Genomic DNA, 94,663 nt, shown 5'->3' with positions numbered 1-94,663 from the left:
TGTCATCGCGCATTTCGTGCAGCGGAAAACGTTTAGATTCCGCGATAGTGGAAATAGATTTCGCACCAAAACGTGAATCTAGTAGTTCTGACCTTAAATCCGTTACTTGCTTCTTATCCATTTCAAACTCCTTAAAATGATTGGATCGCATTAAAAAAAGTAGGATTTATCGATAAAGTAAGCAAGCGTAATGGCTTTGGTTTTAAATAACAAAATCCTAACCGATTTTTGATTTTCGGAATAAGTATGGTGTATTTTTCATAATTAATTACAATGAGATACAACAGTTTCCGATAAGGGGTATTGAGTTATATGTTGTTATTTTTCTGTGATTTTCCTACGCAACATGATTATCACATAAAAATCAGCCAGTAAAATATCATTATTCGCCCTCATTAATTTATGAAAGTGGTGGATAATATTGTCAAATAACAAAGGTTATTACTGGAATCTCCGCCAACAATGTTAACGAGTGGAGTTTTATTTCTACAAAAATAGTCCAGTATAAATGTATGCGGATAATGGTGATGCGAAAAATTAAGTAATGTCTATCGCGAGTGATTAAGATATTTCCTAATCGAAGAGCACATGACTATAAATGAGGACTGGCATACCACCGAAGGCTTATTGACTTATTTTAGCTGTAATGTACTCCATCTACGGAAGGCCAGTTGCGATTACTAAATAATAACTACGCACCGTAATTTAGTCAGCATCCAATAGAACTTACCCCTTTATATTAGCTCTTGCACAAAAAGCTAAATTCATATTTACAAACAAAAATATAATCCCGGCCCTGTCACCAGACGAGTAATTGCAACCACTGAATATTCAGGGTGGCGATGCGCTTTCTTTCATAAAGGTATTTCCTTTTCTGCGGAAAAGGAAACCGGGAAATATCCGGTTTTTCTGACAAGTAAACGTTTTTATATGCGTTTGCTTATGTTCGTTAATTCGTTCATCAGGAAATTATCTCAATGTCACGTTTTAAAAAAGCTAATAAACAACCACGCTTTCGTTATTCAGCCCTGGCTCACTGCGTGGCGTGGGCAAACATCTCTATTCAGGTTCTTTTTCCACTGGCTGTCACCTTTACGCCGACAATGACGGCGCGAGCGGCTCTGCCTCGTCTAAGTACGGAAAATACTGCGGTTGCGACTGACAATAATGCAGAAAAAAATATCGCGTCGTTTGCCGCGAATGCCGGTAAATTTTTAAGCAGTCAGCCGGATAGCGATGCGACACGCAATTTTGTTACCGGAATGGCCACAGCTAAGGCTACCCAGGAAATCCAGGAGTGGCTTGGAAAATATGGTACGGCGCGTGTCAAATTGAATGTCGATAAAGATTTCTCGCTGAAGGACTCTTCGCTGGAAATGCTTTATCCGATTTATGATACGCCTTCAGATATGCTGTTCACTCAGGGGGCAATACATCGTACCGACGATCGTACTCAGTCAAATATTGGTTTCGGCTGGCGTCATTTTTCAGGCAATGACTGGATGGCGGGGCTGAACACATTCATCGATCATGATTTATCCCGTAGTCATACCCGTATTGGCGTTGGTGCGGAATACTGGCGTGATTATCTGAAACTGAGTGCCAATGGTTATATCCGGGCTTCTGGCTGGAAAAAATCGCCAGATATTGAAGATTATCAAGAGCGTCCGGCTAATGGTTGGGATATCCGCGCAGAGGGATATTTACCGGCATGGCCGCAGCTTGGCGCAAGCCTGATGTATGAACAATATTATGGCGATGAGGTAGGACTATTTGGTAAAGATAAGCGCCAGAAAGACCCACATGCCATTTCCGCCGAGGTGAACTATACGCCAGTGCCTCTTCTGACACTGAGTGCAGAGCACAAGCAGGGCAAGAGCGGTCAGAATGACACTCGCTTTGGCCTGGAAGTTAACTACCGGTTTGGCGAGCCTCTGGAGAAACAACTCGATACGGATAGCATTCGCGAGCGTCGGGTACTCGCAGGCAGCCGTTATGATCTGGTTGAACGTAATAACAATATTGTTCTTGAGTATCGCAAAGCTGAGGTGATCCGTATTGCTCTGCCTGACCGTATTGAAGGTAAGGGCGGACAGACGGTTTCGCTTGGTCTTGTAGTCAGCAAAGCAACTCACGGTCTGAAAAATGTGCAATGGGAAGCACCGTCCTTGCTGGCCGCAGGCGGTAAAATTACCGGTCAGGGTAACCAGTGGCAAGTGACGCTCCCGGCTTATCAGGCAGGCAAAGACAATTATTACGCAATTTCTGCGGTCGCATACGATAACAAAGGCAATGCCTCAAAACGCGTACAGACTGAGGTGGTTATCACCGGGGCAGGTATGAGCGCCGATCGCACTACGTTAACGCTTGACGGTCAGAGCCGTATCCAAATGCTTGCTAACGGGAGTGCGCAAAAGCCGCTGGTTCTGTCTCTGCGAGACGCCGAAGGGCAGCCAATCACGGGTATGAAAGATCAGATCAAAACTGAACTGACGTTTAAACCTGCCGGAAACATCGTAACGAGGGGCATTAAGTCTGCTAAATCACAGGCACAACCAACTCTGGGTGAGATCACCGAAACAGAAGCTGGGGTGTACCAGTCGGTCTTCACTACCGGTACGCAATCAGGTGAAGCAACCATTACGGTGAGCGTTGATGGCATGAGCAAAACCGTCACTGCTGAACTGCGTGCCACTATGATGGATGTGACAAAATCGACTCTGAGCGTGAATGAGCCGTCAGGTGACGTGGTTGCCAATGGTCAGCAATCCTACAAGCTGACGCTTACTGCCGTGGATACCGATGGCAACCCTGTGACGGGAGAAGCCAGCCGCCTGCGATTTGTTCCACAGGACAGCAATGGCGTTACCATTGGCAGCATTTCGGAGATAAACCCAGGTGTTTACAGCGCCACGGTTTCTTCGACCCGCGCCGGAAACATTGTTGTGCGTGCTTTTAGCGAGCAGTATCAGTTGGGAACGTTACAACAAACGCTGAAGTTTGTCGCCGGGCCGCTTGATACAGCGCATTCAACCATCACCCTGACCCCGGATAAACCGGTAGTTGGTGGCACGCTTACAGCTATCTGGGCAGCAAAAGATGCCTATGACAACCCGGTGACCGGTCTCACTCCAGATACACCGTCATTAACGGGGGCAGCCGCTGCGGGTTCTTCAGTTTCAGGCTGGACGGATAATGGCGACGGGACGTGGACTGCGCAGATTTCTCTGGGTACTACGGCGGGTGAATTAATTGTTATGCCGAAGCTCAACGGTCAGGATGTAGCAGCTAATGCGGCGAAAGTGACTGTGGTAGCTGATGCTTTATCTTCAGGCCAGTCGAAAGTATCCGTTGCATCGGATCGCGTAAAAGCAGGGGAAAGCACGACTGTGACGCTTGTGGCAAAAGATGCGCATGGTAACGCAATCAGCGGTCTTTCCCTGTCGACAAGCCTGACGGGAGCTGCGTCTGAAGGGGCGAACGTTTCCAACTGGAGCGAGCAAGGCGATGGTTCCTATGTCGCGACGCTGACCACCGGCGGAAAAACAGGTGATCTTCGCATTATGCCGTTATTCAACGGCCAGCCAGCTACCACCGACGCCGCGCAGTTGACTGTCGTCGCGGGCGATCAGGCAGTTTCTACTTCAACGCTGACTGTAAAAGATGCCAATCTTGCTATTGAAAGCACGACGGAACTGACTTTCTCCGCCAAAGACCAGTTTGGAAACGCGCTTACCGATATCGACACCGCTAAACTTGGCGCATCGCTTTCCGGTGACGCCGCGTCTGGTAGTTCGGTGACAGGCTGGAGCCATAAAGGCAACGGCGAATACACGGCTGTTCTGCGTTCGGGAACGCGGGCAGGCGCGCTGAACATTATGCCGCAGATCGATGGCAAAAACGCTACAGCACAGGCAACTCCGGTTAACGTTAAAGCGGGGGCTATTGCGGTTGACCACTCGGAAATGACCGTATCAAAAACGTCGATTACCGCAGGCGAAAGCATCACGCTGACGCTGACTGTGAAGGATAAATTCGGCAACGCAATCACCGGTATTACACCGGAAACACCGCAATTTGGTGGTGATGCATACAACGTCAACCAGCAGCGCCCATCCGTCAGTCAGTGGACGGAGAAGGGCAATGGAACCTATACGGCGATGCTGACTGCTGGCGCAACGGGAGTTGGTGAGCTGACCATCATGCCGCGCGTTGATGGCGCTGATGCTCTGAAGCAGGCGGTTTCTGTCACCATCGCCGCCGGGGAGATGTCGTTAGTGAACTCCACGCTTGTTGCAGATAATGAAGCCCCGATGATCAAAACGACGACACAATTGACCTTCACGGCGAAAGATGCGAACGGTAACCCTGTAAGTGGTCTGAAACCTGATGCTCCAGAATTTAGTGGCGTAGCCAGCACAGGGACGGAACAACCTTCGGCAGGAACCTGGACGGAACAAAGCAATGGCACCTATGTTACGACGTTAACCACAGGCTCTGCAGCCGGTCAACTGGTTATCTGGCCTCGAGTGAATGGCAAAGATGCTGCTTCGAAACCGCTACTGCTGAACGTTGTGGGTAACGCTTCTGAGGCTAACATTCACGATATTTCAGTGAATGTTGATAACCAACTGGCTGATGGACAGTCCGCCAACAAGGTTACCCTGACCGTAACGGATTCCTATGGTAACCCGTTGCCGGATCAAACGGTAACACTGACTTTGCCTGAGGGAGTGAGCAGCAAAACGGGGAATACGGTAACAACGAATGCGGCAGGTAAAGCCGATATTGAGCTGATGTCCACCGTTGCCGGGGAACACACAATCACGGTCTCGGTGAATAAAAATCAGAAGACTGCCACGGTGAAGTTCAAAGCGGATGCCAAAACCGGTCAGGCAAGCCTTCAGGTTGATACCGTCGATCAAAAAGCAGCAAACGGCAAAGATGCCTTTACGCTGACGGCAACTGTTGAGGATAAAAACGGCAACCCTGTTCCCGGAACTATGGTCGCCTTTAATCTGCCTCGGGGCGTCACACCGCTTAATGACGACAGTACCTGGATGAAGACCAGCGATGAAGGTAAAGCCGAGCTGCGAGTCGTTTCTGTGACTGCGGGAACGTATGCAATCACCGCAACGGCAGGAAATGACCAGATGTCGGATGCGCAGAGCATCACGTTTGTGGCTGACAAGGCTACGGCAACCATCTCGAGTATTGAGGTGATTGGCAACCGCGCACTGGCAGATGGTAAAGCCAAACAGACTTATAAAGTTACGGTTACTGATGCCAATAACAACCTTGTGCAAGGTAGTGAAGTGACGCTGACCGCCAGCCCGACAACGTTAGATCTGGAGCCGAACGGGACTGCAACAACTAATGAGCAAGGGCAGGCTGTATTCACCGCTTCTACCACTAAAGCGGCGATATATACGCTAACAGCGAAAGTGAATCGGACCGACGGTCAGGTATCGACGAAAACTGCCGAATCCAGATTCGTTGCGGATGATAAAAATGCAGTACTTGCTGCATCATCTGATGTAAAAGAACTGGTAGCAGACGGAGTGGCGACCGCAACGCTGGATGTTACTCTGATGTCGGCTGGCAACCCTGTTGGGGGAAATATGTGGGTCGACATTAAGGCTCCGGAAGGCGTGACGGAGAATGATTACCAGTTCTTGCCGTCGAAAGCTGACCATTTCGTGAACGGGAAAATCACGCGTAAATTCAGTACCACTAAGCCAGGGGAATATACATTTACATTCAACACTCTGACGTATGGTGGGTACGAAATGCAGCCTGTGACGGTGACTATTAACGCCGTGGAAGCTAATACTGAAGAGGGTGAGGAGGCAGTAAAATAATTTTCCCCGGAATGAAAAATTCGCTGTAATAAAGAATAATGGCGTCGACATTCTCAACGCCATTATTCCACTAAATACCTACCCTGATACTGATTAGACGGTAGCAGGGTAGGGTAATCCTTAATGTGAGAATGTGACACAGATACAAACTAAGCTGGGCGAACGGGGATGAAAATTTCGCAAACAACATAATTGCTATCCTTTTCTACGAAAGTTTTATCGTAGTAAAATCGCTCAATATCACTGCCGTTGACTCTGACTAACCCCCTGGCAGGCAGTTCTATCAGATACAGGTTCCGCACCCAGTTCGCGTAGTGCTCCCAATCTCCTTCATAGCGGAAAGATGCATAAAGCCCTCCAGCCGTTATCCATTCCTTTGGCATGTCTGTATCCGCATGGTTGCATACAGTACCGGCGAAAGTTTCAACTGTGAGCAAATCTACCGATTTTGTTGATGGTGTATACGCTGAGACGTAATAGATATCCATCTTCAAATTTTGAAGACACCGGGATAAATGATTACGCCGCAGTTTTACTTCTTCATCTGGTGGCGTATTAGACAGCTCAATATCATATTTAAATGCATTGCCAAAAATACGTGTTTCAGGAAGATGGATTAATGTGCAATCTGTCTTTTGATGTTGACGCGTTAATAACGGGGGTAAAATATTTGTTAGATCCCAAAAATCACGGTGCCGATATTCTCTGGGAGAACATCCAAACAATTTTTTAAATTCACGACTGAATGACTGCTGTGAATCAAAATGCAAAGAGAGCGCAATATCAAGCATTGATTTGGCAGTAAGTCTGACAAGAATGGCTGCCCGACAAAGTCTTCGTTTGCGGATATATGCGCCCAGGGGCATGTGCATGTAGTTTCTGAACAGGAGTTGAATATTGCGTCTGCTGTAGCCAGATTTCTGTGCGATATCTTCGATTGAGATAGGGTGATCAAGATTGCACTCAATCCACTCCAGGAGCTGCTGTAAAATCTTCTGCCTGATCATAACATTCTCCATTTATCTTTAGTCACTTTGCACATTTTCCTGGCGACAGTGGCTTTGAGTATATCAAAAACAGAAATACCCGAGGCAAAACGATTGATAGTGCCTGTCGGGTAATGGGGAGGGAGCATGTACATCAAAGCTATGAGGTCGGTACGGTGGTCAGGTGTATGTTGATATCTTGCATTTAACATAATATACATTATGCGCATCAAGGTTGTAACTGCAATATTTTAATGTCACTTTTAACCCATTTAATTTAGTGATGTCACTTTTTATGGCATAAAGGATCAAGCCTTTGTGCCATGGAGACATCAGGATGCTAGTGACTATGTCAGATAAAGAACTGCACAGGATTAATGTCATTCAGTCAGTTGTCGAAAAGCGCATGCGCCGTCGTGACGCTGCACACCAACTTGCTCTGACCGAACGTCAGACGCAGCGTCTGATGAATCGCTTTCGTGAGTCTGGCGCTGCAGGACTGGCAAACCTTCGGCGTGGACGTCCCGGTAATCACAGGCTTCCTGAGTCACTTAAGCTGCGTGTTCTTTCTTTACTTCACGATCACTACAGCGACTTTGGACCCACACTTGCCGCAGAAAAATTGCGCGAACGCCATAACATCATGGTGTCTGTTGAAACGCTCAGAAAATGGATGAGGCTGATGGACTCTGGGTCCCATATTCGCGTCGCAGGCCACGTGTTCATCAACCCAGATACCGGCGTGACTGCCTCGGAGAACTTGTTCAGATCGATGGTTCCCTGCATGACTGGTTTGAAGGACGTGCGCCGAAATGCTGCCTGCTCGTCTTTATTGATGACGCTACTGGCCGCCTGATGCACCTTCGCTTTGGTGAGACTGAATCAGCCTTTGATTACATGATGGCCACTCGTGAATACCTTGAGCAACATGGCAAACCCCTGGCGTTTTACAGTGATAAGCACGGTAGTTCGACTACATGATGGCCACCCAGCAATACATTGATAATAAACGTTACCGTGAGCTGGGACCTGCCGGTCTGGTCAGCCAGCGCAGGGGAAAGCCCGGCAACCATCAGTTAAACACTGCCATCAGAGACCAGACCCTGCAGTTTATTCGCACACGTGGTCGGGGGATGAATCCGTCTGCAATCTGGCGAATTCTGACCACAGAATACGGTGTCCGGATTTCAAAAGAGACCGTGCGGAAAATGATGATTACAACCGGCGCTTTGCGAAATCGCCTCGGCATGACTTTGATGTTCACCGGCCACTTGAAACTGATGATGATCTAGCCGCATCTTTCACATGGCGGGAACTGCGACGTGTTTCAAAATCTTTAACGGTGCAGTACTTTATCTGATTGAAGATAATGAGATGAGTTAAGCCGCAGGGCTATCGGGAAATATATCGAGGTCTGGCATTACCCGGAAGGTCGTAAAGAACTCTGCCTTAACGGTGAAGCTCTTCCCTACTCCACCTATGATCGGCTCCAGGAAATCGACCAGGGGGCTATCGTGGACAACAAACGACTCGGACGTACCCTTGAATTTATCAAACTGTTTCAGGATAAACGCGATAATAACCGTTCACAGGCACTCCCTGCCGGTGATGGCCCAGAAAACCAGGCGAAAAGAAATCGCAACGTTCACTGAATGGTGACGATATGCTTGATGCGTTGAAGACGTTACAGTCCCGTTCTGAAGAAATTTTCGGTACAAGGAAATGACGAAGCTCTGAAGGCAGACATAATCCCACCCTTCACAGAACTGAATTGCCAGAGACATTAATGTCCGCTTTGAGCGAGGAGCGGTCATTAGCCCCTCAGCCGTATGCCTTAAAGAGCGTACGCCAGAAATAAAAGGATTGCGCTACTGCGCATTCCTACTTTGACGGGATGTGACCCATGTCATCGCCACCGCACCCAGAAGTAACAAACCACTTAAACCAAAAGCACTTCTCCATCCCAGACTGTCGAATACCAGACCTCCAGCCGTTGAACCAAGTGCAATAGATAGCTGAATCACCGCAACCATGAGGCCTCCCCCCGTCTCTGCATCTTCGGGTAACGCACGTGCTATCCATGTCCACCACCCCGTTGGCGCAGCCGTTGCAAGTAGCCCCCACAGGCTGAGTAAAACGGCAACAGCCCAGATGTGGTGTCCGACCAGCAGTAACGCACCGGTAATCGCTGCCATAAGCAACGGGATCATGATTAATGTCTTATAAAATATGGTGTTCAGGAATGTTGAGACGAGCATTGTGCCGACAAAACCTGCTACACCTATTGCGAGCAAAATCAGAGAAAGATCAGAAGCTCCCACTCTGGTGACGCTTTCCAGAAAGGGGCGCACGTAGGTAAATAAAGCAAACTGTCCCATAAAGAAGAGCCCACAGGCCAGCAGTCCCGTTGGTACGATGGCGACACTGAACAGACGAAGCACAGACCCCTGTGGTTTATGTGTTTTATCGCTTTCCATCGAAGGCAGGCTGATCCATTGCCAGATGAACGCAGCTATCGCAAGGGGGACCAGACATAAAAAGGTGCCACGCCAACCGATGGTTGTCCCCAGATAGCTACCAAGCGGCGCAGCCACAACGGTGGCCAGCGCGTTGCCGCCGTTAAAAATTGCCAGTGCGCGGGGGACCTGGTGCTGCGGCACGAGCCGAATGGCGGTTGCAGCCGACATTGACCAGAATCCTCCGATGACGACGCCAATCAGAGCCCTCCCCAGCATATAAACCGGATAGTTAGGCGCTATGGTGATAACTATTCCCGATATGGCCATTAAGACCGTCAGCCCCAGCAGAAGATATTTTCGATTCAGGTCTCCGACAATACGGGAGATAGTCAGACTGGTAAGCACCGCCAGCGCGCCAGACACAGCAATTCCTTGCCCTGCCAGCCCTTCGGTAACGTGTAAATCATGGGCAATGAGCGTAAGTAGGCTGACTGGCATAAACTCAGAAGCGATCAGCACAAACACGCAAAGCGTCATAGCAAATACGCCGCTCCAGTATGCATGCGTTTTTTCGTATGATTGTTTTAGACTTATAGTGAACATTATTAGCATCCCTTAATATCGAACCAGCCAGATTCAGGCGCAGTCGGGTCAGAAGTTATTCAGGGAATAACGACATAATAGTTGGGTGAGAATAGAGGGCGATGTGGCATATTCTGCATCACACCAGGCAGTTAAAAGCCACCCGTTTACGACAGGTGGCCTGGTAAACCTTTCGGGTTATCTTAAGTTTGCCTTGAAAAATTGCTCAAATTTGGCAAATGGGATCTTACCCGCAACGTTGTCATACAGATCAACATGGTTTGCCCCGGGAACAATCACTAACTCTTTCTCTTTGCTGCCGATCGCGTTAAAGGCATCTTCAGCAAAATAGCGTGAATGGGCTTTTTCGCCGGTCACGATGAGTGTAGGGATAGTAACTTCATTAGCGTAACTCAGCAGCGGCATATTCATAAATGACAGCGGCATGGTTGCATTCCAGGCACCGGTTGAGTTGACCGAACGCGCATGGAAACCACGCGGCATGCGGTAATAATCAAAGAACTCTTTCAATACCGGATTAGGATTCGTGGGCAGAGTTTCCGGTAAAATACGATCGGAAGCGGTGACGTTGCCCTTCTCATCAACGTAAATGTCATGCCCGCCTGGCGCGAAAGCGCCATTTTCCGCATCCTTCCAGCGCTGCATGTTCAGATACTGCAATACGGCACGACGATCGGCAGTGGTATAGCGGTCTTTGCCATCGCCCACGCCATGACCCATTGCACGGCTCATGTCATACATCACGCTGCTCGCCACCGCCTTGACACGCGTGTCCATCGCAGCGTCGTTTAAAGCCATGCCACCCCATCCGCAGATACCGAGCAACCCGATACGGTTGCGATCCACCTCTTTTTGCAGGCCTAAGAAATCAACCGCCGCGCTGAAATCCTCGGTGTTGATATCCGGAGATGCGACGTTTCGCGGGTAGCCGCCGCTTTCACCCGTGTATGAAGGATCGAAAGCCAGAGTGACAAATCCCTGTTCAGCCAGCGTCTGCGCATACAGGCCGCTGGATTGCTCTTTCACCGCCCCGAAGGGGCCACTAACAGCAATAGCGGCCAGCTTGCGATCTCCACGATCCTTCGGTATGTAGAGATCCCCGACTAAGGTGATCCCGTACCGGTTCGGAAAGGTCACCTTACGGTGATCAACTTTCGTGCTCTCAGCAAAAGTTTTATCCCATTTCTCAACCAGCGAAACGGGCGCGTTCGGATTGGTTGTATCAGCGTAACTCATATTTGTGACTCCACTTAATGATGCGCATAACAGCATGGCGGGTATCGCAGCTGTCAATTTTTGGGTGAAAGCAGTCATCAAAATCCCCTTCATAAAATGTGCCAGATACTGGTTTCATACGGCCAACGCTGCCGTGCTTTGTTGCAACGCGCATATTATAGTTAGCACTAATAGTGCTGATTAGAGGGTAAATAATGCTAAGATTAATACCATATTGTTCTGAATTGTGATGCAGCAGCAGAGGAAGAATGATGGCGAAAAGGGAAAACTATAACGATCTCTATCTGTTTATGCAGGTCGTGCGAGAAGGGAGTTTTACCGCCGCCGCACAGAGGCTTGGTCTGGCGCAGTCAGGAATTAGCCGTGCAGTGCGCGAGCTGGAAGAACGACTGGGCGTGCAGCTTCTGGTACGCACCACGCGCAAGCTATCGCTCACCCATGCTGGCGAGTTGCTCTATAAAAACGTCGAATCTGGATTTGACGCCTTAGATATGGGGCTTGCCACGCTGGCCCATTATCGCCATACACCATCGGGTACGGTCCGTATTAATGCCAGCCAGCACGCCATTGACAAAGTACTGCTGCCGAAGCTGGCGGTGTTTAAACAACGCTACCCGGATATTCGGCTGGAGCTCATCAGTGAAAGCCGGTTTGTCGATATTATTACTGAACGCTTCGATGCCGGTATACGTCTGGGCTCGGAAGTGGATAGCGGTATGGTCGCGGTGCGTATTTCGCCCGATATGGAGATGGCCGTTGTCGGCACACCCGAGCACTTTCGTCGCTACGGATTTCCGCAAACCCCCACCGATTTAGTGGGTCATCCCTGCATCGCTTACCAGTTCGGCGACGGCAGCCTGTATGCCTGGGAACTCAATCAGGACGGTAAAAAGATCACCCATCAGCCTCAGGGACAATGGGCCTTTGCTGACAGTTATATGGAAGCCAAAGCCGCGAGGCTAGGTCTGGGACTGGCTTATGTTCCGGAGGAATTGGTGTCTGATGATATAGAACAGGGGGCGCTGATCAGAGTTTTGCAATGCTACAGCCAACGCCTGGAAGGTTCATATATCTATTATCCGCACAGAAATGTGTCACCCGCTCTACGAGCGGTTATCGATACATTGAGAATTTAAGGGATGAAGATGAGATGATTCGCAGGCCTGGGTAATAGTTGGAAAACAACGTCCGTTCCTGGCACACAGCGGACATTTCAGCTTTACCCTGCCCCGGACATCTGAACTTAGCTTTGACATAGATTGTAGAGGCTAAATTGAGATGTCCATTTCTGGCAAATATAGCCATGTCCGCGCTACAGTCTCACCACTGCTTTCAAAGGATGAGACTCATAACTACACTCGGAACGGAGTTTTTCTCAATGAACGATGTTAATCGACTCAGGATCTTGCAGGACGTGTTTGGTTCCACGCAGGCTTCGCGCCCCCAACATTAAACAGTCAAGGATCGACGCGCTTGTACTGGTGAGCTCATTCAGCAACATTGTGCGTCCATCCGTTGAACTCACAGCGAAAAGCAACCCTGGCAACTTTAGCGAGATTTGGATATTTTTACTTAACTCTTCTGACAAAGGTTATGGCAATGGTCTTAATCAGGACTCCTGAATTAAAAGATATACCATCTCTACAAAAGCTCTTTCTGCAATTGGGTTATCAGACAGATGTAGAACGCTTAGAAAATCATATTAACCAGAAGCATCCCAGTCTTAGCATTTTGGTTGCTGAAACAGAAAAGGAACTCTGCGGGGTTATTGTGATGAATTTTATCACCCCTGTACATGAAAACGGCTTGTGGGCATTAATTTCTGCTCTGGTCATAGATGAATCGTCGCGAGGCACAGGGATCGGACAGAAGCTTCTCATTGCCTCTGAAAAAATCGCACTGGATCAGGGATGTTCTCAGATTGAACTTTCAAGCAGTGAACGTCGAGTCAGAGCACACAAGTTTTATGAAAGCAACGGTTACCAGGAAGTGAGGAAGCGTTTTGTTAAGCATCTCGCAGACATTCCCATTGTTAAATAACTCTCCCGCGAGGTTTGCAATGTCTGATCCTGATTCCGTGCGCAAGCTGATTATTATGACCACTTCGTAAGTTGTGCCACCTGGTGTATATCACCTGACTTGATGTACACCAGGTATTCTACAGCAGTAAATCCAGTGTCTTCAGGGTCAAGCCCCCTTCCCCATGATTGTATTTCTTTTCAATTTAATTGCATTCCTCAGTTCGAGGTTGAATTTAGCCTCGTCAATAAGTTTGTCCTTAAGTTCCTGTGCAATTCGCTTTAATTCCGTAAACGCAAGCGGCTTTTGCCCATGTAAGAATTGAACACCAGAACGTTCATAATACTTATCAATATGTTTTAATCTGTATTTTGCTAATTTTCTTATTTCACCTATAGAGCCCTGTTGTCCATTGTCTATTAGTCGGTTGATTGTATACTCAACAAACTCTTTTTTATCTTTTCCAAAATAACTCAAGACCAACGGAAGTAAAAAGCTTTGCATACAGATATCATATGAGAAAACCATAGAAAAATCGGCACCTAAAAGATCACAAGCCCCATCGAAATCATTATATAAAAAGATATAACGGTAAAAATCTTTAAACCTGCTAATTATACTTGCGTCAGTAACTTTGTTTGCGCCAATATAGCAGCCATAAGGACTTCCTTTTGCAAACTCTATATTTTCTGTTGATTTGAAACTGTCACATCCCGCGACAATGGCTAGTAGGTTATTCATGGTATGTTTGTTTATCATTAAAAATAAATCATTCATCTCCCCCCAGGAGATATACTTTTTAATTCCAGGGAAAAACATCCCTTCCTCAGGAGAACCATGACACTCAAAATGCACTATAGGAATCAAACCTTTTTTTATGACTCCTTTTTCCAGTTCTTTAAAGAAAGAATTCAGCATGGGGATATTATGTATCTTAACAAAAACAATAGGAATTGGCACTTTCAGACTTGATATGGATTTAAATAGTTTTGAGGCGGTATTACTTTTAAGCGTTATATCATCTGGTTTATTATTGATTTTGATGTCTCTCGGGGAATCAAGATCTTCATCACCTAAAACATCAATGATGTATAAAATGTTGAATGCAAATTTTCTCGTCATATTTTATATCTCTATATCCGATAGAGTTAGTGTCCAAAATGCCATGATTACACAGAAACTCCTTCAAATCTGGCTCCTGCCCTAAGGATATCAAAAAAAATCCACTGTAGAATTATTCCCTTCATGGATATTTAGCTGGCAAGTATTAAAATTAGATATTGAATATTCTGTATGTTAATAGATTCATATAAAATCAACAAAAAGCTTAATATATGGATTTTATTTGTTTTAAAGTGGTTGTAATTAAAATTTACGCCTGGCTACATTTGAGTTAATCACGTAGGCCACGTACAAAGCGCGTGTTCAATGGATTGATGACGTGAGGCGAATCCATCAGTTTTATCTACACTTGGGATAATGCGCTGACGGGAGTAAAAAAATGGCTGACTGGAACCCCTCTTTATATCTGCACTTCAACGCCGAACGGTCACGACCGGCGGTAGAACTGCTTGCCAGAGTCCCTCTGGAAAACGCCCGGGAAATAGCCGATCTTGGCTGTGGTCCAGGCAATAGCACCGCCCTGCTACATCAACGCTGGCCAACGGCTAAAATTACCGGCATTGATTCGTCTCCGGCGATGATTGCCGAAGCGCACACAATTTTGCCAGAATGTCAGTTTGTGGAAGCAGACATCCGCAATTGGCAACCGAACCATGCACTCGATCTGATTTTTGCCAATGCCTCACTGCAATGGCTGCCCGAACACTATGAGCTATTCCCGCATCTGGTATCGTTACTCAATCCGCATGGCGTGCTGGCGGTGCAAATGCCGGACAACTGGCTGGAGCCGACGCATGTGTTAATGCGCGAAGTCGCCTGGGAGCAGCATTATCCGGATCGTGGACGCGAACCGCTGGCAGGCGTTCATGCTTACTACGATATTCTGAGCGAAGCCGGATGTGAGGTTGATATCTGGCGAACCACCTACTATCACCAGATGCCATCGCACCAGGCGATTATTGACTGGGTGACAGCCACCGGATTACGCCCATGGTTGCAGGATCTGACGGAGAGTGAGCAGCAGCATTTTCTTACGCGCTACCATCAGATGCTGGAAGAACAGTATCCACTGCAGGAGAACGGGCAGATACTGTTGGCATTTCCGCGTCTGTTTATTGTTGCCCGGCGCACGGAGTAATTATTACGTCAGCTGGTAATGGCGATCGGGAAGAATCTTCGGCGGAATTTCTGTTTCGTCGTTCATCTGTAACAGGTCAATTTCAATAACGTTGCAGATGGCATCCAACGGTAAATCATTGTTTTCAGTACCGAACGGATCTTCCAGCTCTTCCGCCAGACAATCCAGCGAAATAAAGGTGTAGGAAATTAGCACAGAGATAAAAGGCGTCATGTAATGCAGATCCACCACAAGGGCGAATGGTAGCATGATGCAAAAAAGATAAACGGTGCGATGCAAAATCAGGGTGTAAGCAAAGGGAATTGGTGTATATGCAATACGCTCGCACCCTGCCAGTACCGCAGAAATATCATTAAGACGATCGTTCAGACTAATAAACAGAATGTCAGAAAGTAGCCCGTTCCGCCGCTGAACGGCTAACCACTCACCCATTATCAATAAAATACGGTTAGCTGGAGAGTTGGAAGCCAGTACTCGCTGAAGATCTCCAGTATTAAGATAATGTGCCAGCACTCCCGCCTGTGGCTGTTTGCGTAATGTCATGCGTAAACAGTGGGCGAAGGCGATTTGTAGCCGGGCAAACTCCTTTACACTTGCCGAATCAGGCAATGTCGTTTTTACCTCACGCAGTAACGACCGTGAGGCAATCATCAACTGCCCCCAAAGTTTGCGCGCTTCAACATAACGGGCGTACCCCGCGTTATTACGAAACCCCAGAAAGATGGCGATAGCAACCCCGAGAATGCTGAACGGCGCGAGGGTAAATTTGATGCCCAAATGCGTATACCAAGGCAGCATGAAAATAACCGCGATAGAAAAGAGAAAGTTTAGTAGCAAGCGCGATGATATTTTGGATAATACTGAACCGTGCCAGACAAAAATACGGCGCAGCCAGTGTTGTTGTGGGCGAACAATCATGATTATCTTCAGGCGTGGAAAAGTCGCCCTATTAAACGTGATTGTAATCACATTCTCAAGTTTCTAATTACAAATTACCTACAAGGCGACAACATTTACAGGTGCTACATTTGGCACCTTTTTATATTAAAGCATATAGGATGTTGTAACTAATTTAGGATACTAAGAAACCCGGTCGAAACCGGGTTCAGTGATTGTGCTGTTAATTGTCTGATGCGCTACGCTTATCAGCGTCTACAACTAACTGAAACCATATAGTTAATTGGTAAATCATGCTGGATGCGCTGTATACGCCTTATCCAGCATACAAAATAATGCAAGGATCAGCACAACGGACGTACAGCTTCGCGCATCCCTTTTTCCAGAATCGCTTCCAGGTCATTAGCAACCTGCTCGACCAGACCAGGCACTTGCGTCAGATCCTGTTCCCAGTGATCTTTTTCTGCCAACACAATCGCAACCAGTTCCTGGGTGCCGATAACACGGTCACGATGCTGGCTCCAGAGTTGTTGATAACGTTCCAGCCAGTGCGCATCGTCCTGTACCGGATACGTTTCTCCGTTACGCTCTCCGCGATAGAACGCAATCAATGCCGCTAATGCGAAAGTGAGGCGCGCCGGAAGTGTGCCGTTTGCCTTCTGCCCTGCCAGCAACTGCGGCAGGATGCGGGTGCGGAACTTGGTCATACCGTTGAGCGCGATAGACAGCAGCTGATGCTTAATGTACGGGTTACGGAAACGCCCGGTGACGGCGCTGGCGAAAGATTCCAGTTCATCACGTGGCAGATCCAGCACCGGAATAATCTCTTCGTAAATGGCTTTTTCAACGAATGCGCAAATTTCAGCATCGTTCATCGCTTCGCCGACGGTATCCAGCCCTGCCTGGAACGCCACCGGCACCAGCGCGGTATGTGCACCGTTAAGGATTGCTACTTTGCGCTCTTTATACGGTTTAATATCGTCAACAATCAGCACGTTAAGCGGATATTTATCCAGACGCAGTTCAGTCGCTAAGGATTTCGGCCCCTGAATCACAAACAGGTAAAAGTGTTCAGCGGTGTCGAGGAAACCATCGTGATAGCCGAGTTCGGCTTCCAGTTTAGCCACTTCATCACGCGGATAACCGGTAACGATGCGGTCCACCAGCGTAGAACAGAAACTGTTAGCCTGATCCAGCCATTGAATAAATGCTTCTGGCAGTGCCCATTCTTGTGCGTAGCGCAGCACCAGTTCACGCAACGCGTCGCCGTTGTAGTCGATCAGCTCACACGGAATGATGATCCAACCTTTATCCAGCGCACCGTTGAAATGGCTGAAACGCTCGAACAGCAGACGCGTCAGTTTTGCCGGATAGCTTACCGCAGGCGCATCATCAAATTTGTCGCCCGCATGATAGCTAATACCCGCTTCTGTGGTGTTGGAAAAGACGAAGCGCATTTCCGGATTATGCGCAAGTTTCAGGAATTCATCGTAGTCACCGTAGACGCTGATTTCACGGTTTACAGAACGAATCAGACGCGCATCGCTGACCGCTTCTCCCTTCTCATTCAGGCCACGAATAATGGTAGTATACAGACCATCCTGCGTGCTCAGTGACGGCGGGAATGAAGTTTCAATCGGACGAACAACGACCACGCCAGAATTCAGGTCGGTGTGTTCATTCAGGAGATCAATTTGCCAGTCAACAAAGGCGCGCAGAAAGTTACCTTCACCAAACTGAATGATTCGTTCTGGATACTGTGCACCGGGAAAATCGCGACGATTTAGTGTTTTCACAATGGGTTCCCTTTTGATTAGTCATACAACCTGCTTGAATTGGTACGACAGGTTAGCAAACTTTAATACACTGAACCCCTGTTTTGATCAACTCGTGATGATTAATTAGCAGGTTTAAGATAAAAATGTGGCGCGGATCATGGTTCCATCGAGGATTTTCCTCTTTCTCCAGTCAACAGAGTGGTAGAACACATTACGCTAAAACCGTGACAAAATAACAAAGCTGTCAGACAACTTCCTCACCATAACGCATGGTACTGGTGCGGTTACGCCCGTCTTTCTTCGACCGATAGAGACACGTATCAGCTTCAACCATCAATTTATTGAAGTCATCGGTTAGTGTGCGGTATGAAGCATCCCCACTACCGACGCCGATGCTAACCGTCAGATAAAGCGTCTTTTGTTGCCAGTTGAACGGTTGCAGTTCCACGCCTTTACGAATTTTCTCCGCCATCAGCAGACCATCAACGGGATTCATTGAAGGCACGGCTACGGCAAACTCTTCGCCTCCCATTCTTGCCACCAGCCCCTTATCGCCGACAATTTTCTGAATATGCTGGGCAAACACGCTTAATACTTTATCGCCACACTCATGACCATAGTTATCGTTAATGCTTTTGAAATAGTCGATATCAAGCAACATGACGGTCAGATGTTGTGTCTGTTGCAGCGATGGACTTTTCAGCGCCTCATAAAGACCGGATCGTGAGTAAACCTGAGTCAGAAAATCAAAGTCGGCTCGCAGCGCAACTTGCTTCATTAGCGAATTAATCGCGGCCACGCTAAAGGAAACCATAATTGGGCAAATCGCCATCGTGGCAATGCCAAGCCGTGCGGAGAACATTTGCGGAATAGAGAACGGCGAACCGACGGCGATATCAATTACCGAATTTGCCACCAGTACGATCTCCACTGCTCCGGTGATAAAAGTCAGCAGACACGTCACCTGTGGCGTATGACGCACCGCACACCAGATTAATGCGGGCAGCGGGAACGCCAGACTCCCCGCTCCGCCAATGGCGACCGAGGCAATAACCGACACAATAAGCGCAATGACTGGCATCATCTGCTCTGCTTTAAAGCGCGGCAATACCCCAGGAATTGCCAGCGTCAGCATACAAGGAACAATCAACACGCCTGTTGAGAATTGTTCACTAAACCAGTCAGCAAGCAAAGGCCAGAAATCCAGACTATCAATACTGACCGAACCAATCGCCCCGACGATGGCACATAATAAAGCGGCAATCAGACAATAATTAAATAACCGTAATGCGCTTACTGGCTCGTACTTATTTTTCCCCAGACGCTTATCCCGCATAACCAGTAGGGCGACAGTTACGATAAACATCATATTGGATAAATTGATAACCAGTGAAACCAGCCCCCATTCGGTGGTCATGGCATCATAAACCAGCATTGCCACGTAACAGATGGCATAGTAATGCAGACGATTAAGCCAGACGTAGCGGGCAAATACCCCTGCCATCACGCCATTCAGCGGCCAGAAAAGAGAAAGTTCGTGAACCAGGCGTAGCTCTGCACCTATAAAATAGAACAGCGTCGTTAGCGCAAAAATTGCAATGCTATTACGTAGTAGATGACCTTCCTGGAACAAACGGAAAGTGGATATGGGGTGTACATGCATTAATTATCTGTCCATACAATTGCGAGTGGCAATTATCTCAACGCAATAAGTAAATTCTCATAAAGGATAGCATGTTCGCTGACAGCGGCGACAAAGAAAGATATCAATCAGATGATCTTTTGGCTTTTACCACCATTCTTATGGCTGATTCATCTGAATAACCAGCCAGTGATAGATAACCGTCACAATATAACGTTGTTGCTCCTCACTTAACGAAACACCCTGCGGAATGTTATGCCACTTAGCCAGACAGCCACGGCAACAGGTCGCGGTAGCGTGCTGAGCGATAAACACCGGATGCCCGCGCATGGGGGTTTGCTTACCGTCGTTCGCCGGTAATGCCGGAGCCAGACGCTTAGCGACAAAATCTGCCGCATGTTGTTCAATAACCGGCGCGCCCTTCTCCAGACAATACTGACGCTCCTTGACGCCCAGACGAAAGCGAGAGCGAAATTTTGAACGGGATAAACGCGCGAAGAGTGGATCAAGTGACTGCATTAATAAACCGAGCGTCCTAATTGTTTCGTCAATTGTTCAAGTACTGCAATACCGGCAAGCGAGTTACCTGCATCATCCAGTTCCGGGCTCCATACCGCGATAGCCATTTCATGCGGTACGATCGCAACAATACCGCCGCCAACGCCAGATTTCGCCGGAAGCCCTACCCGCCAGGCAAACTCCCCCGCGTTCTGGTACATTCCGCTCGTTGCCATCAGCGCGTTAATTTGCCGTGCCTGCATTGGCGTTACTACGGGCTCATCGATATGAATAGCCTTTCCCTGATTCGCCAGAAAGACAAACGTCCGCGCCAGCTCAACGCAGCTCATTTTCAGTGCACAGTAATGAAAGTAGTTTTGCAGAACGGTTGTCACATCATGATGGAAATTGCCAAACGACTTCATCAGCCAGGCGATTGCCGCATTTCTCGCGGAATGTTCAAACTCGGAGCGAGCAACCACCGTATCGTAGGCAATATCAGACACGCCGCTTAAGCCGCGCACGACTTCCAGCATACGTTGCCGTGGTGCGCTTAATCGCCCTTGCAGCATATCGCAGACCACCAGCGCACCGGCATTAATAAACGGATTACGCGGAATGCCCTGCTCCATTTCCAGTTGCACTAAGGAATTGAACGGAGATCCCGACGGATCTTTGCCGACGCGTTGCCAGATTTCCTCTTCGGAGTAATGACGCATGGCGACAACGAGACTGAGCACTTTGGAAATAGACTGAATAGAAAAACGTTCTTGCGCGTCTCCGGCCTGAAAAAGCTGCCCATCAACGGTACAGATAGCAATCCCCAGACGGGAACCATCAACGGTTGCCAGTGCCGGAATATAATCAGCGACTTTACCCTGACCGATCAGCGGTCGCACTTGCCGCAAAATGGTCTCTAAAATTGCATTATCCATGGCGACAGCCACTCTCTGCTCCTTGCTCGCAGGTCTGAAAAGACCTGCGAGTATAACAGAGCTAAATATGTGACGTCAGATCCGGTCTTTCCACACCGTCTGGATATTACAGAACTCATGTAAACCGAAATGAGAAAGTTCACGCCCAAAACCGCTCTTCTTCACACCGCCAAAAGCGACCCGTGCGTCGCTGGCACAGAAACCGTTGATAAACACGCCGCCGCATTCCAGACGTGCCGCCATCTGTCTGGCTTGTGTTTCGTCAGTAGTAAAAATCGTCGCAGAAAGGCCGAACTCACTGTCATTAGCCAGTTCCAGCGCATGTTCTGCATCTCTCGCTACGGTGATTGCCGCAACGGGGCCAAACATTTCTTCACGAAATGCGGTCATTTCTGGGGTGACATTTGCCAGAACCGTTGGTGGATAGTAGTTACCTGCCCCAGCCATCTTTTCCCCGCCCAGTAACAGACGTGCGCCCTGCGCCAGGGTTTTTTCCACCTGATGATGCAACTCATCACGCAAGTCAAAACGTGCCATCGGACCAAGATCGTTCTCTTCGTCACGGGGATCGCCCATTTTCAGTGCTGCCGCAGCCGCTACAAAACGTTCGGTAAATGCCGAAGCAGTCCCCTCTTCGATGATAAAGCGTTTTGCCGCTGCGCAAACCTGTCCGGTATTCTGGTAACGCCCGGCTACCGCCGCTTTCACCGCCAGTTCCAGATCGGCATCGTTAAGCACAATAAACGGATCTGAACCGCCCAGCTCCAGTACGCATTTTTTCAGTGCCGCACCAGCCTGTGCACCAATAGCCGCTCCTGCACGGACACTTCCGGTTACGGTGACCGCCGCAATACGTGAATCTTTAATCATCTGACTGACACCATCGTTGTCAGCATTCAGCCAGCCATATACACCTTGTGGGATACCCGCATCTTTAAACACCTGGGCAATGAGCTGAGCACAGCCCATCACATTCGGCGCGTGCTTAAGTAAGTAGCCGTTACCTGCAAGAATGATGGGAACAGCGCCACGCATCACCTGCCATAAAGGAAAGTTCCACGGCATAATCGCCAGAATCGTCCCCATCGGTCGATACTCAATAACCGCCTGCTGATTCTCAACCAGCGTTGGTTCCGCTTTCAGCATTGCCGGGCCATGCTCTGCATACCAGTCACACAAATTCGCCGATTTCGCCACTTCGGCACGCGCCTGTCTGATGGGTTTACCCATTTCACGGGTGATCATTTGCGCCATCTCTTCGCTGCGAGTGCGCAGAGCTTTACCGATATCACGCAGTTTTTCCGCCCGGTAATCTACGCTTGTCTCGCGCCAGCCGCGAAAACCTTCCACTGCAAGCTGAAGAGCGTTTTCAATATCGTCAGCGCCAGCCCAGGGCAGTGAAGAAAGTTGTTCACCATTGGCTGGATTTATCGAAATGGCATGGGTCGCCGGAGTGATGGTCATTGGGGTATCTCCTTTATGAGTTATGGTTTGAAGATACGTAGATTTACTCTTGTTTGAAAATGAATAATATTAAGCCACTTATTCACAAATCGAGAATGCTATGGATCTGACTCAACTGGAGATGTTCAACGCAGTTGCCGAGGCTGGCAGCATTACCCAGGCTGCGGCTAAAGTACATCGTGTGCCGTCAAATCTCACGACTCGTATACGTCAACTGGAAACAGAGCTTGGTGTTGAGCTGTTTATCCGCGAAAATCAGCGTTTACGTCTCTCTCCCGCCGGGCATAACTTTTTACGCTACAGCCAACAAATTCTCGCACTGGTGGATGAGGCGCGAAATGTCGTGGCTGGCGATGAGCCGCAGGGTCTGTTTTCTCTCGGATCGCTGGAAAGCACCGCCGCAGTGCGTATTCCGGCAACGCTGGCAGAATTTAACCGCCGTTACCCCAAAATTCAGTTTTCACTTTCCACCGGCCCTTCTGGCACGATGCTGGACGGCGTACTGGAAGGAAAACTGAATGCGGCATTTATTGATGGGCCCATTAACCATACCGCCATCGACGGGATACCGGTGTATCGTGAGGAGCTGATGATCGTCACGCCGCAAGGACATGTGCCAGTTACCCGCGCCAGTCAGGTTAATGGTTACAACATCTATGCCTTTCGCGCCAATTGTTCGTATCGCCGTCATTTTGAGAGCTGGTTTCATGCTGACGGCGCAGCACCGGGGACTATTCATGAGATGGAATCGTATCACGGGATGCTGGCCTGTGTGGTCGCGGGTGCGGGCATTGCGCTTATCCCTCGTTCTATGCTGGAAAGTATGCCCGGGCATCACCAGGTTGAAGCGTGGCCGTTGGCTGAGCAATGGCGTTGGTTAACGACCTGGCTGGTCTGGCGTCGCGGTGCGAAAACGCGTCCGCTTGAGGCGTTTATTGAACTGCTGGATGTACCAGACTAAATGTTGTACCTGCTACTCACGCTGCCGTTGATACAGCATGAATCGGCGAAACGCGACATAGATCACAAAACCGTTGTATTCAGATCATTAACCGTTTTAAGATCATTTAATTACCTTTTCGCAACTCATCCGATAATCGGTTATGACAACAAATATTGTTTCCCGCAAAGTGGCGTGGCTACGGGTCGTTACGCTGGCAGTTGCCGCCTTCATCTTCAATACCACCGAATTTGTGCCTGTAGGTTTGCTTTCTGATATTGCGCAAAGCTTTCATATGCAAACCGCACAAGTCGGTATCATGTTGACCATTTATGCGTGGGTAGTGGCGCTAATGTCACTGCCTTTTATGCTAATGACCAGTCAGGTCGAACGCCGCAAATTACTGATCTGTCTGTTTGTGGTGTTTATCGCCAGCCACATACTGTCGTTTTTATCGTGGAGCTTTACCGTTCTGGTGATCAGCCGTATTGGTGTGGCTTTCGCCCATGCTATTTTCTGGTCGATTACGGCGTCTCTTGCAATCCGTATGGCACCAGCCGGGAAGCGAGCGCAGGCATTGAGTTTAATTGCCACCGGCACAGCACTGGCGATGGTATTAGGTTTACCTCTCGGGCGCATTGTGGGGCAGTATTTCGGCTGGCGAACGACCTTCTTCGCGATTGGTATCGGGGCGCTTATCACCCTTTTGTGCCTGATCAAATTACTTCCATTACTGCCCAGTGAGCACTCTGGTTCGTTAAAAAGTCTTCCGCTGCTGTTTCGTCGCCCGGCATTGATGAGCATTTATTTGCTGACGGTGGTCGTGGTCACCGCCCATTACACGGCATACAGCTATATTGAACCTTTTGTGCAAAACGTTGCGGGGTTCAGCGCCAACTTTGCCACAGCATTGCTGTTGATGCTCGGTGGTGCAGGCATCATTGGTAGCGTGATTTTCGGTAAGCTGGGTAATCAGTACGCATCTGTGCTGGTCAGTGCGGCGATTGCGCTATTGCTGGTGTGCCTGGCGCTACTGTTGCCTTCGGCAAGTAGCGAGATACACCTCGGCGTGCTGAGCATTTTCTGGGGGATCGCAATGATGATCATCGGGCTTGGGATGCAGGTTAAAGTACTGGCGCTGGCACCGGATGCCACCGACGTTGCGATGGCGCTCTTTTCCGGGATATTTAATATTGGCATTGGCACCGGAGCACTGGTGGGTAATCAGGTAAGTCTGCACTGGTCGATGTCGATGATTGGTTATGTGGGCGCAGTTCCGGCACTCGCCGCGTTGATATGGTCAATTATCATATTCCGCCGCTGGCCTGTGACACTCGAAGAACAAACTCGGTAGTTTAAAGACCCGAACAGGCCGCTTTGTTCGGGTCGGTAAATACAAAAGCACTCAAGCTCAATACATTGCAGAGATTACGTAGGCCTGATAAACGTAGCGCATCAGGCAATGTTGCGTTTGTCATCTGCTCAGACCCATTCGGGTCTTTTTTAATGGTAAGTTTTAATAATTTCCAGGATGCCGTTAATAATAAACTGCACGCCCATACAAACCAGCAAGAAGCCCATCAGGCGGGAGATTGCTTCAATTCCCCCTTTCCCCACCAGCCGCATAATGGCACCAGAGCTACGCAGGCTTCCCCATAAAATGACCGCCACCAGGAAAAAGATCAGCGGCGGCGCAACCATCAGCACCCAGTCCGCGAAGGTTGAACTCTGACGCACCGTTGACGCCGAGCTAATGATCATCGCAATGGTTCCCGGTCCGGCGGTACTTGGCATTGCCAGTGGCACAAAAGCAATATTGGCGCTGGGTTCATCTTCCAGCTCTTCTGATTTGCTTTTTGCTTCCGGTGAATCCGTTGCCTTTTGCTGAGGAAAGAGCATACGAAAACCGATAAACGCGACGATTAAACCACCTGCAATACGTAGACCGGGAATCGAAATTCCGAACGTATCCATCACCAGTTGCCCGGCGTAATACGCCACCATCATGATGGCAAATACGTATACCGAGGCCATCAACGACTGGCGGTTACGTTCGGCGCTGTTCATGTTGCCCGCCAGGCCAAGAAATAACGCGACTGTCGTTAATGGGTTGGCTAACGGCAGCAACACCACCAGCCCCAGACTAATTGCTTTAAACAAATCTAACATTGGTGGTTGTTGTCCTGTGTGTCTGAGTAATCAGCGAAAAGTATAAAGGGAAAACAAAGAGAAAGTTTCACTCTTTAACTAATCTTGCATAGCACTGACCAAAACTTGAACCGATTTAGCAAAACGTGGCATCAGACAATTCATTCATTTGACATATACTTGCCTGGGCAATATTATCCCCTGCAACTAATTACTTGCCAGGGCAACCATTGTGAAAAGTACCAGCGACCTGTTCAATGAAATCATCCCCTTGGGTCGCTTAATCTATATGGTTAATCAGAAGAAAGACCGTCTGCTTAACGATTATCTGTCTCCGCTGGATATCACTGCGGCACAGTTTAAGGTGCTCTGCTCTATCCGCTGCGCGGCGTGCATTACACCGGTCGAACTGAAAAAAGTGTTGTCGGTCGACCTTGGGGCACTGACCCGTATGCTGGATCGCCTGGTCTGTAAAGGCTGGGTAGAACGGTTGCCGAACCCGAATGACAAGCGCGGCGTGCTGGTAAAGCTCACCACCAGCGGCGCAGCGATATGTGAACAATGCCATCAATTAGTTGGCCAGGACCTGCATCAAGAATTAACAAAAAACCTGACGGCGGACGAAGTGGCAACGCTTGAGCATTTGCTTAAGAAAGTCCTGCCGTAAACAAAAAAAGAGGTATGACGATGTCCAGACGCAACACTGACGCTATTACCATTCATAGCATTTTGGACTGGATCGAGGACAACCTGGAATCGCCACTGTCACTGGAGAAAGTGTCAGAGCGTTCGGGTTACTCCAAATGGCACCTGCAACGGATGTTTAAAAAAGAAACCGGTCATTCATTAGGCCAATATATCCGCAGCCGTAAGATGACAGAAATCGCGCAAAAGCTGAAAGAAAGCAACGAGCCGATACTCTATCTGGCAGAACGTTATGGTTTCGAGTCCCAGCAAACGCTGACCCGAACCTTCAAAAACTACTTTGATGTTCCGCCGCATAAATACCGGATGGCTAATATTCAGGGCGAATCGCGCTTTTTACATCCATTAAATCATTACAATAGCTAGTTGAAACGTGACAACGTCACTGAGGCAATCATGAAACCACTTTTATCCGCAATGATAACCGCGCTTATTGTCTTTTCTGCGCAAGGCTTTGCGGAACAAACCACGCAGCCGACGGTTATTCCCTGTGGTGATGAAGTGATTGTTCCCCCATCGCAGGAACAACCACCATTCGATTTAAATCACATGGGTACAGGCAGTGATAAGTCGGATGCGCTGGGCGTGCCCTATTATAATCAACACGCCATGTAGTTAATTCTGGCCCCGACATCTCGGGGCTTATTAACTTCTCACCTTCACCGCTTTACGCCACCGCAAACCAAACACATTGATATACAGCCCGCCCATTATCAGCACCGCACCGAAAAATTGCAGACCCGTTAATCGTTCATCTAACAATAACGCCGCACTTGCCAGACCGACCACCGGGACAAGTAACGATAACGGTGCCACGCGCCAGGTTTCATAACGCCCAAGCAGCGTACCCCAGATCCCATAGCCGACAATTGTCGCCACAAACGCCAGATACATCAGAGACAAAATGGTGGTCACATCGATAGTGACCAGGCTGTGAATCATTGTTGCGGAACCATCGAGAATGAACGAGGCAACAAAGAACGGGAGAATCGGGATCAATGCGCTCCACACTACCAGCGACATCACTGCCGGGCGCGATGAGTGCGACATGATCTTTTTATTGAAGATGTTGCCACACGCCCAGCTAAATGCTGCCGCCAGGGTCAGCATAAAACCGAGCATCGCCACATGTTGACCGTTCAGGCTATCTTCAATCAACACCAGCACGCCAAATATCGCTAAGGCGATCCCCGCCAGTTGCTTGCCATGCAGTCGCTCACCGAAAGTAAACGCGCCGAGGACAATCGTAAAAAACGCCTGTGCCTGTAAAACCAGCGAGGCCAGACCTGCAGGCATACCGAAGTTAATGGCGCAGAACAGAAAGGCAAACTGCGCAAAACTGATGGTTAAACCATACCCCAGCAGCAAATTCAGCGGTACTTTCGGTCGTGTGACAAAAAAGATTGCCGGGAAGGCCACCAGCATAAAGCGCAAACCGGCCAACATCAGCGGTGGCATATTATGAAGCCCCACTTTGATGACCACAAAATTAAGCCCCCACACTACCACTACCAGTAGCGCCAACAACCCATCTTTTCGCGACATTCTACCGCCCCTGAATTTTCATCTTTTGTAAGCAATCAACTTAGCGGAATTTACTTTTCTTTAACAGTTGATTCGTTAGTCACCGTTTACGACGGCATTAATGCGCAAATAAGTCGCTATACTTCGGATTTTTGCCATGCTATTTCTTTACATCTCTAAAACAAAACATAACGAAACGCACTGCCGGACAGCCAAATGAACTTATCTCTGCGACGCTCTACCAGCGCCCTTCTTGCCTCGTCGTTGTTATTAACCATCGGACGCGGCGCGACGCTGCCGTTTATGACCATTTATTTGAGTCGCCAGTACGGTCTGGGTGTCGATTTGATTGGTTATGCGATGACAATTGCGCTTACTATCGGCGTCGTTTTCAGCCTCGGGTTTGGCATTCTGGCGGATAAGTTCGACAAGAAACGTTATATGTTACTGGCAATTACCGCCTTCGCCAGCGGTTTTATCGCCATTCCCCTGGTGGACAACGTGACGCTGGTGGTGCTGTTCTTCGCGCTCATCAACTGTGCGTATTCCGTTTTTGCTACCGTGTTGAAAGCCTGGTTTGCCGATAATCTTTCCTCCGCCAGTAAAACGAAGATCTTCTCGATCAACTACACCATGCTCAACATTGGCTGGACCATCGGCCCACCGCTCGGCACGCTGTTGGTGATGCAAAGTATCAATCTGCCCTTTTGGCTGGCAGCCATCTGTTCTGCGTTTCCTGTGCTTTTCATTCAAATTTGGGTGAAACGCAGCGAGAAAATCATCACCACAGAGACAGGCAGCGTCTGGTCACCAAAGGTTTTGTTACAGGATAAAGCTCTGCTGTGGTTCACCTGCTCAGCCTTTCTGGCTTCTTTCGTGAGCGGAGCGTTTGCCTCGTGCATTTCACAATACGTGATGGTGATTGCTGATGGTGATTTTGCCGAAAAGGTGGTCGCGGTTGTTCTTCCGGTTAATGCTGCGATGGTAGTTACGTTGCAATATTCCGTGGGCCGGCGCATTAATCCGACCAACATCCGCGCGCTAATGACGGTCGGCACTCTCTGTTTTGTCGTCGGTCTGGTCGGGTTTATCTTATCGGGCAACAGCCTGCTACTTTGGGGAATTTCAGCCGCCGTGTTTACTCTTGGCGAAATCATTTATGCCCCTGGCGAATATATGTTGATTGACCATATTGCACCGTCAGGGATGAAAGCCAGCTATTTTTCCGCCCAGTCTTTAGGCTGGCTTGGTGCAGCGATTAACCCATTAGTGAGTGGCGTCGTGCTCACCAGCCTGCCGCCGTCCTCGCTGTTTGTTATCTTAGCGTTGGCGATCATTGCTGCATGGGTGCTGATGTTAAAAGGCATTCACGCAAGACCCTGGGGACAGCCGGTTCTTTGTTGACTCTCTGCCGTGCCTTAACGGCACGGCTTGACTCATTATTTTCCTGTTGCAAAGGCGTAGCCTTCATCTTCCCAGCCGGTTACCCCGCCGATCATGATTTTAACTGGCCTTCCTAACCGAGCCAGTTTGAGTGCCGCGCGGTCTGCGCCGTTACAATGTGGCCCCGCGCAATACACCACAAACAGAGTATCTTCCGACCATTGAGCCATTCTCTCTTCGGTCATTTGCTTATGGGGCAGATGAATCGCGCCGGGGACATGCCGACGGGCGAAATCCTCTTCACGCCCGACCACATGCAGCAAAACGAAATCATCGCCAATGTAGGCCAGCGAGTCATGAACATCGGCGCAATCCGTTTCGACACTCAAACGCATGAGAAAATGCGCTTCGGCAACGTCCGGTTTCGCTGCGGTAAATTCAGTGACATAACGCATATTGCTTTTTCCTTTTGGGTTGTTGTGTTAACAATAATGTAACCAATCAACCTTTCACTGACCGCCTTCCAATATGCCAGAAAAAAGCAAAATGATGACAATAGTACAACGACCGCTAGTCGCTGTACTGGCCTATGACGGGCTTTGTACTTTTGAATTCGGTGTAGCCGTTGAAATCTTCGGTCTGCCACGCCCGGAACTGGGCGATAACTGGTATCGGTTTGCTGTTGCGGCGGTAGAACCCGGCGCGCTGCAAGCTACTGGCGGGATCCACGTAGTTGCGGATGGCGGGCTGGAGCTACTGACTGAAGCCGATATGATTATTATTCCAGGCTGGCGCGGTATAGATGCAACAGTACCAGAAGTACTATGCCAGGCGTTGCGCGAAGCACATCAACGCGGTACTCGTCTGGTATCGATATGCTCGGGCGTATTTGTCCTTGCCGCCGCTGGCCTTCTTCACCAGCGAAAAGCGACCACCCACTGGCGCTACACGGAACAACTCCAGCATCGTTACCCTTCAATTCATGTAAGTGACAATGTGTTATATCAGGATGAAGGACAAGTAATGACCTCCGCCGGAAGCGCAGCAGGGATCGATCTGTGCTTACATATCGTGCGCAAAGATTATGGTCATGAAATTGCTAATAATGTCGCCCGGCGGCTGGTCATTCAGCCACATCGCCACGGAGAGCAACCACAAAACCTGACACGCCCGATGGCTGCGCCGCGTGAAAGCCATACGTTAGGCGCATTATTCGACTTTTTACAGCAAAATCTGGCACAAACGCATACCGTTACCTCTCTCGCCGGACGAGTGAATATGAGTCAACGTACTTTTTTAAGACGTTTTGTCGCCTTAACGGGTATGACACCCGCCCGCTGGCTTATCAATGAGCGATTAATGCGAGTGGAGGATTATCTGCAAAATTCGTCGTTTAGCATCGATAAAATTGCCGAGCTGACGGGGTTTGGTAATTCATCTTTACTGCGTCATCATTTTCACCAGCGTTTTTTATTATCCCCTTCACAATATCGGAAAAACAGCCGTTCCTCATCACATTAACCCTCTAATTCAGCCTTCGTTTAGGTTACCTCTGCTAATATCTTTCTCATTGAGATGAAAATTAAGGTAAGAGAGGAAACACACCACACCATAAACGGAGGCAAATAATGCTGGGTAATATGAATGTTTTTATAGCTGTACTGGGAATAATTTTATTTTCTGGCTTTCTGGCCGCGTATTTCAGCCACAAATGGGATGACTAATGAACGGAGATAATCCCTCACCTAACCGGCCCCTTGTTACAATTGTGTACAAGGGGCCTGATTTTTCTGACGGCGAAAAAAAACCGCCAGTAAACCGGCGGTGAATGCTTGCATGGATAGATTTGTGTTTTTACTTTTGCGCTAACAGGCTTTTCTCTGCACTGGTAACGGATCATTGACACAGTAGCACTATTTTTCTCAATGAATGTTAAACGGCGCTTAAACTCGGGTAATCACGTTTTGTTCGTCAATAAACATGCAGCGATTTCTTCCGGTTTGCTTACCCTCATACATTGCCCGGTCTGCTCTTCCGATGATCACATCCAGCGGTTCTTCAGGAAATGCACGGCTCACACCTGCGGTCACGGTTATGTTGATATGCCCTTCAGAATGTGCGATTGCATGGTTATCGACTAACTGGCAAATGCGTACTCCGGCACGACAGGCATCTTCATCATTAGCAGCTTTGACAATGATGATAAATTCTTCGCCGCCATAGCGATAAACCGTTTCATAATCACGTGTCCAGGTAGCTAAGTAAGTTGCCAGGGTGCGTAATACCACATCACCGATTAAATGCCCGTAGGTATCATTAACCAATTTAAATCGGTCTATATCCAGCAGCATTAAATAGAGATTCAGTGGTTCAGCATTACGTAATTGATGATCAAAGGATTCATCAAGAACCCGACGACCAGGTAATCCAGTCAGAACATCCATATTGCTACGAATCGTCAGTAAATAAATTTTGTAATCGGTTAATGCTGCCGTAAAAGAAAGTAACCCTTCCTGAAATTCATCAAAATGAGCGTCCTGCCAGCGATTTTCGACAATAGCCAACATTAATTCCCGACCACAGTTATGCATATGTTGATGGGCAGAATCCATTAGCCGAACGTAAGGTAATTCATCGTTATCGAGTGGCCCCAGATGATCAATCCAGCGACCGAACTGGCACAGTCCATAAGAATGGTTATCCGTAATTTCTGGCTTACTGGCATCTCTCGCTACCACGCTGTGAAACATACTCACCAGCCATTGGTAATGGGCGTCGATAGCCTTATTGAGATTTAACAAGATGGCATCGATTTCCGTTGTCTTCTTGATCATTGCCACTCCTTTTTCACAGTTCCTTGTGCGCGGTATTCTACCGAGAGAAAAGAAAAATTACGTCAATATTTTAATAGAAATCCTAATCTGAGACGACGTTAAAGATAACGTTGTGATTTAAAACAAAATAAGCAGATAAAAAAGTGTTTAATTCTGTAAATTATCTCTTCTTTGCGCCATAAAACAGAGGCAAATAACATAAACAGCAAAGCCTGATGCTCCAATTGATTGGGCCATCAGACGCATTTATTTTTGTGACTATTTCTGCAGATGTGTGACCCGAACCACGGCTGGGGTGCTTTTCTTATCCAGACTCCCGCTAATGTTGATCATCTGGTCAGGCTGAACTTGTCGTCCATCAAAAACGGCAGCAGGAATAACAACATTAATTTCACCGCTCTTATCGCGAAAAACGTAACGATCTTCACCCTTGTGGGAAATCAAATTACCACGTAATGAAACTGAGGCACCATCATGCATAGTTTTCGCAAAATCAACGGTCATTTTTTTTGCATCATCAGTTCCGCGATAGCCGTCTTCTATTGCATGTGGCGGTGGTGGCGCTGCATCCTGTTTTAAGCCGCCCTGGTCATCCGCTAACGCATAAGGCATGACAAGAAAACCTGCTAATACAATGGCCTGAAATTTCATACTAACTCCTTAATTGCGTTTGGTTTGACTTATTAAGTCTGGTTGCTATTTTTATAATTGACAAATAAGAATCATACTGATTGTTATAAAACAATTAAAATCAGTCAGCTAGCAACAAAATCTTCAGCAAATTTAACTCAAAATGACAATAAAAAGATTAAAGAAAGCTGTGTTTAAGTCTTAAATATATTTTCAGAATAATCGGCTTTATAAATTTGATTTTTATTATAGTGAAAGAACATACAAAAAAGGCAAATCGCCTTTGCAGCTAATAACGTGGACAAACAACGATGAACATTAATAGCAATAAAATTGTACAACTTGCAGATAGCGATACCATTGAAAACCTGACATCCGCGTTGAGCCAAAGACTTATCGCTGATCAATTACGCTTAACTACCGCCGAATCATGCACTGGCGGTAAGTTGGCTTGCGCGCTGTGTGCTGCTGAAGACACACCAAAGTTTTACGGCGCAGGCTTTGTCACTTTTACCGATCAAGCCAAAATGAAAATCCTTGGCGTCAGTCAGCAATCTCTTGAGAAATATACGGCGGTGAGCGAGAAGATAGCGGCAGAAATGGCAACTGGCGCCAAAGAGCGCGCAGATGTCGATATTAGTATTGCCATTACCGGCTACGGTGGGCCTGAAGGTGGGCAGGATGGTACGCCCGCAGGCACAGTCTGGTTCGCATGGAATATAAAAGGAAATACGCATACTGCGGTTATGCATTTTGATGGCGATTGCGAAACGGTATTAGCATTGGCGGTTCGATTTGCACTGGCGCAGCTTTTGAAATTACTGGAGTGACGTTCTGGCCTGGCTTCACGCCAGACCAGCCATATTTACAGAAAATTAGACGTCCAGCCCGCGATGTTGCAACATCGGTGCAATCTGTGGTGCCTTACCGCGCCATTGACGATACAGGCGTTCTAAATCTTCGCTGTTGCCTCTGGAAAGAATCGCCTCGCGAAAACGTTGCCCATTCTCACGCGTTAAGCCGCCCTGCTCGACAAACCATTGATAACCATCGTCTGCCAGCATTTGCGTCCACAAATAGGCGTAATATCCCGCCGCATATCCGCCACCAAAAATGTGGGCGAAATAACTGCTGCGATAACGTGGCGGTACGGCGGGAAGATCCATATTTTCCGCCGCCAGCGCCCGCAGTTCGAAATCATTCACATCCTGCATCGCTTCATGCTCTTGCAGACAGTGCCAGCGCATATCAAGAAGTGCGGCGCTAAGCAGTTCGCTCATCTCATAACCTTTATTGAACAGGCTGGCATTACGCATTTTTTGTTGCAACTCTTCCGGCATTGCTTTCCCGGTCTGATAATGCCGGGCGTAGCGCGCGAATACCTGCGGATGCATTGCCCAATGCTCGTTGATTTGCGAAGGAAATTCGACAAAATCGCGTGGTGTATTGGTGCCAGAAAGCGTGGCATAACGCTGGCAGGCAAACAGACCGTGCAACGTATGCCCAAACTCATGGAATAATGTAATAACATCGTCCCACAGCAGCAATGCGGGTTCGTCTGTCGCCGGTTTCTGATAATTACAAACGTTATAGATTACCGGGCGTGTTTCATTGAGCGTAGATTGCTCTACAAAATTACCCATCCATGCGCCGCCGCTTTTTGAATCACGGGCGAAGAAATCACCGTAAAATAACGCCAGCCCCACGCCATTCTGATCAAAAATTTCCCATACGCGGACATCAGGATGGTAAACAGGAATATCAAAACGTTCGACAAACTTAATACCGAAGAGCTGATTGGCGGTCCAGAATACACCTTCATTCAACACCGTGTTTAATTCGAAATAAGGTTTAAGCTGCGCCTCATCGAGACAGAATTTCTCCCGCCGCACCTGTTCAGCATAAAATGCCCAGTCCCACGGCTGGGCGCTGAACCCGCCCTGCTGATTATCGATAACCGCCTGTATAGACGCTAATTCATCGCTCGCACGTTGACGTGCCGCCGGAACAATTTCCCGCATAAAGTTGAGTGCTGCTTCTGGTGTTTTTGCCATCTGATCGGCAATTTTCCATGCGGCATAATAAGGGAAACCAAGTAGTTTCGCCTGTTGGGCGCGGATCTCCACAAGCCGTTGAATGATGGAACGAGTATCATTGCCATCGTTTTTTTCCGCGCGTGTCCACCCCGCAGTGAACAGTTTTTCACGTGTAGAACGATCGCGGAGTTCCGCAAGCGCCGGTTGTTGCGTGGTATTCAGCAATGGAATAAGCCATTTGTTTTCCAGACCTTTCTCGCGAGCCGCCTCAGCCGCCAGCGCAATTTCTTGCTCACTCATGCCTGCCAGTTGCTGAACATCGTCAACCACCAGCCCACCGGATTTGTTCGCGGCTAATAATCGCTGGTTAAACTGACTGGTCAGGGTTGCGGCTTCTGTGTTCAGCAATTTTAATTTTGCTTTATCGGCATCTTCAAGTTTGGCACCGGCAAGAACAAAACGCTGATGAATAACTTCAACCAAACGAATAGATTCACTATCAAGACCCAGCGTTTCGCGCCGCTGCCAGACAGCATCTACCCGCGCGAATAATTCACCATTCAGGTAGATATCATTCGCCAGTTCCGCCAGTTCCGCCGAGAACTGTTCATCAAGACGCTGTAATTCATCATTAGTATGCGCCGAGGTCATGGCAAAGAAGACGCTGGTAACACGAGTGAGTAATTCCCCGCTCTTTTCGAGAGCCAGAATAGTGTTATTAAAATCGGGCGTCTGCGGGTTTAAAGCTATCGCCTCTATCTCAACCCGCTTTTGCCGCATTCCCTCATCGAATGCCGGGCGATAGTGTTGATTTTCAATCTGATCAAAATGGGGAGCCATATACGGCAGAGTACTCTGCGTAAGGAAAGGATTCGTCGTTGACATTTTCTACTCCTGAAAACGAGGTGTTCCATAGCGTAGGCTTACTAATAACGGAGTGCAATCTTGCAAACCAGTATTACCCGCTCTTAAGCATCACGTGCTATGTTATTGACACACAAAATCGTTGAGGAACAGTGAGATGATCGTTTTAGTAACTGGAGCAACGGCAGGTTTTGGTGAATGCATTACGCGTCGTTTTATTCAACAAGGGCATAAAGTTATCGCCACTGGCCGTCGCCAGGAACGGTTGCAGGAGTTAAAAGACGAACTGGGAGATAATTTGTATATCGCCCAACTGGACGTTCGCAACCGCGCCGCCATTGAAGAGATGCTGACTTCGCTTCCTGCCGAGTGGCGTAATATCGATATTCTGGTAAACAATGCTGGACTGGCGCTGGGTATGGAACCTGCACATAAAGCCAGCGTTGAAGACTGGGAAACCATGATTGATACCAACAATAAAGGCCTGGTGTATATGACCCGCGCTGTCCTGCCTGGCATGGTCGAGCGTAATCATGGTCATATTATTAACATTGGCTCAACGGCGGGTAGCTGGCCGTATGCTGGTGGTAACGTTTATGGCGCGACAAAAGCGTTTGTTCGTCAGTTCAGCCTGAATCTGCGCACTGACCTGCATGGTACGGCAGTGCGTGTCACCGACATCGAGCCGGGTCTGGTGGGTGGCACCGAGTTTTCCAATGTCCGCTTTAAAGGCGACGACGATAAAGCGGAGAAAACCTATCAAAACACCGTTGCGCTGACGCCAGAAGATGTCAGCGAAGCAGTCTGGTGGGTTGCCACACTCCCTGCTCACGTCAACATCAACACCCTGGAAATGATGCCGGTTACCCAAAGCTATGCCGGACTGAATGTCCATCGCCATTAATTTTTATACCCGGCTTAACCGCCGGGTTATTGCTTGTCACAAAAAAGTGGTAGACTCTCGCAGTTAACCCACTCACAAGCAAGAACGAATGACCGTCGAAACGCAACTTAATCCCACACAACCTGTCAATCAGCAAATTTATCGTATTCTTCGCCGCGACATTGTCCATTGCCTGATCCCTCCGGGCACACCGTTGTCGGAAAAAGAAGTTTCTGTTCGTTTCAATGTGTCACGCCAGCCGGTTCGTGAAGCCTTCATTAAACTGGCAGAAAACGGCCTGATTCAAATTCGCCCGCAGCGTGGCAGCTACGTCAATAAAATTTCCATGACTCAGGTACGCAACGGTAGTTTTATTCGTCAGGCTATTGAGTGTGCCGTTGCCCGCCGGGCGGCGACCATGATTACCGATAGCCAGTGCTATCAGCTTGAGCAAAATCTCCACCAACAACGTATTGCCATTGAACGCAAACAGCTGGATGATTTTTTTGAGCTGGATGATAACTTCCATCAAATTCTGACGCAGATTGCCGACTGTCAGCTTGCGTGGGACACCATTGAAAACCTGAAAGCAACTGTTGACCGCGTGCGCTATATGAGCTTTGACCACGTATCGCCGCCCGATATGTTATTACGTCAACACATGGATATTTTTACTGCTCTACAAAAACATGATGGCGATGCGGTAGAAAAAGCAATGACTCTGCATTTGCAGGAAATAAGTGAATCCGTGCAGCTGATCCGCCAGGAAAATAGCGACTGGTTTAGCGAAGAGTAATTCATTTCCTCTCATCCCATCCGGGGTGAGAGTCCATCCCCTTCTTCTGGTTCATGCAAGCATCAAAAAAGATGTGAACTTGATCATAAACAAAAAAATATTCACTCGACAGGAGTATTTATATTGCGCCCGTTACGTGGGCTTCGACTGTAAATCAGAAAGGAGAAAACACCTATGACGACCTACGATCGTAACCGTAACGCAATCACCACTGGCAGCCGTGTTATGGTTAGCGGCACCGGTCACACTGGCAAGATCCTGTCGATTGACACTGAAGGTCTGACCGCAGAACAAATCCGTCGCGGTAAAACCGTGGTTGTTGAAGGTTGTGATGAAAAACTCGCGCCTCTGGACCTGATTCGTCTCGGCATGAACTAAGCGTGTGAATGCCGCCGATGGCGGCATTGCTGTTTTTACTTCACGATATATTTCGCTACGGTCGCTTTCGCGCCATGCGCTAATAAAGCCAAGTACGCTTCCGTCACTTTTGCAACAAACAAGCTATTGTTCGGCAAATCTTCGCCAAATATCGCCTTAATCGCCATCAACGACTGCACACGCTTTTTCCCTTCGGCGCTACTTTGCACAGCCTTTTGAATGACCGGTAGTAACGGATCGCTAATCTCAATCTGATTTCCCTGTTCATCAACACCGCCAACATAACGCATCCAACCAGCAACGCCCAACGCCAGCAGATCGAACGCGCTGTCATGTTCCAGATGCCAGCGAATTGAATCCAGCATCCGCTGCGGCAGTTTCTGACTACCATCCATTGCAATCTGCCAGGTTCGGTGACGTAAAGCCGGGTTGCTGTAGCGTTCAATCAGTCGATCGGCATAATTTTGCAAATCCACACCCTGTACTTTCAGCGTGGGCGCCTGTTCCTGCAACATCAAGGCATGTGCCGCATGACGATAATTTTCATCTTCCATACAGTCGTTAATGTGCTGATATCCCGCCAGATAGCCCAGATAAGCCAGGAAGGAGTGGCTGCCGTTGAGCATACGCAGTTTCATCTCTTCATAAGGCAGCACATCGCTGACCAGTTCAGCACCGACTTTTTCCCATTCAGGGCGTCCGGCAACAAAATTATCTTCAATAACCCACTGACGGAAAGGCTCACAGGCCACGCCTGCCGGATCGCGCACGCCGGTAAGTTGTTCGATTTTGTCCAGCGTTTCTGCCGTCACTGCGGGTACAATGCGATCCACCATTGTCGACGGAAAAGTCACGTTTTCTTCTATCCATTGTGCCAGTTTTACATCTACAACCCTGGCATATGAGGTGACAACGTCACGCATAACGTGACCGTTTTCTGGCATGTTGTCACATGACATGACGGTAAACGCTGGAAGTCCTGCGGCTTTCCGGCGAGACAGCGCCTCGACAATCACGCCTGTTGCTGTTTTCGGCTGGTGGGGATTTTGCAAGTCGGCAGCTACCATCGGGTGATCCAGCATTAACTGTCCGGTTGCCGGAGAGTGGAAATACCCTTTTTCGGTGATTGTCAGAGAGACAATTGCGATTTGCGGTTCACACATCGCGGCCAGCACGGCTTCTAAGCCATCTATTTGTACGTGCAGCGCCTTTTTCACGACGCCGACGACGCGAGCGGTCCACGCATCAGCCGACATTTCTGCAACGGTATAGAGATTATCTTGCTGTTTTAGATCGATGATTTGCTGTTCACCGCCAATCAGGTTCACTTCATAGTAGCCCCAATCGCTGTAATGCTGGGCTGCCAGGATATCGGCATATACGCCCTGATGCGCACGATGAAATGCGCCAAACCCTAAATGGACAATTTTGGGCGCCAGGTTATTACGATCATAAACAGGGAGTGTCGCTTTGGCTGATAACAAATTATTTCCCATGAAAAATCCTTTAATTTCAAGATGGCAAGCTGAATGGTTTGTTATATGAATAAAAAATCCCTCCTCACTAAGAGAAGGGATTCTGGATTTACAGACTTGTTGAAGGTTGCGCAGCTCTTACGACGCGCGGTTGATCTTCTGCAGCATCTTCCAGCGCACTCAAATCGCGGTCTTTAACTTCTGGCATTTTCAGCGCGGAAATTAAGCCGATGACTGAATAAGCCATAATCATTATTGCAATCGGATACCAGGATCCTGTCATGGTACAGAAAATACCGGCCAGAATAGGACCAAAACCTGAAGCGATGAGACCACCAATTTCTTTAGATATTGCCATTCGGGTAAAGCGGTTTTTACAGCCGAACATCTCTGCCATGGTAATGTTTTCCAGGGCAAATAATCCCAACACCGCGCAGTTGTGAATCACAATGAGAGCAACCATGATGGTGCCCGGTGCATAGCTTTTATCTACAATGATAGAAAGCATTGGCCACGCCAGTACAATAGCTGAAGTATTCATAATGATGTAAGGAATACGACGGCCAATTTTATCAGATAACCAACCGAGGAAAGGAATCGTCATAAAACCGATAATAGAACTGATCATTAATGCATCTGTGGGAATTGCTTTATTGAACAGCAAAGTTTGCACTAAATAACCAGCAAGGAAGGTTTGAATCAGACCTGAGTTTCCTGCCTGTCCAAAACGCAGACCCGTTGCCAACCAAAAAGATTTGCTCTGGAACATGCTACCAACAGGTGCAGGTTTTGCTGTAGGTTGGTTGCTGTCGTTAACCTTCTCAAATACCGGGCTTTCTTTCAGGTTCATACGCAACCAGATAGCAAATACCATCACCACCACACTCGCCAGGAACGGTATACGCCATCCCCATGCCAGCAGTTCTTCTTTACTAAGAATAAAGAACATAAAGGCCCAGATTGCCGTTGCGCTCAACGTACCGCAGTTCGTTCCCATCGCAACGAATGAGGAGATAATGCCACGTTTACCTTTCGGCGCATATTCCGCCAGCATCGTACCGGCACCGGAAATTTCAGCGCCTGCCCCCAGCCCCTGAATAATACGCAGCGTCACCAGCAATATTGGCGCAAAAACACCAATCTGCGCATAGGTCGGCAACACACCAATTAAGGTAGTACAGATCCCCATCATGGTGATGGTAATAAAGAGCACTTTTTTACGCCCTATTCTGTCGCCCATTTTGCCGAAAATAAATGCCCCGACAATACGTGCAACATAACCAGCACCGTAGGTTCCCATTGCCAGAATTAACGCCATTGCGGTTGATGATTCCGGAAAAAATATTTCATGGAATACTAACGCTGCACCGAGCGAGTATAACTGAAAATCCATAAATTCAAGTGCCGTACCTAACCATCCTGATACCGCTGCCTTCACTAAATCCTTAGTGCTTCTTTCATGTTTTTCTATTGTCATAATTATTATCTCTAAATAAGAGGTAAGATGCGTACTGCTTATTCGCTATTATTGGTATTATTCAGAAAACGTGAGTAAAACTTTGCAACAGTGCTTTTGATCCTTTTCGAATAATGAAATGGCATCAGCAACATGCAGATAATCAAAGGTATGAGTAATTAATTTATCAGGATTAATTAACCCTTTGCTTAACCAGTCGATAACGACCGGGAATTTATTGGCATTTAACCGGGAAGAAAAAATAGAGAGTTCCTTGCCGGTAATTCCCTGCTGAATGACTTCAGACGGTTCACTGGAGAAGCCCATTAACACAATTCGTGCCGCCGGAGAAGCCAGCATAACCGCTTCTTTCAAAATGGAAGGATGGCAAGCAGCATCAATAATTAATGTTGGTTTGATGCCCTTTTCAGCGAATATTTCGCCAAGCGTTGTCTGGCTGTTATTAATCACCCAGTCTGCCCCGCTCTCTTTCGCTTTGTTCAGTCGTTCATCAATGCGATCGGCGACAATCACATTTTTAACGTTATAAACACCCTTTAATACCTGAACGATAGTCAGACCAATTGGACCGGCACCATAAACCAGCACGGTGTCATCTTCAGTCGGCTGACCGTGTCCGGTAACGTTCGCCGCAATGGTAAATGGCTCGATCATTACAGCGAACTGATCAGCCACTCCATCGGGAATTTTCCACGCATTCTTCGCCGGAACGACTGCATATTCGCTAAAACCGCCATCAGCGTGAACACCTAATACAGCCAGAGTTGTGCAAACGTTGGGCTTACCCATTGAGCACGGATAACAATGTCCGCAGCTGACTACGGGATCTACCGCAACACGTTCGCCAACTCTGGCGTTATCCACACCTTCACCTACGGCATCAATCACGCCAAAAAATTCGTGACCAATGACACGCGGATACTTTGCAAACGGATTATGACCGCGATAAATGTGACTATCCGATCCACAAATTCCTGCGAGTTTCACTTTTACTCGTACTTCGCCCACTGCCGGGGTCGGAATTTCACGTTCGATAATCGCCAGTTGATTCGGTTTTTCAATTAAAATACTTTTCATTATTGTATGACTCCTTACCAGTTCCATAGCGTGCCATCTTCCAGACGTGCGACTGGCAGATAGGCAGGTTCGTAGGGATATTTCGCCGCCAGCTTTTCATCGAATTCGATACCAATGCCAGGCTTATCACCCGGGTGCATATAGCCGTTATCGAAGCTCCAGTTATGCGGGAAGACTTCAAGCATTTGTTCTGAATAGCCCATATACTCCTGAACGCCGAAATTCGGCACCCACAAGTCAAAGTGCAACGCCGCAGCCATGCAGACTGGTGACAAATCGGAAGGACCATGTGAGCCAGTACGTACCTGGTAAAGCGAAGCAAAATCGGCAATTCTGCGCATACCTGTGATGCCGCCAGCGTGGGTCAGCGTTGTACGGATATAGTCGATGAGCTGTTCTTCAATCAGCTGTTTGCAGTCCCAGATGCTGTTAAAGACTTCACCCACCGCAATTGGCGTTACGGTATGTTGGCGAATAAGGCGAAAACACTCCTGGTTTTCTGCGGGTGTCGGATCTTCCATCCAGAACAGGCGATAATCTTCAATACTTTTGCCAAAGCGTGCCGCCTCAATGGGCGTTAAACGATGGTGCATGTCATGCAGCACATGCTCATTAAAGCCAAACTTGTTGCGCACTGCGTCGAACAGTTTTGGCATGAAGTCGAGATATTTTTCCGTTGACCACAACTGCTCTTCTGGCCACTGCCCTTTGGTCGCAGGTTCATAAGCCAGCCCTTTTCCTTTGGACATACCGTAAGTCGTTTTCATACCGGGAATACCACACTGCACGCGGATGGCTTTGAATCCCAGTTCCTGATGACGAGCATAATCATCCAGTGCTTCATCAATACTGTGACCGGTGGTATGACAATAGACCATTACGCCTTCACGGGAAGCCCCACCTAACAGTTGGTAAAGCGGCATGTTTGCGGCTTTGGCTTTAATGTCCCACAGCGCCATATCAACAGCGGAAATAGCCGACATGGTGACAGGGCCGCGACGCCAGTAAGCGCCTTTATAGAAAAACTGCCAGATATCTTCGATACGATGGGCATCGCGGCCTATAAGTTGCGGACAGATATGATCCTGCAAATAGGACGCAACGGAAAGCTCGCGCCCGTTCAGAGTGGCATCACCAAGACCGGTAATACCGTCCTCGGTGGTGATTTTTAAGGTGACGAAATTACGTCCCGGACAGGTAACAAAAACTTCAGCCCCTACGATCTTCATGTTCTATTCCTTGCATCGCTTGTCGTGATGCATGAAATCTACGCAACTGAGCTACTACCATACAAGTATTAAGATTAAGAAAAGCCAGAGCGATCACAAAAAAAGGCGCATATTTGCGCCGTGAATAGTTCTAAAAACAGTCAAACTTTATTGTTTTTCCGGGGTTCGACTAGTGCGTATCTTATTGATAACAAATAATTATTCATATCAGAAAAGTCAGGTGCGTCCCCAGCCAGCAACAATAATCAACATGCCGCAAAGTGCAATTATCGCTCCCGTCCAGTCGTAGAGACTGAGCTTCACCCCATCTACCACCCGCAGCCACAGGAGCGCCGTACAGACATAAACACCGCCATACGCTGCATAAACTCGCCCACTTGCTGCCGGATGCAACGTTAACAGCCAGACGAAAAGCGCCAGAGAAATCCCCGCTGGAACCAACAACCAGACACTGGCATTCCGTTTCAGCCACAGCCAGGGCAAAAAACAACCAATGATTTCGCACAAAGCGGTAGCAAAAAACAGTAACGTTGTTTTAATCATCTTTGTCACTCATTGACATCATGTATATTTATAGGGCGACATAATATCATCAACATAGACATCCTTCTGGTACGTTTCGCGTTCACAGTGGATCGTGTAAAATCGCCCTTAACCATTCATGTAAGGAATGAATCATGAATATCAATCTCTGCAAAAAACTCAGCCTGCTCGCTTTTCTGCTGCCTTGCGCACTGGCATTTAGCGCAACTACCCATGCAGAAACCAACAAACTGGTGATTGAATCTGGCGACAGCGCACAGAGTCGCCAGCAGGCAGCAATGGAAAAAGAGCAATGGAATGACACGCGTAATCTGCGTCAAAAAATCAACAAACGCACCGAGAAAGAATGGGATAAAGCTGATGCCGCATTTGATAGCCGCGATAAATGCGAGCAGAGTGCCAACATTAATGCCTACTGGGAGCCGAATACTTTACGCTGCCTGGACCGTCGTACTGGTCGCGTAATCATCCCCTAACCTGTTATTGATATAAGGAATGTAAGGACACGTTATGACTAGCGCCCACAGTGTTAAGCTACGTCCGCTGGAGCGTGAAGATTTACGCTATGTGCATCAACTCGACAATAACGCCAGCGTGATGCGTTACTGGTTTGAGGAGCCGTACGAAGCCTTCGTTGAACTCTCTGATCTGTACGATAAACATATTCACGATCAGAGTGAACGTCGTTTCGTCGTGGAATGTGATGGCGAAAAGGCAGGTCTGGTGGAACTGGTAGAAATTAACCACGTCCATCGCCGCGCAGAATTTCAGATAATCATCTCCCCGGAATACCAGGGTAAAGGTCTGGCAACCCGCGCCGCAAAATTAGCGATGGATTATGGTTTCACTGTTCTTAATCTCTATAAGCTTTATCTGATTGTCGATAAAGAGAATGAGAAAGCGATTCATATTTATCGTAAGCTCGGTTTTACGGTCGAAGGTGAACTGATGCATGAATTTTTTATTAACGGTCAATATCGCAATGCTATTCGCATGTGCATATTCCAGCATCAGTATCTGGCGGAACATAAAACGCAAGGGCAGACTCTACTAAAACCGACCGCGCAATAGTATTAATAATAATCAATGGTATTTTTGATGGTGTAAACCCGTTCGACGGCGGGTTTTACTCCCTCATCCACAATGATTAATCGGCAGTCCACTGGATTCGCGTGGCTGTCATATTCACAAGTCTGTTTGACATTACCAACCTGTTGATTATTCAGTAAAGTAATTGCCGTGTAATCCAGTTTTTTGATCGGATCCGTTGATGGCGTCGCGCTGACAGATAACGTTTTGTCGTTACTTTTCGTCGTTTTCCCCAGCGGATAACCCTGATCATCATAGCGATATTCCATCTGCATCTGTTTGCTGCTGGCCTTAACCACGAAGCCATTATCATCAGTTTCCCAACTTACCCCGGCAGAAGGTAATTCTGCTAATTGACATTTTCCCTGTAGACGTACTCTTTTCTCCAGCGTCTGTGCATCCCGGTAATAATTTGCATCCAACACCAGGGCAACCACGGTATTATTCTCCAGATCCAGTAATTCGAGGGAATCAAAACAGCCTTCTTCCGATAAATTCCCCGAAACACGTTTCGTGACTTCCCCTTGCTCATTCATTAACGTCTGAGTGAAATCTTTAACCGGTCCACGCAGCGGATCAAAATCAAATTCATTAGAGAAACTGGCCATTTCTGGCGTAAATGAAAGTGTTACCTCTGTGCGGTCACATCCTGTGAGTATTATCGCAAGTAAACATGGCAGTAATTTGTAATTCACATCAATCACCAGACAGTAGAGATGATTCTCAATCATAGTAGTAAATACAGTAATTTACACGTGAAATGCTATGCTTAGTTAGTAATATTCATGTAAGGAGCCAATGATGAAAATCTTAGCCTGCAGTGCCGCACTTCTGCTCACCCTGGCCTCATCCACAGTGCTCGCCGCGTCGGATTCATGTGAGCGCATAAAAAGTGATATTTCACAGCGCATTATCAATAACGGCGTACCAGAAAGTGGCTTCACTTTAAGTATTGTGCCGAATGATCAGGTCGACCAGCCTGATTCACAGGTCGTCGGGCATTGCGCTAACGACACGCATAAAATTCTCTACACCCGCACCACCAGCGGTAATGTTTCTGCCCACCCCCAGCCACCCCATGATAATGAGCCTGCTGAATCGCATTAATAAACCTGAGGCTGCCTGATACGATGCTTACGCACATATCAGGCCTGCCGTGTGGTATTGTTATGCGCTGGCTGTGCCCGCTAGCCGGGATACCTGCTGAGATGATCGGGCGTGCGCTCGTTTATGGCCTGCACATAATGCTCGGAATGACCATCGCAGGTTAACAAATTGGTGCGGGGTAAACCGCACGTTTCAGGATGATAGGAATGACGCATTTCTCACAACAAGATAATTTTTCTGTCGCAGCGCGCGTGCTGGGCGCGCTGTTTTATTACGCTCCTGAGAGTAAAGAAGCCTCTCCACTGGTTTCTGCGCTAACCAGTGACGATTGGGTCACCCAGTGGCCTTTATCACAAACGTCATTAGCGCCGCTGGTAACGGCTTTTAAGGAAGAATGTGAAGAGTCGCGTAGTCAGGCATGGCAACGATTATTTGTCGGGCCGTGGGCGTTACCCTCTCCTCCGTGGGGATCTGTCTGGCTGGATCGCGAATCGGTGCTGTTTGGCGATTCTACTTTGGCGCTTCGTCAATGGATGCGCGAAAAAGGCATTCAGTTTGAAATGAACCAAAACGAACCGGAAGATCATTTTGGTTCGCTGCTGTTGATGGCGGCATGGCTGGCAGAGAACGGTCGTCAGACCGAGTGTGAAGAGTTGTTGGCCTGGCATCTTTTACCGTGGTCAACACGTTTTCTTGAGGTGTTTATCGAGAAGGCGGAACATCCTTTTTATCGCACGCTCGGTGAGCTGGCTCGTTTAACGCTGACACAATGGCAGTCACAGTTGCTGATCCCTGTCGCGATAAAACCCCTGTTTCGCTGAATGATCCTTAGTATTATCGAAAGGCGTAAACTGCACGCCTTTCGGATGCAATAAGTGACAACGTCACGTTTAATTCCACATAAAGCACGCACAGCTTTTGCACCAGGCCTCTTTTCCCGCAAAATAGAGCCCCGTGTTTAATTTGCCATTTCTGCTCATGCAACATCTACACATCTACCCGGATCTGCGCACCATGTTTCGCCGCCTGCTTATCGCAATGGTCGTAGGCATTCTGGCGGCCTTTGCCGTTGCAGGGTTTCGTCATGCGATGCTGCTACTGGAGTGGCTGTTCCTCAATAACGACTCTGGCAGTCTGGTCAATGCAGCAACGAACCTTTCTCCGTGGCGAAGACTGCTAACGCCGGCGCTCGGCGGACTGGCGGCAGGTTTATTGCTGATGGTCTGGCAGAAACTCTCTCAGCAACGCCCCCATGCACCTACCGATTATATGGAGGCGTTACAAACCGATGGGCAGTTTGATTACGCCACCAGTCTGATTAAATCCTTCGCTTCTTTGCTGGTGGTGACCAGCGGCAGCGCCATTGGTCGTGAAGGTGCGATGATCCTGTTGGCGGCACTTGCTGCATCCTGGTTTGCCCAACGTTTTACCCCACGTGAAGAGTGGAAATTGTGGATTGCCTGTGGTGCGGCTGCGGGAATGGCCGCAGCCTATCGCGCCCCACTTGCCGGGAGTTTATTTATTGCCGAAGTCTTGTTTGGCACCATGATGCTGGCCTCCCTCGGACCAGTAGTGATCTCTGCCGTAGTGGCATTGCTTATTAGCAATCTTCTTAATCACAGCAATGCTTTGCTCTACAGCGTGCAACTCTCTGTGATGGTTCAGGCTCGTGACTATGCACTGATTATCAGTACGGGCGTGTTGATGGGCTTGTGCGGTCCATTGTTTTTAAAGCTAATGAACGCCAGTCATCGGGGTTTTGTTAATCTTAAACTTGCGCCGCCCTGGCAACTGGCATTGGGAGGTTTGATCGTGGGTCTGCTTTCCCTGCTCACTCCTGCCGTGTGGGGCAACGGCTATAGTACGGTGCAATCCTTTTTAACTGCCCCGCCACTGTTTATAGTCATTGCCGGGATCTTCCTCTGCAAGCTCGTTGCCGTGCTGGCCAGTAGTGGTTCCGGCGCACCTGGGGGGGTGTTTACGCCGACGCTATTTATCGGACTGGCAATTGGCATGTTGTATGGCCGGAGCCTGGGGTTATGGTTTACTAGCGGCGAAGAAATTACGCTTTTACTTGGGTTAACCGGGATGGCAACACTTCTGGCTGCGACTACACATGCGCCCATTATGTCGACACTGATGATATGTGAAATGACCGGGGAGTATCAGCTACTCCCCGGTTTATTGATTGCTTGTGTGATTGCGTCAGTAATGTCGCGGACGTTACATCGTGACTCTATCTACCGCCAGCACACTGCGCAGCATGGATAAACGGATATATTGCCCCAGTTCTCGCTGTTCTGCGCGAGGCAGATAAGGAAGCTCACCAATAAGCGGCGCCGGGAGTTTTTTACCCAATACATCAATGATTTCAGCGTAGTGTGCTAACCCTGGGTTGATACGGTTAGCCACCCAGCCAATCAGCGGCAGTCCGTCGTTTGCAATCGCCTGTGCGGTCAGAAGCGCATGGTTAATACAACCTTCCTGAATACCTACCACCATCAACACGGGTAGCTGCTCCTGAACCACCCATTCAGAGAGCGGACGCAGGTCATTCATCAGGCTACGCCAGCCGCCAGTACCTTCAACAACCACATGGTCGACTTTATCAGTCAGATTAGCCAGACCATTAGAAATGAGGGTGTAATTGATCGGGCAACTGTGCGCCACACTGCTTTCTTCTTCACTTAACGCTATGGGATTGACTGCTTCATAAGGCAGTTCAATTGATGAAACACTCTGCAACACCAGAGCATCTTTATTACGTAGCCCATCCGGTGTCTCTTTGCTCCCCTTCGCCACGGGTTTATACCCCGCAACCGTTTTTCCCTGGGAGGCTAACGCTTGTAGCAATGCGCGGGAAACCACCGTTTTCCCCACAGAAGTGTCTGTACCTGTTATAAAGAAACGCTTCAGCATCACTAACTCCACCGTTATGCTTCACAAATATAAGCCAGGAAAATAATTCAACTTTGGAAGTCTAAGTTATGCGTTCCTGGCCCAATTTGAGATAGCGCAAATTTTGGTAGAACAGTTAAAAAATGTTAACCCTGCAACAGACGAATCAACAAAGAACCGTTATACATCGCGTCCTTTACCAACGCCGCCCCCGCCATCGTCCCCTGATTAGAGAACTGGGTGCTCTCGACGCTAATGTGCTGGCTGTAGGCTGGAAGCGCCTGCTGACGGATACTGTCTGAAATTACAGGGAACAGGATCTCTGCAGCCTTACTTAGCGGCGAACCAATCAGTATTTTTTGTGGGTTGAATAAATTCACCATGATGGCAAGAATGCGCCCGACGTGCGTCCCCACGCCAGTAATAATATCTTTTGCCAGCAGATCGCCCTGCAACGCAGCCAGGCACAATGAATCCACGGTTAATGGCTGCCCATGTAACATAGAACTCATAGATTGATTCAAACGTAATTGTGCAAGCTCAAGAATACTATCAACACTAGCGATGGTTTCCAGGCAGCCGTGGTTACCGCAATAACAGCGTTTCCCATAGGGATCGACCTGAGTGTGACCAATCTCCACAAGGCTACTGCTTCCCGCGTGTAACAAATGGCCATCGGTAATCACACCCGCACCCACGTTGTGATCAATCACCACCTGAATCACATCGCGCGCTCCGCGTGATGCGCCAAACAGGGCCTCAGCCATCGTCCATGCACTAATATCATGCTGAATATAAACCGGTACACCGGTATGCTGCTCCAGTACTTCGCCGAGCGGCATCTCTTTTACGTCCTCATAGAACGGCATACGATGCACAATGCCATTTTCCGTATCAATAATTCCCGGCAACGTAATGGCAATAGATGTCAGACGCTCAAGTTTTTTCTGATGGCGGATAAAAAACTGATCAATATGAGTAATTATGCGATCCAGCAGTGGCAATTCGTCCTGAAGCGCCAACTCCAGTGAGTCTTCCACCACCAGCTTGCTGCTCAGGTCGCGCAGGGCAAGAAAAATCTCCCCGCGACTAATGCGCAAAGAAAGATAGTGCCAGGCTTCTGTTTCTACCACCAGCCCCACCGCCGGACGCCCACGGTTTCCCGCTTCTTTAATTTCCAGCTCTTGCACCAGGTGCGCTTCGAGCATTTCGCGGACAATTTTGGTGATACTGGCTGGCGCCAGTTGCGCCAGCCGGGAAAGATCGATACGCGAAACTGGACCAAGCTGATCAATCAGGCGGTAAACCGCGCCTGCGTTGGTCTGCTTTATTTGATCAATGTGCCCAGGCTGGTTTTCAGCAACCACCGCATACTCCCTATATTTTCGCGCTCCGAAATAATCTGTCGGTTATGGTGAAGTACTTCAATATGCGTCGTCAAATTTTTACTTCGTCATGTGATTAACAGCACATTTTTCGGTTTTTTTTGCTGAAATTTCCCTCACCGGAGTGCATTCATCAGCTGAATACGAAAGTTCCGTGCTGCCGGGCTTTGTTCACGATGCTTTGGCCAAACCAGCCACATTTCAGAAACCGCATCCTCTTCAGCAATAGGTAACCAGCGCATTTCATTGAGTTGGACACGTTTAAAAGAGGCGGGCAAAATCGAAACACCAAGACCGGCGGAAACCAGACCGATGATAGTCATCGCCTCGCCCACTTCCTGGGTGATGACCGGAGTCAGATTATAACGCCGCATCAGGCCAATAATGTCGTCATACAGCCCCGTCCCTACGTGCGGATCAAAAAAAACAAACGGTTCTTTTGCCAGTTCCGCCAGCGTTACCTTCGGTTTATTTGCCAAAGGATGATCGTGCGGGATCATCGCCATAAGCGGTTCATGCACGATTACCGCGTGATCCAGCGTCTCCGGCAACACGGTATTTCGTAACAACCCCATATCGAGCGTCCCTTCGGTAAGAGGGTCTATTTGCTCGCGAGTATTCATCTCGCGCGTCTGCAAATGGACATCAGGAAATTCGCAGCGAAATAGGGATAAGGTATCAGACACTGCGCGAATAAAGGGTGCCGACGAGGTAAAGCCAATGCGTAACTCTCCCGCTTCTCCCTGATGCAGACGTTCAGCGCGAGCGGCTGCGTCATCCACCATAGACAGAATTTGCCGACTATCAGCAAGGAACTGCTTCCCTGCGGCCGTTAGCAGCACGCTGCGGTTGGTTCGTGCCAACAGTCGCGCGCCAATTTGTTGCTCCAGAGCCTGAATCTGCTGACTTAGCGGCGGTTGCGAAATGTTCAGACGGGCAGCCGCGCGTCCAAAATGCAGCTCTTCCGCAACGGCAACAAAGTAACGGAGGTGACGCAATTCAATATTCATATTTTAAACATCTTATTTGAGATTATTAATATATTAGACATAACAATTCAATTTTCCTACTCTATTCCTGACCCCACATCACAGGCATAATTAGCAAGGATTTCAAGTGAGTCGTACTACAACTGTTGATGGCGCTCCGGCAAGCGACACTGACGAGCAACCCCTTTCCCAGCCAAACAAATTCATTAAACGCGGTACACCGCAATTTATGCGTGTCACTCTGGCGCTATTCTCTGCCGGGCTGGCAACCTTCGCGCTTCTCTATTGCGTGCAGCCTATTCTTCCGGTGCTTTCGCAAGAATTTGGCTTAACGCCTGCTAACAGTAGTATTTCACTGTCCATTTCAACGGCGATGCTGGCTATCGGTTTGCTGTTTACTGGCCCGCTATCCGATGCCATTGGTCGCAAGCCGGTGATGGTAACGGCGCTACTGCTGGCCGCCATCTGTACGTTACTTTCGACAATGATGACCAGCTGGCACGGCATTTTGATTATGCGCGCCTTGATTGGTCTGTCGTTAAGTGGCGTAGCTGCCGTTGGTATGACCTACCTTAGCGAAGAGATCCACCCTAGTTTTGTGGCCTTTTCAATGGGGCTGTATATCAGCGGCAACTCGATTGGCGGCATGAGTGGGCGCTTAATCAGTGGTGTATTTACTGACTTCTTTAACTGGCGAATTGCGCTGGCGGCTATCGGCTGTTTCGCCCTGACCTCGGCGTTAATGTTCTGGAAAATTCTCCCGGAATCTCGTCATTTCCGTCCTTCTTCGCTGCGCCCAAAAACACTGTTTATTAACTTCCGTCTGCACTGGCGCGATCGGGGACTCCCCTTATTATTCGTCGAAGGCTTTTTGCTGATGGGCTCATTCGTAACGCTGTTTAATTACATCGGCTATCGGTTGATGCTTTCACCATGGCATGTTAGCCAGGCAGTGGTTGGGTTATTATCGCTGGTCTATTTGACAGGCACCTGGAGTTCGCCAAAAGCCGGCACCATGACTACCCGCTTCGGTCGTGGCCCGGTGATGTTATTTTCGACAGGTGTTATGCTTTTTGGTCTTATCCTGACATTGTTCAGCTCACTGTGGCTGATTTTTGTCGGTATGATGCTTTTCTCCAGCGGATTTTTTGCCGCTCACTCTGTCGCCAGTAGCTGGATTGGCCCTCGTGCTAAACGCGCCAAAGGTCAGGCTTCCTCGCTTTATCTATTCTGTTACTACCTGGGTTCAAGCATTGCCGGAACATTAGGTGGCGTCTTCTGGCATAACTATGGCTGGAACGGTGTCGGTGCATTTATTGCCCTGATGCTGGTGGTCGCTATTCTGGTCGGAACACGTTTACATCATCGCCTGCACGCCTGAAAAAAATAAGTCCGGACGATATGTTAAATTACTGTCCGGACTTATTGCCTGCTCAACTCAACGTTAATAACCACTCTAAAACAGACGAAGCGCCTGCCATTTCTCGCAGGGCATCTAACGTCATCAGGATAATAAATACCCAAATTAGCGGATTCATTTTGCTGTGTGTCATTTATTGCTAATACACAGTGATTCTACCGATTTATAGGTAGTGAAAAAGCTAAGTTATTCAATACTACCTATATTGGTGGGAAATTCTCCTTACGTCACAATGCGTTATTATTTCCCACGTCATCGCTATTCGCTTTGTACATATCGTTACATGCCGAAACCAAGCACTCACGGAAGCCTGTCATTTCCAGAGATATAGTCATTACATCGGCCCCGCAGTGGGGTTGCATAAAAAACAAAATTGAGGGTATGACAATGAAAAAAGTATTAGCTCTGGTTGTTGCCGCTACTATGGGTCTCTCTTCTGTCGCATTTGCTGCGGAAACTGCGACCACGCCTGCTCCGGCGGCTACAGTGTCCAAAGCAGCGGCTGCAAAAACAACGCATCATAAAAAACAGCATAAAGCGGCACCTGCCCAAAAAGCGCAGGCGGCTAAAAAGCATCATAAAAAAGCGAAAAATGAACAGAAAGCGCCTGAGCAAAAAGCACAGGCAGCTAAAAAGCACAGCAAAAAACACAGCCAGCAGCAATCTGCAAAACCAGTTGTACAACCAGCCGCGTAAGTTATCGGCAGCAATAATGGCGCGCCCCCTCGCGCCTGAAAATTACGGTGTTAAACGGATAACGTTTAACACCGCCTTTAGCGGAGGGTACTATGGTGGGCCGTTATCGCTTTGAGTTCATTCTTATCATCCTTATTTTATGTGCCCTGATTGCCACCCGTTTTTATCTTTTCTGAGCGTAGTTATCTGATTTTACTCCCACTTTCATCCCGTCCCGTCTATAGTATTCATGAGGGTTTGCTTTTAATAATCATAATTACTCACCAGAGTATGATATGCGTATAACTATTGCTGTAGTGCTGGGTGCAATTAGTCTGACATCTGCATTTGTGTTTGCGGATAAACCGGACGATCATAAATCGACCAATAATGAGGTCAGCACCCTATTTTTTGGTCATGATGATCGTGTATCAGTAAATAACACGAGCCAATCGCCGTGGGATGCGGTTGGGCAACTAGAAACGGCCAGCGGCAATTTATGTACGGCGACGCTAATTGCGCCGAACCTGGCATTAACGGCAGGACACTGTTTATTAACGCCGCCGAAGGGTAAAGCGGATAAAGCAGTTGCGCTGCGTTTTGTGTCGAATAAAGGTCTTTGGCGCTATGAAATCCACGACATCGAAGGCCGCGTTGATCCGACACTAGGGAAGCGGTTAAAACCGGATGGGGATGGCTGGATTGTTCCCCCCGCAGCCGCGCCGTGGGATTTCGGTTTGATTGTGCTGCGCAATCCGCCTTCGGGTATTACGCCATTGCCGTTATTTGAGGGAGATAAAACCGCGCTTATCGCCGCATTAAAAGCAGCGGGTCGTAAAGTGACTCAGGCGGGATATCCTGAAGATCATCTCGATACGTTGTACAGTCATCAAAATTGCGAAATAACCGGCTGGGCGCAAACCTCGGTAATGTCGCACCAGTGCGATACCCTACCGGGTGACAGTGGTTCGCCGTTGATGCTTCATACTGATGACGGCTGGCAGTTAATTGGGGTGCAAAGTTCAGCTCCTGCAGCGAAAGATCGCTGGCGTGCTGATAACCGGGCCATTTCTGTCACTGGTTTTCGCGACAAACTAGAAGAACTGACCCGGCAATAATATTCAAACGCTGCCCGCATTGTCGGGCAGCGTGTTCATCAGGCAAGTTTCACCATAATCATTCCAGCCAACAGCAAGACCAGACCAACCCAGCCTTTACGATTTAAACGTTGACCAAACAAGATCCAGCCAGCGGCTAACGTGGCGGCAATACCAAACCCGCCCCACAACGCATACGCCACCGACAAATCTATGCCCTTTACTGCCTGGGAGAGTGAGCTAAAGGCCGCAAGCACCGCCGCCAGTGAGAGCAAGCCATAGACTTTACGGCGAAAGCCGTCAGAAAATTTCAAAAAGACGTTAGCAATAATTTCCAGCACGATTGCCAGTGCCAGCCAGGCGGCGTGAACCCATTCAAACTGCGCCATGATTCACCTCCAGCGAGGATTTACGCACTTTGCGAGTACCCGATTTAATCAACACAATCCCAGCCACCAGGGTTGTTAACCCGGCAATTTTTAGCAGCGATAAACTTTCGTCGAATAACAGAACACTAAAGAGCGTTATAAATAAAATACCGATGCCTTCCCACAGAGCATAAGCCACGCCAAGTGCTATTTTTTTCACGGCAAAAGAGAGAAATATATATGACAGCGAAATCATCACCAGCATTAAAATAAAACCACCGTTTCCCTCACTAACGCTCGCCCATTTCATTGACAGCGTGCCGGTAATTTCTGTGGCAATAGCCAGACCTAATAAAACCCAATAAATATACATCGTCCTTCCCCTGCAAGAGAATTATTTTAACGTTCGCTCGACTCAGCGAAACCAAAAGAAAAGTATTCAGCCCAGCGCAGAGCGCCAGCTTTGGCAGAGGAAGGGACTAAAGCGCGTTGCGCCAGTGTTGCTCACCTGCGAGCAAGATGGTGGTTGAGGTACGGAAATGAGTAAATGTAGAAAATAACGTCCTGAACAAATTGTCCATAATATTACAATTATCCGCAGTGTTGCTTCTCGTCATCGCGGATGATAATTGTCCTCGGTAGTTGTACACGTCTGATTTGTATCATAGCTTAAGAATTAACTCAAAACATTTTCATTTCTTTACCTGAGTAGTTTGATTTTCGTTATAATGCCACGGCTAAAAAGAAAATATTATTAGCGAAGGAAGAAAAAACGGGGATACGCATGGCAAAGCCGATCATCACGCTCAATGGCCTAAAAATAGTCATTATGTTGGGAATGCTGGTCATTATTCTCTGCGGTATCCGTTTTGCCGCCGATATCATCGTCCCCTTTATCCTCGCCCTATTTATTGCAGTCATTCTTAATCCGTTGGTACAACGCATGGTTCGCTGGCGAGTGCCGCGTGTGTTGGCTGTGTCGATTTTAATGGTCATCATCGTGATGGCGATGGTGCTATTACTGGCCTATCTCGGCTCAACGCTCAATGAGCTGACCCGCACTTTGCCACAGTATCGCAGCTCAATCATAAAGCCCCTGCAAGTTCTGGAACCTTTATTACAACGCGCGGGTATTGATGTCTCGGTTGACCAACTGGCGCATTATATTGATCCGAACGCGGCGATGACGTTGCTCACCAACTTGCTGACGCAGTTATCTAACGCCATGTCATCCATATTTTTATTGTTGCTGACGGTGTTGTTTATGCTGCTCGAAGTGCCACAACTTCCCGGCAAACTCCAGCAAATGATGGCGCGCCCGGTCGAAGGTATGGCGGCGATCCAGCGCGCCATTGACAGTGTGTCGCATTACCTGGTGCTGAAAACAGCCATCAGCATCATCACCGGTCTGGTCGCCTGGGCGATGCTCGCCGCACTCGATGTTCGTTTCGCTTTTGTCTGGGGATTGTTGGCCTTCGCGCTTAATTACATTCCCAATATTGGTTCGGTTCTCGCGGCTATCCCCCCTATCGCTCAGGTACTGGTGTTTAATGGTTTCTATGAGGCGTTACTGGTGCTGGCGGGATATCTGCTGATTAATCTGGTCTTCGGCAATATTCTGGAGCCGCGCATCATGGGGCGCGGGTTGGGGCTTTCCACACTGGTAGTTTTTTTGTCGTTAATTTTTTGGGGATGGTTATTAGGACCGGTGGGAATGCTGCTTTCCGTGCCGTTGACGATTGTTGTCAAAATTGCGCTTGAACAAACGGCGGGAGGCCAAAGCATCGCCGTCCTGTTAAGCGATCTCAATAAAGAGTAACGGCCTCCACAGAGGCCGTCAGAGTTACAGTGCTTTCAGGATTGCATCCACGCTGGCCTTGGCATCGCCAAACAGCATGTGAGTGTTTTCCTTGAAGAACAGCGGGTTTTGCACGCCAGCATAGCCAGTGTTCATCGAACGTTTAAAGACAATCACGTTCTGTGCTTTCCACACTTCCAGCACAGGCATTCCGGCAATTGGGCTTTTCGGATCGTCCTGCGCCGCCGGGTTAACCGTATCGTTAGCGCCAATCACCAACACAGTGTCGGTATCAGCAAAATCATCGTTGATCTCGTCCATTTCCAGCACGATGTCATACGGTACTTTCGCTTCTGCCAGCAATACGTTCATATGCCCCGGCAATCGACCTGCAACCGGGTGAATACCGAAACGCACATTGATACCACGGGCACGCAATTTCTCGGTGATTTCTGCCACCGGATATTGTGCCTGCGCGACCGCCATGCCGTAGCCTGGGGTGATGATCACCGAGTGCGAATTTTTCAGCAATTCTGCCGTCTCTTCCGCAGTGATTTCGCGATGCTCGCCAACTTCCTGATCGTCACCGGTGGAAGAACCATCTGTACCGAAACCGCCCGCAATGACGCTGATAAAGGAACGGTTCATCGCCTTACACATAATGTAAGAAAGGATGGCACCAGAAGAACCGACCAGCGCACCGGTCACAATCAGCAGGTCATTACTGAGCATAAAGCCCGCCGCCGCCGCTGCCCAACCAGAATAAGAGTTCAGCATCGACACCACTACAGGCATATCTGCGCCACCGATGGAGGCGACTAAATGCCAGCCGAATACCAGCGCAATGGCGGTCATTATCAGCAATGCCAGAACTTGCAGGCCAACGCTTTCAGTGCGAACAAAAACAATCAGCAGCAGGAAGGAAACAACCAGTGCCGCCAGGTTCATTTTGTGACGGTTTGGCAGCATCAGCGGTTTAGACGAAATTTTGCCGCACAGCTTACCGAACGCCACGACCGACCCCGTGAAAGTCACCGCACCGATGAAGATACCGAGGAACACTTCCGTCAGGTGAATATTGGCCAGAATCGGCGCCATTTCCGCGTCATGATGCAGATAGCTGTTAAAGCCAACCAACACCGCCGCCAGACCAACGAAGCTATGCAGGATCGCCACCAGCTCCGGCATTTCGGTCATTTCGACTTTCTTCGCCAGACGGATACCAATCGCCCCACCGATGACCATCGCCAGTAAGATCCAGCCAACGTTGCCAGTATCCGGTCCAAAGATAGTTGCAATTAAAGCAATCGCCATCCCGGCGATACCGAGGTTGTTACCCCGGCGAGACGTTTCATGTTTTGAAAGCCCAGCCAGACTGAAGATAAACAGGATCGCGGCAACAATGTATGCAGCTGTAACTAATCCTCCAGACATATGTTACCCCTTAGTTTTTGCGAAACATTTTCAGCATACGCTGAGTCACGGTGAAGCCACCGAAAATATTAATGCTGGCTATAAGCACCGCGATAAAACTAAGGAAGCTAACCCAGCCGCCCTGGCCAATCTGTAAAAGTGCTCCGACAACAATAATCCCTGAAATCGCATTGGTGACCGACATCAACGGTGTATGTAACGCGTGCGATACATTCCACACCACGTAATAGCCGACAACGCACGCCAGCGCGAACACGGTGAAGTGTCCGAGGAACTCTTTCGGTGCAACATTTGCCAGCCAGCCGAAAAGGATAATTGCCAGCGCCATCAAGGCGTATTTACGCCACGGCGAACAGGCACATTTTTCCTCGGTTTTGACTTCCGGTGCTGCTTTCTGCGCTGCCTGCGGCTGGACTGAAACCTGAATCGGCGGCGCCGGCCAGGTAATTTCACCCGCACGGATCACGGTCACACCACGAATCACCACATCATCAAAATCAACAGTAATGTTGCCGTCTTTCTCTTTGCACAACAGTTTCAGCAGATTGACGAGGTTGGTGCCATAAAGCTGTGAGGATTGCGTCGGCAGACGCCCCGGAAGATCGGTATAACCAATGACTTTGACGCCATTTTCAGTGGTGAAGATTTGCCCCGGCACGGTGTATTCACAGTTACCGCCGTTTTGTGCTGCCAGATCGACAATCACACTGCCCGACTTCATGGAGTCCACCATTTCACGGGTAATCAGTTTCGGTGCCGGTTTGCCTGGAATCAGCGCAGTGGTAACAATGATATCGACTTCTTTTGCCTGCGCAGCAAAAAGCTCCATTTCCGCTTTGATGAACGCTTCCGACATCACTTTGGCATAGCCATCGCCGCTGCCTGCTTCCTCTTTAAAATCCAGTTCGAGGAATTCCGCGCCCATACTCTGAACTTGTTCTTTCACTTCCGGACGAGTATCGAACGCACGCACAATTGCGCCGAGGCTGTTTGCTGCACCAATGGCCGCCAGACCAGCAACACCCGCACCAATCACCATGACTTTTGCCGGCGGCACTTTACCTGCCGCAGTGATTTGTCCGGTAAAAAAGCGACCAAACTCATGAGCTGCTTCGACAATAGCGCGATAACCTGCGATATTCGCCATCGAACTTAACGCGTCCAGCGACTGGGCGCGAGAAATACGCGGTACGGAGTCCATCGCCATCACGGTGACGTTACGTTCCGCAAGTTTTTGCATTAGTTCCGGATTCTGCGCAGGCCAGATAAAACTTACCAGCGTTGTACCTGGATTCAGCAGTGCAATTTCATCATCTAACGGTGCATTGACCTTCAGAATGATCTCTGACTGCCAGACGTTATTCCCTTCTACTATTTCAGCGCCCGCTTGCACAAACGCTTTATCGTCAAAACTCGCCAGTTGACCCGCGCCGCTCTCTACCGCGACGGTAAAACCTAGTTTCAGCAACTGTTCCACTGTTTTTGGCGTTGCTGCAACACGGGTTTCATTGGTTAACCGTTCTCTTGGTATGCCAATTCGCATGATATTCCCTTCCATCGGTTTTATTGATGATGGTTTGCCTGTGTTTCAAGGTACACAAGCCGCTCATGAACGAGCTAAATGTTACTCCGTTAAAATAAATTAGTAACAAACGTCTATAACGTACTGAAAATAATGCCTGTGATCTAGCGCCAAAAATCAGTATTTCGGCGTTAACTCGAAAAATATTAACGATTCAGCCTTGATAGTGGGATAAACACCATAGAACACAGGATAAAGGGCGATAATTGTCTTCAATAGCCAGGTAAAACATGAGATCACCCCGTCGCAAGCTACCAGTTAACATTAAATTAACTTATACAATTCAGCCATTTCAGCCATCTATGCCACTGCGCTCACTTTTTAATCATACATGGTTATTCGAACAGGTTTAAAATCAAATCAAGAAGTCTGATATGAAAAATGACGCAGACAGTTACACCGTTTAAATGCAATAATCAGCCACGTTTCTCGTTAATAACAATACCAGTACCTGGTTTGCGCAAGGCGAAGGATTATTTTTATGAAGCTTAAGAACACCCTCCTGGCGTCGGCACTGCTTTCTGCTACGGCATTCTCCGTTAACGCAGCAACAGAACTGACACCGGAGCAAGCGGCAGCGGTTAAACCTTTTGACCGTGTAGTGGTTACCGGACGTTTCAATGCCATTGGCGAGGCGGTGAAAGCCGTATCCCGCCGCGCTGATAAAGAAGGCGCAGCCTCTTTTTATGTTGTCGATACGTCAGATTTCGGTAACAGCGGTAACTGGCGTGTAGTTGCCGATCTCTATAAGTCTGATGCTGAAAAAGCAGAAACCGAAAAAAATCGCGTGATTAATGGCGTGGTGGAACTGCCCAAAGACCAGGCCGTTCTGATCGAACCGTTTGATACAGTTACCGTCCAGGGCTTTTACCGTAGCCAGCCTGAAGTCAATGACGCCATCACCAAAGCGGCGAAAGCAAAAGGCGCATACTCTTTCTATATTGTTCGTCAAATCGATGCCAACCAGGGCGGCAACCAGCGTATTACCGCATTCATCTATAAAAAAGATGCTAAGAAACGCGTAGTACAAAGCCCGGATGTGATCCCGGCGGATTCCGACGCGGGACGTGCAGCCCTGGCTGCCGGTGGCGAAGCTGCGAAGAAAGTTGAAATCCCTGGCGTTGCCACTACTGCGTCACCAAGTTCCGAAGTCGGTCGCTTCTTTGAAACCCAGTCATCAAAAGGTGGACGTTACACTGTCACGCTACCTGACGGCACTAAAGTAGAAGAACTGAACAAAGCGACCGCAGCGATGATGGTGCCGTTCGACAGCATTAAGTTCTCAGGTAACTACGGCAACATGACCGAAGTTTCCTACCAGGTTGCTAAACGTGCCGCGAAGAAAGGGGCTAAGTATTACCACATCACCCGCCAGTGGCAGGAACGTGGCAATAACCTGACCATCAGCGCAGACCTGTATAAATAACTATTCAGTATCACGATAAGGCGGCTTTATGCCGCCTTTAGCATTTTTAGTCACAAATTTTCCCCTAACCATTGCATGACGATACATCTCTTCGTAAAATCCCGCGCCTTAGTGACAAACACCATTTTTATGCGTTTTGTCCTAATATTTATTCTTCCAAACACGTTTTGATCACTGGATACAGATGGAAAAGAAACTGGGACTGAGCGCGCTCACTGCGCTGGTATTAAGCTCAATGCTGGGCGCAGGTGTTTTCAGTCTGCCGCAAAATATGGCGGCGGTAGCCAGCCCGGCAGCATTATTGATCGGCTGGGGTATCACCGGCGCAGGGATTTTATTACTGGCCTTCGCTATGCTGATCCTGACGCGTATTCGTCCCGACCTTGACGGCGGTATCTTTACCTATGCCCGTGAAGGGTTTGGCGAACTGATTGGTTTCTGCTCCGCATGGGGATACTGGCTGTGCGCAGTTATCGCCAACGTCTCCTATCTGGTGATCGTCTTTTCCGCATTAAGCTTTTTTACTGACACGCCGGAATTGCGCCTGTTTGGCGATGGTAATACCAGGCAATCGATTGTCGGTGCATCCGCCTTATTATGGATTGTTCACTTTTTGATCCTGCGCGGCGTGCAGACTGCTGCCAGCATTAACCTGGTGGCGACGCTGGCAAAATTATTGCCGCTAGGTCTGTTTATTGTGCTGGCGATGATGATGTTCAAACTGGACACCTTCAAACTCGACTTCACTGGCCTAGCACTTGGCATACCAGTATGGGAACAGGTGAAAAACACAATGTTGATCACACTGTGGGTATTCATTGGCGTGGAAGGTGCAGTGGTCGTTTCTGCGCGAGCGCGTAATAAACATGATGTCGGCAAAGCAACACTTCTGGCGGTACTTTCCGCGCTGGGCGTTTATTTACTGGTAACGCTGCTTTCGCTGGGCGTGGTAGCACGCCCGGAACTTGCTGAAATCCGTAACCCGTCTATGGCCGGCCTGATGGTGAAAATGATGGGGCCGTGGGGCGAGATTATCATCGCTGCCGGACTGATCGTTTCCGTTTGCGGCGCGTACTTAAGCTGGACCATTATGGCGGCAGAAGTCCCCTTCCTGGCGGCCACACATAAAGCATTCCCGCGCATTTTTGCTCGCCAGAATGCGCAAGCTGCGCCGTCTGCCTCACTGTGGCTGACCAACATCTGCGTGCAAATTTGTCTGGTACTCATCTGGCTAACCGGTTCCGATTACAACACATTGCTGACCATCGCCTCAGAAATGATTCTGGTGCCCTATTTCCTGGTTGGCGCGTTCCTGCTGAAAATCGCTACCCGTCCACTGCATAAAGCAGTAGGTATCGGTGCCTGCATTTATGGCTTATGGTTATTGTACGCCTCTGGCCCAATGCACCTGCTGTTGTCCGTCGTTCTGTATGCACCTGGGCTTCTGGTATTCCTGTACGCGCGTAAAACGCATACACATGATAATGTACTGAATCGTCAGGAAATGGTGTTAATTAGCATGTTGTTAATTGCCGCAGTTCCGGCGACCTGGATGCTGGTGGGATAACGTTCGTCCCATCGTTGGATAGCAAAGGAGATAACGATGGGTAAAACCCACCCCTTGCCAATATTAATTACTGGCGGAGGCCGTCGCATCGGCCTTGCCCTCGCCTGGCATTTCATTAATCAAAAGCAACCGGTGATTGTCAGCTATCGGACGCACTATCCTGCCATTGATGGGCTGATTAATGCGGGTGCGCAATGTATTCAGGCTGATTTTTCAACCAACGACGGTGTGATGGCGTTTGCCGATGAGGTACTAAAAAGCACCCACGGCCTGCGTGCTATTTTGCATAACGCCAGCGCGTGGATGGCTGAAAAACCAGGTACGCCACTGACTGACGTGCTGGCCAGCATGATGCAGATCCACGTTAATACTCCATACCTTCTTAACCACGCTCTGGAAAGATTACTGCGTGGGCACGGACACGCCGCCAGCGATATCATTCACTTTACCGATTATGTGGTGGAGCGCGGAAGCGACAAACATATTGCCTATGCTGCGAGCAAAGCGGCGCTGGATAATATGACCCGCTCGTTTGCCCGCAAGCTGGCACCGGAAGTGAAAGTGAATTCTATCGCGCCATCGCTGATCCTGTTTAATGAGCATGATGATGCTGAATATCGTCAACAGGCGCTGAATAAATCACTGATGAAAACCGCGCCTGGCGAGAAAGAAGTGATCGACCTGGTCGATTATTTACTCACCAGTTGCTTTGTTACCGGACGCAGTTTTCCGCTTGATGGCGGTCGACATCTGCGTTAATGCAGCTTCATCCAGCATATAATCAACACCCATGCGCTTATCCCCCAGCACGCAACGGAACCCACAAAAGCAGCGGGCAAGCGCATTATTCCGGTGAAATACCACAGCGACGCCAGGTAAATAAAATAGGGAATAATCGACCACATGCTGAAAATGATGGTTGCGCGTAAGGCTTCAATGCCGCGTTCGCTGGCAACAATATAATGCGCAATAAGCGCAAAGGTCGGGAAAAGCGGAATCAGCCCGGCGATATAGTAATTTTTCGTTTTTGCTAATACACCAATTAACACCACCACCAGCGCACCAAGCGCGGCTTTGATTACCAGCCCCATCTTTTTACCTTAACACTTCCATAACAAGTCATCCGTAGAATACCTGATGCAAACTTGTTTAGGAACGATTGATAGTAAGTAAAAACGGTGCAGTGTATTGTGACGTTTTTATATCTACCGTGAATAATATGAACACTATCGTATTTGTGGAAGATGACGCAGAAGTCGGTTCACTGATTGCCGCGTATTTGGCGAAACATGATATACAGGTAACCATTGAACCTCGCGGCGACCATGCAGAAGAAACAATTCTGCGGGAAAATCCGGATCTGGTGCTCCTCGATATCATGCTACCAGGCAAGGACGGCATGACTGTCTGTCGTGATTTACGCACTAAATGGAGCGGGCCTATAGTTCTGCTGACATCTCTCGATAGTGATATGAACCACATTCTGGCTCTGGAAATGGGCGCCTGCGACTATATTCTCAAAACGACGCCCCCCGCAGTCCTGCTGGCGCGGTTACGTTTACATTTGCGTCAGAATGAGCAAACTACGCTGACCAAAGGTATACAAGAAGCACCTCTTACTCCTTACAAGGCATTGCATTTCGGTACGTTGACCATCGATCCCATTAACCGTGTAGTTACGCTTGCTGACCGTGAAATTTCACTTTCTACCGCCGATTTTGAACTGCTCTGGGAGTTAGCCACCCACGCGGGGCAAATTATGGACAGAGATGCATTGTTGAAAAATTTACGCGGCGTCAGCTATGACGGCCTGGATCGTAGCGTGGACGTGGCTATTTCGCGGTTAAGAAAAAAACTGCGCGATAACGCTGCCGAACCTTATCGCATTAAAACCGTGCGAAACAAAGGCTATCTGTTTGCGCCTCATGCGTGGGAATAAGCGATGAAAAAACTGTTTATCCAGTTTTATCTTTTACTGTTTGTCTGCTTTCTGGTGATGTCCCTGCTGGTTGGGCTGGTGTACAAATTTACCGCCGAACGCGCGGGCAAACAGTCACTGGATGATTTGATGAACAGTTCGCTGTATCTGATGCGCAGCGAATTGCGTGAAATCCCCCCACACGACTGGGGTAAGACGCTGAAAGAGATGGATTTAAATCTCTCTTTCGATCTGCGTGTCGAGCCACTGAGTAAATACCATCTTGATGATATTTCCATGCACCGGCTGCGTGGCGGCGAAATTGTCGCCCTGGACGATCAGTACACGTTTTTACAACGTATCCCGCGCAGCCACTACGTGCTGGCAGTTGGTCCTGTTCCTTATCTTTATTATCTCCATCAGATGCGATTGCTGGATATCGCGCTGATCGCTTTTATTGCCATCTCCCTCGCCTTTCCGGTGTTTATCTGGATGCGTCCGCACTGGCAGGACATGCTAAAACTGGAAGCAGCGGCACAACGATTTGGCGATGGGCATCTCAATGAACGTATTCACTTTGATGATGGTTCGAGTTTTGAACGACTTGGCGTGGCGTTTAACCAGATGGCGGACAATATCAACGCCTTGATTGCCAGCAAAAAACAGCTTATCGACGGTATCGCCCACGAACTGCGAACGCCGTTAGTGCGCCTGCGTTATCGCCTGGAGATGAGCGATAACCTGAGCGCAACAGAATCTCAGGCGCTGAATCGCGATATCAGCCAACTGGAAGCTTTAATTGAAGAACTGCTGACTTATGCCCGACTCGATCGCCCGCAAAATGAGCTCCATCTTAGCGAACCAGACCTGCCGTTGTGGCTATCAACGCATCTGGCCGATATTCAGGCGCTAACTCCCGATAAAACGGTACGGATAAAAACCATCACGCAAGGTCATTATGCGGCGCTGGATATGCGCTTAATGGAGCGCGTACTGGATAACTTGCTCAATAACGCCCTGCGCTACTGCCATTCAACCGTTGAAACCAGCCTGCTACTGACAGGAAACAGAGCGACATTAATTGTTGAAGATGATGGTGCAGGGATTGCACCACAGGATCGAGAGCATATTTTTGAACCCTTTGTTCGCCTCGACCCCAGCCGTGACCGTGCAACCGGCGGCTGCGGGCTGGGACTGGCAATTGTCCGCTCTATTGCGCTGACTATGGGCGGCACGGTTAATTGTGATACCAGCGAACTGGGTGGTGCCCGCTTCTCGTTTAGCTGGCCGTTATGGCACAACATTGCGCAATTTACCTCTGCCTGACGCTAAGCGCACGGTGGTCAAACCGTCGCCACTGTGCTATAAAACAAGTATGTTGTAACTAAATGGTGATTTTATGGCTCGTTACGATCTCGTAGATCGACTCAATACTACCTTTCGCCAGATGGAGCAAGAACTTGCCGCATTTGCCGCTGAGCTTGAACAGCACAAGTTGCTGGTTGCCCGGGTGTTCTCTTTACCGGAAGTCAAAAAAGAGGATGAGCATAATCCGCTGAACAGCATTGAAGTTAAGCAACATCTCGGCAAAGAGGCGCAGGCGCTCGCGCTACGTCATTTCCGCCATTTGTTTATTCAGCAACAGTCTGAAAATCGCAGCAGCAAGGCCGCTGTTCGTCTGCCCGGCGTGTTGTGTTATCAGGTCGACAATCTTTCACAAGCGGCGCTGGTAAGTCATATCCAGCGCATCAATCAACTTAAAACCACTTTCGAGCATATCGTCACGGTTGAGTCAGAACTTCCTACGGCGGCGCGTTTTGAATGGGTGCATCGCCATTTGCCGGGGCTGATCACACTGAACGCTTACCGCACCCTCACCGTTCTGCATGACCCCGCAACTTTACGTTTTGGCTGGGCGAATAAACATATCATTAAGAATTTGCATCGTGATGAAGTGCTGGCGCAGCTGGAAAAAAGTCTGAAATCACCCCGCAGCGTTGCACCGTGGACGCGTGAGGAGTGGCAGGGAAAACTGGAGCGTGAATATCAGGATATTGCCGCCCTGCCACAGGACGCGAAGTTAAAAATCAAACGTCCGGTGAAGGTGCAGCCGATTGCCCGCGTCTGGTACAAGGGAGATCAAAAACAGGTACAACACGCCTGCCCGACGCCTCTGATTGCACTGATTAATCGGGATAATGGCGCGGGCGTGCCAGACGTTGGCGAGTTGTTGAATTACGATGCCGACAATGTGCAGCACCGTTATAAACCGCAGGCGCAGCCGCTTCGTTTGATCATTCCACGGCTGCACCTGTATGTTGCAGATTAACGCCCTGCTTTCATGCTACCGACCATCTGTTCTGGTCGTACCCAGCTGTCAAACTCGGCTTCGCTAAGATAGCCCAGCGCAAGGGCTGCGGCTTTTAAGGTCAGCCCTTCTTTATGCGCCTTTTTGGCAATCTCGGCGGCTTTGTCATAGCCAATGTGGGTGTTGAGTGCGGTCACCAGCATCAGCGATTCATTGAGTAATTGATTGATTCGCTCACGATTCGGCTCAATCCCCACTGCACAGTGTTTGTTAAAACTTTCCATGCCATCTGCCAGCAAGCGTACCGATTGCAGGAAATTGTGGATAACCATCGGGCGGAAGACGTTCAGTTCAAAGTTTCCGGAAGCGCCACCCATGTTGATCGCCACGTCGTTCCCCATCACCTGACAGCAAAGCATGGTTAACGCTTCACACTGCGTTGGGTTCACTTTCCCAGGCATGATTGAACTGCCCGGCTCGTTTTCCGGGATTGAGATTTCACCAATTCCGCAGCGAGGGCCTGATGCCAGCCAACGGACGTCATTGGCAATTTTCATCAGTGACGCAGCCAACCCTTTCAATGCGCCATGCGCCTGAACCAGCGCATCACAGGTCGCCAGAGCTTCAAATTTGTTCGGGGCGGTAACAAACGGCGCGCAGGTAATTACCGAAAGTTCATCCGCAACGCGACGCGCATATTCCGGATGAGTATTCAGCCCCGTCCCTACTGCTGTACCACCCAGCGCCAGTTCCGCCACGTGCGGCAGACTGTATTCAATATGTTTGAGATTATGCTCCAGCATCGCTACCCAACCAGAAATCTCCTGCCCCAGCGTCAGCGGCGTGGCGTCCTGCAAGTGGGTACGACCAATTTTGACGATATCAGCAAATGCGCGCGATTTCTCACTCAGCGTTTGTGTCAGTGTTTTAAGCTGCGGAATGAGTTGCTTGCGCAGCGCCAGCAGCGCCGCAACATGCATCGCCGTCGGAAAGACATCATTGGAACTTTGGCTTTTGTTCACGTCGTCATTAGGGTGAACTTTACGTTCCATCCCACGCACGCCGCCAAGCAATTCGCTCGCCCGGTTAGCCAGCACTTCGTTCATATTCATATTGCTTTGCGTACCGGAACCGGTCTGCCAGATAGCCAGCGGAAATTCATCGTCATGCTGTCCCGCCAGCACTTCATCTGCCGCCTGACGAATGGCACTCGCTTTCTCTTCAGACAGCAAGCCTAAATCTTCATTAACTTTTGCCGCTGCGCGCTTGGTTAGCGCCAGCGCATGAATCAGTGAGGTTGGCATTTTCTCCGTCGAAATGCGGAAATGCTCCAGCGAGCGTTGAGTTTGTGCGCCCCACAGCTTATCTGCCGGGACATCGATCGCACCCATCGAATCTTTTTCGCTGCGTACTGTTTTCATGGACTGCTCCTCACCTGATTAATTTTTTCTTTCTGTTTTGCTTACGTTAAGCAACTTTTAGCTCACTCATTATTTACTATTTGATAACAAATGTTTGGTCTTTCGTGCCATGTAAAAAAGCCGCCCCGAAGGACGGCTCTGTTTATTTCACGCAGCGGGTACACTGTGTGAGCTGTATCTGCTGGAAGAAGTCATTTCCTTTATCATCCACAAGGATAAACGCCGGGAAATCTTCCACTTCGATTTTCCAGATCGCTTCCATTCCCAGTTCAGGATACTCAACACATTCCAGGCTCTTAATACTGCCCTGTGCCAGCACTGCCGCCGGGCCGCCAATACTGCCGAGGTAGAAGCCACCGTGTTTTTTACAGGCATCCGTCACCTGCTGGCTGCGGTTGCCTTTCGCCAGCATGATCATACTTCCGCCCTGCGCTTGCAGTTGATCGACATAAGAATCCATCCGTCCGGCGGTTGTTGGGCCGAGAGAACCGGAGGCATAACCTTCTGGCGTTTTTGCCGGACCCGCGTAGTAAATCGGGTGATCTTTGATGTATTGCGGTAGCCCTTCGCCGTTGTCCATGCGCTCTTTCAGTTTGGCGTGGGCAATATCACGACCGACGATAATCGTGCCGTTAAGCGATAAGCGCGTAGAAACGGGATACTGCGACAACTGTGCAAGGATCTCTTTCATCGGACGATTAAGGTCTACGCGCACCGCCTCGCCTTCTCCCGCTTTACGCAATTCTTCAGGGATATATTTGCCTGGATTATGTTCCAGTTTTTCGATCCAGATCCCCTGACGGTTGATCTTCGCTTTAATATTACGGTCAGCGGAACAGGAAACGCCCATACCAACCGGGCAGGATGCACCATGACGCGGCAGGCGAATCACGCGGATATCGTGAGCGAAGTATTTACCACCAAACTGCGCCCCCAGACCAAGATTTTGCGCTTCGATCAGTAATTCTTTTTCCAGCTCCACATCGCGGAACGCCTGACCGTGCTCATTCCCTTCCGTGGGCAGTTCGTCATAGTATTTAGCGGAAGCCAGTTTTACCGTTTTAAGGTTAGTTTCCGCAGACGTTCCTCCAATAACGAACGCAATGTGATACGGAGGACACGCCGCCGTCCCCAGCGTGCGCATTTTCTCAACCAGGTAATTTTTCAGTTTCCCCGGCGTCAGTAACGCTTTGGTTTCCTGATAAAGATACGTTTTGTTTGCCGAACCGCCACCTTTGGCAATACAGAGGAATTTGTACTCGTCGCCATCAACGGCATAAAGATCGATCTGCGCTGGCAGGTTGGTGCCGGTATTCACCTCTTTATACATATCCAGCGGCGCGTTTTGCGAGTAGCGCAGATTATCTTCGATATAGGTGTTATAGACACCGCGCGCCAAAGCCGCTTCGTCGCCACCGCCGGTCCATACGCGCTGTCCTTTTTTACCAACGATAATCGCGGTACCGGTATCCTGACAGGTTGGCAGAACGCCTTTTGCCGCGATATCGGAGTTTCGCAGGAATTGCAGTGCCACATATTTATCGTTTTCGCTGGCTTCCGGGTCACGCAGAATGTCGGCAACCTGCTGTTGGTGAGCCGGGCGCAGCATAAATGACGCATCATGAAACGCCTGACGCGCCAGCAGAGTTAACGCTTCTGGCGCGACTTTCAAAATCTCCTGCCCTTCAAATTCAGATACGCTAACGTGTTCGCTGGTCAGCAGGTAATACTCGGTATCATCTTTTTTGAGTGGGAAAGGAGCCTGATAATGAAAGGGTTTGTTTGACATTGTTCTCTCACTTACTGCCTGGTTTGGTTATGCTCTGGGCGGGTGTTCCGTTGCCCTGTTAAAAGCGAGCAACAATATCCTACACACTTTTTTAACAAAAACTGAGACTAGTACGACTTTTTGCGGCTCCAGGTTACTTCCCGTAGGATTCTTGCTTTAATAGCGGGATTAATTTCCACATTTAAACAGGGATTGATCATGCAAAAACTCATTAACTCAGTGCAAAACTATGCCTGGGGCAGCAAAACGGCATTGACTGAACTTTATGGTATGGAAAATCCGTCCAGCCAGCCGATGGCCGAGCTGTGGATGGGGGCACATCCGAAAAGCAGTTCCCGTGTGCACAATGCCACAGGAGATATCGTTTCACTGCGTGATGTGATTGAGAGTGATAAATCGACTCTGCTTGGAGAGGCCGTTGCCAGACGCTTTGGCGAACTGCCTTTCCTGTTCAAAGTATTATGCGCAGCCCAGCCGCTCTCCATTCAGGTTCATCCGAACAAACGCAATTCTGAAATCGGTTTCGCCAAAGAAAATGCCGCAGGTATTCCGATGGATGCCGCCGAGCGTAACTATAAAGATCCTAACCACAAGCCGGAGCTGGTTTTTGCGCTGACACCATTCCTCGCGATGAACGCGTTTCGTGAGTTTTCCGAGATTGTCTCTCTGCTCCAGCCAGTTGCGGGCGCACATCCGGCAATTGCTCACTTTTTACAACAGCCCAATGCCGAGCGTTTAAGCGAACTGTTCGCCAGCCTGTTAAATATGCAGGGTGAAGAAAAATCCCGCGCGCTGGCGATTTTAAAATCGGCACTCGACAGCCAACAGGGCGAACCGTGGCAAACGATTCGTTTAATTTCTGAATTTTACCCGAATGACAGCGGTCTGTTCTCCCCGCTGTTGCTGAATGTGGTGAAACTGAACCCTGGCGAAGCGATGTTCCTGTTCGCTGAAACACCACACGCCTACCTGCAAGGCGTGGCGCTGGAAGTGATGGCGAACTCCGATAACGTGCTGCGTGCGGGTCTGACGCCTAAATACATTGATATTCCTGAGCTCGTTGCCAACGTGAAGTTCGAAGCTAAACCAGCTAACCAGTTGTTGACCCAGCCGGTGAAGCAAGGTGCAGAACTGGACTTCCCGATTCCAGTGGAGGATTTTGCCTTCTCGCTGCATGATCTTAGTGATAAAGAAACCACCATCAACCAGCAAAGTGCCGCCATTTTGTTCTGCGTTGAAGGCGAAGCAACTCTGTGTAAAGGTTCTCAACAGTTACAGCTTAAACCGGGTGAGTCAGCGTTTATTGCCGCCAACGAGTCACCGGTGACAGTGAAAGGCCACGGACGTTTAGCCCGTGTTTACAACAAGCTGTAAGAGCTTACTGAAAAAATTAACATCTCTTGCTAAGCTTATTAAAGGCTTATAACACTTCAGGCGGCCAGTCCGCCTGATTTCATTTTATGGATAATCACTATGAATAAATCGCTGGTAGCGGTAGGCGTCATTGTTGCGCTCGGCGTAGTCTGGACAGGCGGCGCATGGTACACAGGCAAGAAAATAGAAACCCATCTCGAGGACATGGTCGCGCAGGCAAATGCGCAACTTAAGCTGACGGCTCCTGAATCCAACCTGGAAGTGAGTTATCAAAACTATCATCGCGGCGTGTTCAGCAGCCAGTTACAACTGGTGGTGAAACCCGTTGCCGGGAAAGAAAATCCGTGGATTAAAAGCGGTCAGAGCGTCATCTTCAACGAATCGGTTGATCATGGTCCCTTCCCCCTTGCCCAGCTTAAAAAACTGAACCTGATCCCATCGATGGCGTCGATTCAAACCACGCTTGTCAACAACAATGTGAGCAAGCCACTGTTTGATATGGCAAAAGGTGAAACGCCTTTTGAGATTAACTCCCGCATTGGTTACAGCGGTGATTCCAGTTCCGATATTTCGCTCAAGCAGCTGAATTACGAGAAAAAGGATGAAAAAGTCGCCTTTAGCGGCGGCGAGTTCCAGTTAAATGCTGACAGAGACGGTAAAGCCATCTCCCTTTCCGGGGAGGCGCAAAGTGGTCGGATAGACGCAGTTAACGAATACAATCAGAAAGTGCAGTTGACCTTTAATAATCTGAAAACCGACGGTTCCAGCACGCTGGCAAGTTTTGGTGAGCGCGTGGGCAACCAAAAACTGTCACTGGAAAAAATGACCATTTCGGTGGAAGGCAAAGAACTGGCGCTGCTGGAAGGCATGGAGATCAGCGGTAAATCAGACCTGGTCAATGACGGTAAAACGATCAATAGCCAACTGGATTACTCGCTAAATAGTCTGAAGGTACAGAATCAGGATCTGGGCAGCGGCAAGCTGACTTTAAAAGTGGGTCAGATTGATGGCGAAGCCTGGCATCAGTTTAGCCAGCAATATAACGCGCAAACTCAGGCACTGCTGGCACAGCCAGAGATTGCCAACAATCCCGAACTTTATCAGGAGAAAGTGACAGAAGCCTTCTTTAGCGCCCTGCCACTGATGTTGAAAGGCGATCCGGTGATAACTGTCGCTCCGTTAAGCTGGAAAAACAGTCAGGGTGAAAGTGCGCTGAATCTGTCGCTGTTCCTGAAAGATCCGGCAACGACTAAAGAAGCGCCGCAAACGCTGGCGCAGGAAGTAGACCGCTCGGTTAAGTCTCTGGAGGCAAAACTGACCATTCCGGTTGATATGGCAACTGAGCTGATGACCCAGGTAGCGAAGCTGGAAGGTTATCAGGAAGATCAAGCTAAAAAACTGGCAAAACAGCAAGTTGAAGGTGCATCAGCAATGGGGCAGATGTTCCGACTGACCACCTTGCAGGACAATACCATCACCACCAGCCTGCAATATGCTAACGGTCAGATCACGTTGAATGGCCAGAAAATGCCGCTGGAAGATTTTGTTGGTATGTTTGCAATGCCAGCATTAAACGTTCCGGCTGTACCAGCCATTCCGCAACAGTAATTCACTGCCAAAACGCCGGAGGGTTTTCTCTCCGGCGTTTTTTCTCACCTCAGCATAAAGTCATACTGAATACTCATTTTCACATCCCAGTAATTCAGGCGATCGCCCAGCGCACTGCCATCGCGCTTTTCCCGCCCTTTATCGGCGGCAAGAAAGAAATTCATCCCTTGTAGCGGCCCTTCGCTGACCCGATAGTTCATACCACCTAAGATGCCCGCACCTTCAATCCGCACGTCTCGTTTACTGGATTCATAACCACGGGTCACAATCGGCGCAAAAGTCAGCGTAAATTGCGGGGTTAAACGATAGTTGACGCCCAATTGCCAGGACTGCATTCCTTCACGGTTACGATCAAGACTTAATGAAAAAGGATAGCCAATGTCAGTGTCCACCACGGCGCCATTCATCGCATGACGCAGATAACCACCACTACCAAATACACTTCCCCACGGCGTGCTCCAGGTCAATTGTCCACTAACCAACGTCGTTTCATTGGGCTGCCTGGTATTACGACTTAAGCCTTCGAGTTGCGCGTAAAAGCCAAGCAACTCTCCTTTCAGCGCATAATTCTGGTCGAGGGGTATGCTTTTCTCCAGAATACTTTGTATCTGGTTGGAAACATCTTTCTGTGCCGATGCGCCCAGAGAATAGCGACTGGTATCATCATGCCAACTGGCGGCTAAAAAAGAACGTGCGCGATGTTTATCGTATTTCCCCGTCTGGCTGTTATAAACCCCTTCATCACGAATACCGGTTGTTGAGTCGGTCCACAAAAATACTCTTGAGCGCCACATCCCCCACAGTTCGATATTAGGTGTTAAAGCCCAATAACCTAATACCCCTTCGGAAACAGTCGGTAATGTACGTTGCGAACTGCCAGCAATTAACGGAATACGATAAGGTAAACTGCCATAACTATAATCTGTTCCGAAGCGGCCTAATTTAAGCAAGCCATTTTCACTCGGTTTTATTTTTACCGCACCCAGAGCATAGCCAAAACTTTTATCGCCATCAAGATACCATCGGGTACTCATATCAGCGCGAGCACCTAACTTATAAACATAATATGCTCCACCTTCGACGCCAATAATATTAGAATAATAGCCACTATTAAAATCGAGTAATCCTCCCTGTACCCACGCGTAAATATCTCTTCCCGCACCAGCACTGGGCTTGTCGGCCCGGCGTAATTCATTTTTCAGTCTGATGCGTAGCCCCGCTTCATCGTCAGCCAGTTGCGCGGCGTAAGCAGAGGTAAGGCCAGAGGCAGCCGTCAGGCAAATAACGGCCATGGCCACTATTTTTCTCATAGTTGCACCTTTGATGTTCTGATTATTTTTATAGAATATTAATTAGTGATATCGCTGATTAATTGCTGCTGCATTTGTTTGCGATTATCAATTTCAACTACAATTTCTTTGAATTTTTTATCCGTGAGCGGATAAAACCAGATTATAGCGAATGCCAGTAGCATAAATCCGCAAGGGACTAAAGCAATTGATGTGCGAATCCCCATAATAACTTCCGGTGTTTGCGCCTGATTGGCGATATATCCGCTTAATCCTAAAATAAAGGCGGGAATTGAACCTCCTATTGCCTGGCCGCATTTGCGGGTAAATGAGAATAGCGAATAGGTAAGCCCTTCAATTCGCACGCCGGTCAGGTATTCACCGTATTCTACGGTATCAGCTTCCAGCGCCCACATCACGGTCATGGTAACGCCCTGACCAATTGAAGCGATGGCTAACGCGAGCAACGCCACTGGCAGCGACCAGACGGAAACCCAGAAGAACAGCAGATAACCGCAGGTTCCCAGCAAAGCGCCAATCAGGAAGGTATTCTTTTTACCGATCCTCGCGACCATCCCTGGCACCAGCGGTGCCGACGCCACAGTACCGACCAGGTTTTGCACTAGTACCAGCACAGTAAACAGACCGGTGTCATTCAGCACATAGCGCACGTAGAACAACGACGATGCGCTGACCGCGAAGGTCGAAATCAGCACACACAGTGCACCGATGCACAACATAAACAGCGGACGATTCCGTTTCAGCGTTTGCAGACTGATCTTCAAGGACGGCTGCGCCACGATACGTACCACATTCTCACTCGTCGATTTGAAGCAGATGAAGTAAAGCACCATCCCGGCAATTGCCAGTACAATCGTCCAGAAATGGTACACCGACACCATCTCCTCCGGGCTGGAGTTTTTAATGCTCGGTCCTATCAGAAAAGCCAGACAGACAAAGGTCAGCGAAGCGGCAATTCCTCGAGCCGCGCCCAGACGGGCGCGGGACTGCGGTTGTTGGGTCATCGCGGTAGCAAGTGAACCATAAGGAATATTCACCAGGCTGTAGCAAAGCCCGAGGCCCATGTAGGTCAAATATGCATACACAACTTTGCTGCTATGACTCCAGTCGGTCGGCACCCAGAATACCAGCACGCTGAAGATCATTAACGGCGCAGTGCCAAAGAGTAAAAACGGGCGGAATTTTCCCCAGCGGGTATTCACACTGTCCACCACTCGTCCGGCAAAGACGTCGGCAAAGGCATCAAATACCCGCACCAGTAACAGCATGGTGCCCGCCGCAGCGGCACCGACGCCAGCGACGTCGGTGTAGTAACTCAACAGGAAGAGCGCCCCCATTGCGAAGGCGAAGTTATTGGCGACGTCACCGAGGCTGTAGCCGACGATGGTGCGCCAGGAGAGTTGTTGATTCATTGTTTGCCTCCCTGCTGCGGTTTTTCACCGAAGTTCATGCCAGTCCAGCGTTTTTGCAGCAAGAAAGCCGCCGACTTCGGTTTGCGGTCGCGGGTGAAGATCCCTTTCTTGTTACCGCCAACGCGCAAAATGCCCTGCGAGGTTGCAAAATCGGCGAAATTCCATACCTGTTCACCGACGACGGCGCTGACACGATCAAAGACGCGGTGATACATATCCAGCCATGCGCACTGATACTCTTCACTCCACATGTCGGTGTACATCGAGTGCAGGCCGGCTAACGTATCCACCCCGTATTCGGTGATGATAATCGGCTGATGCAGTTTCTCCTGCCAGGCCAGAAGTTCTTTTTCCAGTACCTTCTCTGCCGTTTCCAAATCGCCGCTTTGTACATACCAACCGTAATAACGGTTAAGACACAGCACATCGAAGAGATCGCTGATGGTATCGGTGTGAGCGTCGCAGAACATCACATTGACGCAGGTGATCGGTCGCGTCGGGTCGAGTTTACGCGTTGCTTCCGCCAGTGGCGCGAAATATTCCCGTGCGCCTTGCGGACGGGTATCCGGTTCGTTGGCAATACTCCACATCACCACGCTTGGGTGGTTTTTGTCACGCGCAATCAGTTCTTTAATCGCCTGTAAGTGCGCCTGCTGGGTTTCCCCGTTGACCGCCTCTTCGCTGTAGAGTTCTTTCGGCTTGTTGCCCGCTTCGAAACCAATGCCTAAAGAGAGGTTAAAGCCGACAGCTGCAGTTTCATCAATCACCACGATGCCATGTTCATCTGCCCAGTCGAGCATCTCTTCAGCGTAAGGGTAATGCGAGGTACGGTAAGAGTTGGCACCAATCCAGTCCATTAATGCGTGGTCGTGCACCATCAGCACGTTATCGAATCCTTTGCCACGCAAGTCCGCATCTTCATGGCGACCAAAACCAGTGAAGTAGAACGGTTTGTGGTTGATCAGGAACTGTTCGCCACTCACTGCCACTGACCGGATACCGATGCGCAGTGGATAGATGTCGCACTCTGTCTGGCTTTTGGCTGTGACGTACAGTTCATAGAGATAACCTTCGCCCGGTTGCCAGAGGTGCGGATTCACCACTTGCAAGGTTCCGTTGTTGCCTTGTCCTGTTGCAACAACCTGTTGATCCGCATCACGCAGTTCAACGCTGACATCACCATTTGCCACCACCTGCCAGTCAATAGACGCGTGGTTACAGTCTTGCGCTACGTGCGTCACTACGGTGATATCGTCTACCCAGGTGTTCGGCGTGGTGTAGAGCATTACGCTGCGATGGATCCCGGCGTAGTTAAAGAAATCATGGAAGTAAGACTGCTTTTTCTTACCGTTTTCGTCGGTAATGACCATTCCCGGCGGGATAGTCTGCCAGTTCAGTTCGTTGTTCACACAAACGGTGATACGTACTCTTTTCCCGGCAATAACATATGGCGTGACATCGGCTTCAAACGGCGTATATCCCCCCTGATGCTTCATCACTTCCTGATTGTTTACCCACACTTTGCCGTAATGAGTGACCGCATCGAAACGCAGCACGATACGCTGACCCGCCCAACCTTTAGGTATAAAGACTTCGCGCTGATACCAGACGTTGCCCACATAATTACGAATATCCGCATCGGCAAACTGATCGTTAAAACTGCCCGGCACAGCAATTGCCCGGCTCTCTTGTAACGCGCTTTCCCACCAACGCTGATCAATTCCACAGTTTTCGCGATCCAGACTGAATGCCCACAGGCCGTCGAGTTTTTTGATTTCACGGGTTGGGGTTTCTACAGGACGTAACATAAGGGACTCCTCATTAAGATAAAAACACTGGTCAACCTTTAATCTGATTAGTTAACCAATTTTGTGATGTACACAGTTATCTGTGAGAAACCCATGGAAGAGAAATGGAAATAAAAAGAACTGACACCGCGATCAAAAAACCAAAAACTGCAATACCCACAGCGTGATACGGATCGCATTAATCTTTAAAACAGCGTTGACAGAAGCCATAAAATAAGCAATCGAACGTTCATTCGAATAGATTTTAAATGATAAATTCACGAGCCATATGGCTAATGTGTATGTGTTAACGGAGGTTTTGTGACGAAACGGAAAGAGTTTCTATGCAGGATTAAGCGAGCCAGTCTTCACCAACCCGCGAAAAGACAAAATCAGGATGCGGTTAAAATACCACCAATCATCGCGCGTAATCCCCGGGCGAATGACGCTTCACACGCCAGGTCTTCGGCTTCGATATCGGCCAGTACGCCATAGGTCAAATCCAGCAGTAAACGAGAGGTCATTGCCGTGTTAATGTCAGGGTTTATCTCACCTTTTTGCTGGGCATCACGCATACGCTGGGCGATAAACTCCGTAATCGTCAGATGCTTATTCTTTAGCATGGCGGCGACCTGTGGATTGCGCATCCCTTCTGCCATAATTTCGACCACCAGCGCCCTTTGTCCAAAGGCTTCATGAGTGAGAGACACTATCGACTCGACCATATAGTCAACGAAATGAATCCCTTCGATAGGTTCGCGGAAGCGGATCACCGCCCTCTCCTGATCCTGAAGGATAATCGCCTGAATCAGGGCTTCTTTAGAAATGAAATGGTGATAGAGCGTTCCTGGGCTTATGCCGCAAGATTTACAGATGGCTTTCATCGAGGCACTGTGAAATCCATTTTCTGAAAAAATCTCTCTGGCAGCATTGAGGATCCGGGTCCGTGTCGGTTGTGCTTCAGTCTGCATGTTATCCATCGTTAAACCATTATAGTTAGCGTGAATAAGTAGTTTACCGCTTTGCCATGCAAGCGCCTAACATTGCAGGTCAAATGTGCGAAGCCCCCCGCATTCGAGTATTATTCACACGATAATTGGTCAACCAGTAATCGAAATATAGCAACCAGTAGCGAGATAGATGCATTTTTCTGATAACCCATCAGCATCGGAAAACAACGCTGAGTTGCGTTGTTTTCCGGGTTATTCTAATTAATTGAGTTCCTGTACCCCACCGCCGGAGACAGTGAGAATTTGTCCGCTTATCCAGCTGGCTGCGGGTGAACACAAGAACAACGCCGCATTAGCAATATCTTGCGGTTGGCCCAGACGTCTGATTGGCGTGTGTTGCAACATTTTTTGTTCGATTTCTGGTGTAATAACGGATTTGAGGGCATCCGTTAATATTGCTCCTGGCGCAATACCATTCACCCGAATATTTTTTTCACCCAGGTCAAACGCCATATTCCTGACCAGATGACTGGCCGCAGCTTTAGATGACGCATACGAGGTCATGTTTTTATTTTTATTTTCTGCCGCCATAGAAGTGATAGTCAGAATAACGCCACCGCCATTTTTTTCCATTTCTGGCGCAATGAGTTGCGAAAGATGGAAAAAAGAAAAGACATTCAGTTCATAAGCGCGGCGAAAATCCGCCATTGGCATATCAAATGGCTTAGGACCACCGCCACCAGCGTTGTTAACCAGAATATCAACTTTACCCAACTTACTGATGGCAAAGTCTGCCAGAGCGGATAATTCCTGTTCGGACGTAATATCACAGCGCCACGCAAATGCCTGACCACCCAGTTGTTGAATCTCATCAACAACATGATTTGCTGCATCGGCGTTAATATCACTGACCACTACAGATGCACCTGCTGTCGCGAATGTAATGGCGATTTCTTTACCAATACCTGCACCCGCACCGGTGATGATGGCGCATTTTCCGTCGAGTCTCAGGTTGTCAGAATTAAACACATAAACCTCCTGTGAACTTCAGTAAAAATAAAAGGCACCGCCTGTGTGCCACATTTTTTATCATTAACCTTGAGGAAAGGACACTACCAGGTATAGCAGATAAAGAGAGGATTATTTCGCCGCAATGAGCCGGGCGGGGATAATAAGATTACGTGAATGCGTCTCTTCATGGGTGATTTTTTGCATCATGCGATCCGCAAGTGTTGTACCAAGTTCCCGCGCAGGTGTACTTGCCCAGGTAACGGGTATGTCATCAAGTGTGGTTTGCGTCGCATCGGTAAATGCCGCCAGCGAAACCTGTTGCTCAAAGTAACGATCGACTCCGCTTTCCCCGCTCTGGCGCCCTGCTTTTAGCAAACCAAACCATGCCCCCATCGCAATAGTTTCGTTATAACAAACCACGGCGCTGATAGTCGGGTTACGGCGCAAAAGTGCCGTGATAGCTTCCGCAGCTTGCTTCTGGCTGGAAGCGCACTCCAGTACCCAATCGCTGTGAAACGGCAGGCCAAATTTTAATAATGTCGCACAGTATCCCCCCACCCGCTCCGCGCGGGTTAATGAGGAACTTTGCCCTCCCAGCCAGGCGATACGCTGATGTCCATTGCGAATGAGATGCTCCGTCAATAACTGCGCAGCCTGCATGTTGTCCGGGCGAACCGTATCGACATCATCAAGATAACTGGCACGGGAAGCGAAAATCACCGGGATACCTTTTTCTTCTGCCATCCGCCGCAGGCCATCGCTGCTTCCCGCCGCACCGGCAATCACTACACCATCGACGCCCTGGTTGAGCAACAGTGAGAACCGCTGTGCCAACTGCTCGCCGTCTTGACCGCCGTGAAGCAAAAAAACCATCCGCCCCTGCGCCTCCAGAGCTTCCGTCAATCCGGCCGTTAATTCAGCGTAAAATGACGTAGATAAATCACGCACGATCAAACCAATGACGCCGCTTTGCCCGCCGCGCAGTGCCGACGCCTGGCGATTGCGCACAAATCCCAGCTCTTCAATAGCTGCGTTAACCCGTTCCCCCGTAGCGGTAGATATCCGTCCTTTTCCGCTAAGTACCAGCGAAACGGTACTGACCGACACGCCCGCAGCCAGCGCAACATCATGAATGGTGATTTTTTTGGCGGTAGCCATACAGATGACCTACTCCCTGATTTTGTGACAGATAAAACGTTTTACCTTTAATTTATCTTATACCCGCTATTATCGTCGCGTAATGTGATTTATGCCTCACTAAAGTTTGATAAAACGTTTTATCTTCTCGCGCAATTTATTGAATCCAGACTGTTCTTAACAAGGAGTCGTTTTATGACGGCGAAAGCAGCACCGAAAGTCACGCTGTGGGAATTTTTCCAGCAGTTAGGCAAAACCTTTATGTTACCCGTCGCATTACTGTCGTTCTGCGGCATTATGTTAGGGATTGGTAGTTCCCTTAGTAGCCATGATGTCATCACCCTCATTCCGGCATTGGGTAACCCCGTGTTGCAGGCTATCTTTACCTGGATGAGTAAAATTGGCTCGTTCGCTTTTAGCTTTCTGCCGGTGATGTTCTGTATTGCGATCCCGCTAGGACTGGCGCGAGAGAACAAAGGCGTCGCAGCTTTCGCTGGTTTCGTGGGTTATGCGGTAATGAACCTGGCGGTTAACTTCTGGTTGACCAATAAAGGCATTCTGCCAACCACCGATGCAGCCGTTCTGAAAGCCAATAACATCCAGAGCATTCTTGGGATCCAGTCGATCGACACCGGGATCCTCGGTGCGGTGATCGCCGGTATTATCGTCTGGATGCTGCATGAGCGTTTCCATAATATCCGCCTGCCGGATGCGCTGGCATTCTTCGGCGGTACGCGCTTCGTGCCAATTATCTCCTCGCTGGTGATGGGTCTTGTCGGTCTGGTGATTCCGTTAGTCTGGCCGATTTTTGCCATGGGTATTAGCGGCTTAGGTCATATGATCAACAGCGCGGGTGATTTCGGACCTATGCTGTTTGGTACGGGTGAACGTCTGCTGTTGCCGTTTGGTCTGCATCACATTCTGGTGGCATTAATTCGCTTTACCGACGCGGGCGGCACGCAGGAAGTCTGTGGACAAACCGTCAGCGGCGCACTCACCATCTTCCAGGCGCAATTAAGCTGCCCGACCACTCACGGTTTCTCTGAAAGCGCCACGCGTTTCCTCTCCCAGGGTAAAATGCCTGCATTCCTCGGCGGTCTGCCAGGTGCTGCATTAGCCATGTATCACTGTGCTCGCCCGGAAAACCGTCATAAAATTAAAGGTCTGCTGATTTCTGGCCTGATCGCCTGTGTTGTTGGCGGCACCACCGAACCGCTGGAGTTCCTGTTCCTGTTCGTAGCGCCAGTTCTCTACGTCATCCACGCGCTGTTAACCGGCCTCGGCTTCACCGTCATGTCTGTGCTCGGCGTCACCATCGGTAATACCGACGGCAATATCATCGACTTTGTGGTGTTCGGTATTCTGCATGGCCTGTCGACTAAGTGGTACATGGTGCCAGTGGTAGCGGCAATCTGGTTTGTCGTTTACTACGTCATCTTCCGTTTCGCTATCACCCGCTTCAATCTGAAAACCCCGGGGCGCGACAGTGAAGTTGCCAGCTCAATCGAAAAAGCCGTTGCTGGTGCGCCGGGTAAATCAGGTTACAACGTTCCGGCAATTCTCGAAGCCTTAGGCGGTGCCGACAATATTGTCAGCCTGGATAACTGCATTACCCGTCTGCGTTTGTCAGTGAAAGATATGTCGCTTGTTAATGTGCAGGCTCTAAAGGACAATCGGGCAATTGGCGTAGTACAACTTAATCAACATAACCTGCAGGTTGTTATCGGGCCACAAGTTCAGTCAGTAAAAGACGAAATGGCTGGTCTGATGCGTACTGTTCAGGCATAAGGATAAAATATGTTCGATTTTTCAAAGGTCGTGGATCGTCATGGAACATGGTGTACACAGTGGGACTATGTCGCTGACCGTTTCGGCACTGCTGACCTGTTACCGTTCACGATTTCAGACATGGATTTTGCCACCGCCCCTTGCATTATCGGGGCGCTTAATCAACGCCTGATGCACGGTGTATTTGGCTACAGCCGCTGGAAAAACGATGAGTTTCTCACGGCTATTGCCCACTGGTTCTCCACCCAGCATAACACCGCCATTGATACGCAGTCGGTAGTTTATGGTCCTTCTGTTATCTATATGGTGTCGGAGTTGATTCGCCAGTGGTCTGCTGTCGGTGAAGGTGTAGTGATCCATACTCCAGCTTACGACGCATTTTACAAAGCCATCGAAGGTAATCAGCGCACCGTGATGCCCGTTGCTTTAGAGAAACGAGCAGACGGCTGGTTTTGCGATATGACCAAACTGGAAGCGGTGTTGGCAAAACCGGAGTGTAAAATTATGCTCCTGTGTAGCCCACAGAACCCCACCGGTAAGGTCTGGAGTTGTGACGAACTGGAGATAATGGCAGACCTGTGCGAGCGGCATGATGTGCGCGTTATCTCCGATGAAATCCATATGGATATGGTATGGGGCGAGCAACCGCATATTCCCTGGAGCAACGTGGCGCGTGGAAACTGGGCGCTGCTGACCTCTGGCTCAAAAAGCTTCAACATACCGGCTCTGACCGGAGCCTACGGCATCATTGAAAATAGCGATAGTCGCGAGGCGTATTTATCGGCACTGAAAGGTCGTGATGGATTGTCCTCACCAGCCGTACTGGCGCTTACCGCCCATATTGCCGCCTATCAACAAGGCGCGCCGTGGCTGGATGCCTTACGTGTCTATCTGCAAGACAATCTGACATATATCGCAAATACGATGAATGCAGCGTTCCCGGAACTCAACTGGCAGATCCCACAATCCACTTATCTTGCCTGGCTTGATCTACGTCCGTTGAATATCGACGACAACGCATTGCAAAAAGCCCTGATTGAGCAAGAAAAAGTAGCGATCATGCCGGGATATACCTACGGTGAAGAGGGTCGTGGCTTTGTTCGTCTCAATGCCGGATGCCCGCGTTCAAAACTGGAAAAAGGTGTTGCCGGTTTGATTAACGCCATCCGAACTGTACGTTGATTACGATTGCGCAACGTAAATAATCGTTGCGCAATCGTAGATTTTTACCCGGTTTTGTTTTTATAATGGTGCGCACTTTTATATACAGAAAAAGAGTGCGACCATGATTGATACCACCCTGCCATTAACCGATATCCATCGCCACCTTGATGGCAACATTCGTCCCCAGACCATCCTTGAACTTGGCCACCAGTATAATATCTCGCTTCCTGCACAGTCCCTGGAAACGTTGATCCCTCACGTTCAGGTCATCGCCAACGAACCCGATCTGGTTAGCTTTCTGACCAAACTCGACTGGGGCGTTAAAGTTCTTGCCACGCTCGACGCCTGCCGTCGCGTGGCGTTTGAAAATATAGAAGATGCCGCCCGTAATGGCCTGCACTATGTTGAACTGCGTTTTTCGCCGGGTTATATGGCGATGGCGCATCAGTTGCCTGTCGCAGGCGTCGTCGAAGCAGTCATTGATGGCGTACGTGAAGGCTGTCGCACCTTTGGCGTGCAGGCGAAACTTATCGGTATTATGAGCCGAACCTTTGGCGAAGCCGCCTGTCAGCAAGAGCTGGAAGCATTTTTAGCTCATCGCGATCAGATTACCGCACTGGATTTAGCCGGTGATGAGCTTGGTTTCCCGGGGAGTCTGTTCCTTTCTCACTTCAATCGCGCGCGTGATGCAGGCTGGCATATTACTGTCCATGCGGGCGAAGCCGCCGGGCCAGAAAGCATCTGGCAGGCTATTCGTGAACTGGGGGCGCAGCGTATTGGACATGGCGTAAAAGCCATTGAAGATCGGGCGCTGATGGATTTCCTCGCTGAACAGCAAATTGGTATTGAATCTTGTCTGACCTCAAATATTCAGACCAGCACCGTAGCGTCTCTGGCGGTACATCCGCTGAAAACGTTCCTTGAGCATGGTATTTGTGCCAGCATTAACACTGACGATCCAGGCGTACAGGGTGTGGATATCATTCACGAATATACCGTTGCCGCGCCGGCTGCTGGGTTATCCCGCGAGCAAATCCGCCAGGCGCAGATTAATGGTCTGGAAATGGCTTTCCTCAGCGCAGAGGAAAAACGCGCACTGAAAGAAAAAGTAGCAGCGAAATAAGAAAATGCCTGATAAGACACGTAAGCGTCGTATCAGGCATTAAACTCATCAAGAATGTCTACATTATTTACGCCAGACACAGCGTCGCGCGATGTTTGGCGGATTCAATGCCCAGCTCAATCAGCTCCATTACCTGGATTGCCTGACTTGCCGGAACCGGATTTTCTCCATCGCCATTCAACGCATCACGAATGGCAGCATAGTAAGCCGGATAATTTCCCGGCACCGTCAGCAGTGTTTCTTCGACACGTTCTTCACCTTCAACGCGGGTAAGTACGCCGTCACGCATATCGTAGCCCCAATCCTCTTGTGGCAGACGCTCGCCATTTTTCAAGCGTTCTTCCTGTGGATCGAGGCCATATTTAATATAGCTGCCGCGAGAGCCATGAACGATATAACGCGCCGACTCTGCCGCCGCCAGCATAGTGCCGTGTAAAATAACCCGCCGCTGTGGATAGGACAAAATGGCGTGGAAATAATCGGTCGACTGCGCTCCTGGGCGTAACTGTGCTAAATCCACGGTCATGCTGACAGGTAAGCCAAACAACGTAATGGCCTGATCGAGCAGATGCGGTGCCAGATCGTACCAGATGCCGCTGCCAGGGCCGCCCTGTTCACGCCAGCGATCGCGTACCTGCGGACGGAAACGATCAAAATGTGACTCAAAGTAAGCAATCTCACCCAGCACACCTTCCGCAAGTAATCCTTTCAGCGTCAGAAAATCGCTGTCCCAGCGACGGTTATGAAACACGGACAACACGCGTCCAAGGCTTTTTGCCAGCGCATCCAGCTCCCGCGCTTGTGACAGTGTCACGGTAAAGGGCTTATCAACGACCACGTGTTTACCCGCTTCCAGCGCCGCTTTCGCTAACGGAAAATGAGTATCGTTGGGCGTAGGAATGACAATCAGGTCAATATTGGGATCATTAAAGAGATGCTTCGGTTCAGAGACAACCGTAACCGTTGGCCAGTCGGCCTTTACTTTTGTTTCGTCACTGCTGGAGATAACTGCCAGCTCCAGCCCGGGCGTGCCCGCAATCAGGGGCGCATGGAAGGTTTTACTCGCATAACCGTACCCAATCAACCCAACACGGATGTTGTCGCTCATGTCATTGCCTCTCATTGAAGTATGATTGCTATTTGACACTATCCTTTACCCTCTCTCAACAGTTTAATAACCTGCCTGCAATAAGGGATGTTATTTAACTTAAGTCAAAAAAATAGCTAATTTTCCGAAGGAAAAAGATAAATATCGCAAAAACATCAGTAAAAATCTTGCTGGAGCAATTATTGCTAAGTAACATTTACGGCCTTAGTTAATGGATCAATCAACATAGATGTGGGCAGTAATGAATCGTCTTATTGAATTAACAGGTTGGATCGTTCTTGTTGTTTCAGTCATTCTTCTTGGCGTGGCGAGTCACATTGACAACTACCAGCCGCCAGAACAGAGTACCCAGGTGCAACACAAGTAATCTCTGCGTTTGCAAGACAACATGCAGCCATTCGGGTGCATGTTTTAACTTGACAGGTATTTAAACCAGGAATTTATTATCTTGCTCGGTGGAGTTGACGATTGTCAGGGATAGTAAAGCGCGTTACTCTTTTATTAGCAGTATTTCATCCCTGAATATTTGCCATCAGCACATTCTTATTATTGTTATAGCAAAAGCGTTCACCGCTGGTGAAATTTTATCATAACATATAATGCCTACCACTTTGGTATTAGTTATTTTATGGATCTTTTATGACTGCTCAGGAATACTTATTAAAGTTTCGTAAAATCAATTCTCTCGAAAGTCTGGAAAAACTCTACGACCACCTTAATTACACCCTGACAGACGATCAGGATATTATCAATATGTATCGCGCAGCCGATCACCGCCGTGCTGAACTGGTCTCTGGCGGTCGATTGTTTGACCTTGGCCAGGTTCCAAAGTCCGTCTGGCACTATGTTCAATAAAGAAAGTAGCGATCGGTTATAAAAGCCTTATAATAACGCCCCTAAAATTAGATTTGCCTGTTTGCTGTCGCTATTCTGGAGAACGTATGACCACCACAACGCCACAACGTATTGGAGGCTGGTTGCTTGGGCCGTTGGCCTGGCTGTTAGTCGCCCTATTGAGTACGACGCTGGCGTTGTTGCTGTACTGTGCAGCGTTATCCTCTCCTCAAACATTTAAAACGCTCGGCGAACAAACACTGACGACGCAAATCTTATGGGGCGTTTCGTTTATTACCGCTATTGCCATGTGGTATTACACCTTGTGGTTAACTATCGCATTCTTTAAACGCCGGCGTTGTGTTCCTAAACACTATATTATCTGGTTACTGATTTCCGTATTACTGGCGGTTAAAGCCTTCGCGTTTTCGCCAGTTGAAGATGGTGTCGCCGTTCGCCAGTTGCTGTTTACTTTGCTGGCAACCGCATTGATCGTCCCCTATTTCAAACGCTCGTCGCGGGTGAAAGCGACGTTTGTGAATCCGTAATAACCTTACAGTTAACCTGTTGTCGCCTGCTCTGGATTAACGGATAATAGGCGGCTTTTTTATTTCAGGCCGAAAAATGACTGACTACCTGTTACTGTTTGTCGGAACTGTACTGGTCAATAACTTTGTACTGGTCAAGTTTCTGGGACTTTGCCCGTTTATGGGCGTTTCCAAAAAGCTGGAAACCGCAATGGGCATGGGGCTGGCAACAACATTTGTGATGACGCTGGCGTCTATTTGCGCCTGGCTTATCGACACGTGGATTTTGATCCCACTCGATCTGATTTACCTGCGCACCCTGGCCTTTATTCTGGTGATTGCCGTGGTCGTGCAGTTCACCGAGATGGTGGTACGTAAAACCAGCCCGGTGCTTTACCGACTGCTGGGGATTTTTCTCCCGCTTATCACCACCAACTGTGCAGTGCTCGGCGTGGCACTGCTGAATATCAATCTCGGACACAATTTCTTGCAGTCGGCACTGTACGGTTTTTCCGCTGCTGTCGGCTTCTCGCTGGTGATGGTGCTTTTCGCCGCCATTCGCGAACGCCTTGCTGTGGCTGATGTCCCGGCACCTTTTCGCGGTAATGCCATTGCTCTCATTACCGCAGGTCTTATGTCTCTGGCCTTTATGGGCTTTAGTGGTTTGGTGAAGTTGTAATGAATGCTATCTGGATTGCCGTTGCCGCCGTGAGCCTGCTGGGTCTGGCGTTTGGCGCCATTCTGGGTTATGCCTCCCGCCGTTTTGCGGTGGAAGACGATCCGGTCGTTGAGAAAATTGACGAAATCTTACCGCAGAGCCAGTGTGGGCAGTGCGGTTATCCTGGCTGTCGCCCGTATGCGGAAGCCATCAGCTGTAACGGTGAAAAAATCAACCGCTGCGCCCCTGGCGGCGAAGCTGTAATGCTAAAAATTGCCGAACTGCTTAATGTCGAGCCGCAGCCGCTGGATGGCGATACGCAAGAGTTGACGCCTGCGCGGATGGTGGCGGTTATTGATGAAAATAACTGTATTGGCTGCACCAAGTGCATTCAGGCGTGTCCGGTAGACGCCATCGTTGGCGCTACCCGTGCCATGCATACGGTAATGAGTGAGCTCTGTACGGGCTGCAATTTATGCGTTGACCCGTGCCCGACGCACTGCATCTCGTTGCAACCGGTCGCAGAAACGCCTGACTCCTGGAAATGGGATCTGAACACCATTCCCGTGCGCATTATTCCCGTGGAACACCATGCTTAAGTTATTCTCTGCATTCAAAAAAAATAAAATCTGGGATTTCAACGGCGGCATCCATCCACCGGAGATGAAAACCCAGTCCAACGGTACTCCCCTGCGCCAGGTTCCACTGGCGCAGCGTTTTGTCATTCCACTGAAACAGCATATTGGCGCTGAAGGTGAGCTGTGCGTTAGCGTCGGCGATAAAGTATTGCGCGGCCAGCCGCTTACCCGTGGTCGCGGCAAAATGCTGCCAGTTCACGCGCCAACTTCTGGCACTGTTACGGCTATTGCGCCCCACTCGACGGCTCATCCTTCAGCCTTAGCTGAATTAAGCGTGATTATTGATGCCGATGGTGAAGATTGCTGGTTCCCACGTGACGGCTGGGCCGATTACCGCTCACGCAGCCGGGAAGAATTAATTGAACGCATTCATCAGTTTGGCGTTGCCGGGCTGGGTGGTGCGGGCTTCCCGACAGGCGCTAAATTGCAGGGCGGCGGCGATAAAATCGAAACCTTGATTATTAACGCAGCCGAGTGCGAACCGTATATTACCGCTGATGACCGTCTGATGCAGGATTGCGCTGCTCAGGTCGTAGAAGGCATTCGCATTCTTGCGCATATTCTACAGCCGCGCGAAATCCTTATCGGTATTGAAGATAACAAACCCCAGGCGATCTCCATGCTTCGCGCGGTGCTGGCGGATTCCCACGATATTTCTCTGCGGGTGATTCCAACCAAATATCCTTCCGGCGGCGCCAAACAGTTAACGTACATCCTGACCGGGAAACAAGTACCGCACGGCGGTCGCTCATCGGATATCGGCGTGTTAATGCAAAACGTTGGTACGGCTTACGCGGTAAAACGCGCAGTAATCGATGGTGAACCGATTACCGAGCGCGTGGTGACGCTGACCGGCGAAGCGATTGCACGTCCGGGCAACGTCTGGGCGCGTCTGGGTACGCCGGTGCGTCATTTATTGAACGATGCCGGATTCTGCCCTTCTGCCGATCAAATGGTGATTATGGGCGGTCCGTTGATGGGCTTTACCTTACCGTGGCTGGATGTACCGGTAGTCAAAATCACCAACTGCCTGTTAGCTCCGTCCGCCAGTGAACTGGGCGAACCACAGGAAGAACAAAGCTGCATCCGCTGTAGCGCCTGTGCCGATGCCTGCCCTGCGGATCTTTTGCCGCAGCAGTTGTACTGGTTCAGCAAAGGTCAACAGCACGACAAAGCCACCACGCATAACATTGCCGACTGCATTGAATGCGGTGCCTGCGCGTGGGTTTGCCCGAGTAATATTCCCCTGGTGCAATATTTCCGTCAGGAAAAAGCCGAGATTGCCGCCATTCGTCAGGAAGAGAAACGCGCCGCAGAAGCTAAAGCGCGTTTTGAAGCTCGTCAGGCACGCCTGGAACGCGAAAAAGCTGCGCGTCTTGAACGACATAAGAGCGCAGCAGTTCAACCGGCAGCCAAAGACAAAGATGCGATTGCTGCCGCACTGGCACGTGTGAAAGAAAAACAAGCTCAGGCCACGCAACCGATTGTGATTAAAGCGGGCGAACGCCCGGATAACAGCACGATTATTGCAGCACGGGAAGCCCGTAAAGCACAGGCCAGAGCAAAACAGGCAGAATTGCAGCAAACTAACGACACCGCAACCGTTGCTGATCCACGTAAAGCGGCAGTAGAAACCGCAATTGCTCGAGCTAAAGCACGCAAGCTGGAACAACAACCTGCTAACGAATTGCCGCATGAACAGGTTGACCCGCGCAAAGCCGCCGTCGAAGCCGCTATTGCCCGCGCCAAAGCACGTAAGCTGGAGCAACAGCAGGCTAACGCAGAACCAGAAGAACAGGTCGACCCGCGCAAGGCCGCCGTTGAAGCTGCTATCGCCCGCGCCAAAGCACGCAAACTGGAACAGCAGCTGGCAAACGCAGAACCAGAAGAACAGGTCGACCCGCGCAAAGCCGCCGTTGAAGCTGCTATCGCCCGCGCCAAAGCACGTAAGCTGGAACAGCAGCAGGCAAACGCAGAACCAGAAGAACAGGTCGATCCACGCAAGGCCGCCGTCGAAGCCGCTATTGCCCGCGCCAAAGCACGCAAACTGGAACAGCAGCAGGCAAACGCAGAACCAGAAGAACAGGTTGACCCGCGCAAAGCGGCAGTTGCTGCGGCTATCTCCCGCGTTCAGGCCAAAAAAGCCGCCCAGCAAAAGGTTGTAAACGAGGACTAAATGGTATTCAGAATAGCTAGCTCCCCTTATACCCATAACCAGCGCCAGACATCGCGCATTATGTTGCTGGTACTGATCGCAGCCGTGCCCGGAATCGCTGCGCAACTTTGGTTTTTTGGCTGGGGTACTCTCGTTCAGATCTTCCTGGCGTCGATCAGTGCACTGTTAGCCGAAGCTCTTGTACTTAAACTGCGCAAACAGCCTGTTTCCACAACCTTGAAAGATAATTCGGCGCTTTTAACAGGGCTGTTACTCGCCGTAAGTATTCCCCCCCTCGCACCGTGGTGGATGGTCGTGCTGGGTACGGTGTTTGCGGTGATCATCGCTAAGCAGTTGTATGGCGGTCTGGGGCAAAACCCGTTTAACCCGGCGATGATTGGCTATGTGGTCTTACTGATCTCCTTCCCGGTGCAGATGACCAGCTGGCTGCCACCGCATGAAATTGCGGTCAACATTCCTGGCTTCATCGACGCCATACAGGTTATCTTCAGCGGTCATACTGCCAGCGGCGGTGATATGAACACGCTACGTTTAGGTATTGATGGCATTAGCCAGGCAACGCCACTGGATACGTTCAAAACTTCTGTCCGCGCCGGTCATTCGGTTGAGCAGATTATGCAGTATCCGATCTACAGCGGTATTCTGGCGGGTGCTGGCTGGCAATGGGTAAACCTCGCCTGGCTGGTTGGCGGCGTGTGGTTGCTATGGCAGAAAGCGATTCGCTGGCATATTCCGGTCAGCTTCTTAGTAACGCTGGCGTTATGCGCAACGTTGGGCTGGTTGTTTTCACCAGAAACACTGGCATCACCGCAAATTCATCTGCTTTCTGGCGCGACCATGCTCGGCGCATTCTTTATTCTGACCGATCCGGTGACCGCTTCTACGACCAATCGTGGTCGTCTGATTTTCGGTGCGCTGGCGGGCTTATTAGTCTGGTTGATCCGCAGTTTCGGCGGCTATCCTGACGGCGTGGCTTTTGCTGTCTTGCTGGCGAACATCACGGTTCCTCTGATCGATTACTACACGCGTCCGCGCGTCTACGGCCATCGCAAAGGATAAACCATGCTGAAAACTATCCGAAAACACGGTATTACACTGGCGCTGTTTGCTGCGGGTTCAACAGGTTTAACGGCGGCCATCAACCAGATGACCAAAACGACGATTGCTGAACAGGCCAGCCTGCAACAAAAGGCGTTATTTGATCAGGTGCTGCCAGCCGAACGCTATAACAATGCGCTGGCGCAGAGTTGCTACCTGGTGACGGCACCAGAGTTAGGTAAAGGTGAGCATCGGGTTTACATCGCTAAACAGGATGACAAGCCGGTAGCCGCCGTTCTGGAAGCGACCGCGCCGGATGGCTATTCCGGTGCGATTCAGCTACTGGTGGGAGCCGATTTTAACGGCACGGTACTTGGCACGCGCGTGACAGAGCACCACGAAACGCCAGGGCTTGGCGATAAAATCGAACTGCGCCTTTCAGACTGGATCACCCATTTTGCAGGTAAAAAAATCAGCGGTGCTGACGACGCACACTGGGCGGTGAAGAAAGATGGTGGTGATTTCGACCAGTTTACTGGCGCGACGATTACGCCTCGCGCGGTGGTGAATGCGGTAAAACGCGCCGGATTGTACGCTCAGACGTTACCGGCACAACTTTCTCAACTTCCTGCCTGTGGAGAATAAACCGTGAGCGAAATTAAAGACGTTATTGTTCAGGGGTTATGGAAGAACAACTCCGCACTGGTTCAGTTGCTTGGCCTCTGCCCGCTGCTGGCGGTTACGTCCACTGCCACCAACGCACTGGGTTTAGGGCTTGCGACGACGCTGGTGCTGACGCTTACCAACCTGACTATCTCGACGCTGCGTCACTGGACGCCAGCTGAGATCCGTATCCCGATCTACGTGATGATCATCGCCTCGGTGGTCAGCGCCGTACAAATGCTGATCAACGCCTACGCCTTCGGCCTGTATCAGTCGTTAGGGATTTTTATTCCGCTGATTGTTACTAACTGTATCGTTGTGGGTCGCGCTGAAGCCTTCGCCGCCAAAAAAGGTCCGGCGCTTTCGGCTCTTGATGGTTTTTCGATAGGGATGGGCGCAACCTGCGCAATGTTCGTGCTGGGTTCACTGCGCGAAATCATCGGCAATGGAACGTTGTTTGACGGTGCTGATGCGCTGTTGGGTAACTGGGCAAAAGTATTGCGGGTGGAGATCTTCCACACTGATTCCCCTTTCCTGCTGGCAATGTTACCACCAGGCGCATTTATTGGTCTGGGACTGATGCTGGCAGTGAAATATCTGATTGATGAAAAAATGAAAAAGCGCCGCGCTGAAGCCGTCGCCGAACGCGACTTGCTGAACGGTGAAACAGGGAATGTCTGATGAACAAAGCAAAACGCCTGGAGATCCTCACACGTCTGCGTGAGAACAATCCTCACCCCACAACCGAGCTTAATTTCAGTTCGCCTTTTGAATTGCTGATCGCCGTACTGCTTTCCGCCCAGGCCACCGATGTCAGCGTTAATAAGGCGACGGCGAAGCTCTACCCGGTGGCTAATACACCTGCAGCAATGCTCGAACTGGGCGTCGAAGGGGTGAAAACCTATATCAAAACTATTGGGCTTTATAACAGCAAAGCGGAAAATATCATAAAGACCTGCCGTATCTTACTGGAACAGCATAATGGCGAAGTTCCGGAAGATCGCGCGGCGCTTGAAGCTTTGCCAGGCGTAGGACGTAAAACAGCTAATGTGGTGTTGAATACCGCTTTCGGCTGGCCGACCATCGCTGTAGATACCCACATTTTCCGTGTCTGCAACCGCACCCAATTTGCACCAGGAAAAAATGTCGAGCAGGTCGAGGAAAAATTGCTGAAAGTGGTGCCAGCAGAATTTAAAGTCGATTGCCACCACTGGTTAATTCTTCACGGGCGTTATACATGCATTGCCCGCAAGCCGCGCTGTGGCTCCTGCATTATTGAAGATCTTTGTGAATACAAAGAGAAAGTTGACATCTGACACAAATGGGTAGCGTCGTCTACCCATCCATTACCTTTCCTTATCTTCTTCAAAAACATCCTTCTAACGTTAATGATGCCGCCTCGCTGCGGCATCATCAGGCAATCCGTTTGTGAATAACCAAAAATGCAGGTTAATTGTTTTTTTAATAGCGAAATTTTCTATCCATTCGTGATCAAGATCACACTGATGCTGAAATGTAAAAACAATGCATTTTAAAAGTTAAATTTGACAAAGCATTGATTCAATCCGTCCTGAAACCTACAAAACATTACACTGGCTATTTTTCAGATAATGGACTATCCCACTACATAAAACACCTTATAGCAGAACATATCGCCAAACTGGAATTATTACCCTATCTCAGTAGTGAAAAAATCTGCCGTTACGTTTTTTGAAAAATTTAACGCTGGATAACATTTCCCGGAGCCGATGAATTCCCCACGCCAGTTATATGTAACAGATTATTACAAAAGACTTGTCTGAAAGTGCAAGATAGTGAACATTACCTGCCGTTTCCCCTCCCACTATAACAATTGCGCGTATGTTTTTTAGACATCACGCGAGAAAGCACCCCCGTTAATATGGGATGTAAAAAAAGAGGTAAAAGTGTCCACTGCAAACCAAAAACCAACAGAAAGCGTTAGTTTGAACGCTTTCAAACAACCGAAGGCGTTCTATCTCATCTTCTCGATTGAGTTATGGGAACGTTTTGGTTATTACGGCCTACAAGGAATTATGGCTGTCTACCTGGTTAAACAACTGGGTATGTCTGAAGCGGATTCAATCACCCTTTTCTCTTCCTTTAGCGCCCTGGTTTATGGTCTGGTCGCTATCGGCGGCTGGTTAGGTGACAAGGTACTGGGTACTAAACGCGTTATTATGCTTGGTGCTATTGTACTGGCCATTGGTTATGCGCTGGTTGCATGGTCTGGTCACGACGCCGGTATCGTCTATATGGGTATGGCGGCCATTGCCGTAGGTAACGGCCTGTTTAAAGCCAACCCGTCTTCGCTGCTCTCTACTTGCTATGAGAAAAACGACCCGCGTCTGGACGGTGCATTTACCATGTACTATATGTCCGTCAACATCGGTTCTTTCTTCTCTATGATTGCAACCCCATGGCTGGCTGCCAAATATGGCTGGAGCGTCGCGTTCGCCCTTAGCGTAGTAGGTCTGTTAATCACTATCGTTAACTTCGCCTTCTGCC

Annotated in this window: 93 protein-coding genes and 1 pseudogene (1 of these 94 cut by a window edge); 52 read left to right on the top strand and 42 right to left on the bottom strand. The window is 49.2% G+C overall.

From position 1 onward, the window contains the following. Positions 1-121, bottom strand: a 121-nt coding sequence (locus HEM79_RS22560) for a hypothetical protein (RefSeq protein WP_244498951.1), incomplete at its 3' end; no start/stop codon positions are given. Positions 122-977: 856 nt separating this feature from the next. On the opposite strand from HEM79_RS22560, the gene HEM79_RS02795 reads away from it, so the two are divergent. Continuing rightward, the gene (locus HEM79_RS02795) at positions 978-5,861 is read left to right on the top strand and encodes an invasin domain 3-containing protein (RefSeq protein WP_176241069.1); all 4,884 of its coding nucleotides are present in this window, start codon (positions 978-980) and stop codon (positions 5,859-5,861) included. 149 nt (positions 5,862-6,010) lie between these two features. On the opposite strand, the gene HEM79_RS02790 is transcribed toward HEM79_RS02795, so the two are convergent. Continuing rightward, positions 6,011-6,868: a helix-turn-helix domain-containing protein gene (locus HEM79_RS02790; RefSeq protein ID WP_176241070.1), complete on the bottom strand. Its 858-nt coding sequence runs from the start codon at positions 6,866-6,868 to the stop codon at positions 6,011-6,013. 316 nt (positions 6,869-7,184) lie between these two features. On the opposite strand from HEM79_RS02790, the pseudogene HEM79_RS02785 reads away from it, so the two are divergent. From HEM79_RS02785 to HEM79_RS22965, 3 genes and pseudogenes are all read left to right on the top strand, one after another. Next, positions 7,185-7,810: pseudogene (locus HEM79_RS02785) on the top strand (ISNCY family transposase); the annotation flags it as partial. A gap of 14 nt (positions 7,811-7,824) precedes the next feature. Next, positions 7,825-8,139 (top strand): helix-turn-helix domain-containing protein, encoded by a 315-nt coding sequence (locus HEM79_RS02780; RefSeq protein ID WP_176241071.1) that lies wholly within the window; start codon positions 7,825-7,827, stop codon positions 8,137-8,139. 222 nt (positions 8,140-8,361) lie between these two features. Continuing rightward, positions 8,362-8,499 (top strand): hypothetical protein, encoded by a 138-nt coding sequence (locus HEM79_RS22965; RefSeq protein WP_157941586.1) that lies wholly within the window; start codon positions 8,362-8,364, stop codon positions 8,497-8,499. Positions 8,500-8,715: 216 nt separating this feature from the next. Here HEM79_RS22965 and HEM79_RS02770 read toward each other — a convergent pair whose 3' ends face one another. Both HEM79_RS02770 and HEM79_RS02765 read right to left on the bottom strand, forming a co-directional pair. Next, on the bottom strand, positions 8,716-9,909 hold the full coding sequence (locus HEM79_RS02770) for an MFS transporter (RefSeq protein WP_000494214.1): 1,194 nt from the start codon (positions 9,907-9,909) through the stop codon (positions 8,716-8,718). Between the two features lie 177 nt (positions 9,910-10,086). Further along, positions 10,087-11,223 carry an alpha/beta hydrolase gene (locus tag HEM79_RS02765; RefSeq protein WP_010350796.1) on the bottom strand — a complete coding sequence of 379 codons (1,137 nt, stop codon included), beginning with the start codon at positions 11,221-11,223 and terminating at the stop codon, positions 10,087-10,089. A gap of 173 nt (positions 11,224-11,396) precedes the next feature. Here HEM79_RS02765 and HEM79_RS02760 point away from each other — a divergent pair, with 173 nt between their 5' ends. Beyond that, positions 11,397-12,281 carry a LysR family transcriptional regulator gene (locus HEM79_RS02760; RefSeq protein ID WP_001119030.1) on the top strand — a complete coding sequence of 295 codons (885 nt, stop codon included), beginning with the start codon at positions 11,397-11,399 and terminating at the stop codon, positions 12,279-12,281. Positions 12,282-12,744: 463 nt separating this feature from the next. Further along, positions 12,745-13,185, top strand: a complete 441-nt coding sequence (locus tag HEM79_RS02755) for a GNAT family N-acetyltransferase (protein ID WP_176241294.1) — start codon at positions 12,745-12,747, stop codon at positions 13,183-13,185. A 147-nt stretch (positions 13,186-13,332) separates the two neighbouring features. On the opposite strand, the gene HEM79_RS02750 is transcribed toward HEM79_RS02755, so the two are convergent. Then, positions 13,333-14,286 (bottom strand): hypothetical protein, encoded by a 954-nt coding sequence (locus tag HEM79_RS02750; protein WP_176241072.1) that lies wholly within the window; start codon positions 14,284-14,286, stop codon positions 13,333-13,335. A 379-nt stretch (positions 14,287-14,665) separates the two neighbouring features. On the opposite strand from HEM79_RS02750, the gene tam reads away from it, so the two are divergent. After that, a complete protein-coding gene (gene tam, locus HEM79_RS02745; protein WP_176241073.1) occupies positions 14,666-15,424 on the top strand; it encodes a trans-aconitate 2-methyltransferase in 759 nt (252 codons plus the stop codon). Positions 15,425-15,427: 3 nt separating this feature from the next. Here tam and HEM79_RS02740 read toward each other — a convergent pair whose 3' ends face one another. The 6 genes from HEM79_RS02740 to sad form a co-directional block, all read right to left on the bottom strand. Further along, complete coding sequence (locus HEM79_RS02740) at positions 15,428-16,342, bottom strand: bestrophin family protein (RefSeq protein WP_176241074.1); 915 nt, start codon at positions 16,340-16,342, stop codon at positions 15,428-15,430. Positions 16,343-16,665: 323 nt separating this feature from the next. Continuing rightward, on the bottom strand, positions 16,666-18,117 hold the full coding sequence (gene uxaB, locus HEM79_RS02735; RefSeq protein ID WP_000854607.1) for a tagaturonate reductase: 1,452 nt from the start codon (positions 18,115-18,117) through the stop codon (positions 16,666-16,668). 226 nt (positions 18,118-18,343) lie between these two features. Further along, the gene (locus HEM79_RS02730; RefSeq protein ID WP_176241075.1) at positions 18,344-19,762 is read right to left on the bottom strand and encodes a GGDEF domain-containing protein; all 1,419 of its coding nucleotides are present in this window, start codon (positions 19,760-19,762) and stop codon (positions 18,344-18,346) included. Positions 19,763-19,900: 138 nt separating this feature from the next. Further along, on the bottom strand, positions 19,901-20,260 hold the full coding sequence (locus HEM79_RS02725) for a DUF4186 domain-containing protein (RefSeq protein WP_001191034.1): 360 nt from the start codon (positions 20,258-20,260) through the stop codon (positions 19,901-19,903). Continuing rightward, the gene (gene glsB / locus HEM79_RS02720; protein ID WP_000257426.1) at positions 20,260-21,186 is read right to left on the bottom strand and encodes a glutaminase B; all 927 of its coding nucleotides are present in this window, start codon (positions 21,184-21,186) and stop codon (positions 20,260-20,262) included. The genes HEM79_RS02725 and glsB overlap by 1 nt, the downstream gene beginning before the upstream one ends. A gap of 63 nt (positions 21,187-21,249) precedes the next feature. Then, the gene (gene sad, locus HEM79_RS02715; protein ID WP_176241076.1) at positions 21,250-22,638 is read right to left on the bottom strand and encodes a succinate-semialdehyde dehydrogenase; all 1,389 of its coding nucleotides are present in this window, start codon (positions 22,636-22,638) and stop codon (positions 21,250-21,252) included. A 100-nt stretch (positions 22,639-22,738) separates the two neighbouring features. On the opposite strand from sad, the gene ptrR reads away from it, so the two are divergent. Together ptrR and ydeA are read left to right on the top strand one after the other, a co-directional pair. Beyond that, positions 22,739-23,599, top strand: a complete 861-nt coding sequence (ptrR, locus tag HEM79_RS02710; RefSeq protein WP_105289758.1) for a putrescine utilization regulator PtrR — start codon at positions 22,739-22,741, stop codon at positions 23,597-23,599. 142 nt (positions 23,600-23,741) lie between these two features. Further along, positions 23,742-24,932: an L-arabinose MFS transporter gene (gene ydeA / locus HEM79_RS02705; RefSeq protein WP_176241077.1), complete on the top strand. Its 1,191-nt coding sequence runs from the start codon at positions 23,742-23,744 to the stop codon at positions 24,930-24,932. Positions 24,933-25,081: 149 nt separating this feature from the next. Here ydeA and marC read toward each other — a convergent pair whose 3' ends face one another. Then, positions 25,082-25,747 (bottom strand): NAAT family transporter MarC, encoded by a 666-nt coding sequence (gene marC / locus HEM79_RS02700; RefSeq protein ID WP_000885044.1) that lies wholly within the window; start codon positions 25,745-25,747, stop codon positions 25,082-25,084. 211 nt (positions 25,748-25,958) lie between these two features. Between marC and marR the strand changes: the two genes are divergently transcribed. From marR to marB, 3 genes are read left to right on the top strand one after another with little or no spacing between them, the layout of a single operon-like run. After that, the gene (gene marR / locus HEM79_RS02695) at positions 25,959-26,393 is read left to right on the top strand and encodes a multiple antibiotic resistance transcriptional regulator MarR (RefSeq protein ID WP_000843430.1); all 435 of its coding nucleotides are present in this window, start codon (positions 25,959-25,961) and stop codon (positions 26,391-26,393) included. Between the two features lie 20 nt (positions 26,394-26,413). Further along, the gene (gene marA / locus HEM79_RS02690; RefSeq protein ID WP_000091195.1) at positions 26,414-26,797 is read left to right on the top strand and encodes an MDR efflux pump AcrAB transcriptional activator MarA; all 384 of its coding nucleotides are present in this window, start codon (positions 26,414-26,416) and stop codon (positions 26,795-26,797) included. 30 nt (positions 26,798-26,827) lie between these two features. After that, positions 26,828-27,046 (top strand): multiple antibiotic resistance protein MarB, encoded by a 219-nt coding sequence (gene marB / locus HEM79_RS02685; RefSeq protein WP_000803538.1) that lies wholly within the window; start codon positions 26,828-26,830, stop codon positions 27,044-27,046. A gap of 30 nt (positions 27,047-27,076) precedes the next feature. Here marB and eamA read toward each other — a convergent pair whose 3' ends face one another. After that, the gene (gene eamA / locus HEM79_RS02680; protein ID WP_176241078.1) at positions 27,077-27,976 is read right to left on the bottom strand and encodes an O-acetylserine/cysteine exporter; all 900 of its coding nucleotides are present in this window, start codon (positions 27,974-27,976) and stop codon (positions 27,077-27,079) included. Between the two features lie 195 nt (positions 27,977-28,171). On the opposite strand from eamA, the gene ydeE reads away from it, so the two are divergent. Further along, a complete protein-coding gene (ydeE, locus tag HEM79_RS02675; RefSeq protein ID WP_176241079.1) occupies positions 28,172-29,359 on the top strand; it encodes an efflux MFS transporter YdeE in 1,188 nt (395 codons plus the stop codon). 35 nt (positions 29,360-29,394) lie between these two features. On the opposite strand, the gene HEM79_RS02670 is transcribed toward ydeE, so the two are convergent. Then, positions 29,395-29,793: a rhodanese-like domain-containing protein gene (locus HEM79_RS02670; RefSeq protein WP_001271099.1), complete on the bottom strand. Its 399-nt coding sequence runs from the start codon at positions 29,791-29,793 to the stop codon at positions 29,395-29,397. A gap of 94 nt (positions 29,794-29,887) precedes the next feature. Here HEM79_RS02670 and ftrA point away from each other — a divergent pair, with 94 nt between their 5' ends. The 3 genes from ftrA (at position 29,888) to mgtT (ending at position 31,166) form a co-directional block, all read left to right on the top strand. Beyond that, positions 29,888-30,859 carry a transcriptional regulator FtrA gene (ftrA, locus tag HEM79_RS02665; RefSeq protein ID WP_176241295.1) on the top strand — a complete coding sequence of 324 codons (972 nt, stop codon included), beginning with the start codon at positions 29,888-29,890 and terminating at the stop codon, positions 30,857-30,859. 107 nt (positions 30,860-30,966) lie between these two features. Continuing rightward, a complete protein-coding gene (mgtS, locus tag HEM79_RS02660) occupies positions 30,967-31,062 on the top strand; it encodes a protein MgtS (RefSeq protein WP_000901364.1) in 96 nt (31 codons plus the stop codon). Continuing rightward, positions 31,062-31,166 carry a protein MgtT gene (gene mgtT, locus HEM79_RS22555; RefSeq protein ID WP_214678006.1) on the top strand — a complete coding sequence of 35 codons (105 nt, stop codon included), beginning with the start codon at positions 31,062-31,064 and terminating at the stop codon, positions 31,164-31,166. Before mgtS ends, mgtT begins: the two co-directional genes overlap by 1 nt. Positions 31,167-31,281: 115 nt before the next feature. Here the strand turns inward: mgtT and dgcZ are convergent, their stop codons facing one another. Both dgcZ and ydeI read right to left on the bottom strand, forming a co-directional pair. Beyond that, positions 31,282-32,172 carry a diguanylate cyclase DgcZ gene (gene dgcZ, locus HEM79_RS02655; RefSeq protein ID WP_176241080.1) on the bottom strand — a complete coding sequence of 297 codons (891 nt, stop codon included), beginning with the start codon at positions 32,170-32,172 and terminating at the stop codon, positions 31,282-31,284. 258 nt (positions 32,173-32,430) lie between these two features. After that, on the bottom strand, positions 32,431-32,823 hold the full coding sequence (gene ydeI / locus HEM79_RS02650) for a YdeI family stress tolerance OB fold protein (RefSeq protein WP_000671720.1): 393 nt from the start codon (positions 32,821-32,823) through the stop codon (positions 32,431-32,433). A 290-nt stretch (positions 32,824-33,113) separates the two neighbouring features. On the opposite strand from ydeI, the gene HEM79_RS02645 reads away from it, so the two are divergent. Continuing rightward, positions 33,114-33,632: a 2-oxo-tetronate isomerase gene (locus HEM79_RS02645; RefSeq protein WP_001024824.1), complete on the top strand. Its 519-nt coding sequence runs from the start codon at positions 33,114-33,116 to the stop codon at positions 33,630-33,632. Positions 33,633-33,677: 45 nt separating this feature from the next. On the opposite strand, the gene dcp is transcribed toward HEM79_RS02645, so the two are convergent. Further along, the gene (gene dcp / locus HEM79_RS02640) at positions 33,678-35,723 is read right to left on the bottom strand and encodes a peptidyl-dipeptidase Dcp (RefSeq protein WP_176241081.1); all 2,046 of its coding nucleotides are present in this window, start codon (positions 35,721-35,723) and stop codon (positions 33,678-33,680) included. Positions 35,724-35,859: 136 nt separating this feature from the next. On the opposite strand from dcp, the gene ydfG reads away from it, so the two are divergent. The 3 genes from ydfG (at position 35,860) to ydfZ (ending at position 37,759) form a co-directional block, all read left to right on the top strand. Next, positions 35,860-36,606: a bifunctional NADP-dependent 3-hydroxy acid dehydrogenase/3-hydroxypropionate dehydrogenase YdfG gene (gene ydfG, locus HEM79_RS02635; RefSeq protein WP_010346482.1), complete on the top strand. Its 747-nt coding sequence runs from the start codon at positions 35,860-35,862 to the stop codon at positions 36,604-36,606. A gap of 88 nt (positions 36,607-36,694) precedes the next feature. Then, entirely contained in the window at positions 36,695-37,381 is a 687-nt protein-coding gene (gene rspR, locus HEM79_RS02630; RefSeq protein ID WP_000215571.1) for a DNA-binding transcriptional regulator rspR, read from the top strand. 174 nt (positions 37,382-37,555) lie between these two features. Continuing rightward, positions 37,556-37,759: a putative selenium delivery protein YdfZ gene (gene ydfZ, locus HEM79_RS02625; protein ID WP_000214710.1), complete on the top strand. Its 204-nt coding sequence runs from the start codon at positions 37,556-37,558 to the stop codon at positions 37,757-37,759. A gap of 35 nt (positions 37,760-37,794) precedes the next feature. Here ydfZ and HEM79_RS02620 read toward each other — a convergent pair whose 3' ends face one another. From HEM79_RS02620 to HEM79_RS02600, 5 genes are all read right to left on the bottom strand, one after another. After that, positions 37,795-39,255 (bottom strand): mannitol dehydrogenase family protein, encoded by a 1,461-nt coding sequence (locus HEM79_RS02620; RefSeq protein WP_176241082.1) that lies wholly within the window; start codon positions 39,253-39,255, stop codon positions 37,795-37,797. 88 nt (positions 39,256-39,343) lie between these two features. Then, a complete protein-coding gene (ydfJ, locus tag HEM79_RS02615) occupies positions 39,344-40,711 on the bottom strand; it encodes an MHS family MFS transporter YdfJ (RefSeq protein ID WP_176241083.1) in 1,368 nt (455 codons plus the stop codon). A gap of 57 nt (positions 40,712-40,768) precedes the next feature. After that, complete coding sequence (locus HEM79_RS02610) at positions 40,769-41,788, bottom strand: Zn-dependent oxidoreductase (RefSeq protein ID WP_000836030.1); 1,020 nt, start codon at positions 41,786-41,788, stop codon at positions 40,769-40,771. Positions 41,789-41,802: 14 nt separating this feature from the next. Then, on the bottom strand, positions 41,803-43,017 hold the full coding sequence (rspA, locus tag HEM79_RS02605) for a starvation-sensing protein RspA (protein ID WP_000706278.1): 1,215 nt from the start codon (positions 43,015-43,017) through the stop codon (positions 41,803-41,805). 216 nt (positions 43,018-43,233) lie between these two features. After that, positions 43,234-43,560, bottom strand: coding sequence for a YnfA family protein (locus tag HEM79_RS02600; RefSeq protein ID WP_010350727.1), 327 nt, complete (start codon positions 43,558-43,560; stop codon positions 43,234-43,236). 134 nt (positions 43,561-43,694) lie between these two features. Here HEM79_RS02600 and HEM79_RS02595 point away from each other — a divergent pair, with 134 nt between their 5' ends. Together HEM79_RS02595 and speG are read left to right on the top strand one after the other, a co-directional pair. Continuing rightward, positions 43,695-44,036 (top strand): DUF1283 family protein, encoded by a 342-nt coding sequence (locus tag HEM79_RS02595; protein WP_176241084.1) that lies wholly within the window; start codon positions 43,695-43,697, stop codon positions 44,034-44,036. Between the two features lie 34 nt (positions 44,037-44,070). After that, a complete protein-coding gene (gene speG, locus HEM79_RS02590) occupies positions 44,071-44,631 on the top strand; it encodes a spermidine N1-acetyltransferase (protein WP_000199501.1) in 561 nt (186 codons plus the stop codon). Between the two features lie 2 nt (positions 44,632-44,633). Here speG and HEM79_RS02585 read toward each other — a convergent pair whose 3' ends face one another. Continuing rightward, positions 44,634-45,344: a YnfC family lipoprotein gene (locus HEM79_RS02585; RefSeq protein ID WP_176241085.1), complete on the bottom strand. Its 711-nt coding sequence runs from the start codon at positions 45,342-45,344 to the stop codon at positions 44,634-44,636. A gap of 106 nt (positions 45,345-45,450) precedes the next feature. Between HEM79_RS02585 and HEM79_RS02580 the strand changes: the two genes are divergently transcribed. The 3 genes from HEM79_RS02580 (at position 45,451) to clcB (ending at position 48,027) form a co-directional block, all read left to right on the top strand. Next, on the top strand, positions 45,451-45,756 hold the full coding sequence (locus HEM79_RS02580; RefSeq protein WP_176241086.1) for a DUF1161 domain-containing protein: 306 nt from the start codon (positions 45,451-45,453) through the stop codon (positions 45,754-45,756). A gap of 206 nt (positions 45,757-45,962) precedes the next feature. Beyond that, entirely contained in the window at positions 45,963-46,577 is a 615-nt protein-coding gene (gene dmsD, locus HEM79_RS02575; protein WP_176241087.1) for a Tat proofreading chaperone DmsD, read from the top strand. A 157-nt stretch (positions 46,578-46,734) separates the two neighbouring features. After that, a complete protein-coding gene (clcB, locus tag HEM79_RS02570) occupies positions 46,735-48,027 on the top strand; it encodes a voltage-gated ClC-type chloride channel ClcB (protein ID WP_176241088.1) in 1,293 nt (430 codons plus the stop codon). Here the strand turns inward: clcB and bioD are convergent. From bioD to HEM79_RS02555, 3 genes are all read right to left on the bottom strand, one after another. Then, positions 47,980-48,675, bottom strand: coding sequence for a dethiobiotin synthase (bioD, locus tag HEM79_RS02565; protein WP_000919217.1), 696 nt, complete (start codon positions 48,673-48,675; stop codon positions 47,980-47,982). The genes clcB and bioD overlap by 48 nt on opposite strands. Positions 48,676-48,800: 125 nt before the next feature. After that, positions 48,801-50,021 carry a sugar metabolism global transcriptional regulator Mlc gene (gene mlc, locus HEM79_RS02560; protein ID WP_000225256.1) on the bottom strand — a complete coding sequence of 407 codons (1,221 nt, stop codon included), beginning with the start codon at positions 50,019-50,021 and terminating at the stop codon, positions 48,801-48,803. Positions 50,022-50,155: 134 nt separating this feature from the next. Further along, positions 50,156-51,049: a LysR family transcriptional regulator gene (locus tag HEM79_RS02555; protein ID WP_105279404.1), complete on the bottom strand. Its 894-nt coding sequence runs from the start codon at positions 51,047-51,049 to the stop codon at positions 50,156-50,158. Between the two features lie 106 nt (positions 51,050-51,155). On the opposite strand from HEM79_RS02555, the gene HEM79_RS02550 reads away from it, so the two are divergent. Continuing rightward, a complete protein-coding gene (locus tag HEM79_RS02550; RefSeq protein WP_176241089.1) occupies positions 51,156-52,409 on the top strand; it encodes an MFS transporter in 1,254 nt (417 codons plus the stop codon). Positions 52,410-52,461: 52 nt separating this feature from the next. On the opposite strand, the gene HEM79_RS22960 is transcribed toward HEM79_RS02550, so the two are convergent. Continuing rightward, positions 52,462-52,566 carry a KPN_01571 family protein gene (locus HEM79_RS22960; RefSeq protein ID WP_404864668.1) on the bottom strand — a complete coding sequence of 35 codons (105 nt, stop codon included), beginning with the start codon at positions 52,564-52,566 and terminating at the stop codon, positions 52,462-52,464. Positions 52,567-52,835: 269 nt separating this feature from the next. Between HEM79_RS22960 and asr the strand changes: the two genes are divergently transcribed. From asr to HEM79_RS02535, 3 genes are all read left to right on the top strand, one after another. Next, positions 52,836-53,144: an acid resistance repetitive basic protein Asr gene (asr, locus tag HEM79_RS02545; RefSeq protein ID WP_207105867.1), complete on the top strand. Its 309-nt coding sequence runs from the start codon at positions 52,836-52,838 to the stop codon at positions 53,142-53,144. Between the two features lie 92 nt (positions 53,145-53,236). After that, the gene (locus HEM79_RS02540; RefSeq protein WP_000233091.1) at positions 53,237-53,320 is read left to right on the top strand and encodes a hypothetical protein; all 84 of its coding nucleotides are present in this window, start codon (positions 53,237-53,239) and stop codon (positions 53,318-53,320) included. Positions 53,321-53,419: 99 nt separating this feature from the next. Continuing rightward, entirely contained in the window at positions 53,420-54,241 is an 822-nt protein-coding gene (locus HEM79_RS02535) for a trypsin-like serine peptidase (protein WP_001223110.1), read from the top strand. Positions 54,242-54,279: 38 nt separating this feature from the next. Here HEM79_RS02535 and mdtI read toward each other — a convergent pair whose 3' ends face one another. The 3 genes from mdtI to HEM79_RS23135 all read right to left on the bottom strand — a co-directional run bounded on the left by mdtI (position 54,280) and on the right by HEM79_RS23135 (position 55,238). Continuing rightward, positions 54,280-54,609, bottom strand: a complete 330-nt coding sequence (gene mdtI / locus HEM79_RS02530) for a multidrug/spermidine efflux SMR transporter subunit MdtI (protein WP_000046658.1) — start codon at positions 54,607-54,609, stop codon at positions 54,280-54,282. Continuing rightward, positions 54,596-54,961 carry a multidrug/spermidine efflux SMR transporter subunit MdtJ gene (gene mdtJ, locus HEM79_RS02525; RefSeq protein WP_000276159.1) on the bottom strand — a complete coding sequence of 122 codons (366 nt, stop codon included), beginning with the start codon at positions 54,959-54,961 and terminating at the stop codon, positions 54,596-54,598. Before mdtJ ends, mdtI begins: the two co-directional genes overlap by 14 nt. A gap of 106 nt (positions 54,962-55,067) precedes the next feature. Beyond that, positions 55,068-55,238, bottom strand: coding sequence for a protein YdgV (locus HEM79_RS23135; protein ID WP_085948676.1), 171 nt, complete (start codon positions 55,236-55,238; stop codon positions 55,068-55,070). Positions 55,239-55,372: 134 nt separating this feature from the next. On the opposite strand from HEM79_RS23135, the gene tqsA reads away from it, so the two are divergent. Then, positions 55,373-56,407, top strand: a complete 1,035-nt coding sequence (tqsA, locus tag HEM79_RS02520) for an AI-2 transporter TqsA (protein ID WP_176241091.1) — start codon at positions 55,373-55,375, stop codon at positions 56,405-56,407. Between the two features lie 24 nt (positions 56,408-56,431). Here tqsA and pntB read toward each other — a convergent pair whose 3' ends face one another. Continuing rightward, complete coding sequence (gene pntB / locus HEM79_RS02515; protein WP_176241092.1) at positions 56,432-57,820, bottom strand: Re/Si-specific NAD(P)(+) transhydrogenase subunit beta; 1,389 nt, start codon at positions 57,818-57,820, stop codon at positions 56,432-56,434. A 10-nt stretch (positions 57,821-57,830) separates the two neighbouring features. After that, complete coding sequence (pntA, locus tag HEM79_RS02510; RefSeq protein WP_176241093.1) at positions 57,831-59,363, bottom strand: Re/Si-specific NAD(P)(+) transhydrogenase subunit alpha; 1,533 nt, start codon at positions 59,361-59,363, stop codon at positions 57,831-57,833. A 520-nt stretch (positions 59,364-59,883) separates the two neighbouring features. Here pntA and ydgH point away from each other — a divergent pair. From ydgH to folM, 3 genes are all read left to right on the top strand, one after another. Further along, positions 59,884-60,828: a DUF1471 family protein YdgH gene (gene ydgH, locus HEM79_RS02505; RefSeq protein ID WP_000769335.1), complete on the top strand. Its 945-nt coding sequence runs from the start codon at positions 59,884-59,886 to the stop codon at positions 60,826-60,828. 184 nt (positions 60,829-61,012) lie between these two features. Next, the gene (locus tag HEM79_RS02500) at positions 61,013-62,395 is read left to right on the top strand and encodes an amino acid permease (RefSeq protein ID WP_176241094.1); all 1,383 of its coding nucleotides are present in this window, start codon (positions 61,013-61,015) and stop codon (positions 62,393-62,395) included. A 36-nt stretch (positions 62,396-62,431) separates the two neighbouring features. Continuing rightward, positions 62,432-63,154, top strand: coding sequence for a dihydromonapterin reductase (gene folM / locus HEM79_RS02495; RefSeq protein ID WP_000520629.1), 723 nt, complete (start codon positions 62,432-62,434; stop codon positions 63,152-63,154). Here folM and HEM79_RS02490 read toward each other — a convergent pair. Then, on the bottom strand, positions 63,151-63,486 hold the full coding sequence (locus HEM79_RS02490; protein WP_000524882.1) for a GlpM family protein: 336 nt from the start codon (positions 63,484-63,486) through the stop codon (positions 63,151-63,153). The genes folM and HEM79_RS02490 overlap by 4 nt on opposite strands. A 128-nt stretch (positions 63,487-63,614) precedes the next feature. Between HEM79_RS02490 and rstA the strand changes: the two genes are divergently transcribed. The 3 genes from rstA to tus all read left to right on the top strand — a co-directional run bounded on the left by rstA (position 63,615) and on the right by tus (position 66,642). After that, on the top strand, positions 63,615-64,334 hold the full coding sequence (gene rstA, locus HEM79_RS02485; RefSeq protein WP_176241095.1) for a two-component system response regulator RstA: 720 nt from the start codon (positions 63,615-63,617) through the stop codon (positions 64,332-64,334). Positions 64,335-64,337: 3 nt separating this feature from the next. Further along, the gene (gene rstB / locus HEM79_RS02480) at positions 64,338-65,639 is read left to right on the top strand and encodes a two-component system sensor histidine kinase RstB (RefSeq protein ID WP_176241096.1); all 1,302 of its coding nucleotides are present in this window, start codon (positions 64,338-64,340) and stop codon (positions 65,637-65,639) included. 73 nt (positions 65,640-65,712) lie between these two features. Further along, positions 65,713-66,642 carry a DNA replication terminus site-binding protein gene (tus, locus tag HEM79_RS02475; RefSeq protein WP_176241097.1) on the top strand — a complete coding sequence of 310 codons (930 nt, stop codon included), beginning with the start codon at positions 65,713-65,715 and terminating at the stop codon, positions 66,640-66,642. On the opposite strand, the gene fumC is transcribed toward tus, so the two are convergent. Then, positions 66,639-68,042: a class II fumarate hydratase gene (gene fumC / locus HEM79_RS02470; protein ID WP_000860010.1), complete on the bottom strand. Its 1,404-nt coding sequence runs from the start codon at positions 68,040-68,042 to the stop codon at positions 66,639-66,641. The genes tus and fumC overlap by 4 nt on opposite strands. Before the next feature lie 142 nt (positions 68,043-68,184). Then, the gene (fumB, locus tag HEM79_RS02465) at positions 68,185-69,831 is read right to left on the bottom strand and encodes a class I fumarate hydratase (protein WP_000066639.1); all 1,647 of its coding nucleotides are present in this window, start codon (positions 69,829-69,831) and stop codon (positions 68,185-68,187) included. Positions 69,832-70,029: 198 nt separating this feature from the next. Here fumB and manA point away from each other — a divergent pair, with 198 nt between their 5' ends. Beyond that, complete coding sequence (manA, locus tag HEM79_RS02460) at positions 70,030-71,205, top strand: mannose-6-phosphate isomerase (RefSeq protein WP_176241098.1); 1,176 nt, start codon at positions 70,030-70,032, stop codon at positions 71,203-71,205. 99 nt (positions 71,206-71,304) lie between these two features. Next, positions 71,305-72,813, top strand: a complete 1,509-nt coding sequence (locus HEM79_RS02455) for a YdgA family protein (protein ID WP_176241099.1) — start codon at positions 71,305-71,307, stop codon at positions 72,811-72,813. 44 nt (positions 72,814-72,857) lie between these two features. Here HEM79_RS02455 and uidC read toward each other — a convergent pair whose 3' ends face one another. From uidC to malI, 6 genes are all read right to left on the bottom strand, one after another. Next, positions 72,858-74,123 carry a glucuronide uptake porin UidC gene (gene uidC / locus HEM79_RS02450; protein ID WP_176241100.1) on the bottom strand — a complete coding sequence of 422 codons (1,266 nt, stop codon included), beginning with the start codon at positions 74,121-74,123 and terminating at the stop codon, positions 72,858-72,860. A gap of 38 nt (positions 74,124-74,161) precedes the next feature. After that, positions 74,162-75,535: a glucuronide transporter gene (uidB, locus tag HEM79_RS02445; RefSeq protein WP_176241101.1), complete on the bottom strand. Its 1,374-nt coding sequence runs from the start codon at positions 75,533-75,535 to the stop codon at positions 74,162-74,164. Continuing rightward, a complete protein-coding gene (uidA, locus tag HEM79_RS02440) occupies positions 75,532-77,343 on the bottom strand; it encodes a beta-glucuronidase (protein ID WP_176241102.1) in 1,812 nt (603 codons plus the stop codon). Before uidA ends, uidB begins: the two co-directional genes overlap by 4 nt. A gap of 371 nt (positions 77,344-77,714) precedes the next feature. Next, on the bottom strand, positions 77,715-78,302 hold the full coding sequence (uidR, locus tag HEM79_RS02435; RefSeq protein WP_000369705.1) for a DNA-binding transcriptional regulator UidR: 588 nt from the start codon (positions 78,300-78,302) through the stop codon (positions 77,715-77,717). A 231-nt stretch (positions 78,303-78,533) separates the two neighbouring features. Further along, positions 78,534-79,301 (bottom strand): 7-alpha-hydroxysteroid dehydrogenase, encoded by a 768-nt coding sequence (hdhA, locus tag HEM79_RS02430; protein ID WP_000483368.1) that lies wholly within the window; start codon positions 79,299-79,301, stop codon positions 78,534-78,536. Between the two features lie 111 nt (positions 79,302-79,412). Further along, positions 79,413-80,441 (bottom strand): mal regulon transcriptional regulator MalI, encoded by a 1,029-nt coding sequence (malI, locus tag HEM79_RS02425; RefSeq protein ID WP_176241103.1) that lies wholly within the window; start codon positions 80,439-80,441, stop codon positions 79,413-79,415. Between the two features lie 174 nt (positions 80,442-80,615). On the opposite strand from malI, the gene malX reads away from it, so the two are divergent. From malX to add, 3 genes are all read left to right on the top strand, one after another. Beyond that, positions 80,616-82,208 carry a PTS maltose transporter subunit IICB gene (malX, locus tag HEM79_RS02420; protein WP_000125486.1) on the top strand — a complete coding sequence of 531 codons (1,593 nt, stop codon included), beginning with the start codon at positions 80,616-80,618 and terminating at the stop codon, positions 82,206-82,208. A gap of 9 nt (positions 82,209-82,217) precedes the next feature. After that, positions 82,218-83,390 carry a bifunctional maltose regulon transcriptional repressor/cystathionine beta-lyase MalY gene (gene malY, locus HEM79_RS02415; RefSeq protein WP_176241104.1) on the top strand — a complete coding sequence of 391 codons (1,173 nt, stop codon included), beginning with the start codon at positions 82,218-82,220 and terminating at the stop codon, positions 83,388-83,390. Positions 83,391-83,493: 103 nt separating this feature from the next. Beyond that, the gene (add, locus tag HEM79_RS02410; RefSeq protein ID WP_176241105.1) at positions 83,494-84,495 is read left to right on the top strand and encodes an adenosine deaminase; all 1,002 of its coding nucleotides are present in this window, start codon (positions 83,494-83,496) and stop codon (positions 84,493-84,495) included. 67 nt (positions 84,496-84,562) lie between these two features. Here the strand turns inward: add and HEM79_RS02405 are convergent, their stop codons facing one another. After that, complete coding sequence (locus HEM79_RS02405) at positions 84,563-85,603, bottom strand: oxidoreductase (protein WP_105284837.1); 1,041 nt, start codon at positions 85,601-85,603, stop codon at positions 84,563-84,565. 241 nt (positions 85,604-85,844) lie between these two features. Here HEM79_RS02405 and blr point away from each other — a divergent pair, with 241 nt between their 5' ends. The 11 genes from blr to dtpA all read left to right on the top strand — a co-directional run. After that, positions 85,845-85,970 (top strand): division septum protein Blr, encoded by a 126-nt coding sequence (gene blr / locus HEM79_RS02400; RefSeq protein ID WP_032155957.1) that lies wholly within the window; start codon positions 85,845-85,847, stop codon positions 85,968-85,970. A 272-nt stretch (positions 85,971-86,242) separates the two neighbouring features. Next, positions 86,243-86,458, top strand: coding sequence for a transcription modulator YdgT (gene ydgT, locus HEM79_RS02395; RefSeq protein WP_000126621.1), 216 nt, complete (start codon positions 86,243-86,245; stop codon positions 86,456-86,458). An 86-nt stretch (positions 86,459-86,544) separates the two neighbouring features. Further along, positions 86,545-86,985, top strand: coding sequence for a DUF2569 domain-containing protein (locus HEM79_RS02390; protein WP_010352892.1), 441 nt, complete (start codon positions 86,545-86,547; stop codon positions 86,983-86,985). 76 nt (positions 86,986-87,061) lie between these two features. Next, entirely contained in the window at positions 87,062-87,643 is a 582-nt protein-coding gene (rsxA, locus tag HEM79_RS02385) for an electron transport complex subunit RsxA (protein WP_000133181.1), read from the top strand. Then, positions 87,643-88,221, top strand: a complete 579-nt coding sequence (gene rsxB, locus HEM79_RS02380) for an electron transport complex subunit RsxB (protein ID WP_176241106.1) — start codon at positions 87,643-87,645, stop codon at positions 88,219-88,221. Before rsxA ends, rsxB begins: the two co-directional genes overlap by 1 nt. Then, positions 88,214-90,436: an electron transport complex subunit RsxC gene (gene rsxC / locus HEM79_RS02375; protein ID WP_183082698.1), complete on the top strand. Its 2,223-nt coding sequence runs from the start codon at positions 88,214-88,216 to the stop codon at positions 90,434-90,436. The genes rsxB and rsxC overlap by 8 nt, the downstream gene beginning before the upstream one ends. Continuing rightward, the gene (gene rsxD, locus HEM79_RS02370; RefSeq protein ID WP_176241108.1) at positions 90,437-91,495 is read left to right on the top strand and encodes an electron transport complex subunit RsxD; all 1,059 of its coding nucleotides are present in this window, start codon (positions 90,437-90,439) and stop codon (positions 91,493-91,495) included. 3 nt (positions 91,496-91,498) lie between these two features. Next, positions 91,499-92,119 (top strand): electron transport complex subunit RsxG, encoded by a 621-nt coding sequence (gene rsxG, locus HEM79_RS02365; RefSeq protein WP_000920784.1) that lies wholly within the window; start codon positions 91,499-91,501, stop codon positions 92,117-92,119. Positions 92,120-92,122: 3 nt separating this feature from the next. Then, positions 92,123-92,818: an electron transport complex subunit RsxE gene (rsxE, locus tag HEM79_RS02360; protein ID WP_176241109.1), complete on the top strand. Its 696-nt coding sequence runs from the start codon at positions 92,123-92,125 to the stop codon at positions 92,816-92,818. Then, the gene (gene nth / locus HEM79_RS02355) at positions 92,818-93,453 is read left to right on the top strand and encodes an endonuclease III (RefSeq protein ID WP_001030339.1); all 636 of its coding nucleotides are present in this window, start codon (positions 92,818-92,820) and stop codon (positions 93,451-93,453) included. The genes rsxE and nth overlap by 1 nt, the downstream gene beginning before the upstream one ends. A 609-nt stretch (positions 93,454-94,062) precedes the next feature. After that, positions 94,063-94,663: the beginning of a dipeptide/tripeptide permease DtpA gene (dtpA, locus tag HEM79_RS02350; protein ID WP_000100947.1), read on the top strand. Its footprint extends 902 nt past the window's final position; the window shows 601 of its 1,503 coding nt (coding positions 1-601); its start codon is at positions 94,063-94,065; its stop codon lies off the right edge, out of view.

This window comes from Escherichia sp. 93.0816, assembly GCF_013368855.2.
Lineage (GTDB): Bacteria > Pseudomonadota > Gammaproteobacteria > Enterobacterales > Enterobacteriaceae > Escherichia > Escherichia ruysiae.
This window is presented reverse-complemented; position numbering and strand designations above follow the sequence as displayed.

Excerpts from the sequence above, each read along its gene's own strand:
- malI (WP_176241103.1), bottom strand. The coding sequence starts at position 80,441 with ATGGCTACCGCCAAAAAAATCACCATTCATGATGTTGCGCTGGCTGCG.
- ydeI (WP_000671720.1), bottom strand. The coding sequence starts at position 32,823 with ATGAAATTTCAGGCCATTGTATTAGCAGGTTTTCTTGTCATGCCTTAT.
- mdtJ (WP_000276159.1), bottom strand. The coding sequence starts at position 54,961 with ATGTATATTTATTGGGTTTTATTAGGTCTGGCTATTGCCACAGAAATT.
- HEM79_RS02770 (WP_000494214.1), bottom strand. The coding sequence starts at position 9,909 with ATGTTCACTATAAGTCTAAAACAATCATACGAAAAAACGCATGCATAC.
- HEM79_RS02595 (WP_176241084.1), top strand. The coding sequence starts at position 43,695 with ATGAATATCAATCTCTGCAAAAAACTCAGCCTGCTCGCTTTTCTGCTG.
- rspR (WP_000215571.1), top strand. The coding sequence starts at position 36,695 with ATGACCGTCGAAACGCAACTTAATCCCACACAACCTGTCAATCAGCAA.
- HEM79_RS02790 (WP_176241070.1), bottom strand. The coding sequence starts at position 6,868 with ATGATCAGGCAGAAGATTTTACAGCAGCTCCTGGAGTGGATTGAGTGC.
- rstA (WP_176241095.1), top strand. The coding sequence starts at position 63,615 with ATGAACACTATCGTATTTGTGGAAGATGACGCAGAAGTCGGTTCACTG.
- dmsD (WP_176241087.1), top strand. The coding sequence starts at position 45,963 with ATGACGCATTTCTCACAACAAGATAATTTTTCTGTCGCAGCGCGCGTG.
- bioD (WP_000919217.1), bottom strand. The coding sequence starts at position 48,675 with ATGCTGAAGCGTTTCTTTATAACAGGTACAGACACTTCTGTGGGGAAA.
- ydfZ (WP_000214710.1), top strand. The coding sequence starts at position 37,556 with ATGACGACCTACGATCGTAACCGTAACGCAATCACCACTGGCAGCCGT.
- HEM79_RS02490 (WP_000524882.1), bottom strand. The coding sequence starts at position 63,486 with ATGGGGCTGGTAATCAAAGCCGCGCTTGGTGCGCTGGTGGTGGTGTTA.
- tqsA (WP_176241091.1), top strand. The coding sequence starts at position 55,373 with ATGGCAAAGCCGATCATCACGCTCAATGGCCTAAAAATAGTCATTATG.
- HEM79_RS02760 (WP_001119030.1), top strand. The coding sequence starts at position 11,397 with ATGGCGAAAAGGGAAAACTATAACGATCTCTATCTGTTTATGCAGGTC.
- HEM79_RS02730 (WP_176241075.1), bottom strand. The coding sequence starts at position 19,762 with ATGCATGTACACCCCATATCCACTTTCCGTTTGTTCCAGGAAGGTCAT.
- marA (WP_000091195.1), top strand. The coding sequence starts at position 26,414 with ATGTCCAGACGCAACACTGACGCTATTACCATTCATAGCATTTTGGAC.
- manA (WP_176241098.1), top strand. The coding sequence starts at position 70,030 with ATGCAAAAACTCATTAACTCAGTGCAAAACTATGCCTGGGGCAGCAAA.
- HEM79_RS02600 (WP_010350727.1), bottom strand. The coding sequence starts at position 43,560 with ATGATTAAAACAACGTTACTGTTTTTTGCTACCGCTTTGTGCGAAATC.
- HEM79_RS02455 (WP_176241099.1), top strand. The coding sequence starts at position 71,305 with ATGAATAAATCGCTGGTAGCGGTAGGCGTCATTGTTGCGCTCGGCGTA.
- fumC (WP_000860010.1), bottom strand. The coding sequence starts at position 68,042 with ATGAAAACAGTACGCAGCGAAAAAGATTCGATGGGTGCGATCGATGTC.
- malX (WP_000125486.1), top strand. The coding sequence starts at position 80,616 with ATGACGGCGAAAGCAGCACCGAAAGTCACGCTGTGGGAATTTTTCCAG.
- HEM79_RS02740 (WP_176241074.1), bottom strand. The coding sequence starts at position 16,342 with ATGATTGTTCGCCCACAACAACACTGGCTGCGCCGTATTTTTGTCTGG.
- ydfJ (WP_176241083.1), bottom strand. The coding sequence starts at position 40,711 with ATGACAATAGAAAAACATGAAAGAAGCACTAAGGATTTAGTGAAGGCA.
- uidA (WP_176241102.1), bottom strand. The coding sequence starts at position 77,343 with ATGTTACGTCCTGTAGAAACCCCAACCCGTGAAATCAAAAAACTCGAC.
- ydgH (WP_000769335.1), top strand. The coding sequence starts at position 59,884 with ATGAAGCTTAAGAACACCCTCCTGGCGTCGGCACTGCTTTCTGCTACG.
- HEM79_RS02780 (WP_176241071.1), top strand. The coding sequence starts at position 7,825 with ATGATGGCCACCCAGCAATACATTGATAATAAACGTTACCGTGAGCTG.
- rspA (WP_000706278.1), bottom strand. The coding sequence starts at position 43,017 with ATGAAGATCGTAGGGGCTGAAGTTTTTGTTACCTGTCCGGGACGTAAT.
- ydeE (WP_176241079.1), top strand. The coding sequence starts at position 28,172 with ATGAACTTATCTCTGCGACGCTCTACCAGCGCCCTTCTTGCCTCGTCG.
- add (WP_176241105.1), top strand. The coding sequence starts at position 83,494 with ATGATTGATACCACCCTGCCATTAACCGATATCCATCGCCACCTTGAT.
- HEM79_RS02755 (WP_176241294.1), top strand. The coding sequence starts at position 12,745 with ATGGTCTTAATCAGGACTCCTGAATTAAAAGATATACCATCTCTACAA.
- HEM79_RS02540 (WP_000233091.1), top strand. The coding sequence starts at position 53,237 with ATGGTGGGCCGTTATCGCTTTGAGTTCATTCTTATCATCCTTATTTTA.
- malY (WP_176241104.1), top strand. The coding sequence starts at position 82,218 with ATGTTCGATTTTTCAAAGGTCGTGGATCGTCATGGAACATGGTGTACA.
- clcB (WP_176241088.1), top strand. The coding sequence starts at position 46,735 with ATGCAACATCTACACATCTACCCGGATCTGCGCACCATGTTTCGCCGC.
- marB (WP_000803538.1), top strand. The coding sequence starts at position 26,828 with ATGAAACCACTTTTATCCGCAATGATAACCGCGCTTATTGTCTTTTCT.
- ptrR (WP_105289758.1), top strand. The coding sequence starts at position 22,739 with ATGGATCTGACTCAACTGGAGATGTTCAACGCAGTTGCCGAGGCTGGC.
- HEM79_RS02500 (WP_176241094.1), top strand. The coding sequence starts at position 61,013 with ATGGAAAAGAAACTGGGACTGAGCGCGCTCACTGCGCTGGTATTAAGC.
- speG (WP_000199501.1), top strand. The coding sequence starts at position 44,071 with ATGACTAGCGCCCACAGTGTTAAGCTACGTCCGCTGGAGCGTGAAGAT.
- rsxG (WP_000920784.1), top strand. The coding sequence starts at position 91,499 with ATGCTGAAAACTATCCGAAAACACGGTATTACACTGGCGCTGTTTGCT.
- mgtS (WP_000901364.1), top strand. The coding sequence starts at position 30,967 with ATGCTGGGTAATATGAATGTTTTTATAGCTGTACTGGGAATAATTTTA.
- HEM79_RS02795 (WP_176241069.1), top strand. The coding sequence starts at position 978 with ATGTCACGTTTTAAAAAAGCTAATAAACAACCACGCTTTCGTTATTCA.
- tam (WP_176241073.1), top strand. The coding sequence starts at position 14,666 with ATGGCTGACTGGAACCCCTCTTTATATCTGCACTTCAACGCCGAACGG.
- dcp (WP_176241081.1), bottom strand. The coding sequence starts at position 35,723 with ATGTCAACGACGAATCCTTTCCTTACGCAGAGTACTCTGCCGTATATG.
- HEM79_RS02555 (WP_105279404.1), bottom strand. The coding sequence starts at position 51,049 with ATGAATATTGAATTGCGTCACCTCCGTTACTTTGTTGCCGTTGCGGAA.
- HEM79_RS02610 (WP_000836030.1), bottom strand. The coding sequence starts at position 41,788 with ATGAAAAGTATTTTAATTGAAAAACCGAATCAACTGGCGATTATCGAA.
- ydgT (WP_000126621.1), top strand. The coding sequence starts at position 86,243 with ATGACTGCTCAGGAATACTTATTAAAGTTTCGTAAAATCAATTCTCTC.
- HEM79_RS02725 (WP_001191034.1), bottom strand. The coding sequence starts at position 20,260 with ATGCAGTCACTTGATCCACTCTTCGCGCGTTTATCCCGTTCAAAATTT.
- sad (WP_176241076.1), bottom strand. The coding sequence starts at position 22,638 with ATGACCATCACTCCGGCGACCCATGCCATTTCGATAAATCCAGCCAAT.
- uidB (WP_176241101.1), bottom strand. The coding sequence starts at position 75,535 with ATGAATCAACAACTCTCCTGGCGCACCATCGTCGGCTACAGCCTCGGT.
- folM (WP_000520629.1), top strand. The coding sequence starts at position 62,432 with ATGGGTAAAACCCACCCCTTGCCAATATTAATTACTGGCGGAGGCCGT.
- HEM79_RS02670 (WP_001271099.1), bottom strand. The coding sequence starts at position 29,793 with ATGCGTTATGTCACTGAATTTACCGCAGCGAAACCGGACGTTGCCGAA.
- ftrA (WP_176241295.1), top strand. The coding sequence starts at position 29,888 with ATGACAATAGTACAACGACCGCTAGTCGCTGTACTGGCCTATGACGGG.
- uidR (WP_000369705.1), bottom strand. The coding sequence starts at position 78,302 with ATGGATAACATGCAGACTGAAGCACAACCGACACGGACCCGGATCCTC.
- dgcZ (WP_176241080.1), bottom strand. The coding sequence starts at position 32,172 with ATGATCAAGAAGACAACGGAAATCGATGCCATCTTGTTAAATCTCAAT.
- rsxA (WP_000133181.1), top strand. The coding sequence starts at position 87,062 with ATGACTGACTACCTGTTACTGTTTGTCGGAACTGTACTGGTCAATAAC.
- uidC (WP_176241100.1), bottom strand. The coding sequence starts at position 74,123 with ATGAGAAAAATAGTGGCCATGGCCGTTATTTGCCTGACGGCTGCCTCT.
- HEM79_RS02405 (WP_105284837.1), bottom strand. The coding sequence starts at position 85,603 with ATGAGCGACAACATCCGTGTTGGGTTGATTGGGTACGGTTATGCGAGT.
- ydeA (WP_176241077.1), top strand. The coding sequence starts at position 23,742 with ATGACAACAAATATTGTTTCCCGCAAAGTGGCGTGGCTACGGGTCGTT.
- HEM79_RS02750 (WP_176241072.1), bottom strand. The coding sequence starts at position 14,286 with ATGACGAGAAAATTTGCATTCAACATTTTATACATCATTGATGTTTTA.
- fumB (WP_000066639.1), bottom strand. The coding sequence starts at position 69,831 with ATGTCAAACAAACCCTTTCATTATCAGGCTCCTTTCCCACTCAAAAAA.
- mdtI (WP_000046658.1), bottom strand. The coding sequence starts at position 54,609 with ATGGCGCAGTTTGAATGGGTTCACGCCGCCTGGCTGGCACTGGCAATC.
- HEM79_RS02390 (WP_010352892.1), top strand. The coding sequence starts at position 86,545 with ATGACCACCACAACGCCACAACGTATTGGAGGCTGGTTGCTTGGGCCG.
- mgtT (WP_214678006.1), top strand. The coding sequence starts at position 31,062 with ATGAACGGAGATAATCCCTCACCTAACCGGCCCCTTGTTACAATTGTG.
- HEM79_RS22960 (WP_404864668.1), bottom strand. The coding sequence starts at position 52,566 with ATGAATCCGCTAATTTGGGTATTTATTATCCTGATGACGTTAGATGCC.
- rsxB (WP_176241106.1), top strand. The coding sequence starts at position 87,643 with ATGAATGCTATCTGGATTGCCGTTGCCGCCGTGAGCCTGCTGGGTCTG.
- nth (WP_001030339.1), top strand. The coding sequence starts at position 92,818 with ATGAACAAAGCAAAACGCCTGGAGATCCTCACACGTCTGCGTGAGAAC.
- HEM79_RS02765 (WP_010350796.1), bottom strand. The coding sequence starts at position 11,223 with ATGACTGCTTTCACCCAAAAATTGACAGCTGCGATACCCGCCATGCTG.
- pntB (WP_176241092.1), bottom strand. The coding sequence starts at position 57,820 with ATGTCTGGAGGATTAGTTACAGCTGCATACATTGTTGCCGCGATCCTG.
- tus (WP_176241097.1), top strand. The coding sequence starts at position 65,713 with ATGGCTCGTTACGATCTCGTAGATCGACTCAATACTACCTTTCGCCAG.
- asr (WP_207105867.1), top strand. The coding sequence starts at position 52,836 with ATGAAAAAAGTATTAGCTCTGGTTGTTGCCGCTACTATGGGTCTCTCT.
- HEM79_RS02580 (WP_176241086.1), top strand. The coding sequence starts at position 45,451 with ATGAAAATCTTAGCCTGCAGTGCCGCACTTCTGCTCACCCTGGCCTCA.
- rstB (WP_176241096.1), top strand. The coding sequence starts at position 64,338 with ATGAAAAAACTGTTTATCCAGTTTTATCTTTTACTGTTTGTCTGCTTT.
- marC (WP_000885044.1), bottom strand. The coding sequence starts at position 25,747 with ATGTTAGATTTGTTTAAAGCAATTAGTCTGGGGCTGGTGGTGTTGCTG.
- HEM79_RS02645 (WP_001024824.1), top strand. The coding sequence starts at position 33,114 with ATGAACATTAATAGCAATAAAATTGTACAACTTGCAGATAGCGATACC.
- HEM79_RS02620 (WP_176241082.1), bottom strand. The coding sequence starts at position 39,255 with ATGGGAAATAATTTGTTATCAGCCAAAGCGACACTCCCTGTTTATGAT.
- pntA (WP_176241093.1), bottom strand. The coding sequence starts at position 59,363 with ATGCGAATTGGCATACCAAGAGAACGGTTAACCAATGAAACCCGTGTT.
- blr (WP_032155957.1), top strand. The coding sequence starts at position 85,845 with ATGAATCGTCTTATTGAATTAACAGGTTGGATCGTTCTTGTTGTTTCA.
- HEM79_RS02535 (WP_001223110.1), top strand. The coding sequence starts at position 53,420 with ATGCGTATAACTATTGCTGTAGTGCTGGGTGCAATTAGTCTGACATCT.
- ydfG (WP_010346482.1), top strand. The coding sequence starts at position 35,860 with ATGATCGTTTTAGTAACTGGAGCAACGGCAGGTTTTGGTGAATGCATT.
- rsxC (WP_183082698.1), top strand. The coding sequence starts at position 88,214 with ATGCTTAAGTTATTCTCTGCATTCAAAAAAAATAAAATCTGGGATTTC.
- eamA (WP_176241078.1), bottom strand. The coding sequence starts at position 27,976 with ATGTCGCGAAAAGATGGGTTGTTGGCGCTACTGGTAGTGGTAGTGTGG.
- rsxD (WP_176241108.1), top strand. The coding sequence starts at position 90,437 with ATGGTATTCAGAATAGCTAGCTCCCCTTATACCCATAACCAGCGCCAG.